The sequence below is a fragment of the Hydrogeniiclostridium mannosilyticum genome, from assembly GCF_003268275.1.
In the GTDB taxonomy this organism is placed as follows: domain Bacteria; phylum Bacillota; class Clostridia; order Oscillospirales; family Acutalibacteraceae; genus Hydrogeniiclostridium; species Hydrogeniiclostridium mannosilyticum.
The window spans coordinates 1-115,343 of record NZ_QLYR01000005.1; the positions used below are offsets into that span (position 1 = coordinate 1).

General features: G+C 49.2%; 97 protein-coding genes and 2 other annotated features (1 of these 99 running past the window's edge). Of the genes, 74 read left to right on the forward strand and 23 right to left on the reverse strand.

The window, feature by feature from the left end:
- From DPQ25_RS08580 to DPQ25_RS08590, 3 genes are all read left to right on the forward strand, one after another.
- Positions 1 to 551 (forward strand): N-6 DNA methylase (locus DPQ25_RS08580; RefSeq protein ID WP_146740541.1); only part of this gene is annotated, 551 nt, incomplete at its 5' end.
- Complete coding sequence (locus tag DPQ25_RS08585; RefSeq protein WP_207657302.1) at positions 541 to 1,755, forward strand: restriction endonuclease subunit S; 1,215 nt, start codon at positions 541 to 543, stop codon at positions 1,753 to 1,755. The genes DPQ25_RS08580 and DPQ25_RS08585, both read left to right, overlap by 11 nt.
- A 42-nt stretch (positions 1,756 to 1,797) precedes the next feature.
- Positions 1,798 to 4,857, forward strand: coding sequence for a type I restriction endonuclease subunit R (locus DPQ25_RS08590; RefSeq protein WP_112332764.1), 3,060 nt, complete (start codon positions 1,798 to 1,800; stop codon positions 4,855 to 4,857).
- Positions 4,858 to 5,162: 305 nt separating this feature from the next.
- On the opposite strand, the gene DPQ25_RS08600 is transcribed toward DPQ25_RS08590, so the two are convergent.
- Positions 5,163 to 5,792, reverse strand: coding sequence for a hypothetical protein (locus DPQ25_RS08600; RefSeq protein ID WP_112332766.1), 630 nt, complete (start codon positions 5,790 to 5,792; stop codon positions 5,163 to 5,165).
- Positions 5,793 to 6,410: 618 nt separating this feature from the next.
- On the opposite strand from DPQ25_RS08600, the gene DPQ25_RS08605 reads away from it, so the two are divergent.
- Together DPQ25_RS08605 and DPQ25_RS08610 are read left to right on the forward strand one after the other, a co-directional pair.
- Positions 6,411 to 7,700: an MFS transporter gene (locus DPQ25_RS08605; RefSeq protein WP_112332920.1), complete on the forward strand. Its 1,290-nt coding sequence runs from the start codon at positions 6,411 to 6,413 to the stop codon at positions 7,698 to 7,700.
- Between the two features lie 156 nt (positions 7,701 to 7,856).
- The gene (locus DPQ25_RS08610; protein ID WP_112332767.1) at positions 7,857 to 9,149 is read left to right on the forward strand and encodes a glycoside hydrolase family protein; all 1,293 of its coding nucleotides are present in this window, start codon (positions 7,857 to 7,859) and stop codon (positions 9,147 to 9,149) included.
- 80 nt (positions 9,150 to 9,229) lie between these two features.
- On the opposite strand, the gene DPQ25_RS08615 is transcribed toward DPQ25_RS08610, so the two are convergent.
- The 3 genes from DPQ25_RS08615 to DPQ25_RS08625 all read right to left on the reverse strand — a co-directional run bounded on the left by DPQ25_RS08615 (position 9,230) and on the right by DPQ25_RS08625 (position 11,871).
- Positions 9,230 to 9,637, reverse strand: a complete 408-nt coding sequence (locus DPQ25_RS08615) for a putative ABC transporter permease (protein WP_112332768.1) — start codon at positions 9,635 to 9,637, stop codon at positions 9,230 to 9,232.
- Between the two features lie 246 nt (positions 9,638 to 9,883).
- Positions 9,884 to 10,732: a hypothetical protein gene (locus DPQ25_RS08620; protein ID WP_112332769.1), complete on the reverse strand. Its 849-nt coding sequence runs from the start codon at positions 10,730 to 10,732 to the stop codon at positions 9,884 to 9,886.
- A 338-nt stretch (positions 10,733 to 11,070) separates the two neighbouring features.
- Positions 11,071 to 11,871, reverse strand: a complete 801-nt coding sequence (locus tag DPQ25_RS08625; protein ID WP_112332770.1) for an AraC family transcriptional regulator — start codon at positions 11,869 to 11,871, stop codon at positions 11,071 to 11,073.
- A gap of 111 nt (positions 11,872 to 11,982) precedes the next feature.
- Here DPQ25_RS08625 and DPQ25_RS08630 point away from each other — a divergent pair, with 111 nt between their 5' ends.
- From DPQ25_RS08630 to DPQ25_RS08640, 3 genes are all read left to right on the forward strand, one after another.
- Positions 11,983 to 14,142 carry a pyruvate formate lyase family protein gene (locus DPQ25_RS08630; RefSeq protein WP_112332771.1) on the forward strand — a complete coding sequence of 720 codons (2,160 nt, stop codon included), beginning with the start codon at positions 11,983 to 11,985 and terminating at the stop codon, positions 14,140 to 14,142.
- A 1-nt stretch (position 14,143) separates the two neighbouring features.
- Positions 14,144 to 15,028 (forward strand): glycyl-radical enzyme activating protein, encoded by an 885-nt coding sequence (locus DPQ25_RS08635; protein WP_112332772.1) that lies wholly within the window; start codon positions 14,144 to 14,146, stop codon positions 15,026 to 15,028.
- Positions 15,029 to 15,329: 301 nt separating this feature from the next.
- Positions 15,330 to 18,515 carry a UvrD-helicase domain-containing protein gene (locus DPQ25_RS08640; protein WP_112332773.1) on the forward strand — a complete coding sequence of 1,062 codons (3,186 nt, stop codon included), beginning with the start codon at positions 15,330 to 15,332 and terminating at the stop codon, positions 18,513 to 18,515.
- Between the two features lie 197 nt (positions 18,516 to 18,712).
- Here the strand turns inward: DPQ25_RS08640 and tsf are convergent, their stop codons facing one another.
- The 4 genes from tsf to DPQ25_RS08660 all read right to left on the reverse strand — a co-directional run bounded on the left by tsf (position 18,713) and on the right by DPQ25_RS08660 (position 21,532).
- A complete protein-coding gene (gene tsf, locus DPQ25_RS08645) occupies positions 18,713 to 19,630 on the reverse strand; it encodes a translation elongation factor Ts (RefSeq protein WP_112332774.1) in 918 nt (305 codons plus the stop codon).
- A 130-nt stretch (positions 19,631 to 19,760) separates the two neighbouring features.
- Positions 19,761 to 20,510, reverse strand: coding sequence for a 30S ribosomal protein S2 (gene rpsB, locus DPQ25_RS08650; protein WP_112332775.1), 750 nt, complete (start codon positions 20,508 to 20,510; stop codon positions 19,761 to 19,763).
- 131 nt (positions 20,511 to 20,641) lie between these two features.
- Positions 20,642 to 20,935, reverse strand: coding sequence for a YlmC/YmxH family sporulation protein (locus DPQ25_RS08655; protein ID WP_242978269.1), 294 nt, complete (start codon positions 20,933 to 20,935; stop codon positions 20,642 to 20,644).
- A gap of 78 nt (positions 20,936 to 21,013) precedes the next feature.
- Positions 21,014 to 21,532 (reverse strand): ferritin family protein, encoded by a 519-nt coding sequence (locus DPQ25_RS08660; protein ID WP_112332777.1) that lies wholly within the window; start codon positions 21,530 to 21,532, stop codon positions 21,014 to 21,016.
- Positions 21,533 to 21,787: 255 nt separating this feature from the next.
- Between DPQ25_RS08660 and pyrH the strand changes: the two genes are divergently transcribed.
- The 20 genes from pyrH to gltA all read left to right on the forward strand — a co-directional run bounded on the left by pyrH (position 21,788) and on the right by gltA (position 43,172).
- Complete coding sequence (pyrH, locus tag DPQ25_RS08665) at positions 21,788 to 22,501, forward strand: UMP kinase (RefSeq protein ID WP_112332778.1); 714 nt, start codon at positions 21,788 to 21,790, stop codon at positions 22,499 to 22,501.
- A 4-nt stretch (positions 22,502 to 22,505) separates the two neighbouring features.
- Positions 22,506 to 23,060, forward strand: a complete 555-nt coding sequence (gene frr / locus DPQ25_RS08670) for a ribosome recycling factor (protein WP_112332779.1) — start codon at positions 22,506 to 22,508, stop codon at positions 23,058 to 23,060.
- A 9-nt stretch (positions 23,061 to 23,069) separates the two neighbouring features.
- Entirely contained in the window at positions 23,070 to 23,795 is a 726-nt protein-coding gene (locus DPQ25_RS08675) for an isoprenyl transferase (RefSeq protein ID WP_112332780.1), read from the forward strand.
- Positions 23,796 to 24,611 (forward strand): phosphatidate cytidylyltransferase, encoded by an 816-nt coding sequence (locus tag DPQ25_RS08680; RefSeq protein ID WP_112332781.1) that lies wholly within the window; start codon positions 23,796 to 23,798, stop codon positions 24,609 to 24,611.
- Between the two features lie 95 nt (positions 24,612 to 24,706).
- Positions 24,707 to 25,855 (forward strand): 1-deoxy-D-xylulose-5-phosphate reductoisomerase, encoded by a 1,149-nt coding sequence (locus DPQ25_RS08685; protein WP_112332782.1) that lies wholly within the window; start codon positions 24,707 to 24,709, stop codon positions 25,853 to 25,855.
- A 50-nt stretch (positions 25,856 to 25,905) separates the two neighbouring features.
- Positions 25,906 to 26,976, forward strand: a complete 1,071-nt coding sequence (locus tag DPQ25_RS08690) for a M50 family metallopeptidase (RefSeq protein WP_112332783.1) — start codon at positions 25,906 to 25,908, stop codon at positions 26,974 to 26,976.
- Between the two features lie 93 nt (positions 26,977 to 27,069).
- Positions 27,070 to 28,116 carry a flavodoxin-dependent (E)-4-hydroxy-3-methylbut-2-enyl-diphosphate synthase gene (gene ispG, locus DPQ25_RS08695; RefSeq protein WP_112332784.1) on the forward strand — a complete coding sequence of 349 codons (1,047 nt, stop codon included), beginning with the start codon at positions 27,070 to 27,072 and terminating at the stop codon, positions 28,114 to 28,116.
- 36 nt (positions 28,117 to 28,152) lie between these two features.
- Positions 28,153 to 32,511, forward strand: a complete 4,359-nt coding sequence (locus tag DPQ25_RS08700) for a PolC-type DNA polymerase III (RefSeq protein ID WP_407928161.1) — start codon at positions 28,153 to 28,155, stop codon at positions 32,509 to 32,511.
- A 71-nt stretch (positions 32,512 to 32,582) separates the two neighbouring features.
- Positions 32,583 to 33,779 carry an ATP phosphoribosyltransferase regulatory subunit gene (gene hisZ, locus DPQ25_RS08705; protein ID WP_112332785.1) on the forward strand — a complete coding sequence of 399 codons (1,197 nt, stop codon included), beginning with the start codon at positions 32,583 to 32,585 and terminating at the stop codon, positions 33,777 to 33,779.
- 13 nt (positions 33,780 to 33,792) lie between these two features.
- On the forward strand, positions 33,793 to 34,425 hold the full coding sequence (gene hisG / locus DPQ25_RS08710) for an ATP phosphoribosyltransferase (RefSeq protein ID WP_112332786.1): 633 nt from the start codon (positions 33,793 to 33,795) through the stop codon (positions 34,423 to 34,425).
- Positions 34,426 to 34,489: 64 nt separating this feature from the next.
- Positions 34,490 to 35,773 carry a histidinol dehydrogenase gene (hisD, locus tag DPQ25_RS08715; protein ID WP_112332922.1) on the forward strand — a complete coding sequence of 428 codons (1,284 nt, stop codon included), beginning with the start codon at positions 34,490 to 34,492 and terminating at the stop codon, positions 35,771 to 35,773.
- Between the two features lie 30 nt (positions 35,774 to 35,803).
- The gene (gene hisC / locus DPQ25_RS08720; RefSeq protein ID WP_112332787.1) at positions 35,804 to 36,853 is read left to right on the forward strand and encodes a histidinol-phosphate transaminase; all 1,050 of its coding nucleotides are present in this window, start codon (positions 35,804 to 35,806) and stop codon (positions 36,851 to 36,853) included.
- Entirely contained in the window at positions 36,850 to 37,422 is a 573-nt protein-coding gene (gene hisB / locus DPQ25_RS08725) for an imidazoleglycerol-phosphate dehydratase HisB (RefSeq protein WP_112332788.1), read from the forward strand. The genes hisC and hisB overlap by 4 nt, the downstream gene beginning before the upstream one ends.
- 99 nt (positions 37,423 to 37,521) lie before the next feature.
- Positions 37,522 to 38,244: a 1-(5-phosphoribosyl)-5-[(5-phosphoribosylamino)methylideneamino]imidazole-4-carboxamide isomerase gene (gene hisA, locus DPQ25_RS08730; RefSeq protein ID WP_112332789.1), complete on the forward strand. Its 723-nt coding sequence runs from the start codon at positions 37,522 to 37,524 to the stop codon at positions 38,242 to 38,244.
- Positions 38,245 to 38,589: a phosphoribosyl-AMP cyclohydrolase gene (hisI, locus tag DPQ25_RS08735; RefSeq protein WP_112332790.1), complete on the forward strand. Its 345-nt coding sequence runs from the start codon at positions 38,245 to 38,247 to the stop codon at positions 38,587 to 38,589. It abuts the gene before it with no gap.
- The gene (gene hisE, locus DPQ25_RS08740) at positions 38,586 to 38,915 is read left to right on the forward strand and encodes a phosphoribosyl-ATP diphosphatase (RefSeq protein WP_112332791.1); all 330 of its coding nucleotides are present in this window, start codon (positions 38,586 to 38,588) and stop codon (positions 38,913 to 38,915) included. Before hisI ends, hisE begins: the two co-directional genes overlap by 4 nt.
- Before the next feature lie 292 nt (positions 38,916 to 39,207).
- Positions 39,208 to 40,056 carry an AraC family transcriptional regulator gene (locus DPQ25_RS08745; RefSeq protein WP_112332792.1) on the forward strand — a complete coding sequence of 283 codons (849 nt, stop codon included), beginning with the start codon at positions 39,208 to 39,210 and terminating at the stop codon, positions 40,054 to 40,056.
- Between the two features lie 3 nt (positions 40,057 to 40,059).
- Complete coding sequence (locus DPQ25_RS08750) at positions 40,060 to 40,614, forward strand: DUF1836 domain-containing protein (RefSeq protein ID WP_112332793.1); 555 nt, start codon at positions 40,060 to 40,062, stop codon at positions 40,612 to 40,614.
- A gap of 322 nt (positions 40,615 to 40,936) precedes the next feature.
- On the forward strand, positions 40,937 to 41,785 hold the full coding sequence (locus DPQ25_RS08755) for a sulfide/dihydroorotate dehydrogenase-like FAD/NAD-binding protein (protein ID WP_112332794.1): 849 nt from the start codon (positions 40,937 to 40,939) through the stop codon (positions 41,783 to 41,785).
- Positions 41,778 to 43,172: an NADPH-dependent glutamate synthase gene (gene gltA, locus DPQ25_RS08760; protein ID WP_112332795.1), complete on the forward strand. Its 1,395-nt coding sequence runs from the start codon at positions 41,778 to 41,780 to the stop codon at positions 43,170 to 43,172. Before DPQ25_RS08755 ends, gltA begins: the two co-directional genes overlap by 8 nt.
- A 130-nt stretch (positions 43,173 to 43,302) precedes the next feature.
- Here gltA and DPQ25_RS08765 read toward each other — a convergent pair whose 3' ends face one another.
- The gene (locus DPQ25_RS08765) at positions 43,303 to 44,031 is read right to left on the reverse strand and encodes a hypothetical protein (RefSeq protein WP_112332796.1); all 729 of its coding nucleotides are present in this window, start codon (positions 44,029 to 44,031) and stop codon (positions 43,303 to 43,305) included.
- A gap of 196 nt (positions 44,032 to 44,227) precedes the next feature.
- Here DPQ25_RS08765 and DPQ25_RS08770 point away from each other — a divergent pair, with 196 nt between their 5' ends.
- Entirely contained in the window at positions 44,228 to 45,163 is a 936-nt protein-coding gene (locus tag DPQ25_RS08770) for a D-alanyl-D-alanine carboxypeptidase family protein (RefSeq protein ID WP_112332797.1), read from the forward strand.
- On the opposite strand, the gene DPQ25_RS08775 is transcribed toward DPQ25_RS08770, so the two are convergent.
- Positions 45,145 to 46,860 (reverse strand): B12-binding domain-containing radical SAM protein, encoded by a 1,716-nt coding sequence (locus DPQ25_RS08775; protein WP_112332798.1) that lies wholly within the window; start codon positions 46,858 to 46,860, stop codon positions 45,145 to 45,147. The genes DPQ25_RS08770 and DPQ25_RS08775 overlap by 19 nt on opposite strands.
- 402 nt (positions 46,861 to 47,262) lie before the next feature.
- Here DPQ25_RS08775 and DPQ25_RS08780 point away from each other — a divergent pair, with 402 nt between their 5' ends.
- From DPQ25_RS08780 to ligA, 18 genes are all read left to right on the forward strand, one after another.
- A complete protein-coding gene (locus DPQ25_RS08780) occupies positions 47,263 to 48,186 on the forward strand; it encodes a magnesium transporter CorA family protein (protein ID WP_112332799.1) in 924 nt (307 codons plus the stop codon).
- A 113-nt stretch (positions 48,187 to 48,299) separates the two neighbouring features.
- Positions 48,300 to 48,827, forward strand: coding sequence for a FumA C-terminus/TtdB family hydratase beta subunit (locus tag DPQ25_RS08785; RefSeq protein ID WP_177576961.1), 528 nt, complete (start codon positions 48,300 to 48,302; stop codon positions 48,825 to 48,827).
- A gap of 81 nt (positions 48,828 to 48,908) precedes the next feature.
- Complete coding sequence (locus tag DPQ25_RS08790) at positions 48,909 to 50,078, forward strand: cation diffusion facilitator family transporter (protein ID WP_112332800.1); 1,170 nt, start codon at positions 48,909 to 48,911, stop codon at positions 50,076 to 50,078.
- Between the two features lie 189 nt (positions 50,079 to 50,267).
- Positions 50,268 to 52,157, forward strand: a complete 1,890-nt coding sequence (gene htpG / locus DPQ25_RS08795; RefSeq protein ID WP_112332801.1) for a molecular chaperone HtpG — start codon at positions 50,268 to 50,270, stop codon at positions 52,155 to 52,157.
- 145 nt (positions 52,158 to 52,302) lie between these two features.
- Positions 52,303 to 52,983, forward strand: a complete 681-nt coding sequence (locus tag DPQ25_RS08800; protein ID WP_112332802.1) for a response regulator transcription factor — start codon at positions 52,303 to 52,305, stop codon at positions 52,981 to 52,983.
- Positions 52,973 to 54,466, forward strand: a complete 1,494-nt coding sequence (locus DPQ25_RS08805; protein WP_242978270.1) for a sensor histidine kinase — start codon at positions 52,973 to 52,975, stop codon at positions 54,464 to 54,466. The genes DPQ25_RS08800 and DPQ25_RS08805 overlap by 11 nt, the downstream gene beginning before the upstream one ends.
- Before the next feature lie 18 nt (positions 54,467 to 54,484).
- Positions 54,485 to 55,435 carry an NAD(P)H-dependent glycerol-3-phosphate dehydrogenase gene (locus DPQ25_RS08810; RefSeq protein WP_112332803.1) on the forward strand — a complete coding sequence of 317 codons (951 nt, stop codon included), beginning with the start codon at positions 54,485 to 54,487 and terminating at the stop codon, positions 55,433 to 55,435.
- 144 nt (positions 55,436 to 55,579) lie between these two features.
- A complete protein-coding gene (locus DPQ25_RS08815) occupies positions 55,580 to 57,646 on the forward strand; it encodes a hypothetical protein (protein WP_112332804.1) in 2,067 nt (688 codons plus the stop codon).
- Between the two features lie 168 nt (positions 57,647 to 57,814).
- Positions 57,815 to 58,654 carry an Mrp/NBP35 family ATP-binding protein gene (locus tag DPQ25_RS08820; protein ID WP_112332805.1) on the forward strand — a complete coding sequence of 280 codons (840 nt, stop codon included), beginning with the start codon at positions 57,815 to 57,817 and terminating at the stop codon, positions 58,652 to 58,654.
- 51 nt (positions 58,655 to 58,705) lie between these two features.
- Positions 58,706 to 59,260: an HdeD family acid-resistance protein gene (locus tag DPQ25_RS08825; protein ID WP_112332806.1), complete on the forward strand. Its 555-nt coding sequence runs from the start codon at positions 58,706 to 58,708 to the stop codon at positions 59,258 to 59,260.
- 229 nt (positions 59,261 to 59,489) lie between these two features.
- Positions 59,490 to 60,371 carry a MurR/RpiR family transcriptional regulator gene (locus DPQ25_RS08830; RefSeq protein WP_112332925.1) on the forward strand — a complete coding sequence of 294 codons (882 nt, stop codon included), beginning with the start codon at positions 59,490 to 59,492 and terminating at the stop codon, positions 60,369 to 60,371.
- The gene (locus DPQ25_RS08835; RefSeq protein ID WP_112332807.1) at positions 60,364 to 61,620 is read left to right on the forward strand and encodes a BaiN/RdsA family NAD(P)/FAD-dependent oxidoreductase; all 1,257 of its coding nucleotides are present in this window, start codon (positions 60,364 to 60,366) and stop codon (positions 61,618 to 61,620) included. Before DPQ25_RS08830 ends, DPQ25_RS08835 begins: the two co-directional genes overlap by 8 nt.
- A gap of 91 nt (positions 61,621 to 61,711) precedes the next feature.
- Entirely contained in the window at positions 61,712 to 62,410 is a 699-nt protein-coding gene (gene cmk / locus DPQ25_RS08840) for a (d)CMP kinase (protein ID WP_330409855.1), read from the forward strand.
- Positions 62,411 to 62,545: 135 nt separating this feature from the next.
- A complete protein-coding gene (locus DPQ25_RS08845) occupies positions 62,546 to 63,169 on the forward strand; it encodes a lysophospholipid acyltransferase family protein (RefSeq protein ID WP_112332809.1) in 624 nt (207 codons plus the stop codon).
- Complete coding sequence (locus DPQ25_RS08850; RefSeq protein WP_112332810.1) at positions 63,166 to 63,780, forward strand: lysophospholipid acyltransferase family protein; 615 nt, start codon at positions 63,166 to 63,168, stop codon at positions 63,778 to 63,780. The genes DPQ25_RS08845 and DPQ25_RS08850 overlap by 4 nt, the downstream gene beginning before the upstream one ends.
- Positions 63,777 to 65,771: a bifunctional 4-hydroxy-3-methylbut-2-enyl diphosphate reductase/30S ribosomal protein S1 gene (locus DPQ25_RS08855; RefSeq protein WP_112332811.1), complete on the forward strand. Its 1,995-nt coding sequence runs from the start codon at positions 63,777 to 63,779 to the stop codon at positions 65,769 to 65,771. The genes DPQ25_RS08850 and DPQ25_RS08855 overlap by 4 nt, the downstream gene beginning before the upstream one ends.
- A 120-nt stretch (positions 65,772 to 65,891) precedes the next feature.
- Entirely contained in the window at positions 65,892 to 66,542 is a 651-nt protein-coding gene (yunB, locus tag DPQ25_RS08860) for a sporulation protein YunB (RefSeq protein WP_112332812.1), read from the forward strand.
- A 66-nt stretch (positions 66,543 to 66,608) separates the two neighbouring features.
- A complete protein-coding gene (gene ligA / locus DPQ25_RS08865) occupies positions 66,609 to 68,591 on the forward strand; it encodes an NAD-dependent DNA ligase LigA (protein ID WP_112332813.1) in 1,983 nt (660 codons plus the stop codon).
- A gap of 280 nt (positions 68,592 to 68,871) precedes the next feature.
- Here ligA and DPQ25_RS08870 read toward each other — a convergent pair whose 3' ends face one another.
- From DPQ25_RS08870 to pheS, 4 genes are all read right to left on the reverse strand, one after another.
- The gene (locus DPQ25_RS08870; protein ID WP_112332814.1) at positions 68,872 to 69,162 is read right to left on the reverse strand and encodes a hypothetical protein; all 291 of its coding nucleotides are present in this window, start codon (positions 69,160 to 69,162) and stop codon (positions 68,872 to 68,874) included.
- Positions 69,163 to 69,211: 49 nt separating this feature from the next.
- On the reverse strand, positions 69,212 to 69,457 hold the full coding sequence (locus DPQ25_RS08875) for an IreB family regulatory phosphoprotein (protein WP_112332815.1): 246 nt from the start codon (positions 69,455 to 69,457) through the stop codon (positions 69,212 to 69,214).
- Between the two features lie 121 nt (positions 69,458 to 69,578).
- Positions 69,579 to 71,969 carry a phenylalanine--tRNA ligase subunit beta gene (gene pheT / locus DPQ25_RS08880; RefSeq protein WP_112332816.1) on the reverse strand — a complete coding sequence of 797 codons (2,391 nt, stop codon included), beginning with the start codon at positions 71,967 to 71,969 and terminating at the stop codon, positions 69,579 to 69,581.
- 45 nt (positions 71,970 to 72,014) lie between these two features.
- Positions 72,015 to 73,034 carry a phenylalanine--tRNA ligase subunit alpha gene (gene pheS / locus DPQ25_RS08885; protein ID WP_112332926.1) on the reverse strand — a complete coding sequence of 340 codons (1,020 nt, stop codon included), beginning with the start codon at positions 73,032 to 73,034 and terminating at the stop codon, positions 72,015 to 72,017.
- A 46-nt stretch (positions 73,035 to 73,080) separates the two neighbouring features.
- Positions 73,081 to 73,317, reverse strand: a binding site (T-box leader).
- Positions 73,318 to 73,577: 260 nt separating this feature from the next.
- Here pheS and DPQ25_RS08890 point away from each other — a divergent pair.
- From DPQ25_RS08890 to DPQ25_RS08925, 8 genes are all read left to right on the forward strand, one after another.
- Positions 73,578 to 75,242, forward strand: a complete 1,665-nt coding sequence (locus tag DPQ25_RS08890) for a DUF5722 domain-containing protein (protein WP_112332817.1) — start codon at positions 73,578 to 73,580, stop codon at positions 75,240 to 75,242.
- A gap of 95 nt (positions 75,243 to 75,337) precedes the next feature.
- Positions 75,338 to 75,544 carry a 50S ribosomal protein L31 gene (gene rpmE / locus DPQ25_RS08895; protein ID WP_112332818.1) on the forward strand — a complete coding sequence of 69 codons (207 nt, stop codon included), beginning with the start codon at positions 75,338 to 75,340 and terminating at the stop codon, positions 75,542 to 75,544.
- Positions 75,545 to 75,613: 69 nt separating this feature from the next.
- Positions 75,614 to 76,234, forward strand: coding sequence for a YigZ family protein (locus DPQ25_RS08900; protein ID WP_112332819.1), 621 nt, complete (start codon positions 75,614 to 75,616; stop codon positions 76,232 to 76,234).
- Positions 76,235 to 76,369: 135 nt separating this feature from the next.
- The gene (locus tag DPQ25_RS08905) at positions 76,370 to 77,380 is read left to right on the forward strand and encodes a deoxyguanosinetriphosphate triphosphohydrolase (protein WP_112332820.1); all 1,011 of its coding nucleotides are present in this window, start codon (positions 76,370 to 76,372) and stop codon (positions 77,378 to 77,380) included.
- A gap of 66 nt (positions 77,381 to 77,446) precedes the next feature.
- Positions 77,447 to 79,213, forward strand: a complete 1,767-nt coding sequence (gene dnaG / locus DPQ25_RS08910) for a DNA primase (protein ID WP_112332821.1) — start codon at positions 77,447 to 77,449, stop codon at positions 79,211 to 79,213.
- A gap of 18 nt (positions 79,214 to 79,231) precedes the next feature.
- Positions 79,232 to 80,320: an RNA polymerase sigma factor RpoD gene (gene rpoD, locus DPQ25_RS08915; protein ID WP_177576970.1), complete on the forward strand. Its 1,089-nt coding sequence runs from the start codon at positions 79,232 to 79,234 to the stop codon at positions 80,318 to 80,320.
- A gap of 94 nt (positions 80,321 to 80,414) precedes the next feature.
- On the forward strand, positions 80,415 to 80,807 hold the full coding sequence (locus tag DPQ25_RS08920; protein ID WP_242978284.1) for an RrF2 family transcriptional regulator: 393 nt from the start codon (positions 80,415 to 80,417) through the stop codon (positions 80,805 to 80,807).
- A gap of 66 nt (positions 80,808 to 80,873) precedes the next feature.
- Positions 80,874 to 81,380 carry a hypothetical protein gene (locus DPQ25_RS08925; protein WP_112332824.1) on the forward strand — a complete coding sequence of 169 codons (507 nt, stop codon included), beginning with the start codon at positions 80,874 to 80,876 and terminating at the stop codon, positions 81,378 to 81,380.
- 144 nt (positions 81,381 to 81,524) lie between these two features.
- Here DPQ25_RS08925 and DPQ25_RS08930 read toward each other — a convergent pair whose 3' ends face one another.
- The 4 genes from DPQ25_RS08930 to DPQ25_RS08945 form a co-directional block, all read right to left on the reverse strand.
- Positions 81,525 to 83,615 (reverse strand): heavy metal translocating P-type ATPase, encoded by a 2,091-nt coding sequence (locus DPQ25_RS08930; protein WP_112332825.1) that lies wholly within the window; start codon positions 83,613 to 83,615, stop codon positions 81,525 to 81,527.
- A gap of 56 nt (positions 83,616 to 83,671) precedes the next feature.
- On the reverse strand, positions 83,672 to 83,956 hold the full coding sequence (locus DPQ25_RS08935; RefSeq protein WP_112332826.1) for a DUF6110 family protein: 285 nt from the start codon (positions 83,954 to 83,956) through the stop codon (positions 83,672 to 83,674).
- Positions 83,957 to 84,411: 455 nt separating this feature from the next.
- On the reverse strand, positions 84,412 to 85,458 hold the full coding sequence (locus DPQ25_RS08940) for a hypothetical protein (RefSeq protein WP_112332827.1): 1,047 nt from the start codon (positions 85,456 to 85,458) through the stop codon (positions 84,412 to 84,414).
- 29 nt (positions 85,459 to 85,487) lie between these two features.
- Complete coding sequence (locus DPQ25_RS08945) at positions 85,488 to 86,483, reverse strand: uroporphyrinogen decarboxylase family protein (RefSeq protein WP_112332828.1); 996 nt, start codon at positions 86,481 to 86,483, stop codon at positions 85,488 to 85,490.
- Positions 86,484 to 86,673: 190 nt separating this feature from the next.
- On the opposite strand from DPQ25_RS08945, the gene DPQ25_RS08950 reads away from it, so the two are divergent.
- The 7 genes from DPQ25_RS08950 (at position 86,674) to DPQ25_RS08980 (ending at position 93,703) form a co-directional block, all read left to right on the forward strand.
- The gene (locus DPQ25_RS08950; RefSeq protein WP_112332829.1) at positions 86,674 to 87,519 is read left to right on the forward strand and encodes a helix-turn-helix domain-containing protein; all 846 of its coding nucleotides are present in this window, start codon (positions 86,674 to 86,676) and stop codon (positions 87,517 to 87,519) included.
- Between the two features lie 247 nt (positions 87,520 to 87,766).
- On the forward strand, positions 87,767 to 88,951 hold the full coding sequence (locus DPQ25_RS08955; protein ID WP_112332830.1) for an acetyl-CoA C-acetyltransferase: 1,185 nt from the start codon (positions 87,767 to 87,769) through the stop codon (positions 88,949 to 88,951).
- A 35-nt stretch (positions 88,952 to 88,986) separates the two neighbouring features.
- Positions 88,987 to 89,763 (forward strand): enoyl-CoA hydratase-related protein, encoded by a 777-nt coding sequence (locus DPQ25_RS08960; protein ID WP_112332831.1) that lies wholly within the window; start codon positions 88,987 to 88,989, stop codon positions 89,761 to 89,763.
- A 54-nt stretch (positions 89,764 to 89,817) separates the two neighbouring features.
- Positions 89,818 to 90,657: a 3-hydroxyacyl-CoA dehydrogenase family protein gene (locus DPQ25_RS08965; RefSeq protein WP_112332832.1), complete on the forward strand. Its 840-nt coding sequence runs from the start codon at positions 89,818 to 89,820 to the stop codon at positions 90,655 to 90,657.
- A 50-nt stretch (positions 90,658 to 90,707) separates the two neighbouring features.
- Positions 90,708 to 91,847, forward strand: a complete 1,140-nt coding sequence (locus DPQ25_RS08970; RefSeq protein ID WP_112332833.1) for an acyl-CoA dehydrogenase — start codon at positions 90,708 to 90,710, stop codon at positions 91,845 to 91,847.
- A gap of 38 nt (positions 91,848 to 91,885) precedes the next feature.
- Positions 91,886 to 92,668 carry an electron transfer flavoprotein subunit beta/FixA family protein gene (locus DPQ25_RS08975; protein ID WP_112332834.1) on the forward strand — a complete coding sequence of 261 codons (783 nt, stop codon included), beginning with the start codon at positions 91,886 to 91,888 and terminating at the stop codon, positions 92,666 to 92,668.
- A 21-nt stretch (positions 92,669 to 92,689) separates the two neighbouring features.
- A complete protein-coding gene (locus DPQ25_RS08980; RefSeq protein WP_112332835.1) occupies positions 92,690 to 93,703 on the forward strand; it encodes an electron transfer flavoprotein subunit alpha/FixB family protein in 1,014 nt (337 codons plus the stop codon).
- Positions 93,704 to 93,998: 295 nt separating this feature from the next.
- On the opposite strand, the gene DPQ25_RS08985 is transcribed toward DPQ25_RS08980, so the two are convergent.
- Positions 93,999 to 94,742 carry an alpha/beta hydrolase gene (locus DPQ25_RS08985; RefSeq protein WP_242978285.1) on the reverse strand — a complete coding sequence of 248 codons (744 nt, stop codon included), beginning with the start codon at positions 94,740 to 94,742 and terminating at the stop codon, positions 93,999 to 94,001.
- 200 nt (positions 94,743 to 94,942) lie between these two features.
- Here DPQ25_RS08985 and yfmF point away from each other — a divergent pair, with 200 nt between their 5' ends.
- The 10 genes from yfmF to tyrS all read left to right on the forward strand — a co-directional run bounded on the left by yfmF (position 94,943) and on the right by tyrS (position 106,804).
- A complete protein-coding gene (gene yfmF / locus DPQ25_RS08990; protein WP_242978271.1) occupies positions 94,943 to 96,226 on the forward strand; it encodes an EF-P 5-aminopentanol modification-associated protein YfmF in 1,284 nt (427 codons plus the stop codon).
- Positions 96,223 to 97,506, forward strand: coding sequence for an EF-P 5-aminopentanol modification-associated protein YfmH (yfmH, locus tag DPQ25_RS08995; protein WP_112332837.1), 1,284 nt, complete (start codon positions 96,223 to 96,225; stop codon positions 97,504 to 97,506). The genes yfmF and yfmH overlap by 4 nt, the downstream gene beginning before the upstream one ends.
- Positions 97,507 to 97,576: 70 nt before the next feature.
- Positions 97,577 to 98,662 (forward strand): prolipoprotein diacylglyceryl transferase, encoded by a 1,086-nt coding sequence (lgt, locus tag DPQ25_RS09000; protein WP_242978272.1) that lies wholly within the window; start codon positions 97,577 to 97,579, stop codon positions 98,660 to 98,662.
- A gap of 9 nt (positions 98,663 to 98,671) precedes the next feature.
- Entirely contained in the window at positions 98,672 to 99,523 is an 852-nt protein-coding gene (gene folD / locus DPQ25_RS09005) for a bifunctional methylenetetrahydrofolate dehydrogenase/methenyltetrahydrofolate cyclohydrolase FolD (protein ID WP_112332839.1), read from the forward strand.
- Between the two features lie 41 nt (positions 99,524 to 99,564).
- Positions 99,565 to 101,427: a 1-deoxy-D-xylulose-5-phosphate synthase gene (dxs, locus tag DPQ25_RS09010; RefSeq protein ID WP_112332928.1), complete on the forward strand. Its 1,863-nt coding sequence runs from the start codon at positions 99,565 to 99,567 to the stop codon at positions 101,425 to 101,427.
- The gene (locus DPQ25_RS09015; protein ID WP_112332840.1) at positions 101,418 to 102,236 is read left to right on the forward strand and encodes a TlyA family RNA methyltransferase; all 819 of its coding nucleotides are present in this window, start codon (positions 101,418 to 101,420) and stop codon (positions 102,234 to 102,236) included. Before dxs ends, DPQ25_RS09015 begins: the two co-directional genes overlap by 10 nt.
- A gap of 17 nt (positions 102,237 to 102,253) precedes the next feature.
- On the forward strand, positions 102,254 to 103,114 hold the full coding sequence (locus tag DPQ25_RS09020; RefSeq protein WP_112332841.1) for an NAD(+)/NADH kinase: 861 nt from the start codon (positions 102,254 to 102,256) through the stop codon (positions 103,112 to 103,114).
- Positions 103,115 to 103,564, forward strand: coding sequence for an arginine repressor (gene argR, locus DPQ25_RS09025; RefSeq protein ID WP_112332842.1), 450 nt, complete (start codon positions 103,115 to 103,117; stop codon positions 103,562 to 103,564).
- A 4-nt stretch (positions 103,565 to 103,568) separates the two neighbouring features.
- Positions 103,569 to 105,239: a DNA repair protein RecN gene (recN, locus tag DPQ25_RS09030; protein ID WP_112332843.1), complete on the forward strand. Its 1,671-nt coding sequence runs from the start codon at positions 103,569 to 103,571 to the stop codon at positions 105,237 to 105,239.
- A 29-nt stretch (positions 105,240 to 105,268) separates the two neighbouring features.
- Positions 105,269 to 105,504 (forward strand) — a binding site (T-box leader).
- Between the two features lie 73 nt (positions 105,505 to 105,577).
- The gene (gene tyrS, locus DPQ25_RS09035; protein ID WP_112332844.1) at positions 105,578 to 106,804 is read left to right on the forward strand and encodes a tyrosine--tRNA ligase; all 1,227 of its coding nucleotides are present in this window, start codon (positions 105,578 to 105,580) and stop codon (positions 106,802 to 106,804) included.
- Between the two features lie 91 nt (positions 106,805 to 106,895).
- Here the strand turns inward: tyrS and DPQ25_RS09040 are convergent, their stop codons facing one another.
- Positions 106,896 to 108,623, reverse strand: coding sequence for a beta-L-arabinofuranosidase domain-containing protein (locus DPQ25_RS09040; protein ID WP_112332845.1), 1,728 nt, complete (start codon positions 108,621 to 108,623; stop codon positions 106,896 to 106,898).
- Positions 108,624 to 108,787: 164 nt separating this feature from the next.
- On the opposite strand from DPQ25_RS09040, the gene DPQ25_RS09045 reads away from it, so the two are divergent.
- Both DPQ25_RS09045 and DPQ25_RS09050 read left to right on the forward strand, forming a co-directional pair.
- Positions 108,788 to 110,704, forward strand: coding sequence for a heparinase II/III domain-containing protein (locus tag DPQ25_RS09045; RefSeq protein ID WP_112332846.1), 1,917 nt, complete (start codon positions 108,788 to 108,790; stop codon positions 110,702 to 110,704).
- Between the two features lie 25 nt (positions 110,705 to 110,729).
- Positions 110,730 to 112,850 carry a beta-galactosidase gene (locus tag DPQ25_RS09050; RefSeq protein WP_112332847.1) on the forward strand — a complete coding sequence of 707 codons (2,121 nt, stop codon included), beginning with the start codon at positions 110,730 to 110,732 and terminating at the stop codon, positions 112,848 to 112,850.
- A gap of 137 nt (positions 112,851 to 112,987) precedes the next feature.
- On the opposite strand, the gene DPQ25_RS09055 is transcribed toward DPQ25_RS09050, so the two are convergent.
- The 3 genes in view from DPQ25_RS09055 to DPQ25_RS09065 are tightly spaced (at most 30 nt apart) and all read right to left on the reverse strand, a layout consistent with a single transcriptional unit that may run on beyond the window.
- Entirely contained in the window at positions 112,988 to 113,515 is a 528-nt protein-coding gene (locus DPQ25_RS09055) for an ATP--cob(I)alamin adenosyltransferase (RefSeq protein ID WP_177576963.1), read from the reverse strand.
- On the reverse strand, positions 113,512 to 114,282 hold the full coding sequence (locus DPQ25_RS09060) for an ABC transporter ATP-binding protein (RefSeq protein WP_112332849.1): 771 nt from the start codon (positions 114,280 to 114,282) through the stop codon (positions 113,512 to 113,514). The genes DPQ25_RS09055 and DPQ25_RS09060 overlap by 4 nt, the downstream gene beginning before the upstream one ends.
- Positions 114,283 to 114,312: 30 nt before the next feature.
- Positions 114,313 to 115,343, reverse strand: partial view of a FecCD family ABC transporter permease gene (locus DPQ25_RS09065; protein WP_112332850.1) — the 3' portion only. It continues 4 nt past the right edge of the window; the window shows 1,031 of its 1,035 coding nt (coding positions 5-1,035); its start codon lies off the right edge, out of view — the gene reads right to left on this strand; the stop codon is at positions 114,313 to 114,315.

A 115,343-nucleotide genomic window follows, 5' to 3' on the forward strand; every position in this document is an offset into this window, starting at 1 on the left:
CGCCAAACGGCCGCATGGGCATGGTGCTGGCCAACGGCTCGCTCTCCTCCCAGTCCGGCGGCGAGGGGGACATCCGGAAAAACATCATCGAAGCGGATTTGGTAGACTGTATCATCGCCATGCCCGCCCAGCTGTTCTATACGACGCAGATTCCCGTTTCCCTGTGGTTCCTCTCCAAGAACAAGAGGCAAAAGGGCAAGACGCTTTTCATTGATGCTCGGAAAATGGGTACCATGGTCACCCGCAAGCTGCGGGAGTTGAGCGACGAGGACATCGGGAAAATCGCGGACACCTACAACGCCTTTGCGGCGGGGACGCTGGAGGACGTAAAAGGCTTCTGCGCTGTGGCAACGACGGAAGAAATCAAAGGGCAGGATTACATCCTCACCCCTGGCCGCTATGTAGGCATAGAGGAGCAGGAGGACGACGGCGAGCCCTTTGAGGAGAAGATGGCCCGCCTCACCGGGGAGCTGTCGGAGCTGTTCCAAAAGTCCCGCGAGCTGGAAAAGGAGATTCGGGAAAAGCTGGGGGCGATTGGGTATGAACTATAAAACCTACCCTGTCGCTGATTTAATAGACGAGATAGCAATGGGACCGTTTGGCTCAAACATCAAGGTGGACAGCTTTGTTGATGAAGGTGTTCCTGTCCTTAATGGTAGCAACCTTGAGGGATTTGAACTAACTGAGAAGTCATTCCGCTATGTCACGGAAGAAAAAGCCGATTCTCTAAAAAAGGCCAATGCACATAAGGGCGATGTCGTTATTACTCATAGAGGCACGCTTGGACAGATTGTTTACATTCCTCAGACAGCGAAAAAGGATCGCTATGTCATATCACAATCCCAATTCCGTATTAAGTGTAATGAGAATGTTTTACCAGAGTATTTTGTTTACTATTTTCACACACCGATAGGTCAACGTAAATTGTTAAGTAATGCCTCGCAAGTAGGCGTTCCAGCATTGGCACGCCCTTCTTCGACCTTTCAGAAAATTAAGATTGAATTGCCCGACCTTGAAACACAGAAGAAAGTGGTTAAGTTAATCGGTTCTTTGCAAAACAGGATAAAAACAAATTCTGAGATAAACGATAATTTAGAGCAGCAACTTCGTGAGATATTTGCCGAACTTTTCTCAGAAAAAATTGCTGATGTTGAAACCTATAATCATTTGCCGTTAGGTGAGTTGGTTACAAGCATCGATAACAGGGGCAAAACACCACCTCTGGTAACTACCCCAACAGAATTTCCTGTCATTGATGTAAGAGCTTTATCCGGCAATTCCCGCATTGTAGATTACACAAAATGCACCAAATATGTCTCGGCGGAAACCTACTCTTCTTGGTTTAGAAGCGGACACCCTAAACCCAAAGACATACTAATTTCTACAGTTGGAAGTCTTGCAGAAATAAAAATCTTTTTAGGATCCAAAGGGTGTATTGCGCAGAATGTTGTTGGATTCAGGGTAAAAAATATTTCTGCATATTATCTATATCAATATCTTTCTGCAATAAAGAATGAATTGGTTTCTTATAATATCGGTTCAGTACAACCGAGTATCAAAGTAACACACATTATTAAGCATCCTGTTTATGTTCCTACCAAAGAGGAAGTGGAAACATTTGATGCTCTTGCGGAGAAAACGACAAACATAATCTATAATAATGCACTTGAGTCTGATTGTTTGGCAAATCTCCGAGACACATTGTTACCAAAGCTAATATCCGGCGAGATTGATGTCTCCGACATCGACCTCTAAGCCGCTAAATTCTTGTTTTTAAAAGTAGAAGGAGGCTTTTCCATGTCCTTCACCGAAGCCACCTATGAACAGGCGATCATCGAGCTGTTCGGGCAAATGGGCTATACTCATCTCTACGCGCCGGAGCTGGAGCGGGACTATGAAAGCCCCCTGCTGGATGCGGTGCTGCTTGACAGCCTTGCCCGCATCAACAAAAAGCTGCCGCCGGAGGCCATTCAGGAGGCCGCGGGCAAGCTGAAAAGCTTTGAGGGCGGCAGTCTCATAGAGAAAAACCGGGTATTCATGGACTACCTCCAGAACGGCGTCGAGGCCAAATACTTCGCCAAGGGGGAGGAGCACACCGCCATTGTTTACCTGCTGGACTACCAAAGGCCGGAGAACAACACGTTTCAGGTTGTCAACCAGTTTACCTACATAGAAAACGGCAACAACCGCCGCCCGGATATACTCCTGTTTATCAACGGCCTGCCGCTGGTGCTTATGGAGCTGAAAAGCCCGTCCAAGGATGAGGTGGGGGCGGAAAACGCCTACAACCAGATCCGCAACTACATGCAGGACATCCCCGCCCTGTTCATCTATAACGCCGTCTGCGTCATCAGCGACCTGTCCGCCAACAAAGCGGGAACCATCACCTCCGGCTTTGACCGCTTCATGGAGTGGAAAACCAAGGACGGCCGCTACGAAAATACCGCCTATGCGCAGTTTGACACCTTTTATGAGGGAATGTTCCAAAAGGAACGCCTGCTGGATATTCTCAAGAACTTCATCCTCTTCTCCGGCGACAGCCAGAAGCCGGCGAAGATTCTGGCGGGGTATCACCAGTATTTTGCGGTACGCAAAGCGATTGAGAAAGCGAAAATCGCCGCGGCTACCGACGGAAAGGGCGGCGTGTTCTGGCACACCCAGGGCAGCGGCAAGTCGCTGTCCATGGTGTTCTACGCCCATTTGTTGCAGGAGGCGCTGGACAGCCCCACCATTGTGGTGATGACCGACCGCATCGATTTGGACGATCAGCTCTACGCACAGTTTGCCAAGTGTGCTTCTTTTCTTCGCCAGACGCCGCTGCAGGCTCAGAGTAAGGAGCATTTAAAAGATCTTTTGGAGGGGCGCACCGCTAACGGCATTATTTTTACCACCATGTTCAAATTTGAGCGGGGAGAAAAGCCGCTGTCGGAGCGCCGGAATCTTGTTGTCATGGCGGACGAGGCCCACCGCGGGCAATATGGCTTTGATGAGAAAATCGTCCTCTCGAAGAATGAGGAAGGTGAACAAGAGGCGCGTGTGGTGGTGGGCAACGCCCGGGTGATTCGGGACGCCCTGCCGAACGCCACCTTTGTGGGCTTTACCGGCACGCCCGTCTCCGCCAAAGACCACAACACGCGAAGGGTGTTCGGCGACTATATCGACGTATACGACATGACGCAGGCCGTGGAGGACGGGGCCACCCGCCCGGTGTATTACGAAAGCCGGGTGATCCACCTGAAGCTTGACCAGAACACGCTGGCGCTGATCGATTCTACCTACGAGCTTTTAGAGCAGCAGGCCGATTCCGCTGCAATTGAAAAAAGCAAGAAAATGCTGGGGCAGATGGAAAGCGTGCTGGGCGCGGATTCTACCATACAGTCCCTCTGCGAGGATATCGCCGCCCATTATGAAGCCTGCCGGGCCAATCTGCTCACCGGCAAGGCGATGATCGTGGCCTATTCCCGCCCTATCGCCATGAAGATTTACCGCAAGCTTCTGGAGCTGCGTCCTGGCTGGACGGAGAAGGTAGCTGTGGTCATGACCGGCGGCAACAACGATCCGGAGGATTGGAAAGCCATCATCGGCACAAAGGCTTACAAGGAAGAGCTGGCCCGCAGGTTTAAGGACAACGGCAGCCCCCTGAAAATTGCCATTGTGGTGGATATGTGGCTCACCGGTTTTGATGTTCCCTCCCTGGCTACCATGTATGTTTACAAGCCCATGCACGGGTACAACCTGATGCAGGCCATCGCCCGGGTCAACCGCGTTTTCCAGGATAAAGAGGGCGGTCTGATTGTGGATTATGTGGGGATTGCCTCGGCGCTGAAAGCGGCAATGAAAGAATATACCGACCGCGACCGCGCCAAATACGGCGATATGGATATTTCCAAGGTGGCTTACCCGAAATTTAAGGAAAAACTGCAGGTCTGCAAGGATCTGATGCATGAGTTTGATTTCAGTGGATTTATGCGCGGCGGCCCGTTGGATATGGCAAAGGCGATTTCCGGCGGCGTCAACTTTGTGCTGGACACTTCCGTCCGTGCTCGGAAGGATTTGTTCCTGAAGGAAGCGTTGCTGCTCAGGCAGGCTCATTCCCTGTGCTCCAGCCTGACCACGCAGCAGGAGCGGCACGAGGCCGCCTACTTTGAGGCGGTGCGTTCTACTGCGATGAAGCTGACCATTGGCGGAAAAGGCGGCAAGCCGCTGTCGCTGAACGAAATCAACACGCAGATAAATGAATTGCTAAAGGCCAGCGTGCAGAGCGAGGGCGTTATTAACCTGTTCGATAGCAAAACAGTCGGCGAAAAATTCAATCTGTTCGACCCGGATGTGCTGGAAGAAATCGCGAAGATGAAAGAGAAGAACATCGCGGCGGAAATCCTGCGCAAGCTGATGGCGGAACAGGTGGCGGTTTTCCGCCGCACCAACGTGGTGCAGTCGCAGAAGTTTTCGGAGAAAATTACACAGCTGATGAACGCGTATTATAACGGGCTGATTACCAATGAGGAGGTCATCAAGGAGCTTCTGGAAGCAGCGGCGCAGATTGCCGGGCTGCATAGGCAGGGGGAGGCGTTGGGGTTGACGCCGGAGGAAATGGCCTTCTATGATGCACTGACTAAGCCGGAAGCAGTCAAGGATTTTTACCAAAACAGCGAGCTTGTCGCAATAACAAGGGAACTGACGGAAATGCTGCGTAAAAACAGAACCATTGACTGGCAGAAAAAGGAGACCGCCCGCGCCGGAATGCGGAGGATGGTGAAACGCCTGCTAAAAAAGTACAAATACCCGCCGGAAGGCGTGGAGGATGCCCTCAACACAGTGCTCAGCCAGTGTGAGATGTGGACGGATAACCTATAATTTGCTGAATGTTTCTACTGGACGTCCAGCTTGGCTACAGAAATGAAAAACGAAGAACGAGTGATGAAAACAAAAAGGCTTTGAAGTCTGAAGGCTCCTGTCTAATTACAAGCAAAGAGATAAATGCCGCCGCAAAGCAGCCCTCCATTGCCGGGGGATTTTTGCTCTGGTATTTTGTCAGCTATAGTTGCAGCAGCGATTAAAAAACGAGCCCGGAACGCGAAATGCGTCCAGGCTCAGATCTGGTCCGAAGGGGTAAAGAACCCCTGTAATACCAACGGCTTGCAGGCAGCAAGAGAGAGGTTTTATCCAAATGTTAATTCATCTGTTTTCTCGGCATTTAAGAGGTTCTCCAGAGAAGTGTATTTCGTTCCTTGAAAATAACAAGCATTTCTGCTGCCCAATTTAATTTCGTGCGGTAATTTTTTGGGCGCGCCATCAAAAATACAGACCTTTTCATTTTTTTCCGGGTCATCTCGAAACTCTTTAATCTTTGCATAATGAGTAATTGCAGAAACTGGTAGCCCACGATAGATAGCAATATATTTTACGCGGTGTTCTCTGACAGGACTAATGCGGCAAGGATACCAGCACGGAGTTTCAGATTCCCCTAAAAATGTCTCTTCAAACCCTCTTTCCTTAGATGCAAATATTACTGTGTCAAATCGTTCTAGGTTCTCTTCTTCAATTGCTGCATCAACATCAATCCCATGTGCTTCTTTTAGGTATTGTATCGAATCTGTCAGAAATTTATCGATGGCTTCTTCAATTAATGTGTTTCTTGAAAAACTTTTTGAATCGCTGATGGAGGAAAATTGCTTCGTCACCATGTCGATACGTTCAATTTTAGCGTCATCCAGATAGACGGCTATCTGCTTTTTGGGTGATTTGCTGTTCTTTAAAAGAATGTCAAAATAGTTCATGTCATTTTCCATTATATGTTACTCCTTTGCGTAATTACTTTACTATATAATATATCATTTTTTGATATTTTATCAATAGCGTTTTTTAATATTAATTATAATATTGATATAGATGTATTTATAGAATAGTGCTTTTTAGTATTTTTTTATTCTCACAATACGGTACGGAAATGGAATTTATCTCGGAAAGATAAATAAAAAAACAGTACGTTAAAATGTATAGATCTTTATCAAGTGGATATGAAAAAGAGATTTTCCATATTTTAGATGGTAGGGTAAAACTCTCACTGGACTAAAAAGGTTGGTGGCAAGCCGGAAGTGTCACAAGCGCACCGGCGATTTTTCTCCCAAAGTATAGAGATTACTTAGTATTGTCTTTCAAAAATAGAACCTTTTTGAGGAAGGAAGACACTACTTCGCCTAAGCAGAATACGCGCCTTTATAGTGCTTTGATTTGTTTTTTAGCGTTTTTATACAGAACAGTTGCATGGCTAAGGTATAGACCAAAGTCATGCGTAAGGCGTTTTTGCGAAAATCAAGGGGAAGAAAAATAGTATCAAAAAGCTCTTCCTGTTTGCTTGGAAGTATGATAGAATAAGCGAGAAATTAGAGAAAGTCGGGATATTGTATATGGATCTGAAAGCAAAAATAAGAAATCTAAAAGCACACCCCCTCCTCCAGGTACTAGCTGACAATGGGGGAAATCCGCGGACACTCGTATTAATTGAACCGCTATGGGGCATTCCCTACAACCTTATCGCACCGTTTGCTACTCTTTATATGTATACACAGGGCGTCACGGATGTGCAGATTGGCCTGATTCTTTCCATCACGATGGTAGTTCAAGTGTTGTTTTCCTTTTTCGGGGGTATTTTGTCCGACAAAATGGGTCGAAAATTTACTACGATGATGGGGGACTTCTTCGGTTGGTCGCTGGCCTGCTTGGTGTGGGCCATCTCGAATAATTTCTGGCTGTTTTTAGCCGCGGCAATCCTCAATTGCTTTGAACAGATCAACCAGACGGCGTGGTATTGTTTGCTTATTGAGGATGCCCGTCCAAAGGATCTGGTGGGAATATACACTTGGGTAAATATCGGCGGGCTGGTGGCCATCTTTTTTGCGCCGCTCTCCGGCCTGTTTGTCGGCTCGTATTCGATGGTACCGGTGGTGCGGGTGCTATATTTCCTTTTTGCACTGACAATGCTCATGAAAACATTTATTACCTTCAAGTTCTGCCATGAGACGAAGCAGGGCAAAATCCGCCGGGAAGAGACAAAGGGCGTATCCGTTTTACATATGTTGGGGGAATACCGCCAGTTAATCCCCAATCTGCTGAAAAATAGAAGTGTGCTTAAAACGGTAGCCGTCTCGGTAATTCTCTATGTTACCAATATAGTGAGCACAAACTTTTTCGGTTTGTATGTGACACAACGGCTGGGCCTTTCAGAAAATTTCCTGGCGCTGTTTCCTATTTTGAACGCTGCTGTCATGCTGGTTTTTATGGTAGGGATTCAACATCGTATGAACGCTACAAAATTCCGTGTTCCGCTTTGGATTGGTTTAGCGTTATACGCCACGGCGGCCCTGGTGTTAATCTTTTCTCCTGCAGATAACCTGGGCTTTGTGCTGCTCTATGTATTTGTTGCAGCCATAGCTGCCGCGCTGGTGAATCCGCGTAAAGACGCATTGCTTCAGCTTAACATCAATCCTCAGGAGCGTGCACGCCTGAATGCTCTTATCATGGCATCCACAATTGCCCTCTCGTCTCCGTTCGGCTATCTTGCCGGATGGCTTTCCAGCATGGACCGCCGCTTGCCTTTTGTCCTTACTTTTCTGTTGTTTATCACGGCAATGCTTGTTATCTGCCGAATCCAAGAACCGCAGGTAGAGGAAAAGGGTGAAAGCACCATTGAGCTGTGAGCCTTTCTGGCTGGGGTATTGGTGGCCTAGGTGGTATAAGGTTCTCTTCTTTTATACGGGTTTCGGTTGCTGAAAAACAGGATTTGCTTTAGTAATAAATGATATATTCCGAAAATAGATATTCAAAAACCATATTAAAATCGGGAGGACAGCATCATGAATAACCTTGACAGTTTTATAGGGGATTCGGACAGTGACAAAATAGAAAATGCGATCAAAGCTTGTAAAAATGGAGAGTTTATGCTTCCCTCTCGTGCTGAAATTGTAAAGGACGGGCGCGATTATTGGCTACTTGACCGTGCAGTTTTAATTCCTGAAAATACTACCATTTTATTATGTAATTGCAAAATAAAACTCTCAGATAACTGCAGGGATAATTTTTTCAGAAGTGCAAACTGTGGCTTGGGCATAAATAATCCGGAAATCATCAGAAATATCCATATCAAAGGAGAAGGACTTTGTGTGCTGGAGGGAGCAGACCATCCCCGTTCAACAGGCGACAGCAGCAAAGTACTTGCGTTTCCCTGCCCCAAAAGGCCTGAGGATTTGTGCCGGTTAGCCGATTGGGTCCCGGCAGAGCGTAAAAGTCTTGGTAAAACGAGCTTTTGGGATGAACATTCGCATTCCTATGGTACAGACGCGGGAAAGAAAGGGGAGTCTCAGCGTGGGGATTGGCGAAATATCGGTATTTTGTTTGCCAATGCTGAAAACTGGTCTATTGAAAATCTGCGTTTAGTCGATTTTCATGGTTGGGGAATCTCTTTGGAGGCCTGTGCCTATGGCAGCATTAAAAACATAGATTTTGATGCTTGTATGGCAAAAGAGATCGATGGGCTGCTTCACAATATAGAAAATCAGGACGGAATTGATTTGCGCAATGGCTGCCACGACATCATGATTTCGGATATCACCGGCGGTACAGGAGATGATTTGATTGCCTTGACGGCGATTGCCGGCCCCGAAGAATATCTCCCCGGCGGCAGCTTGGGTTCAACGCATGTTCTGCACAACGACTGGACAAGGCGGGATAAGAATATTCACAATGTTCTCATTCGTAATGTGAAGGGATATTCCAAAGGGGGCATATGCTTTCACATTCGCCTGCTGGCCGTAGAAACAAAAATATGGAACGTTGTGATTGACGGTGTGATAGATACTTCACCTGAGGGCTTTTATAGTGGCGGGGTATTGTTGTTAGGAGAACAGGATGGAGCATACGGTTCAAATCGGCCGGACAGTATTTCTCGCATAACGGTTTCCAATATGCTGTGTGACAGTAGTAATGCTATACTGGTCAATGGCTATGTAGCAAATTCCGTTATTTCCAATGTGATGAACAATAATCCGGCGGCTTCGGCAATACGTGTGTGCCGTGAAGGCGGTCTTAAAAATGTTGTGCTAAACGGCATTTGTACAGTCGGAGAAAAAATAATTGATGAAGATTTTTGACTCATTCGTTGCTTGTCATGAGCTTTGTGGTTAAAATATTTGTTATTCAGTAAAAAAGGCAAGCATTGCTTGCCTTTTTGTCAAAGCTTTCTGGAGAGACGGCTGTTCTGGGCGATAAATTTTTCAAACCAGGCGCATACCCCCAGCGCCGGAATGGTTAAAAAGAACCAAAGCAGGGAATAGGGCAGGCAGACCTGACCCAAAATATTACCGGGCATAGCCGAATAATCCCATACGTTCATTTTCAAAACGATATTCACGACAACCCCGGTTAAAAATTCGATACCGGTTATAATTCCGGATCCGGCGGCACAACGTTGTGCTAAAGAACAGTTCTGCATTTTTTTATGGCAGATTTGGTCAATCAGACAAAGGCAGACGCCGCCGGCGATAGACATGGAAATATCTGTGCGTCCCCTGCTGAGGACCTCAAGAGCTGGATAGACCGTGCCGCCGGTTAAAAATAAAACGGCGTTCTTTTTTAACATAGCATAAACCCTCCCGTAGATGTTCGTACCATCATTGTTTACATGAATGAAACAAATATACGAAGGGTTTGCGTGTTAATTAATGGCATGCATATGGCGCGGCGGCGCCTGCTGAAAAGAACGGCCCTACAGGCTCTCCGTTTTTCTTACTCAAAATACAGACAATTTTAAAACAGCCCCACCTGTTAGCCAGTATACTGTACTGTCTAACGAGCCGGGGCTGTTTTAAATGGATGACCGCATTTTTTAAGAGGGGTCCGAGAGCACCGGGCTGGAATATTCCTCTGAGGATATCGTTGCGCCAACAGTACCAAGAGAGGAAATCTGGACAACCGTAACTTGTGTGGTGTCGGATTCCTCCTGAATTTCTCCTTTGTAATACACACGAAAAGCGTCGCCGTCCTGTAGCTCTGTAGTATCCACCGAGCATTCCCAAGAGGAGTAAGCAAAGGTAAGCTCCTGATTTTCCTGTGTTTGTATTGTAACATAGTTGGAGCTGAAATCAAGCAGGGTGCCGTCTACATAGGTGATATCCGAAGACTCCAGCAGGGAGAAATATTGCTGGACTTGGTCATAAGTCAGCACCATGCTGTTGTATTGCTCCATCAGAACCTCGTCTGCATAAGGGCAACCGTGCGGCAGCTGCGCGCAATAGACGTAGTCCTTTTGTTCACCCAGATATTCCGGATGGGGCAAATCTTGCGTTATTTGCTCGTTCCACCAGGTCTTTGATACGCGCATCAAGATTAGAACGGGATTTTCACGGTCGCTTCTGAAGATAAAAGATACCTTGGAATAGGCGCTTTGATCTTCTTCCATTTTGCCATGTGATACAACAATTTTATAATCGTTCGCCGTCCAGACCTTTGGAATCTGAAAAGAAAATCCGAGTTCGGGGTTGGTATAAGTCGAATCGTTCCAGGTGTAGATGTTATTGTGCAGGGCTTTGCTGGTAATTACATTCTCTTCACTTTCAGCAGCCTTGCTGTTGTTATAAGAACCGGCAGAATCTGCCGTGCTTTGAGCCGTTCCAGAAGAACATGCCGTTGCCGTTATGAGCAGCACGGATAAAAGGCCGATTACAACTTTTCTCATACCAAGCCTCCTTTCGGTAAGGATCGAAGAGTTGTGCGTTTTACAATGCTTCAAAATATAATCCCTCTTGAGAACGGGGCGCTCTTGGTCTTAAAATTTACCGGGCTGCCGTATACTCGGTGTACGGGCCCAATTTACCTACAGAGCTCCACTTGCTTAGAATCTATAATAATACATTATTCTATCATAGAGGGTTCCTGAAAATAAGTCAACTTAAAATAGTATAAAGGTAATGAAGGTTACAAAACTGTAAAGAATAGTGCGGCAGTTTTTAAGCATTTTAGCTATTTATATGGTATGCTTTTGGTTACTTTGTTGAAGTCTAATAAACCTGAGTTTTAGATGATCTGAGCCCTAAAGGATTGTCTGTACTGAGACGGAGAGAGGCCGTAACGGCTCCGAAACCGTCTGGAAAAATAAAATTGGTCATAAAAACCGCAATGTTCGGCAATTTCGTGAATGCTGTCCTCCGTGCTTTGTAAGAGCGCCTGTGCGGTAGCAAGCCGGTGGTGCATTAAAAAAGTACATGGGGTCTCGCCGGTTTCTTCCCGAAACCGCCGCAGGAAAAGGCTGGGTGAAAGCCGGCAGAGTGCGGCTAAATCCTCTACGTGCAGCGGCTGGCTGTAATCCTTACGAATTTTGCGGATGGCCGGCATGATGACAGAGTCATAGCTTTCTTTCGGCGTGGCAAGGACCAGCAGCTTTTCTGCGAGCGCATAACCGATCCGGCTGCGGCGGCAGCTGTCCAGCAGTGTTGGCTGGACTTGTGTTAAGGATAAGATTAACGGCTGAAACTGGGCGCATTGCTCCGTAGAAAGCAGCGCTGGAAAAGTATAGAGGTCATCAAGGGTGTATATTCCATTGATCCTCAAGTCAAGAAATACCCAGCACATTTTCATGGCCCCATTTTCCGGTAGGTGGTGGGTGATGTCCTGCAAAATACCAGCAGGCGCGATAAACGCACAGCCTGCCGGGACATGAAACGGCTTACCTTTTGCTAAAGATAAGGTATAGCTGCCTTCAAGGCAGTTGACGATGGAAAGATACGGCAGCGTCTTAATATGGCGCAGCCCCTCTTCCGTGCAGAATCCCCGGCTGGCTAACAGGGTTTCCAGTTGAACGTGTCTAATATCCTCCATAAGCTCCCCTCCAATAAAAATAATACATAATATTTTTGCTTTTGTCCATGGATTTAAGCGTTGAGATTTTATATACTGAAAAAAGAATCTTTTTGATCTGGGAGTGAGCGGATGGATATTATATTTCAGTCTCCTATGAAGGCGCCGGGGGAAAAAAGGCCGGTGCGGCTTTCAACATCAACCAGGAAATTTGCATTTGATGCCTTGAATGCTGTATATGGCCGGGCCCTGTATAAGAGCCCGCATGTGGATATGGACAATGTACCCGGCTTTTCAGAAATGAACAATTACCAGAAATACGATGCAATCATCCGAAAAATTGCCGCAGAAGCGCCGGTCCGTTTCTGTGAAGGCGAATTGCTTTGCGGAAGCGCAACGCTGCGCGACGCCATTAATCATGTAGTTCCCGCGGTTTTTCAGGGGAAAACAGTATTTCCCAGCATGAGCCATGTGACGCTTGGCTTTGATCGTATATTGCGGGAGGGGTTGGACTCCTATCAGCAGCGGATAGAGGAGCGTCTTGAGCGGGCTGCCAAAGAGCGGGACGCGAAAAAGCTGGATTTTTTGCACTCGCTATTAGAGGTCATCAATTCTATACACATTTGGCATGGCCGCTATATGAGCGCCTTGTCTGAAAAGCTGGCGGCCGCCCGGACCGCAGAACAGCGAACCTATTACGAGGACTTGCTCCGCAATTTGGAGCGGGTGCCGTTTCAGCCGCCTGCTTCTTTCCGAGAGGCCCTGCAGGCGCTGTGGTTCCTGTTTGCTTTTGTTCGTCTATGTGGTAATTGGCCCGGCATCGGCCGTATTGATCAGATGCTGGGGCAGTTCTTGGAAAAGGACTTGCAAACAGGTGCAATCAGTGAGGCGTTTGCCCGGGAACTGACGGCGCATTTCTTTATCAAGGGCTGTGAATGGATCACCCTCGATTCACGTGGCAGCGGAGATGGACAGCATTATCAGAATATCGTTTTAGGCGGAGTAGATGAGAATGGCTGTCAATCAGATAACACTGTAACACGGCTGGTGCTGGAAGTGGTGGAGGAGCTGCCTATTGGTGATTTTCCAATAGCTGTGAGGATCAATGCGCATACCCCGGAGTGGCTGTATATGCAGATTGCCAAGGTTATGCGCCACGGCAGCGGGGTAGCCGCCGTGTACAATGAAACACAGATTATTCAAAGCCTGATGGACTTCGGTTATTCACAGCAGGAGGCGCGGCGTTTTGCCAATGATGGCTGCTGGGAGATTCAGGTCCCGGGGAAGACACGTTTTGGCTACTGCCCAATGGATGCTTTTGCTGTTTTGCAAAATGATGTGCTGCATGTAAACGATGCCTGTACACCCCCGGATTATGCCGGCTTCGAAGAGGTGTATACAGCCTATCGCTCTGGACTGAGAAAGCTGCTGGAATCCTTTAAAGAAAGTGCGGACCATTATTTTGACGGTCAGCTTCCCGTTTCAGTCGTCGCGCTCATGGAGGATGGCTGTATTGAGAGCGGGCGAGATTATGTGAATGGCGGCCCGGTTTATAATGTCTTTTCGCCACATCTGGGGGGCCTGCCGGATGTTGCAAACAGCCTTTATGCAATTAAAAAGGTTGTCTTTGAGGAACGCCGGCTGTCCGTTTCCCAACTAGTAGAGCTGCTGCGCAATAATTGGGAAGGGGCGGAATCCCTGCGCCGTCATTGTGCAAATGATTTTCAGTATTATGGCAATGACAATGATGAGGTAGATGCCATTGCAACCCGCCTGTTGGACGATTATACGGCAATTATGGCGGAGGAACCACGGCGCAGCGGTGTGCTGCTCCCGCCGGGAATTAGCACCTTTGGGCGTCAAATTGAGTGGAAGGACGTCCGCGGCGCCACAGCGCAGGGAGGGCGCCGGGGCGATATTTTATCGAGCAACCTGAGCCCTGCACCGGGAACGGATAAAGCGGGTGCGACAGCGATTATTTTATCCCACTGCAAAGCGCATCTTGAAAATCTGACCGGTGGAACCGCGTTGGACCTAAAGCTGTACCCTGAGGCGGTGTCGGGAGCGGACGGTTTAGCGGCGGTGACGGCATTGATTCGTGGATTTGTGGAGTTAGGCGGCATCTTCTTACAGATCGATGTAATGGATAATACGGTTCTGTTGGAAGCCCAGACACATCCGGAGCAATACCAGACGCTCTCCGTACGGATTTCCGGCTGGTCGGCGCGCTTTGTAACCTTGGATGAAGAATGGCAGCGTATGATTATAGAACGTACGGCAGTGGGGCGGTAGTATGGTGTCGGGAATGGTGACGAATATCCAGCGCTTTTCCGTACACGATGGCCCTGGTGTGCGGACGGTTGTTTTCTTAAAGGGATGCCCGCTGGATTGCCGCTGGTGTCATAACCCAGAGACTAAGGACAGCCGGGCGCAGCCGATGCTCACCCCGCTGCTTTGTACTGGATGTGGTGCTTGCCGGCAGGTGTGCCCGGCTGGTTGTCACGTTCTGCAGGATGGCAGCCACTGTTTTAATGCTCAGGATTGCCGCCGCTGCATGGCCTGCGTAGAGGCTTGCACCTATGGAGCGCTGGAGGTCTGCGGCAGCATGATGACGGTAGATGAGGCTTTAGCAGTAGTTTTGCGGGATGTGAGCTTTTATGGAAGCCAGGGCGGCCTGACAATCTCAGGCGGGGAACCGATGGCGCAACCGGATTTTACCCTGGAACTGTTGCGTAAGGCCAGTGAGAGCGGCCTTACCACCTGTGTAGAGACCTGTGGCTATTTTCCTTCCCTTTTTTTGCCGGAGCTTTGTAAGTGGAGCGATTGGTTGCTGTGGGATGTCAAGGACACGGATGATGCCCGCCATAAAAAAAATACCGGCCGCTCCAACCGGCTTATCCTTGAAAACCTGCACAAGGCCGCCCAGTTGCTTCCTGGTAAAATTGTGATCCGCGGAATCCTGGTGAAAGGCATACAGGATAACCGGCAGCACGTTGCCCGGCTGTATCAGCTGGCCCGAGAAATCAATGCGGCGGGCGTGGATTTATTGCCGTTTCATCCATTCGGAAATTCGAAGCGTACGGCCGTCGGTATGCTTAGCCATGCGGAGATGGGCAAGGCGTATATTCCGGATGCAGATTGGGTAGAGCGCTTAAAGGGATTGGCTTACAATGAATGATGGTAAATGTGTATCGGTTCTATCTACTGATAAGCGCGGCAATATATTTGTAAATAGGAGTATTGATGGCGAGTCAAGTGCCTGTCTTTCCGGAAAGCCATATCCTTTCATAAACCATCCGCTTTATTGTTCATCATATTTCTTTTGTTCCGGCCTGTAATTCCGCATATCCAGTAAAATTGGTGGAAATAAGCGTCCCATCCTTCAAAGAGATATTTGAAGGATGGGCTTGTTTATGGTATGATAAGAGCAAACGTTGACGAAATCAGCCACAAATTAGAAGGTTAAACGAGGTGACAGAATGTATTTTGCCGACTTACACATCCATTCGAAATACTCCAGGGCGACAAGCCGGGAATGTGTGCCGGAATACTTGGATTTATGGGCAAGGAAGAAAGGCCTGGCAGTTATTGGAACGGGTGATTTCACCCATCCGCAATGGCGCAGGGAGCTTCTTGAAAAGCTGGAGCCGGCAGAGGAAGGGCTTTATCGCTTGAAGAAGGAACACAGCCTGCCGTGTAATATGGCCGGTGAACAGGATAGCCCTCGTTTTTTAGTTTCGGGTGAGATTAGCAGCATTTATAAAAAGAATGGAAAAGTACACAACCTGATTTTACTGCCGGATTTAATGGCGGCAGAAAAACTCGCACATAGGTTGGAAATGCTGGGGAATGTTCATTCGGACGGGCGGCCGATTCTGGGATTAGACAGCCGTGATCTGCTGGAGCTTATGCTGGAGGTCTGCCCGACGGGGATTTTTATTCCCGCACATATTTGGACGCCGCATTTTTCGTTATTCGGCGCCTATTCTGGTTTTGATACAATAGAAGAATGCTTTGAAGATTTAACCCCTCATATCCATGCACTGGAAACCGGTCTTTCATCAGATCCGCCCATGAATTGGCAGCTTTCAGCGCTGGACGGATATCGACTGGTCTCCAATTCGGATGCGCATTCTCCTGCAAAGCTAGCGCGCGAGGCAAATGCCTTAGAGACAGAGCGCACTTATCCTGCAATCGCGAGAGCGCTGAAGGAAGGGGATGGCTTTTGCGGCACGCTAGAATTTTTCCCCGAGGAGGGAAAATACCATTATGATGGGCACCGCAACTGCGGCGTGTGCCTGAAGCCTGGAGATACTGTCAAGGCACAGGGAATATGCCCGGTTTGTGGCAAAAGAATTACGGTGGGCGTTTTGCACCGGGTAGAGGAGCTGGCAGACCGTGCGGAGGGTTATCGTCCGTCTGATGCCCCGGCGTTCCGGCGGGTTGCGCCTCTTCCAGAGGTAATCGCGGCGTCTACCGGTATTGCGCCGGGGGGTGTAAAAGCAGCACGGCAAAGTGACGAGCTGCTTGCTAAAATAGGCTCGGAGCTTTATATTTTATTGGAGGCTCCGCTGACTGAGCTGGAACAAAAGGCGGGCCCTTGTATTGCTGAGGGTATTCGCAGGCTTCGGGTAGGAGAGGTACACCTTTCTCCTGGATTCGACGGAGAATATGGAAAGGTCGGCCTTTTGACAGCGGAGGAAATCGAGCGTTTTTCCGGGCAAATAGAATTTCAAGGGATGGGCAGACAATCCGGCATGGAAACGGGTAGGCCTGTACCGGCGCCTGATCGGGTGGAAGCATTACCCAGACTGGCGGGCAGGCGGCCAAAGACGACGGCGCATAGGGAACAGCTGAACCTCCAGCAGCTGGCGGCTGTACAGTCCAGGGCTGCGGAGATCGTAGTGACGGCTGGACCGGGGACTGGAAAGACAAGGACTTTGGTCCGGCGTATCTGCTACCTAATCGAAAAGGGAGTACGGGCAGAAGAGATTACGGCGGTAACGTTTACAAATCAGGCGGCTAAGGAGATGCAGCTGCGCCTGGAAAAGGAGCCGGAGACCCGTAAAATGGCAAGGGCGGTTACGATTGGTACCTTTCATAATCTCTGTTTACAGCTGTTAGAGCATATGGGAAAAAATTTTTCTGTTATAGGCGAGGACGAGGCAGCGGTCATAGCTGAGGAGGTAATCGGCCGCTTTGCCCTTAAAATGAGCGTCAAAGCTTTTTTGCAGCGGCTCTCCAAAAGAAAAAACCAGTTGGATATTAAAATGGATGCCGCATTGGAAGAGGCGTTTCAGTCCTATCAGGACACGCTGGCGCGTTATGAGGTATTGGATTACGACGATTTATTGTTAAATGTTCTTGAGGCTATGGAAAAGGGGCATCTGAAAACAGAGGAGCTCAAGCAATTTACTTATTTATTGGTAGATGAATTTCAGGACATCAATCCGGTACAGTATCAGCTTATTAAAAAATGGCATGAGGCTGGCGCTAACCTTTTTGTAATTGGTGACCCCGACCAGGCAATTTATGGTTTCCGCGGAGCGGATTCGGCCTGCTTTCAAACGTTGAAGGTGGATTTTCCGAAAATTGAAGAGATTCAACTTCTTCAAAATTACCGTTCTACACCAGAAATTATCGGATGTGCAGGCTCTTTTATTCAACGCCATAGGGAGGCTCCGTTCCTTTTAAGAGCAGAACGCCGGGACGGCGCCCCTGTTCGGCTTGTCTCAGCAGAGACAAGCCTTTCCAGCGCAATTTTTGTGGCCAAGGAAATTGCGGGGATGGTAGGCGGTATGGATATGCTGGAGGCGCACGCGAGCAAGAAAAGGAGAGGGGAACGAAGCTTTTCCGATATTGCTGTCTTATACCGCACAAATCAACAGGCGGCGCTTTTAGAGGAATGCCTGCAAAAGGAGGATATTCCTTATTTGGTCAGAGGGCGGGACGATTTTCTTTCAGATCCCGCTGTCCGCCGTGTAATCGCCTTTTTCCGTTTTTTATGTAATCCGGCCGATAGATTGGCCTTGCGTATGACGCTGGAGTACGAAGAGATCCCAGAGCGAGAGCGAGAATGGCTTCTGGAGCAATATTTAAACGTAAAAACACCCTCGGTAGCCGCCTATTTACAGCTGAAAAAGACTTCTGAAAAAGCGCGCGGCCTGGACGGCGGTCTGGAGGCATTTCGTCTGCGCTTAAAGAAGGATAGGGCGGAAACATTGGTAAAGGAAAGGACGGAAGAATTTTTAGGCATGAAGTGGCGCGAGCAGCTGATCGGTATGGCGGAGCTGTATAAAACGATGCCGGAGTTTATTCAAAATATCACTTTTGGAGAAGAGGGGGACCTTATGCGCGGTGGCCGCAGCTATTCGCCGGATGCGGTTTCACTGATGACGTTGCATGCGGCGAAGGGGTTGGAGTTCCCGGTAGTCATTTTGTATGGCGTCGAAAAAAACTTAATTCCGTTTCGCGCATACAGAGAAACGGATCAAGAAGAGGAGGGCCATTTATTTTATGTAGGAATGACCCGGGCAATGGACGAGTTGATTTTACTGCATACCTCTGAGCCCTCACCTTATATTCAAGAGCTGGATACAGCATATGTGGAAGTCGAACAGGCTTTGAAACCGAACCCGAGGATAAAACAGCTGACATTTTTTTAATAAGCTGGTAAGGCACGGGGAGTGAGATGATTTTCGTTTATAAAAGGTTGCCTCATTCAAAAAAGAAACAAATTTTGAATAGGTGTTTGAGCATTGATATTGCGCAATAAGTACAAATAAAAACCACCTCGCTGCAACGGCGTTAAGGCCGCTTACAGCGAGGTGGTTCTGCTTTCATCAGAACTCTGCGATTTTAATTAGTTGCCCATCATGCTGGCAACTTCCTCGGCAAAGTTATCTACTCTCTTTTCAAGACCTTCGCCTTTTTCATAACGAACATAAGCGGCGATGGAAATCGGCGCGCCCAGCTCTTTGCCAACTTCTTCGGTATATTTCTGAACAGACAGCTTGCTGTCCTTCACATACTCTTGTTCAACCAGGCAGACTTCCTTGAAATATTTTGCAACCTTGCCCATAACCATTTTTTCAATTACATTGGCGGGTTTACCGGTGCTGGATGCCTGCTCGGTAGCAATTTTCTTCTCGTTCTCAATAACATCCTGGGGAACAGAAGCGCTGTTTAAATAGAGCGGGTTGGCAGCGGCAATCTGCATGGCAATATTCTTGGCATACTCCTTAAACTCGGGCTTTGCAGCAGCCTCGTCAGTTGTGTCAAATTTAACCATAACGGCAATTTTACCGCCCATGTGGATATAATCAGTAAGAACGCCCTCAAAACGGTCAAAGCGGCGGATTTTAATGTTTTCGCCGATAACCAAAATCTTCTCCTTCAGCAGGGCATCGACAGTTTTATCGGTGCCGCTGGCTGTGCAGGCCAGCAGGGCATCCAGGTTGGCCGGGTTATTGTCGGCCACGGTCTGCGCGCAAACCTTTACGAAGGCCTGAAATTCTGCATTCTTGGCAACAAAGTCGGTTTCCGCGTTGACCTCAATAACAACACCGACCTTCTCGTTATTAAAAAGCGCGGCATAGGCCATACCCTCGGCAGCAATACGGCCTGCCTTCTTTGTGGCGGCGGCCAAGCCTTTTTCTCTCAGATAATCAATCGCTCCCTGAATATCTCCATTGGATTCGGTGAGTGCCTTTTTGCAGTCCATCATACCGCAGCCTGTCTTAGCGCGCAGGTCGGCAACATCTTTTGCTGTAAATGCCATTTACGTGTTCCTCCATTTCAAAATTACAATAGACTGGACCTCAAAAGGGAAGAGGACCAGTAAAAAACGTCCTTTAACCGGTAAAAGCACGCCAATGCTCCATTGACGTGCCTCTCCGCAATCAACCGTGTTATTCTGCGGTTGTCTCTTCTTCGTTCTCGTTGATTTTCGCTTCGGCTTCCTCAACGGCCTCGGTCTGGCCCTCTCTGCCTTCAATAATAGCGTTCGCTACAGTAGCGGAAATCAGCTTTACAGCACGGATTGCGTCGTCGTTTCCGGGGATTACATAGTCAATCTCATCCGGGTCGCAGTTCGTGTCAACAATAGCAACAATCGGAATGCCCAGCTTTTTTGCTTCGGCTACGGCGATTCTCTCCTTGCGTGGGTCAACAATAAACAGGGCGCCGGGGAGCTGCTTCATCTCTTTAATACCGCCCAGGAATTTTTCAAGCTTTTCGATTTCCAGGTTCAGTTTAACAACTTCCTTCTTGGGGAGCATATCGAAAGTCCCGTCAGATTCCATCGCCTTCAGCTGGTTCAAACGGTCAATTCTGCGGCGGATGGTGCGGAAGTTGGTGAGCATGCCGCCCAGCCAACGGGCATTTACATAATAAGCGCCGGCCCGCAGAGCCTCTTCTTTTACGGATTCCTGAGCCTGCTTTTTTGTGCCGACGAACAGAACGGACTTATTGTCCATTGAGACCTCACGCACAAAGTTGTAAGCCTCTTCCAGCTTCTTAACGGTTTTCTGCAGGTCAATGATGTAAATCCCATTGCGCTCAGTAAAAATATAAGCGGCCATCTTGGGGTTCCATCTTCTTGTCTGGTGGCCAAAGTGGACACCGGCCTCCAAAAGTTGCTTCATGGATACTACTGCCATTTTTTTACCTCCTTGGTTTGCCTCCACCGCGCTTGTTTTGGGGTGTGAAACCCGCGAAAGGGACCATCCACCCGGCGACGGCGTGCGTTTTCTTAAGAATTATACCATAATGTACATGAAAAAGCAAGGGGTTAATCGCCGCTGAATATTGATGAAAAAAAGCCCTTTTTCCGCCTGGGTTTATAGCATTCCTGATAATTTACCAGAATGGTGTCTTCACCAATGACCTCAATATCCTTCCAGCCGATGACAATGTCGTCCTCACGGCCCATAATACCGAGAAATTTTAACCGCCCATAGATGATAATGGCCGTCAGGCTTGCGGTGTTTGTGTCAATTTCAGCATCGCATACGGCGCCCAGGCGACTGCCGTCCTTCATATTAATGACCTCTTTATGGCGCATATCGCCAACCCTGCATCTCACGGAACAACCCCCCTCGAAATGAAAATGTAAGGCCGGGTGTAATGCGGAACCGGCCTGCTGCGGGCTATCTGCCCGGGGTCAGACGGAATATTTCCGGTAAAGCTTGGTCAAAATCTCCACATGGCTCTGTTCATCCAGAATAATTTGCTGAAGGGCTATATAGATTCCATCGTCTTGGATCTGATTCAGTTGGCGGCTGTATTTTTCAATCGCCGCTTTTTCAGACTTGATTGCCATCGAGATTAGCTTATGGGTTTCGCGGGCATATTTGTTGTAGCCAGGGCTCCAGTATACCATTTCACCGCGGCTGCCGGCACTCCACAGGCGTGGATTTTCACCCATCTGAAGTGCGATGTGTCCGAATGCCTGCATGTGCTGCATTTCCTGAACGGCAATTTGACGGAAGACCCCGGCAACCTCCTTGTGCTGATAGGCAACCATGGAATTATAGAGATACAGACTGACGGCAGACATTTCAGAGTTTCTGCCGCCGAGGTTGTCGAGCATCATGCGGCCGTAAAGGCGGTTGGGCCGGTTTGTTTGTATATTCAGTGCTTCCGCCGTCTCCTGTTCTTTTGCACGGTTGTTTTGCTCCATATCAATCTCCCCCTCTAAACTTATTTATATGAATATTGCTTTTTTCGTATGACAGGCAAAGAAAAGATGCGGACAGTCCTGTTTTGTTAAAATGCGTTTGTCACAGAATAAGGACCAGCTCCGGGGGAATATATCTGAACGGATTATGAAGTTAGGGCTTTACTTTATCCGGTCGATATTGTAAAATAAACACAATAATTGGTTTTCCTTACTTTGGAAATCTGCTGTTAAATAACGAATACGGGAGTGTTTTGATTGGAACCAAAATATAAGAGAGTCCTGTTAAAGCTAAGCGGGGAATCCCTGGCGGGCAAGCAGTCTTATGGAATCGACTTTGATACGGTATTGAAAATTTGTGAGCCAATCCGGCAAAGCGTTGCAATGGGGCTGGAGCTGGCGGTTGTTGTTGGAGGAGGCAATTTCTGGCGGGGGCGCTCCAGCGGCAAAATGGACCGCACCAGAGCCGACCATATGGGTATGCTTGCGACCACGATTAATGCGCTTGGCGTAGCGGATGCCTTAGAACAGCTTGGTGTTCCGGTTCGGGTTCAGACGGCAATTTCCATGCAGGAAATTGCCGAGCCCTATATCAGAAACCGTGCGGTCCGGCATTTAGAGAAGGGGAGAGTGGTTGTTTTCGGCTGTGGTACAGGCAACCCTTTCTTTTCAACGGACACTGCCGCGGCCTTGCGTGCAGCGGAAATTGACGCGGATATTATCTTGAAGGCAACAATGGTGGACGGTGTTTATGACTGCGATCCTAAAAAGAACCCCAATGCAGTCAAATATGACGAGCTGACCTATATGGATGTGCTGAACCGCAACCTTCAGGTTATGGACAGCACCGCCGCGACGCTGTGCAGGGACAACGGAATCCCGATCCTGGTGTTTAATATTGATGAACCGCAGAATATTGTAAAAGCTGTCTGTGGTGATAAAGTAGGTACGATTGTAAAAGAGGAGGCATAAAAACATGAAACAAGTTTTGGCAAAAGCAGAAGAGCATATGAATAAAACCGTATCGGTCCTTCAAGAGGATTATGCGGCCGTCCGTGCAGGCCGCGCGAACCCTGCCATTTTGGATAAGGTTATGGTGGACTATTATGGCGCGCCGACAGCAATCAACCAGCTTGCTGCAGTGTCTGTTTCCGAGGCGCGCGTACTGACTATTCAACCTTGGGACGGATCGGTTCTAAAGGCCATTGAAAAGGCGATTCAGACCTCTGACATTGGCATCAATCCGCAGAACGACGGCAAGGTTATCCGTTTGACGTTTCCGCAGCTGACAGAGGAGCGCCGCAAGGAGCTGGCGAAAGAAATTTCCAAAATGGCGGAAGAGAGCAAAATTGCTGTGCGCAATATCCGCCGGGATGCAATGGATAAACTGAAGACAATGAAGAAAAATTCCGAGCTGACGGAGGATGACCTCAATAAGGCCGAAAAGAAAACACAGGAGCTGACAGACCGTTTCTGTAAGGAAATCGATGCCATTCAAACAAAGAAAAACAAAGAGATTATGGAAATTTAAGGCGGGCTTATGGAAAATGCAACGACACTGGTACCGGACTTTCTGCCGCAGCACCTGGGGATTATTATGGACGGAAACGGGCGTTGGGCCAAAAAACGCGGGCTGCCGCGTCCAGCCGGCCATAAAGAGGGGGCGGCTAATTTTAAGCGCATAACCCGTTATTGCAGCTCCATTGGCATCAAATATTTAACGGTTTACGCCTTTTCAACTGAGAATTGGTCACGTCCGGCGGCAGAGGTGTCCGCTTTGATGGTACTATTCCGGCAGTATTTGGAAGAATCTCTCCGTGATTTTCTCAACGATGATATCAAGGTTCGTTTTATTGGCGATACCTCGGTGTTTCCTACGAATCTTCAGCGGCTGATTGCGCAAACCTGGGAGGTTTCCAAGAACAGGACCGGTATGGTGCTGAATATTGCCATGAATTATGGCGGCCGTGCGGAGATTACTCATGCGGTTCGTGCAGTTGCGCATAAAATTCAGCAAGGGGAGCTCGCCCCGGAGCAGATTACAGAGGAAATGATTGCGGATAATCTCTATACGGCCGGGCAACCAGATCCGGACCTAATTATCCGGCCCAGCGGTGAAAACCGGATTAGTAATTTCCTATTATGGCAGTCGGCCTACACGGAATATGTGGTAATGGATATTCTGTGGCCGGACTTTACGCCGGAAAATTTGAACTGGGCGTTGGCGGAGTTTGCCCGCCGCAATAGACGTTTTGGAGGAATTTAGGTGAAATCCAGAATTATCTCGGCTTGTACCTTGGTGCTGTTTATGGCAGCTGTTGTGATATTCAACCGTTCATTTCCATTGGCGCTCAATATTATGGTTGCTTGTATTGCCGTTTTAGCAATTTACGAGCTTTACCATGCGTTAGGGATGAACCAGCGGTGGTTTCTGTTGGGGCCTAGCCTGCTGTTCGCCGGTGCTCTTCCTTTTTTAGAGCCGGGCTTTTTTCTGGAGTTGACTTATTTTGCGTATACCGTTGTAGTTTTCACAGTGCTGATTATTCAGCACAAGCATTTTACTTTTCGTGAAGTAGGAATCCTTTACAGTATGACGCTCCTAGTTCCGACAGCGCTAAAGACGTTGGTTGCGGTCCGGCGTTATGGCGGCGAGCACGGCATGTTTTATGTGATCATTGCCATCTTTGCGGCATGGGTTGCCGATGTAGGTGCCTTTGTCGCGGGTAGCTTATGGGGAAAACATAAGCTTTGCCCCAACATCAGCCCTAAAAAAACGATTGAGGGGGCAATTGGCGGTTTTGTACTGGACATCGCAGCCATGCTGGTATTTGGCGCTGTTTTTCAGGCGGCGTTTTATTCTGTAATGGTTTCCTATCTGCCGCTTTTCATTATTGGCGCCGGCGGTGCGGCGCTTTCTATATTAGGAGACTTGAGCTTTTCACTGATTAAACGCAGCTGCCATATTAAGGATTTTAGTGAGCTGATTCCTGGGCACGGCGGTGTGATGGATCGTTTTGACAGTGTCGTGTTTGTTGCGCCTTTTGTTTTATTGGTGGTTCGTATGCTGCCAATTATTTGCTGATTTATTAAGCGCAGCTCATAATGGGGGCAGCGATGGCATATTTTTGAAATGGACGAAGTTTCGCTTGAATGATGTGGAATAACAGGGGAAAGATAATGAAACATTGTTTGACAATTTTGGGTTCTACCGGTTCCATCGGCACGCAGACGCTGGATGTCGTGAGAAAGCTGGGACTTTCGGTTTGTGCGCTGGCAGCAAATCGAAATATCTCTTTATTGGAAAATCAAATCAGAGAGTTTAAACCGCAACTTGTTGCGGTTTTTGACTTAGATGCTGCAAAACAGCTTCGCATTGCGGTGGCAGACACAAAAACGCGTGTTGTGCAGGGGAAAGAAGGGGTTCTGGAGGCAGCTTCATACGCCGCATCCGACCTGGTGTGTAATGCGCTGGTTGGCCTGGCGGGGCTGGAGCCAACGTTAGCTGCTATTCACGCCTGTAAAGATATAGCCCTTGCCAATAAGGAAACATTAGTTGCGGGTGGAGCTTTGGTTAAAAAAGAAGCCCGGAAGCAAGGAGTGACGGTATACCCGGTGGACAGCGAGCACTCTGCTATTTTTCAATGCCTGCAGGGATGCCGGCGTACGCAAGAGGTGCGTAGGCTCCTCCTGACTGCCTCGGGCGGCCCTTTTTTTGGCAAAAAACGAGGAGAACTGACGTGCGTTACTCCGGAACAGGCGTTGCGCCACCCGAACTGGAGCATGGGAGCAAAGGTTACGATTGACAGTGCAACGATGATGAATAAAGGGTTGGAGATCATAGAGGCTTCATGGCTGTTTGATGTCCCTGCCGACCGGATTGACGTGCTGGTGCACCGGGAGAGCATTGTTCATTCTATGGTGGAATATGCGGACTTTTCCGTGATTGCCCAGCTCGGCGTACCGGATATGCGGATTCCCATTCAATATGCAGTCACCTACCCGGAACGGGAGCCATCGCCGGTAGAACAGCTTGATCTGATCCGCTGTGGGAGCCTCAGCTTTTGTGCGCCGGATGAGGAAACTTTTGTCTGCCTGCGCGCAGCAAAAACGGCACTGAAACGCGGGGGGCTTGCTCCAACGGTGTTGAACGGTGCTAATGAAGCGGCTGTCCCGTTGTTTCTTCAGGGGAAAATTTCTTTTTTAGAAATTGGGGATCTGGTTGCTCAGGCGGTAGCCGGCGAAAAGGAGGACAGTAAGCCTGTGACACTGGAAAATATTCTGGAGGCGGATGCACGGGCGCGTCGCTTTGTGCTGGAGGCAATATAGGCATTTAATTTTATCTGTATGCGGCACAAGTATTTTTGAGAGGTGAAGGTATGCAGCAATTTCTCCTGATTGTGATTGCGGTTTTGTTATTTGGATTTATCGTGTTTTTTCATGAGTTTGGCCATTTTTTCATGGCAAAGCTCTCAAAAATCCGTGTCAATGAATTTTCGATCGGCATGGGGCCGAAAATTTTCCAATTTGGAAAAAAGGAAACGAAATATACGCTGCGCCTGCTGCCCATTGGCGGCTATTGCGCCATGGAGGGGGAAGACGGCGAAAGCCAGGAGGAAGGCTCCTTTGGGAGCCGCCCGGTATGGCAGCGGATCTTAGTCGTTGTGATGGGCGCGGTGATGAACATCGTTTTGGGTTTAATCCTAATGTTTATTGTTGTTGTTCAGCAGCCGGCCTTTGGCTCTACTACTTTGGCGGAGTTTGCAGAGGACTCGCCGACCCAGGCGGCGGGCATGCAGCTGGGAGATCAGCTTGTCAAAATAGATGGTTATAATATCAATTGCTACCAGGATCTAAGCTTTGCGCTGGCGACGGCAAACCCGGATGCCATAGATTTTGAGGTGGAGCGTGAGGGGAAGCGCCTGGTATTTGAAAATATTAAAATGAACAGTGAGCAGGGCGAAGATGGAAAACCGATTCTACGGCTGGATTTTAAGGTTGCCCGGATTGAAAAGAATTTTGGCTCTATCATCACAAAAACCTTTCAGGATACGGTTTCGACAATCCGAATGGTCTGGTTCAGTCTAGTAGGACTTTTGACCGGACGCTTTGGCTTTAATGAACTGGCCGGTCCAGTCGGCGCCGCTAGTGCGATTGGACAGGTGGCTTCAGCGGGACTAGAGCAGGGCTTCCTGCAGGCATTCAACAATATTTTATATATGATGATGGTTATTTCTGTAAACTTGGGGGTTGTCAACCTGCTGCCTCTCCCAGCTCTGGACGGCGGACGCTTGATCTTCTTAATCATCGAGGGTGTTCGCAGAAAGCCGATCAATCCCAAATATGAGGGTTGGATTAATGCCGCTGGATTTGTATTGCTGATGGCGCTGATGGTGATCGTCACTTTTAGCGATATTATGCGCCTAGTTACGGGCAGCGGCATTGGGTAAGCAAAATAAAGGCAGGCCCGGACAAGGTTGTCCGGGTTTTGTGCGTTGTTCGGCCATCTGAGGCCATACCTTATCAATAAAGAAGGAGACAGAATGAGAAAATCGCGGAAAATAAAAATAGGCAATCTGGATATGGGCGGCGGCGCCCCTGTCAGAATTCAATCCATGCTCAATGTGTGTGCAGGCGATATCGAGGGAAATGTTCAGCAGGCGGTGGCTTTAGAGCAAGCCGGCTGTGAATTGATTCGTACGGCGGTGCCGAATAAAGAGGCGGTGGCGTTGATTCCTGCGCTGAAAAAAGCAGTGTCCGTCCCGATTGTCGCCGATATTCACTATGATTACCGCCTGGCGTTGGATTCTATCGCTGCGGGGGTAGACAAGGTCCGAATTAATCCTGGGAACATCGGCGCAGAAGACCGCGTGAAGCAGGTGGCGGAGGCATGTAAACAGAACCAGGTTCCGGTTCGTATTGGCGTAAATTCCGGTTCAGTGGAAAAGTGTCTGCTGGAAAAGTACGGTGGCCCTACCCCGGAGGCGCTGGTTGAAAGCGCGCTGTATCACGCTTCACTGCTGGAGAAGTTTGACTTTGAAGATATTGTACTGTCCATTAAATCCTCCAACGTAGATACCATGATCAAGGCCTATGAATACTGCGCTCAGCGTTGTGATTACCCGCTTCATTTGGGTGTTACGGAGGCGGGAACCGAACGTATGGGGCTTATCAAGTCGGCGATCGGAATCGGTTCGCTGCTGCAACGCGGAATCGGGGATACCATCCGGGTCTCGCTTACGGCAGACCCGGTGCGAGAAATTGCGGCAGCACATGATATATTGATGGCGCTGGGCCTGGGACAGGGGGTACAAATCGTATCGTGCCCTACCTGCGGGCGGACGAAAATTGATTTGATTCAAATTGCAGATGAGATTGAAAAGAGGCTTGCGGGCTGTAAAAAGAATATTCGCGTAGCGGTCATGGGGTGTGCGGTGAACGGGCCGGGGGAGGCGCGGGAGGCCGATATCGGTATTGCTGGTGGGGATGGTGTAGGCTTACTGTTCAAAAAGGGTGAGATAATCCGAAAACTGCCGGAGGAACAGCTTGTAGATGCACTTTTAGCTGAAATTGAACAGATGGATGAATAAACTGGAAATTTACATGAGAGTTTGGAGCTTGGAATAATGGAGCGGACATTTGGGGATTTTTTTGCAAATTATATGGATATTGGGCGGATTTCGCCCTCCATTCTTGAGAGCAAAATTCATCAGCTGCAGATTGAGGCAGAGGAGCGCCGCTTGACGCTGGGGCTGTCCTTTGCCGGGCTGGTTGATGACGCTGCGCTTATACAGGCGGAAAGGGAATTGCTGGGTTGCAAAAAATTAAAGCTGGACCGGGTAACGGTGCGCCCCAAATTCCCCCCGGCTGTATTTTCCGCCGAGTGCTTTGAGGGGCTAGTTCGGCGCGCCAAGCAGCAGGATTCCAGTATCAATGGTTCCTTTACAGAGGCAGAGGCCCGGGTTGAAGGGGAACGGCTGCGGATAACCCTGCGGCATGGCGGGGAAGCGCTTTTGCGGGCCCGCCATGTGGACCGCCTTCTGCAGCGATTGGTTGAAGAGGAATTTGGCCTGCTGGTTCAGATTGAGTTTGACGGTGTGGTGGAGGCTGAAAGGGTACAGCCGGTGTCCGCTGGCAGTTATTCGCCCGCTGCGTTTGCACCGCAGGAGCGGGCGAAGCCGAAAGGTCCTTCGCCCGCCGGCCAGGCTAAGCCGGCGCAGCATGCGGTTGCCTCTAAGAGCCGCCGGGAAGTTGAGGTGCGCGAAGGTGCTACGCTTATGCCGGCGATACTTCCGGAAACGGCGAGGGATATTCATGGCAAGGTAGGTAAAGGGGCGCCGGTTCCCATTGAGAAGGTGACACCGGATATTGGCAGCACCATCATCTGGGGTGAGATTTTTGCTTTGGAAACGAAAGTAACACGTGATAAGAGCAGGAAAATCTATTCTATCAATATAACGGATTACACCGGGTCAATGACACTCAAGGTTCTGCAGGATGCCAACCAGTGCCGCCAGCTGGATACACTGAGCGTTGGGACAAGCATCATTGCCCGCGGCATTGTGGAATATGATAAGTATGACCGCGAGGTGGTCCTTAGGCCCAGAGGCATCGCAACAGTGGAGCAGGTTAAGGTCAAGGACCTAGCCTCCGAAAAACGTGTAGAGCTGCATTTACATACCAATATGTCCAGCATGGACGGCGTAAACGCCGCTGGCAGCCTGATCGCCAGGGCGGCAGCTTGGGGGCATCCGGCTGTGGCTATTACGGACCACGGAGTGGCACAGGCGTTTCCGGATGCTATGAATGCCGCGGCCAAGATAAAATCCAAGGGCGGTAATATTAAGGTTATTTATGGCGTAGAGGCTTATTTTGTCAATGATTTGGTTCCCGCCGTTAAAGGCGGAGACGTCCGGGGCCTGGAGGATGAATTTATTTCCTTTGATATCGAGACCACAGGCCTCAGCCCAAATCAGGAGCGGATTACAGAAATCGGTGCGGTCCGGTTAAGGGGCGGTGAAATTGTCGAGACCTTTAACACCTTTGTCGACCCGGAAAAGCCCATACCTGCAAAAATTACCGAGCTCACCGGCATTACGGATGCAATGGTGGCCGGAGCTCCGAAGGAAAAAGAGGCGATCCGCGCTTTTTATGATTTCTGCGGTGAAAACGCAGTGCTGATTGCTCATAATGCGGATTTTGACACCTCCTTTATTCGAATTGCGGCCCAACGGCATGGGATGGATTTTCCGTATACCTATATCGACACGGTTCCGATGTGCCGCTCGCTGTTGAAAGATATTAAGAACGTTAAGCTGGATACGGTAGCTAAATATTTGAAGCTGGACCCCTTCAACCATCATCGGGCCAGTGACGATGCCACCGTTCTCGGGAAAATTTTTGCGGCGTTGCTTACACGCCTGAAGGAGGACTATGGCGCCCAAACGGTTCAGGACATCAACACCTCGCTGAGCGGCGGCGATTATAAAAAATTACGCACCTACCATCAAATTATTCTGGTGAAAAACCTGGTAGGCCTGAAGAATTTATATAAGCTGATTTCTCTGTCCCACTTGAATTACTTCTTTAAAAAGCCGCGAATACCCAAAAGCGTTTTAATGCAATATCGCGAGGGGCTGTTGATTGGCAGCGCTTGTGAAGCGGGAGAGCTTTACAGAGCTGTCTTCAACGGGCAGCCGTGGGAGGAACTATGCCAGATTGCTAATTTTTACGATTATCTGGAAATTCAGCCCTTGGGCAATAATGCTTTTATGGTTCGGGAGGGTATGGTGCCGGATGAGGAAAAACTCAAGGAGTTCAACCGCACCATTGTTAAGCTGGGAGAAAAGCTGAACAAGCCGGTGGTTGCGACCTGTGATGTCCATTTTTTAGACCCTAAGGATGCGGATTACCGGAAAATATTAATGGCCAGCCAGGGCTTTTCGGATGCGGACCTGCAGGCGCCGCTCTATTTACGCACAACGGCGGAGATGTTGAAGGAATTTGAGTATCTGGGCAAGGAAAAAGCCTATGAGGTCGTTGTAAAAAATTCCAATCTCATTGCAGACATGACGGAGGAAATCCGCCCAATTCCGGAGGGGACCTATGCGCCGTTTATCGAGGGGGCAGAGGAGCAGCTTAATTCCATTTGCTGGAAGCGGGCCAAAGAGGTTTATGGCGACCCGTTGCCGGAGATTGTGCAGAAACGGCTGGACCGGGAACTGAGTTCCATCAATAAGCATGGCTTTTCAGTGCTGTATATGACGGCGCAAAAATTGGTAGCCGATTCAGAGGCGCATGGCTACCTGGTGGGCTCCCGCGGCTCCGTGGGCTCCTCGTTTGTTGCCAGTATGTCCGGTATTTCAGAGGTAAATCCGCTGGAACCGCATTATATCTGCCCTAAGTGCAAGCATAGTGAATTTATTACAGACGGCAGCTATGGCTCCGGGTTTGACCTGCCGCCGAAAAAATGCCCGGTCTGCGGAACGGATTATAACAGGGATGGCCACACCATTCCGTTTGAGACCTTCCTCGGCTTTGACGGCGATAAAACCCCGGATATCGATCTCAACTTCTCCGGCGAATATCAAAGCGGTGCGCACCGCTACACAGAGACGCTCTTTGGTAAGGACCACGTGTTTAAGGCCGGCACCATCGCTACCGTAGCGGATAAAACGGCTATCGGCTATGTGAAAAAATATGAGGAGGAAAAGGGCGTTGTCTACCACCGTGCCGAGGAGCTGCGCTTGGCGCAGGGGTGCACCGGCATCAAACGGACGACCGGCCAGCATCCCGGTGGCATGGTAGTGGTGCCAAAGGGCTATGAGATCTATGATTTCTGCCCCGTACAGCACCCTGCAAATGATCAAAACTCGGATAATATCACTACGCACTTTGACTTTCATTCCATCCATGATACCATCTGTAAGCTGGACGAACTCGGGCACGATGTCCCGACGATCTATCATTATCTGGAGGAGTATACCGGCATCCCGGTGATGGATGTTTCCATGAGCGATCCGGAGGTCATGTCACTGTTCAATTCAACGGAAGCAATCGGTGTCAAACCGGAAGATATTGACTCCGAAACAGGAACACTTTCCCTGCCGGAGCTGGGGACGCCCTTTGTCCGTCAAATGCTGCTGGATTCAAAGCCGAAGACGTTTTCGGACTTGCTGCAGATTTCCGGCCTTTCACATGGAACCGATGTTTGGCTGGGTAACGCACAGGATTTGATTAAAAGCGGTACCTGTACCATCTCCGATGTAATTGGTACGCGCGACAGCATTATGACCTATTTGCTGCTCAAGGGCCTGGAGCCGAAAATGGCGTTTAAGATTATGGAAATCACCCGTAAAGGTAAAGCCCCGGTGCTTTTGACCGATGAGCATAAAAAAGCTATGCGGGAACATAACGTGCCGGAATGGTATATCGAATCCTGCCTGAAAATTAAATACATGTTCCCTAAAGCGCATGCGGCGGCTTACATGATCTCGGCTCTACGGCTCGGCTGGTATAAGGTGCATCGTCCGGTCGAATATTACGCCGCTTATTTTACCGTGCGCGGAGAAGATTTTGACGGTGCCGTCGTCATGCAAGGACATGAGGCGGTGCGCAGGAAAATGAAGGAAATTACAATGAAGGGTAAGGAAGCCTCTGCCAAAGAAGAAGCTGCGCTTTCTACGTTCCAGATTATCAATGAAATGCTGGCCCGTGGCATCGAGGTTCTGCCGGTTGATCTTTATCTTTCCGATGCCAAGCGTTACCAGGTGGAGGACGGGAAAGTCCGGCTGCCCTTTTCATCGCTGTCCGGCGTCGGGGAGGCGGCTGCTCAGAGCCTGGCTGACGCGAGGGCCGGTGGAGAATATATCTCTATTGACGACTTGCAGACGCGCAGCAAGGTCTCCAAGGCGGTTATCGAAACGCTGCAGGAAGCCGGGGCGCTCAAGGGGCTGCCGGCCAGTTCGCAGATGACCCTGTTTTAAATTATTGGTTGACAAGAATAGTTTAATTTGTTATTATATTAGCGTACTAAAGCGAAAGCGGTGAAGGACCGATGAAAAAATATAATAAAGTAACACCGGAGGGTACAAAGGACCTTTTGTTTGAGGAGTGTTCGGCCCGTAAAGAGGTAGAGCAGCTGCTCTCGGGTGTGTTTGAGTCGCGGGGATTTCATGGGGTGGTTACCCCAGGCTTCGAGTTTTATGACGTATTTGATCCGGCTGTCTCGGGCATTGCGCCTGAAATCATGTATAAAATGACGGATCACAAGGGACGGCTAATTGTAATGCGGCCGGATTCCACCATGCCGATTGCCCGTCTGATGGCTACGCGCCTGCAGAACCTGCCTAAGCCAGTGCGGCTGTATTATACGCAGACGGTGTGCCGCAACCACCCAAGCCTGACGGGCCGCAGCGACGAGGTGATGCAGACAGGGGTCGAGCTTTTGGGCGCGGCCGGCCGTAGAGCGGATTTAGAGACAGTTGTGACGGCGGTGGAGTGTCTTTCAAAGTGCCTGCCGGATTTCCGGCTGGAGCTGGGGCACGCGGGCTTTTTCCGAGCGATTGCCTCTGAACTTCCCATCAGCGCGGATTTGCGTGAGGATATCCGTCTGAGCATTGAAGCGAAGAATTATGCGGCGCTTAATACTATATTGGACGGCTTAGAGCCCTCTTTACCAGTGGCTGCTATGCGCCGCCTGCCGCGCCTCTTCGGCGGGGAGGATGTTTTTGAGCAAGCGGCTCCGCTCTGCACCAACCCGCAGTCGGAGGAGATGCTCTCCTATCTCCATGATCTTTATAAGGCCCTGACGGAGCTTGGCCTGGGTGATAAATTAATTGTGGACCTAGGGTTGGTGCAGAGGAACGACTATTATACCGGCATTGTATTTAGTGCCTACACAGAGGCCTGCGGCGAGGCGATTCTGCGCGGCGGCCGCTATGACAACCTGCTCGCGGGTTTTGATATGCCCATGCCCGCCATCGGCTTTTCTATCAATGTGGATGCGATTGCCGAAGGCCTTCTGAGCGCCGGGAAACTTCATAAAAAAACCAGCATCGACGTTCTAGTTCATGCGGAGCCCGGCTGTGAGGTCCGGGCGATGCTTTATGCCGCGGAGCTGGTAGAGCAGGGCTTGAAGTGTGAAAACTCTCTCTGTGATGACCGTCCGGCAGCATTGGCGTACGCGCGCCAGCAGGGAATAGCCCGTGTGGATTTTGTGGGGAGGCAAATTGAAAAAGCAGAAATGAAATGAGGGGCGAAGTAAAATGAAGCCATTAAGAATTGCGCTGACGAAAGGCCGTCTGGAAAAAGACACGGTAGCCCTGTTGGAAAAGATCGGCCTGGATTGTGAAGCGGTTAAAAATAAAGGCCGCAAGCTGATATTGCCCGTCGGCAGCGGACAATATGAGGTCGTTCTGGCGAAGGCGGCGGATGTCATTACCTATGTGGAGCACGGTGTCTGCGATTTGGGTGTTGTCGGCAAGGACACCATTACGGAGTATGGCGGCAGCTATTATGAGGTGCTGGACCTGGGCTTCGGCCGCTGCCGGTTTGCAGTGGCCGCGCCAAAGGGGGCGGATTTCTGGTCCGGCTACTCCGCAAAGACCATTGCGACCAAATACCCGAACATTGCCCGCAGTTTTTTTGAAAGCCGCGGCATGGATGTCCGTATTATCAAAATAGAGGGGTCGGTAGAATTAGCGCCTCTGCTTGGGCTCTCCGATGCGATTGTAGACATTGTAGAAACCGGATCTACTCTGAAGGAAAATGGGCTCGAGGTCGTGGAAACCATTTGTAATATATCGGCAAGATTGATTGTCAATACCGCCGGCCTTAAGCTAAGGAAGCAGGAAATTGAACAGCTGTTGGATCAATTGGAGCGGGCAAATCAGCAGTAAAAAAAGTATTTTGGAAAGGGGAGAAAAGGCGAGCTCCGCCGAGTGCTGGAGCCGCTGCCTAGTGATGATACAAATCTTTTCAAACGCCGTGGAGGGCCGTTGTTATTTGGAGCAGCTTAAACAGAGAAGCCGGGAAACCGGAAAGGAAGTGGAGGCTGCGGTATCTCAAATCATCGAAAAGGTCCGTGTAAAGGGGGACGAAGCCGTCCGGGAGTATTCGCTCCGCTTTGACGGCGGCGTGCCGGAGCAGCTGGAGATTGGCCGCGAGGAGATGGAACGCCTCAGTAATACCTGCGACCCTGATTTTTTGGCGGCACTGCGGCGGGCAGCAAAAAACATCAGTGAGTTTCATGCCCGTCAGAAGCAGCAAAGCTGGCTGGAGACCAGGGAGGACGGCGTTATTCTGGGGCAGCGCATCCGTGGGCTGGAACGTGTCGGCATCTACGTCCCAGGCGGTACGGCGGCTTATCCCTCTTCCGTACTGATGAATGCGATTCCGGCCAAGATTGCCGGGGTTCGGGAAATTGTCATGGCGACCCCGGCGAAAAACGGGATTCCCAATCCAGACATCATGGCAGCGGCGCTGGTGGCCGGCGTAGACCGTGTATTCCTAATGGGCGGCGCTCAAGCAGTGGCCGCACTGGCCTTTGGTACAAACAGCATTCCCAAAGTGGATAAAATTGTCGGCCCTGGCAATATCTTTGTAGCAACAGCCAAAAAACAGCTTTACGGAACAGTGGATATAGATATGATCGCAGGCCCCAGCGAAATCTTGGTGTTGGCCGACGAAACGGCAAACCCGGTCTATTTGGCTGCAGACCTGATGAGCCAGGCGGAACACGACGTCATGGCTTCCGCTATTTTACTGACCACCTCCGTAGCTTTGGCGGAGCAGACGGCAGCAGAGCTGGAGCGGCAGTCGGCAGGACTTTCTAGAAATGAGATTATCAGCCGTTCTATCCGCGATTTCGGCGCGGTGATTGTCTGTGAGAGCATGGCAGAGGCTGTCGCGTTAGCCAATGAGGCCGCACCGGAACACCTGGAGGTTTGCGCCGCAAACCCGATGGAGTACATCGGCAGAATTAATAATGCCGGCTCGGTTTTCCTGGGAAATTATGCGCCGGAACCGCTCGGCGACTACTATGCCGGGCCAAATCACGTTTTGCCCACCAGCGGGACGGCGCGCTTTTTCTCACCGCTCTCCGTTGACAGCTTTATAAAGAAATCGAGCTTTATTTACTACACGAAGGAGGCGCTTCAGGCCGCCGGCGATGATATTGTCCGTCTGGCGGAAGCGGAGGGCCTAACCGCTCATGCAAACTCTATTCGGGTTCGCCAAAAGGACTGAGCGTGCTTCTACAGGAAAGGAAGAGGGGAAATGTATCAGCTCAATGAAAAAATTAGGGATTTAAAGCCCTATGACCCAATTTCAGGAGATTATGCCATCCGTTTGGATGCCAACGAGTCCTTTCTGCCGCTTCCGGACTCGGTGCTTGCTGAAATGGCGGAGGCGGTTCAGCAAATTCCTTATAACCGTTATCCCGATCCGCTCGCATCGGCGCTTTGCCAAAGCTTTGCCGAGGCTTACTGCCTGTCCCCGGAACTGGTTACGGCTGGGAACGGTTCAGATGAGTTGATTTCCATGATCTGCACCGCTTTTCTGATGCGTGGAGAGCGAGCCATGACTGTGGAACCAGACTTTTCCATGTACCGCTTTTATGCGGCGCTGTCTGAGGCGGAGGTGATTTGCTTTCATAAAGATGACGGCTTAAAAATAAATACCGACGCGCTTATTCGGGCGGTTTGCGAACAAAAGGTCCGCTTGCTACTCTTTTCCAATCCCTGCAACCCAACCTCGCTGGGCCTTAAAAAGGAGGATGTTCGAAAATTGGTGCGTTCAGTTCCAGCGTTGGTGGTTCTGGACGAGGCGTACATGGATTTCTGGGATCAGAGCCTGCTGCAGGAGGTAGAAGATTATGATAACCTGCTGATTCTGCGGACCTGTTCAAAAGCACTGGGCATGGCGGGAATACGCCTGGGCTTCGCAGTTGCCAACCCAACCATTACGAATGCGCTGAGAGCGGTAAAATCCCCTTATAATGTCAATGCCCTGACTCAGGCACTCGGTGTGCTGGCCTTAAGAAAGCGGGCGTGGGAGCAGGCGGCCCGCGAGGAAATTTTAGCTTCAAAGCATGCGCTTTATCAGCGCTTGAAGGAACTGGAGCTTCGATACCCCAGTGAAATGAGACTATTTGAGAGCTGCACTAATTTTGTGTTTGTGAAAATGAAGCGGAGCAGGGCTGTTTTTGAGGCGCTGCTGCAAAAGGGAATTGCCGTCCGCTTTATGGGGGATTATTTGCGTATAACAGCAGGGTCCCCGGCGGAAAACGCCGCTTTTTTGACCGCTTTCGAGGAGGCTTTAGTATGAAGGCTGTTCGGTTGTCCCGAAAAACAAGGGAGACAGATATTGCGCTTGAGTTGGACCCCGCAGGGGGCGCCGTGGAGATTTCTACCGGAATCGGCTTTTTTGACCACATGCTGACGGCTTTTGCTGTACATGGGGGCTTCGGGCTCAGGGTTCGAGTACAGGGGGACTTGGAGGTTGACGGACACCATACGGTAGAGGATACAGGGATTGTGCTTGGCCGGGCGTTCGCAGAGGCTTTGGCGGATAAATCCGGTATTGCACGCTTCGGTAGTTTCTACATACCGATGGATGAAGCGCTGGCTTTTGCGGCGGTTGATGTGAGCGGCCGCCCTTTCCTGGAGTTCCGGGCAGCATTTTCCCAGGCTGTCTGTGGGCAGTACGATGTTTGTCTGACGGAGGAATTTTTTAGGGCCTTTGCGGCGAATGCCGCGGTTACCCTGCATGTACGGGTAGAGTATGGAAAAAATGCCCATCATGAGGTAGAGGCAGTATTCAAGGCTTGCGCACACGCGCTGCGGTTGGCGTTGGCGCCTAAAGAGGGGCTTCTGTCCACTAAAGGCGTTTTATAAAAAAGAGGATTTTCTGCCCTCCTGAATGAAAAGAAAGAAGCAGAAACCGGCGCATACCTTTAAATTTAATTGAAACAAGTAAAAAGCGGAGGAAAAGATATGATTATACTCCCGGCGATTGATATAATGGACGGGCAGTGCGTCCGTCTGGTGCGCGGCGACTACGGAACCGCTCATAAGGTAGCGGAAGATGCCGTCGCGGTGGCTCAGGCCTTTGAAAAAAGCGGGGCGGAGTGGCTTCATATGGTGGATCTGAACGGGGCGGTAGCAACAGAGCCAGTCAATTCCGAATTGCTGATGCAGGTTTTAAACAGCTGCCGCTTAAAGGTTGAACTGGGCGGCGGGATTCGTTCCATGGAGACCGTTGATTTTTACCTGTCACAGGGGGTTTCTCGGGTAATCCTTGGTTCTGCAGCGTTGAAAGATCCTGCCTTGGTGAAAAAGGCGGTCCGAAAATATGGGGAGAGGGTCGCTGTGGGCATCGACGCCAAAAACGGGTTTGTTGCCGCGGAGGGCTGGACACAAACCTCCGATGTTTCCTATCTGGATCTTGCAAAGCAAATGGAGGCTATCGGCGTACAGTACTTAATCTTTACGGATATTTCACGGGATGGAATGCTCACTGGCCCCAATATCGAGATGCTGGCGGAATTGGAGCACACGGTTTCTTGCAGGGTAATCGCCAGCGGCGGCGTCAGTTCCGCAGACGATATCAGGGCGTTGGCTGGATTGAACCTGTACGGCGCCATTTGCGGCAAGGCGTTATATACGGGTGACCTAAATCTGGATGAGGCTGTTGCAATTGGAAGGGGTGTGGCCTGAATGGAAACATATGCTTTTATAGACGGTTATTTTCAAAAATCCGAGTTGCTCCCCGCAATTATTCAGGAGGATGGGAGCGGAGAGGTGCTGATGCTGGCGTATATGAACCGGGAATCCTTTCAAAAAACACTTGAAACCGGTTATACCTGGTTTTACAGCCGCTCACGCAAGGAGCTCTGGAATAAAGGCGCAACCTCCGGCCATCTGCAAAAGGTTGTGTCCATCTATGGAGACTGTGACCAGGACACGCTTCTGGTAACCGTTAAGCAAACCGGAGCGGCCTGCCATACGGGCAGCCACAGCTGTTTTTTTAATCGAATTGTCGGGAAAGGTGAGCAGGAATGAAAGAGAATGTTTTAGCAGAGCTTTATCAAACGGTTGAACAGAGAAAAGCAGAAGAACAGGAAGGCTCCTATACCTGTTATCTGTTTGAAAAAGGCCTTGACAAAATTCTGAAAAAGTGCGGCGAAGAGTGCAGTGAAGTTATTATTGCCGCGAAAAATGGCGATAATCAAGAGACGGTTCTGGAAATTTCGGATCTGCTTTATCATTTGACGGTATTAATGGTTAACGAGGGAATTTCTCTGGCCGATGTTGAGGCTGAACTTGAAAAGCGCAGCAAAAAAACAGGCAATTTGAAGCAGTTTCACCAAGTGGATAAAAATTCATAGGGGAATGCTTCTGTACGTGAATCATGGGTGTATGGCTGCACCTGTGATTTTTCGTTGCACCGGCCTTTTCGGTACATTGGGGGCGCCGTACAGCGCCTCTGCATTCAGGTTTTGATCGGATTGGGGACAAGGAGCGCGGGATGTGTCCGTGCGGCAGAAGCAAAAAAGCCCGGACATTAAAGAAGGGTTTCATATAAATTTTCGTTGCATTCAGTGTCAGGGGCTCTTATAATAGAGTAGAATTAAGCTGGTAATGAAAACGCTAGTAAAAATTAATTTGGGGGGCGGTTATATGGCAGAGGATAAGTTCCGTCGTTCTTTTAAGATGCCCTTCCACAACACCTTGGGACTCGCCGTTTACAACTGCGGTATTCAGCGCTGTGGGCCCGGTCATGCTTGGGGCCCGGCTCTGCGGGATCATTTTTTAATTCATTGCATAACGAAGGGTAAAGGTACGTTTACTTTTAACGGGCAGAGCAGGCAACTGGCAACGGGAGATGGCTTCCTGGTGGTGCCGGACAGGATTGTCACCTATCAGGCGAATACCGAGGACCCCTGGGAATATTGCTGGGTGGGGTTTAACGGGAGCGATGCCAAACGCTGGATTCTTCAGACCGGGATCTCGGAAGAAGAGCCGGTATTTCATTTCGGAGAGAACCATGAAATACCAGATGCTCTGCAGGAAATCTGTAATACATCGGCCTCTCTGCCCGGGGACGAGGCCAGAATGCAGGCAAGGCTTTTACTTTTTTTGGCTGCGTTGATGGATCAGTACGGCTCGGTGGCTTCCGTTCATACGGAAGGATACGAATACGTTCAAAAGGCGGTACATTTTATAGAGTGCAACTATTCCAGGGATATTGGAATTGATATGGTGGCGGCGAGCGCCGGCATCAGCAGAAGCCATTTGTACCGGTTGTTTATGGACCATATCTCCATTTCTCCGAACGAATATCTTACCCGTCACCGTATTCAAAAGGCGGTTGCACTGCTTGAAACCGGTCGGTTTTCAGTGGGTGAGGTAGCCTACTCCACCGGCTTTTCTGATCAGCTTTATTTTTCACGCGTCTTTAAAAAATACCAGGGTGTTCCCCCAAGCCAATATTTGTCAAAGGAGCGCACGAAGAAGGAGGAGCAGTAATTCATGGATGAGACAATGAACAAGCTTTCCCAATGGGAAAAAGCAGTTGGTGAATATGAGGCGTTGGAATGGGAGCGCATGCCTGAGATTTATTTGTATATGGACCAGGTTTTGACCTTTATGGACAAACAGCTCGACCTGTTCAAACGGGAAGGGAAGGACGGGCTGCTGACTTCAAGCATGATTAATAATTATGTGAAGGACGGCGTGCTTCCCAGGCCGGAGCAGAAGAAATATGCCAAGGAGCATTTGGCATTGCTGACGATGATTTGCGTTCTCAAGCCTGTTCTGTCCATTCCCGATATTTCTACCCTTCTTCAATTGCTGTTGAAGGAGGCGCCGGAAAAAGACGTCTATCTTCATTTTTGCAAGGCGCAGACAGCGGTTTTAAAGGAGATTTCAAGCCGGGTGACAACGCAGGTAGACGGTGAAAAAAACGCAGATTTAATCCGTTTGGCCATGGAGCTTTCCATTGAGGCGGCGGCCCGGCGCTCAGCGGCAGAGCATATCCTGAGTGCATTATATGAGGGACGCAGCGGCGGTGAAGAGAAAAAATAAGTGGCTGTTTAAGGCGTGAAGAGCCCTAACGGCCGCAATTTATGATTTGCCGGAATATCAGGGGTTTTAGCCGGGGATTTCTGCAAATTCGCCGTTTTTTCGATTCCAGCTTGAATTTCAATGAATTTCACGGTATAATATTTTTTAAGCGGCATACGCCATTTAAGACTGAAAAATGTCATTACGGGGCTTCGCCTCGCAATGACATTTTTCAAGCAGGGCGTTCTTTGTAACATGGCTCTGCTTATATATGTTGAATGGTTGTCACTGAACCATATGGTTTTTAACGACGAGCGCTATAGAATGAAGGGATGTATCGAGTATGTTTCCAATTGTAGGAAAGCGCAGGCTGAACGACACGATGACTCTAATGGTTGTCGAGGCTCCCTACATAGCCAGAAAGGCTCAGGCGGGGCAGTTTATTATTTTACGTGTCAACGAAACCGGAGAGCGGATTCCGCTGACCATTGCGGACTACGATCGCGAAAAGGGAACCGTCACTATTATTTTTCAAAAGGTTGGCAAAACCACCATGCTTTTGGATACGCTTAATGAGGGCGACGCTATTTTAGACTTTATCGGGCCCTTGGGAAAGGCCTCCGAGCTGGAGGGTTACCATAAGGCGGCTGTTATTGGCGGCGGCGCAGGCTGCGCCATTGCATACCCGCAGGCAAAGGCGTTGAAAAAGCTTGGAACGGCGGTCGATATGATTGCCGGCTTCCGCAGTGAGGACATCATCATTTTAGAGGATGAGATGCGCGCGGCGAGCGACCATTTATATTTAATGACGGATGACGGCTCTAACGGACATAAGGGCTTTGTGACAGACGCATTGAAGAAAAATATAGAGGCCGGCGCCGGCTACGATTTTGTCGTCGCTATTGGGCCGCTGCCGATGATGCGTGCGGTTTGCGCATTGACTAAGGAGTACGGGATCAAGACAATGATCAGCATGAACTCCATTATGATCGATGGAACCGGCATGTGCGGCGGATGCCGCCTGACTGTCGGCGGCGAGACAAAGTTTGCCTGTGTAGACGGCCCGGATTTTGACGGCCACGAGGTGGATTTTGACGAGGCAATCAAGCGCTCCAGAACTTACGCTGAACTTGAGAAAGAAGCGGCGCGCGAAGAAAATTGCCGTCTGATGGGAGGTGCTTCCAATGCCTAATATGTCCATGGTGAAAACGCCGATTCCTGAGCAGGAGCCCAATGTGCGCAACAAGAACTTTGATGAGGTCGCACTGGGGTATACCGAGGAAATGGCGATCAATGAAGCCGGACGTTGCCTGAATTGTAAGAACAGGCCATGTGTTACTGGCTGCCCGGTTAATATCCCGATTCCAGAGTTTATTGCTCATGTGGCCAAAGGCGAGTTTGAGGCCGCCTACGAAGTGCTGACGACAGCGACCTCTCTTCCGGCGGTTTGCGGCCGTGTTTGTCCGCAGGAGACGCAGTGTGAGAGCAAGTGTGTGCGTGGCATTAAAGGTGAGCCGGTTGCGATTGGGCGCCTGGAGCGCTTTGTGGCAGATTGGCATATGCAGCACAGCGTCAAAAAGCCGGAGAAAAAGGAATCAAACGGTCATCGGGTGGCTATTATCGGCGCGGGTCCGGCGAGCCTTACCTGCGCGGGTGATTTGGCAGCCAAGGGCTACAGTGTGACAATTTTTGAAGCGCTGCATACGGCCGGCGGGGTGCTGATGTATGGAATCCCTCAATTCCGCTTGCCGAAGGAAATTGTGCAAAAAGAAATTCAGGGATTACGTGACCGAGGGGTTACCATTAACACCGACATGGTTATTGGAAAGGTTCTTACGATAGACGAGCTCTTTGAAATGGGCTTTGAGGCGGTCTTTATTGGCAGCGGCGCAGGACTGCCCAATTTTATGGGCATACCGGGCGAGGGCCTGGTTGGGACCTACTCCGCAAATGAATTTCTCACGCGCGTCAATTTGATGAAGGCCTACCGTCCGGAATACGACACGCCGATTGTCCGCCCGAAGAACGTTGCGGTTATCGGCGGCGGAAATGTCGCGATGGATGCTGCCAGAACAGCAAAAAGGCTGGGTGCGGAAAACGTTTATATTGTCTACCGCCGCAGTGAGGAGGAAATGCCTGCCCGTAACGAGGAGATCCACCATGCGAAAGAGGAAGGCGTTATTTTCCGCCTCTTGTGCAATCCGGTGGAGATTCACGGGGATGAGAACGGCAAGGTCTGTTCTTTGGAATGCGTGGAGATGGAGCTGGGCGAGCCGGATGCTTCCGGCAGGCGCCGTCCGGTTGAGAAGCAGGGATCTAACTTTAAACTCGATGTGGATTGCGCAATCATCGCTATTGGAAACCGCCCCAACCCATTGATTTACAGCAATACGCATGGCTTGGAGGCCAATAAGAAAGGCTGCATCCTGGTGGACGAGGAAACAATGGCTACAACGCGGCCGGGCGTTTTTGCTGCGGGCGATGCGGTTAGCGGTGCGGCGACTGTTATTTTGGCCATGGGCGGCGGAAAAAAGGCGGCTGCTTCGATTGATGCATACATTCAAAATAAGGGCTGCTAAAGATAAAAACGTAAATGCGCTTTAGCTGGAACAAAAAGATAGAAAAGAACCCTCTGGCACAGACCAGAGGGTTCTTTATAATAAACAGGCTGGGAGTTTAAGCCTGACGGGCGGTGAGGCAGCAGGCAAGCTACCCGGGCACAGTTGGATTTTTAATATAGAGATAGCTGTTGCCGCGTTTCCCGGTTCGCTCCACGGCGCCAGCCCAATTCAGAGTATATAGGGCTTTTTGCGCGTCGGCTTTGGAGACGCCGGCACAACGGCTTAAATCCGTGGTGGTAAACGGTGTGGGAAGACTGTTCGGTAAAAAATGTGCATAGTCGCGTAAAGAAAAAATGCCTACCTCCTTGAGCAGCGCGGTGGGGAGCCGGTCATAACGCGCGTTTCGCCGGTCGCCTTTCATGCGGTATTCCTCCGTTTGCAAAAGAGCAATGAGAAAGTGCAGGTTGGGACGCCGTAAATATTCACGAATAGACATTAGTTCCTGAAAAATCTGCCATTCATCCGCATGGCGCCGGTCTTTTCTGCGTCCGCTTAACACGCCGCTTTCAGGGTCAAAATGGGAAACCCATCTGACAGAAGCAACAGGATAGATTATTGTGACCTCATAGGAATTTAAAAAGGCATCCAGCTTTTTCTTCATGGACGAGAATGCCTGAGTCTGGATTTCGAGAATCATGCCGTCACCTGTGACGGCATCGGCTACATAAGGGCCAATGTGAATTTCGTGCAGTGTTTCATCCGGCTGATAATAATTTTTTAAGACGGCATGAATGCCCTTTTCGCCCAGGGTACCGATGCCGTTTTTTCCACGGAGCCCGTATTGCATGCACAATTCTTCAAAATTTTTTGTATTCATGCTGTTTACTCCTAAAAACAGGGATAATAAGGAAAGGATCTGGTAAATTAATATTTTAAGAAAGAACTAAGATTTTTGTAAGGCAAGAGAAAAAATATTTATGTAGAATACAGATGCTCTGTATTCAGGCGGAATAAGCCATACCGCCATTTGTGCGGGGTAATCAATCCAGCGGAGAAATGAGGACGGTTTGAATATGGTAAGGCAAAGGAAACCTGTTAGAAAAAAACGAAGATGGATTCCGGTCTGCGGTTTACTGCTCTGCTTAGCAGTGTTTTTTGGCTGGAACGAGCTGGGGGAAAAGCTCGATACCCGTGAGACGACTGTTTGGAGAAATGGTACGACAGAGAGCATCGACGGGAATACGTTTTATAGTAAATATATGATCTTGGTAAGACTGAGTGATGGACAGACACTGCTGCAAAAAAACAGCCGGGAGCGTTTGTATCCGGCCTCTCTGACGAAGATGATGACAGCCATTGTCTGCCTGGAAAATGCAAGCGATTTAAACCGGCAGGTGCAGCTTTCTCCGGCGATGTTCGAACGCCTGCAGGCGGAAAATGCTTCGATGGCCGGGTTTCAACCGGGTGAAAGTGTGCCGGTTATAGATTTGCTGTACGGTATGATGCTGCCCTCCGGGGCGGAGTGCTGCGAGGGGATGGCCGATTATATTGCGGGGTCTGAGGCTGCGTTTGCCGCCCTGATGAACCAGAAGGCAAAGGATTTGGGAATGAAGGATACACATTTTGTAAATACCACGGGCCTTTATGATGAAGAACATTATTCCACTGCGTATGATTTATCTCTCTTATTGTCTTATGCATTGAACAATGAGTCCTTCCGCGCCATTTTTACCGCAAAAAGCTACACAACCACACCAACACAGCTGCACCCACAGGGAATGACGTTTTATAGCACGATGTTTAAGGAGATGGACACCGCTGCCTTTTCACAGGGAGAAATATTGGGCGGCAAAACAGGTTTTACCGATCAATCTGGCCTTTGCTTGGCTAGCTTGGCCGAGAAAGACGGGGAGGCCTATATTCTGGTTACAGCAGGTGCGCCGGGAAATCATGCAACAGAGCAATTCAATATCACGGATGCCTTTGCTGTTTATAACGGCTTTTGCTGAGTAGCGGGCGCCTGTTCCGGGAACAGCTGTTCAGTAATGTTGTCCATTTCAACACTGGAATCGCCATATTGATAAAGCAGGGCGCATAATCCCTTTTCTCCGGTAATAGGGGAGAAGGGATATATTTCTATATGGCTGTTTTTCTTTGAAACAGACGAATGACCCTTTTCAGCCCTACGGTAAGCTTCTATTGCGGCACGATAATATACATAAAGAGATTGGTTGAGCAGAGGAGGGATTCCCTTGGCATTCTCCCGGCTGAACAGGTCGTGGCGCATATACCATATTAGGTCGTGTTCCCCAGGCCAGAGAATTTGGGCGTATTCATACAAATAGCAGTGGAGGTCATATTTACCCCAGGTATTCCCCCAGCGGTCCAGACGGCTTAATTCCACAGCAAAACCCTCGAGAAAATGAAAGGGAGAAGCCGTTTTATTCAGCAAGTAGGACAGTGAGGCCCGAAAACGCCCACTGTTGTGCAGGCGTTCATTCAGAACCTCAATTTGTTTCAGGCGCAGTAAATCACTGTAAGATAATACATCTGTCTGTAAAACCTCGTAGGGCGCTTGCTCCTGGGCAACAATGCCGTAACGCCTCCCTTCCATTTCCATGGCGGATCCCTTCAGCACCTTGAGAAAACCCAGCTGAAGCATGTCTGCCTTCAGTGCGAAAACCTCATCGTAGGAACGGGCGAAGCGCTGATAATCCTCTAGCGGCAGCCCGGCAATAAGGTCCACATGAATGTGGGCGTTACCAGGGGCCAGCAGCTGCCCGACCTTTTGAAAAACAAGACGGTTGTTACAGCTACGGTGAATCGCCTCTAGGGTCTGCGCACAAGTTGATTGGATACCGACCTCAAATTGAAAGAGCTCCTTGCGGGCCGACTGGATCAAGGCGATTGTGGAATCTGCCAAAATGTCGGCGGCAATCTCAAAATGAAAATTGGTAACACCATTGTCGTTCTGAATCAGGTAGGACAAAATTCCATCCGCATGTGCCGGATTACAGTTAAAAGTTCGGTCCACAAATTTTACCTGACGGACCCCAGCCTGCAAAAAACGGCGTAAAAAACTGCAGGCCTGTGCCAAGGGAACAAAGCGGACCCCAGGCGTGAGGGCAGAGAGGCAATAGCTGCAATGAAAAGGGCATCCGCGGGAAGTCTCAAAATAGAGGATTTTATTTTTAACGGCGCTTAAGTCCTCGTAGGCAAAGGGCAGCGCGGCCAGGTCCATTGGTTTTGCGGGGTTGGTCTGATATATGGCTCCGCTTGCCCGGTAGGCAATCCCCGGTACATCTGTAGGATTGCCGCCCTCATTTAAGCTGCTTAAAAGCTGCCGGAAGGTTTCCTCGCCTTCACCGATGAGGACGAGATCAACCGCTGGGTTCTCCCGCAGGAAGCTGCTGCTATTGTAGCTAACCTCGGGGCCTCCAAGCCAGATATGCAGGGATGGCAGCAGCTTTTTTAGCTCCACGCAAAGCCGGCGTACAAGGCTGATGTTCCACAGATAGCAGGAAAATGCAACTACATCGGGTGCTTGCAGGTAAATCGAAGCGAGAATATCGTCAAACGGCTGGTTGATGGTGTATTCGGAAAGCGTTGCAGAAAAACCATATTGGCCGATGTAGGCGCGAATGGAACGCAGTGCCAGATTGGTGTGAATATATTTTGCATTGATTGCAGTCAGTAAAATTTTCATGATGTTTTGGGTTCCTTTACAAATTCTTTTATCACTATACCATGCCGGCCTAAAAACATCAAGCAGTGGGTATGCTAAAAAGTGTTAGGCTGTAAAAAAGGTTGATTTGGGCTTTTTAAGCACGTTTAGAGCCGTGGCAAGCGAAAAAATATGTTTACTACCAGAAATGTTTGCCTATCTCTTGAAATCGTCGTTTTATGTGTTATAATGAATAAAGAGTAAAAGCACGCTGTGTTGTTGCGCGCGTTTTTTACTTATGTATGCAACTGTAGCCCGGGGCGTATGGCGTTGCGCGGCTGCGGTCTGTGTTTCATAAGACGGATAAAAAAGGAGGTGGCATTGTGAACCCTGACCCTTTATGCGGCGGTCGATGGATGAAAAATAGAATAGGAGATGAGCACAATGCTATCTTATTTAAAAACGGTTGATGGCCGTATCACGAAGCTTTCAGCCTGTGAACCCGGCTGCTGGATTAGTTGCGTCGCTCCTCAGGAGGATGAAATCAATGGTTTAATTCGGGACTTTGGCATCGAACCTGATTTTTTTCGTGCGGCGATGGATGAAGAGGAATCTTCCCATATCGACATGGAAGACGGTAACACTTTAATTGTGATCGATATTCCGGTGATTGATAAAAACGGTAAAAATATCGTCTATTACACAACGCCTCTGGGCATTATCATTACCGAAAAAAATGTAATAACTGTCCTGAACGATGAAAATCCAATTATCGATGAGTTTGCAGAAGGCGTGGTTCGCGGGGTACAGACCAACTTGAAAACGCGTTTTATTCTGCACTTGATGTTCCGGATTGCAAATCGCTATTTGCAGTACCTGAAGCAAATCGATAAGGTGAGTAATTCTGTAGAGCGCAAGCTCCGCAAATCGATGAAGAACGCGGAACTAATTCAACTGCTGGATATTGAAAAATCCCTGGTTTACTTCTCGTCCTCACTCAAAGGGAACGAGATTACAATTGAAAAGATTATGCGCGGCCGGGCAATCAAGCTCTATGATGAGGATCAGGATTTGCTGGAGGATGTGCTGATTGAAGTGAAGCAGGCCATTGAGATGAGTAACATTTACCTGAACATTTTGTCGGGCACCATGGATGCGTTTGCGTCGGTTATCAGCAATAACTTGAATATTGTCATGAAGGTGCTGGCGTCTATTACGTTGATTATTTCTATCCCGACCGTTATTTCAAGCTTTTACGGAATGAACGTAGATGGGCTGCCGATGCCGCATTTTTGGTTCCCGCTTGCCCTTGCGGGAGTATGCATGTTTATCGCGTTCTTAATTTTGAGAAAAAAGGATATGTTTTGATAACAGAGAGGGAACTGCACGGCAGCTCCCTGTTTTGTATTTTGCTTGGGCGCATATTTTTTATTTCAGCGCATAGAATAAAGCGCCGGTAAAGGATGATGGAGGAAGTCAAAATGGAGAGAATTTCAGTTTGTACGGAAGAAATTAAACAGACTGCGCAGCAGCTGCGCGCCGGGGACACCGTTTATCTTTCGGGGACCATTTACACGGCCCGTGATGCCGCGCACAAGCGATTGAACGAAATGCTGGACCGGGGCGAACAGCTGCCGTTTCCCCTGGTGAACGCAGTCGTTTATTATGCAGGCCCTACTCCGGCGCCTGCAGGCCTGCCGGTCGGTTCGTGCGGCCCGACAACGTCATCGCGCATGGATGTTTTTACGCCGCGCTTTCTGGACCTAGGCCTTAAGGCGATGATTGGAAAGGGAGACCGATCTGCGGCGGTAAAAGACGCGATTTGCCGCAATAACGCCGTTTATTTCTGTGCGGTGGGCGGGGCGGGCGCTTTGGCGGCGCAAAGCATCCGCTCTCTTCGTGTCGTTGCCTTTGAGGATCTTGGCTGTGAGTCCGTTAAGGAGCTCCGCGTTGAAAAATTCCCGCTGATTGTCGGCATCGATTGTCAGGGAGGGACGCTCTTCCGGTAGAGTTAGTATCTATTTATTTAAGGGATGCCCTTGGGATTGCTTACAACTTGAGTACATACGAAAAGGTGAGCTTGGTTTTTTATGAGTAATTTATTGGTAAGGCTCTTTATTAAGGATTATCAAAATACGCAGGATGCCAGAGTCCGGGAGCGCTATGGGAAGCTCTCCGGTATAGTGGGGATTATCACCAATCTGCTGCTGTTTGTCATAAAGGTTTCGGTCGGGCTGTTTTTTGGCAGTATTGCGGTTGTGGCGGATGCCATTAATAACCTTTCAGATTCTGCTTCCTCTGTGGTGACGCTGGTGGGCTTCAAGGTGTCGGGGAAACCGGCCGACCGGAAACATCCCTATGGCCATGCACGGATGGAGTACTTATCCGGGCTTGCGGTTTCCTTTGTAATACTGTTGGTCGGGTTTCAGCTGCTGCAATCCTCTTTTGATAAAATATTTCATCCTGAGGCAGCTGTGTTCAGTTGGGTTACCTTGGGAGCGCTGGCTGTATCCATCCTGATCAAAGTCTGGCAGGGGCTGTTTTACCGAAAAATGGGAAAGGCGATAGATTCTCCGACCCTGTCGGCGGCCTCAGCTGACAGCCTCAGCGATGTGTTTTCAACAGGTGCAGTATTGATCGGTTTGCTGCTGTCGCAGCTGATTCACTTCAATCTGGATGGATACCTGGGCGTTTTGGTTGCAGTTTTAATTATTGTTACAGGGGTTAAGGTCATTATATCCACCAGCGACCCGCTGTTAGGGACCGTCCCCTCAAAGGAGCTGGTGGATAAAATTTATAAAAAAATTCATTCGTATAAAGGAATTGTGGGTATTCACGACCTGAATATTCATAGCTATGGAGCAGGGCGCTGCTTTGCCTCCGTTCATTGCGAAGTGCCTGCGGATGTGGACATCCTGGTCAGCCATGATATAATTGATAACATTGAACGTGATTTTTTGAAGCAGGATGGTATTCATATGGTTATTCATATGGATCCGATTGTGATGGACGATGAAAAAACAAATCACCTGAGAGATCAGGTGGAGGGAATAATCACCTCGATTTCTGAGGAAATTACCATGCACGATTTTCGAGTTGTCTGGGGAAAATCGCACTCAAATTTAATTTTTGACATCTGTGTCCCCTTTGAATTTCGATATACTGACAAGGAGATTTGCGACCTGCTGGAGGAAAAACTACAGGAGCTGAACCCCACTTATTTTGGGGTAATTACCGTTGACCATCTGTATGGCTCGTAATACAAGCGAATAGGTACAACAAAAATCCGGTAGCCTTTTAGGGGCTACCGGATTTTTGTTGCTAAAGCAGAGTTAAAAATAAAATATTCATAATTTATTCATTGAAATATCGGCGTTTTTGTATTACAATAATTTTAGCACTTGAAATAATAGAGTGCTAAAACATTGAAATAAGGGCAGGTTGAAATCATGAAGCAGTTTAAAGCGGAATCGAAACGTCTTTTGGATTTGATGATTAATTCAATTTATACACACAGAGAGATTTTCTTAAGGGAATTAATCTCTAATGCCAGCGATGCGATTGACAAGCTGTATTACCAAACGCTTTCAGTGGGGGATACGGGCCTATCCCGCGATGATTTTGCAATTGAAATTATTCCGGACAAGGAGGCTCGAACCTTAACCATCGTCGATAATGGCTGTGGTATGACGAAGGAGGAGCTGGAAAATAACCTTGGTACCATTGCTAAAAGCGGGTCTTTGAATTTCAAACAGGAGAATGAACAAAAAGAGGATATTGAAATTATTGGCCAATTCGGCGTCGGCTTCTATTCGGCCTTTATGGTGAGCGATAAGGTTGTTGTAGAAAGCAGATCGTACGGCGGTGACGAAGCCTATCGCTGGATGAGCAAGGGCGTAGAGGGCTATACCATTGAGAGCTGTGAAAAAGAAGGGCATGGAACAACCATTACACTCTTTATTAAGCCTAATGCCGATGACAATAACTATGATGAGTTTCTGGATGCCTATACAATTAAGCGTCTTGTAAAAAAGTATTCCGATTACATTCGCTATCCGATTAAGATGGATGTAGAGAAAAGCCGGATGAAGGAAGGCAGCGGCGAGGATGGAAAAGAACCGGAATATGAAACCTATACAGAAACCGAAACGCTGAATTCGATGGTTCCAATCTGGCGAAAGAACCGCAAGGAAGTAACGGATGAGGAATATAATCAGTTTTATAAGGATAAGTTCTTTGATTTTCAAGACCCGTTAAAGGTAATTTACAGCAGCACAGAGGGGACCGCGACTTATAATGCGCTGTTGTTTATTCCGGCCAAGGCTCCCTATGATTTTTATACCAAGGAGTACGAGAAGGGCCTTCAGCTTTACAGCAACGGCGTAATGATTATGGAAAAATGCAAGGATCTGCTGCCGGATTACTTCAGCTTTGTCAAGGGGCTGGTGGACAGCCAGGATCTTTCCCTGAATATTTCCAGAGAGATGCTGCAACATGACCGCCAGCTTAAAATTATTGCCGGCCGTCTGGAGAAAAAGATTAAGTCAGAACTGGAAAGCATGCTGCTGGGCGAGCGCGATAAATATGAGGAATTTTATAAAAACTTCGGGTTGCAGCTGAAATATGGTATTTATGCTGATTATGGCATGCACAAGGATGTGCTTCAGGATCTGTTGTTGTTCTACTCTTCTTCCGAGAAGAAAATGGTCACCCTCAAAGAGTATGTCGAAAGAATGAAAGAGGGCCAGAAGTACATCTATTATGCCTGCGGAGAAACGGTTGATCGCATCGATCTCTTGCCGCAAAGCGAGGCGCTCAAGGACAAGGGCTTTGAAATCCTGTATATGACGGACAATGTCGATGAGTTTGCGCTGCGGATGATGGTAAAATACGACGATAAAGAATTTAAGTCTGTTTCAGCGGACGATCTCGGTCTTGAAAGCGATGAAGAGAAAGAGGAAACTAAAAAGCTTGCCGAGGAAAATAAAGAGCTGCTGGACCAGATGAAGGAAGCTCTTGGCGACAAGGTGAAGGGCGTTGTACTTTCACGGAAACTGAAAAGCCACCCGGTGTGCCTGTCCACCGAGGGCGCCATTTCGATGGAGATGGAAAAAGTGCTCAACGCTATGCCGGCAAGTGAAAAGGTCAAGGCTGAACGGGTCTTGGAGATCAATGCAAACCATCCTATTTTTAAGAAGCTGCAAGAGCTTGCAAAGGATAATCAGGAGCGCATAAAGCAGTATACTTCTTTGCTCTATACACAAGCGTTGTTGATCGAGGGCGTTGCGATTGAAAATCCGGTTGAATTTTCCAACGAAATCTGCGAGCTAATGCTTTAATATAATCGTCCAATTTTATATCAGTAGGGGAAGAAACGGCTGCGGCGGCTGATTTCTTCCCCTACTCTTTTTATATAGGTTTGTTTTTTTTGCTTGTCTGTAGTAAAATAAAACCAGTATTAAAAAAGCCAGCAGAGGTGAGCAGATGTATCGGATCTTGGTAGTGGACGACGAGGAAAAAATCAGGGACCTTATTAAAAAGTACGCTGTTTTTGAGGGCCATGCCGTCTTTGAAGCGGAAGATGGCATGCAGGCGGTTGAAATGTGCAGGGAACATCCGGCGGATTACGACATTATCATTATGGATGTTATGATGCCGGAGCTGGACGGCTTTTCAGCGGTGCGGGAGATTCGCAAATACTGCCAGGCGCCGGTGCTGATGCTGTCGGCCCGCGGCGAGGAATACGACAAAATCCACGGCTTTGAGCTTGGGGTGGATGATTATGTTGTCAAACCCTTTTCTCCCAAGGAATTGATGCTGCGGATTCATGCCATTATTAAACGGGCGAATCCGGCCCCGGATGAAAGTGCAAAAGAAGTGGTTCGCTTTGAAGGGCTGACGATAGACTTTGCCGCGCGAATTGTTACCGTAGACGGGGTAAAGGCCGAATTGTCGCCGAAGGAATACGATTTACTCTTTTATATGGTGAACAACCGCAACATTGCCCTAACGCGTGAAAAATTGATAACGAATGTATGGGGATATGATTTCTACGGTGACGATCGTACCTTGGATACACATATTAAATTACTACGGAAAAGCCTGGGGCCGTACAGCCGGTTTATTGTGACGCTTAGAGGCGTGGGGTATCGCTTTGAACCATAAGAAATTCAGCCTGTTCCAGCGGGTTCGCTCTGGGAGCGTCAAATGGAAGGTTTTTGCATATTTTGCTGCGTTTACGCTGGTAATTTTGGTGCTGCTGTGGCTTTTTCAGGTGTTTTTGCTGGACTTTTTTTACCGCACCATCAAAGTAAATGAGATTCAATCCTCCGCGCAGGACATTGCGGAGCACATTGAGGACCCGGACATTAAGGCGCGCCTGGAGGGGATTGCGCAGAATAACCAGATTTGCATCATTGTGGCGGACTCTCTTGGAAATCAGATTTATTCCGAGGATGCAACCCCTCGGTGTAAAATCCATTGGCTCAGCAATTGGGACTTAGCCGTTATTTTTGCCGGGACTGTTCAGCGCGGAGGCAATTATTTTGAGCAATTTGAGGATGACACCTACAATATTGAAATAAACGGGGAGCGCTACATTAAAAATACGGCTTCACCGGAGGCAATGATTTATGCGAGAATTGTCACCCTCTCCTCAGGCCAGCGGCTGCTGGTTTTATTAAATTCCATGATTTCTCCGGTAGATTCTACCGTTCAGACATTGCGCATTCAGCTTACCTGCGTTACGGTTGTTATGCTGATTCTGGCGCTGATCCTGGCGCTGTTTTTATCAAAAAAAATCAGTAAGCCCATTGTCGGCATTAATGAGGCGGCTAAGGGGCTGGCCAAGGGGAATTATCAAGTGAGGTTTCAGGCTGAGGGCTACCAGGAAATCCGGGAATTGGCCGAAACGCTGAACTATGCCGCTCATGAACTGGCAAAGGTGGAAAATCTTCAGCGGGATTTGGTTGCCAATATTTCGCATGACTTGAGGACGCCGCTGACAATGATTACCGGTTACAGTGAGGTTATGCGTGATATTCCAGGCGAGAACACACCGGAAAATATACAGATTATTATCGACGAGGCCACCCGTCTGACAACGCTTGTCAATGATGTGCTTGATCTCTCCAAGCTGCAATCCGGCACATTGGACCTGGCGCCGGAAAAGTTTAACTTGACGGAAAGTATAGAGGAGATCCTGCAGCGCTATGTGAAGCTGACGGACTATGAAATTACCTTTCATGCGCAGGAGGAGGTTATCGTCAATGCGGATGAGCTTAAAATCTCTCAAGTGGTGTATAACCTTATCAATAACGCCTTGACCTATACAGGCCCCGACAAAAAGGTTATGGTTGAGCAGGAGCTCTGTGAGGGCAAGGTTCGAATCCTGGTAAAGGATACGGGCGAAGGCATCCCGGCGGATAAGCTGAAGGATATATGGGAGCGCTATTACAAGGTGGATAAGGCTCATAAGCGTGCTCAGATGGGAACGGGCCTGGGGCTTTCCATCGTCAAAACCATTCTGGAACTGCACGGTGGCGCCTATGGAGTTGAAAGCACCGAAGGAGCGGGATCCACTTTCTGGTTTGAACTGGATATTGTCAATGTTTTGCCATTGGCAGAGCAAGAAGAGGATTCGCAATGAAAGGATGGAAAGATACGAGTGAATATATTAGTAGTCGGCTGTGGAAGATGGGGGTCCTTCCTTGCATGGTACCTCTGCAGCATTGGGCATAGGGTTTCCCTCTATGGGCGGGAAGCTTCTCCGCATTTTGCGGCTTTTCAAAAAACGGGGACCAACGGCCTAGTAACGCTTCAGAAAGAGGTTGTGCTAACTAATGAGCTGCGCTGGGATAAAGCGGATTGTGTGGTTGTTTCCATCAGCGCACAGTCATTGCGTACGTTTATGAGCGCAGTTCCCCAAGGCGCTTTGGATGGGAAACCGGTGGTGCTTTGTATGAAAGGGCTGGAGATCGGCACGGGCAGACGGCTCTCAACCATTGTTGAGGAATACGCGCCCCGGGCCCGTGTTGCCGTCTGGGTAGGCCCGGGACATGTGCAGGATTTTGTGGCGGGTATTCCGAATTGTATGGTGATTGACAGTCCGGACCCAGACACCAAGGAGTTTTTGGTTCCAGCGTTCAGCAGCAGTCTCATCCGTTTTTACTACGGCAGCGATATGGTCGGCAATGAAATTGGCGCGGCGGCGAAAAATGTCATTGGCATAGCAGCCGGGATGCTGGACGGAAAAAACAAGACCGCGCTGAAGGGGGCGCTGATGTCGCGGGGGACAAGAGAGATCGCCCGCTTGATCAAGGTAATGGGCGGCAATGAAATCACCGCCTATGGCCTTTCGCATTTAGGGGATTACCAGGCGACGGTGTTCAGTATGTTTAGCCATAACCGGCGTTACGGAGAAGCCTTTGTACGCGGCGAGGCCTATGACGAGCTGGCGGAGGGCGTACCTACAACGACAGCATTGCTGAGCCTGGGAGAAAAGCACGGGGTAGAGCTGCCAATCTGCACAGCGGTGGATGCGGTGCTGCACCGCGGCGAGGAGCCGGAGCAGGCGCTGGCAGACCTGTTTTTGCGCAGCTTAAAGCGGGAATTTTAGTTTACTGGTTGACAAAAGATGTTGTTGCTTTTACAATGAGGAAAAGAATAGCCGGGCGTCGTTTTTTAGTGCCAGGCACCCTGCTGTTCCCTATTATGAAAGGCTCGCCATAGTGGGAAAACGGGCTTTTAAGGAGAGGATATTGTGGAAAAAGTATTGAAAAGCAACTGTCTTTTGAATGAGGACAATCCGAAAATTACCTTTGAGAATGTCACTTTTTCAACGACGATGAGAGGCTTGGACATCTTATACCGGACGGCTTCAGGATCGTTTCCGCTTGATGTGTACTTGAACGGCAGGCTGGCCAGCACGGCATCCTTGACAACAACGGCAGGTTACCGGGAGCTGGAGGTTATCCACGCCGATATTCCTGAGATTCAGCCCGGCGCCTATGAGGTGTCGTTTGTTGCGGATAAACCGGCTTACATTGAGTCTTTTACCTTTACAGAGACCACCTTTTGGGAAAACGCAGGCGGATACCAGATGCCTGTGTACCCATATCATGAAACAGATAATGACCTTATCGCGGCAACGGATTCATTAGGCAGGAAGCTGCCGGATGCCCAAGAGGCCGGTGCTCCCAAAAAACGTTTTGTCGGTCTGTTCTATTGGACCTGGAGAAACGGCCATGTTGACAGAAGGCCCATCAATCTGGCCGAGGTGCTGCGAAAATATCCGGAAGCGGAATATGATATGAATCACCCGGTATGGACGGACCATGATATTGTACACTGGAATGAGCCGCTTTACGGCTTCTACCGCAATGACGACCCTTATGTTCTGAGAAAGCATGCCCAGTATTTTGCCGACGCGGGAGTGGACGCGATCTTTTTTGATACCACAAATGGGACCTCTGTTTGGAAGGACTCATACATGGCGCTTCTGGAAGAGTTTAGAAAGGCGCGCATCGATGGAATCAAAACGCCGCAGGTTGCCTTTATTATGAATTTTCAAGCGACGGAAAACACCCGTGAAATGCTGCGTTCTATCTATCAGGATCTATACCGGCCCGGACTTTACAGGGATCTGTGGTTTATGTGGGACGGGAAGCCGCTGGTGCTCGCCTACCCGGAGTCTTTGCCGGAGCAAGGGCGTTCTGAATTTGAGACCAACATGTTCCGCGAAATTCGCAGCTTCTTTACCTTCAGACCGCCGCAGCCCATGTATGCTGGCGGCGCGACCCGTGAGGACAACTGGGGCTGGCTGGAGATTGCCCCGCAGAACGGCTACGTAAAAAAGCCGGACGGCCGTTATGAAATGTGTACAGTCGGCGTGGCTCAAAACGCGCGCGACGGGCGTATTTGTACGCACTTTAATGATAAGGGCACCTATGGCAGGAGTTATACAGCGAAAGATAAGCACGGTAAACTGGGGCCGGATTCCTATAAATACGGCTATAATGTTCAGGAGCAATGGGACAATGCCATTGCCCTGGATCCAGACCTGGTGTTTATCACAGGCTGGAATGAATGGATCATGGGTAAATTTCCGGGCGACCCCTGGGTTTGGGATCAGAACAGTACTCAAATCGCCTTTGTAGACCAATATGATTATGAGCACAGCCGGGATATTGAGCCTGACAGCGACGGTTACCAGGATTTGTACTATCTGCAGATGGTCGCGAATATCCGCCGATATAAGGGCCTGGCACATGTGGAGCGCAAGACGGAACCCCGCACCATTGCTATGGAGGACTTCAGCTGTTGGGAAGGTGTGGAGCCTACCTACTATGCCCATAAGGGCTCGGCAGCCAATCGCGACTATGTGGCTTTGGGTGGAGAAATCCATTATCTCAACAAGAGCGGTAAGAATGACTTTATCAAGGCGAAGTACGCCTATGACGATGCGTATATTTATTTCTATGTGGAATGTGCAGACCGGATTGTCCTAGGCCATCAGAATGCTATGACCCTGCTTTTGGATACGGACCGCAATAAGGCGACTGGCTGGGAGGGCTATGACTATAAAATTACCGAGGGCGTTTGTTTCTGCATGAAGGACGGCAGCAGTGTACGTGTAGGTGAGGTTTGCACGAATATAGAAGAAAACCGGATGGCGGTAGCAATCCCGCGTAAATTCCTCGGCTTTGAGGGCAGCCAAAAGCCTTGCTTTGAATTTAAGTGGATTGACAACATTGAAACCAAGGACATCATGGCCTTTTACCGCGATGGCGACTGTGCGCCGTTTGGGCGTTTTAATTATGTGATGTAATGCGCGCAAAGGGATGGTTTCCACAGGATTTGTCATTTTAGCTGTTTTGGTGTAAAATAAATAGAATAACGCCCGTAATTGATAGTTCTCTATTTCCGGGTGAAGAATAAGCTTACATGCATCTTTAACTGGAAGATGCAGAAATATAATTTGGAAGGTGTTAAACGAATGAGCGAAGGTTGTAACAACGATTGTGGAAGCTGTTCCGAAAATTGCGCTTCCCGCAAGGCAAATCCGGCAGATTTTTTGGTAGCCCCGCATGAGCTGAGCAATATCGGAAAGGTAATCGGGGTTGTAAGCGGAAAGGGCGGCGTTGGCAAGAGTATGGTCACCTCCTTGCTTGCTGTGGCAATGAGCCGCCTGGGTAAGCATGCGGCCATTCTGGATGCAGATATAACAGGTCCGTCCATTCCCAAGGCCTTTGGCATACACGAACACGCTGTTGCCTCTGAACAGGGACTGCTGCCGATTCGCACAAAAACGGGAATTGACATCATGTCGGTGAACCTTCTGTTGGATGACGAATGCTCGCCCGTTGTCTGGCGGGGACCGATCATTGCAAACACGGTCAAGCAGTTTTGGTCGGACGTCATTTGGAAAGATGTGGACTATATGTTTGTCGATATGCCGCCGGGAACGGGGGATGTCCCGCTGACCGTATTTCAAAGCATTCCGCTCGACGGTATTGTCGTGGTAACCTCTCCGCAGGAGCTGGTTTCCATGATTGTCGCGAAAGCTGTTTCAATGGCACAGATGATGGATGTGCCGATTTTGGGCATTGTAGAGAACATGAGTTATGTAAAATGTCCAGACTGCGGTAAGAAAATACCCGTCTTTGGCGAAAGCCATGTGGAAGAGGTTTGCGCACGCTTTGGCCTGCCGCTTTTGGGCCGTCTGCCAATGGACCCGGCACTGGCGAAAAATTGCGATGCAGGCCTGATCGAGCTGGCAGAAACAAATGAGCTGGAAGCTGCCGTCAATGTGGTGGAGCAGGCCGGTAAAAAATAAAACCCGGCAGGCTGTATTTAGGGAATGTTAAATTGAAGGGAAGAAAAGAATATGAAGATCAGGCCGCTCTCTGTTTCTAAAGGGCTTTGGTTAATTTCCTCGGTTTTACTGGTGTTTGCTGGGTTCCTTTCCATCGTATCGCCTGCGGCGCTGCTACCGGTTTTAATGCTGGTGTTTGGACTGATTATGCTGATTGCAGGCCTGTTTGATGTGGCGATTTTTTTGATGACGCGGGAACAGGGCCTGGGAGGCAGCTGGCTGTTGGCCGACGGCATTCTGACAGTAATTTTGGCAATCTATGTGCTTTGTAACCAGACGGAGATTTCTCTTGTTATGGTTGCGGTGTTCGGAATGTGGATTATATTTTCCGGAGTCCTGCGGTTTCTCAGCTCTCTCGATCTGTTTCGAACCGGCGCAAAAAGCTGGTGGTGGCTGACACTGCTTGCGGTGGGCTGTGTAGTTTGGGGGTTTATATTTTTATTTTTCCCGGAGACAGCGCAAAGCATGGTCGGGCTCTTCCTGGGGATTCTCTTTATTGTACAAGGGCTTGCGCCGTTGTTTTTTTGGTGGTTGATTCCGCGCCTGAAGAGGGAAGAGCAAAACTAAATGGGGACGGCTATCGTTTCTATCCGGTCAAAAGAGCGGTCAGGTAATATTAACCCTTCATTGCGTGTAAAATGAATATAGCAAGCCTCTTTCCTGCATTTTGGCAGAAAAGGGGCTTGATTTTTTGCCTGATAAGCTATAAGATAAATTTGGATGAGGCATGCAGGACTGACCGCATGAGTCCCAGCAGCTTTTTATTATATGCGGAGAAATGGGCAGAATGAGCAAAATGATGAATAACTTGCTTACCGTTCGTATTCAGGAGCATATGGAGCATTTTTCAAAGGGGCAGCGTCTGATTGCAAAATATATTGAAGAGCATTACGACAAAGTTGCATTTATGACGGCCTCCAAGCTGGGGGCGACCGTAGGGGTCAGCGAGTCCACAGTGGTACGTTTTGCAACTGAAATTGGCTACGCCGGTTACCCGGAGCTGCAGAAGGCGGTTCAGGAAATGATCCGGAATAAACTGACGTCGGTTCAGCGCATGGATGTCACTGCACAGCGAATTGGAGGCAATGACATTCTGGATTCCATCTTTAACCAGGATATCGATATTATCCGGCGCACAATGGAAGAAACTTCTCACGAGAATTTCTATCAGGCGGCGGAGGCCATTGCATCGGCCGGGAAATTGTTTATTTTAGGGGCGAGAAGCTCCTCGCCTTTGGCGACGTTTCTCTCTTACTATTTAAAGCTTCTGTTTGAAAACGTTATTTTAGTACAGTGCACCAGCGAGGCGGAAATCTTTGAACAAATGATCCGTGTGGATGAGCACGACGTAGTGATTGGAATTAGCTTTCCCCGCTATTCTCGTAAAGCGGTAAAGGCTATGGATTATGCCCACAAAATGGGTGCAAAGGTAGTTGCCATTACAGACAGTACGGTTTCGCCGTTGGCTCAGCCGGCGGATTATTTGCTGCTGGCACGCAGTGACATCGCGTCAATTGTAGATTCGCTCTGTGCGCCGCTGAGCTTGATTAACGCATTGATCGTCACCATTGCTATGAAGAAAAAGGAAGAGGTCGCACAGGTGTTTGACCATTTGGAAACCATTTGGGATGAATATGGGGTCTATGAAAAAGTAGACGGAGATAGAAAAAATGTATGATGCAGCTGTAATAGGATCCGGTGCGGCAGGCTTGATGGCAGCCGGATATATGGCACAATCCGGCCTACGGGTTTGCTTAATTGAAAAAAACAGCCGCCCGGGAAGAAAGCTGATGATTACCGGAAAAGGCCGGTGTAATCTAACCAATGACTGTGATTTACAGGCTTTTATAGCGTCCGTTCCAACCAACGGGCGTTTTTTGTACAGTGCGTTGACAGCTTTTCCGCCGCAGGAATTAATGGCTTTTTTTGAGCGGCTTGGCGTCCCGCTCAAAGTAGAACGAGGCCGGCGGGTATTTCCGGTTTCCGATAAGGCCGTGGATATTGTGGATGCACTGTCCGCCTATATCCGTCGGTTCTCCTGCACTCAGGTGGAAGGAGAGGCTGTTTCTCTGATACTGGAGGAGGGAGGCATTTCCGGCGTAAAGCTGGAAGACGGCCGCCTGATAAGGGCCGAGCGGGTGGTTATGGCCTGCGGCGGCGCTTCGTACCCCGCTACAGGGTCGGATGGTTCCGGCTACCGTATGGCGGAAGCAGTCGGGCACCAGATTGTTCCGCTCAAGCCGTCGCTCGTTCCGCTGGTGGTGCACGATTCGGGCTGTCGGGACATGATGGGGCTTTCCCTTAAAAATGTACGGCTGCGGGTATGGGACCAAAAAAAAGATAAGCTGGTTTTTCAGGAACAGGGCGAGATGCTTTTTACGCATTTTGGTGTTTCAGGCCCGCTGATTTTAAGTGCAAGCAGCCGTATGCGGCAAATGGAGCCGCGACGTTACCGCCTGGAAATTGATATGAAGCCTGCGCTGAGCCTGGATCAGCTGGAGACGCGGCTGCTGCGGGATTTTCAGAGCAATAGCAATCGTGATTTTATCAACACGCTTTCTTCTTTGCTGCCGAAAAAAATGATTCCCTTTGCGGTTTCTCGCACAGATATTCCAGCCCATTTAAAATGTAATTCGGTTACAAGGGAGCAACGGCGGGCATTCTGTGGTTTTATTAAATGCATACCGTTTGAAGTCCAGGGATTTCGTTCGCTGGACGAGGCAATCGTCACTTCCGGCGGGGTTCAGGTCCGCCAGGTAGATCCTAAAACAATGGAATCAAAGCTGGTTCGGGGCCTTTTTTTTGCTGGGGAAATATTGGATGTGGATGCTTATACCGGCGGCTATAATTTACAGATAGCGTTCTCGACCGGCCGCTTGGCTGCACAGACGATTGCAGCGCAATGCAGGCATCACAACCTGCGTTGACCATTTATTTTGGACTTTTGCCGTGAAAGAATTGTACACGGGTAGATTTTGTTCTATAATAATATTAAAAAAGCCCACGGGTTGGCCGGGATTGAATAAATTAATTTACACGGAGGATATTAAGATGTTTGCCATTGCAATAGACGGGCCCGCAGGAGCGGGGAAAAGTACAATTGCCAAGGATGTTTCCAAGCGGCTGGGGTATATCTACGTTGACACAGGCGCCCTATACCGCGCCGTTGGCCTTCATATGCTGCGGCGCGGTATCACGGCAGCTGAACCTGAGCGCGTAGAAGCTGAACTGAAAAATATAGATGTAACCATTCATTTTCAGGATGGAAACCAGTTGGTTTTATTGAATGAGGAGGATGTATCTGGCTTGATCCGTACGCCGGAGGTTTCAATGGCGGCCTCGACCTTTTCAGCCCTGCCAAGTGTTCGGGAGTTTTTGTTTGATTTGCAGCAGGAGCTGGCGGCCCATAACAATGTAGTGATGGATGGACGGGATATCGGTACGGTCGTGCTGCCGAAGGCACAAGTCAAAATTTTTCTAACGGCGTCCCCGGAGGAGCGTGCCAGGCGCCGCTTTAAGGATTTAGAAGAGGCGGGTAAAGCAATTTCCTATGAAGAGGTGCTCAAGGATGTAAAGGAGCGGGATTATAACGATTCCCATCGAGCGGTTTCCCCGCTGCTTCCTGCTGCCGATGCCGTGCATTTTGATAATACCGGCTATACGCTGGAACAATCCGTTGAGAAGATTCTTGCGCTTGTACGCGCTAAGGACGTGTAATCTGTCCAATATCTTTTTGTTTAATATACGGCTTATGAGGGTCCGGCTGTTAAGACAGCCCTCTACAGGGTGAGTAGCTATTCCCGAAATCTGCGGGAATAGCGGCCCATATTTTGTTTTGAATAGGTGGTTAGAATGAAGATGATGCCTTTATATCGTTTTGCCAGGCTTGTCGCCAGGCCGCTTGTGTTCCCATTTATCCCCTATAAGGTTAAAAACAGGGAGCGCTGTCCTGACAAAGGAGGGCTCATTATATGCGCGAACCACGTGAGTATGTCGGATGCGCCGCGCTTGGCCTGTGTGGAGAAAAGGCAGATTTATTTTATGGCAAAATCAGAGCTGTTCCAAAATAAGTTTCTGGGCTTCTTGCTGAAAAAGCTGGGGGCTTTCCCGATTCAAAGAGGCAAGGGGGATGTCGGCGCCATTGACCACGCCGGAAACCTTCTGAAAAACGGCGGCGCCATGGGAATATTTTTGGAGGGGACCCGCTCAAAGGATGGCAGCTTAGGCCAGCCGAAGTCAGGCGCGGTCATGCTGGCCCATAAGTACGAAGTGCCGATATTGCCGGTCTGCATTACCCCGGTCGGCAGCCCTCTTCCGCGTCTTTTTCACCGGGTCATTATTTCCTACGGCGAACTGGTTAACCCTGCCGAGCTGGGAATTGAGAAGGGTTCCGGCCAGGAGTTCCGTGCTGCCAGCAGGGCCTTGATGGAGCGTATAGAAGCCCTGCGAAACCGGGATTTGGAGCGTACGAAATGAAGGCATATTTTTTTCTGCTGCACCTTCTGCAGCCGTTTTCCAAGCTTGCGTTTCATCTGTCTTACAGCGGGCTTGAAAATGTGCCCTCTCAGGGGCCGGTCATTGTTTGCTGCAATCACCGTTCCGTCATAGATCCGTTCTTTGTCGCAACGGTTTTCAAAAGAGCTGGCCGCCAGGTCCGGTTTATGGCAAAGTCCGAGCTGTTTGAAGACCATGGGCGCCTGGCCCGTTCTTTTTTGGAGATGGCAGGCGCTTTTCCGGTACAGCGTGAAAAAGGAGATATGGAGGCGGTTAAGATGGCTGCCGGTATCCTCAGCAAAGGCGGCGTGCTGGGAATTTTTCCGCAGGGACGGGTGGTTTTTGACAATGCTCCCTTTCGGCCTAAGGCAGGCTTTGCCCTAATTGCGGCGCGTACAAAAGCCTCTGTGCTTCCAGTCAGTATTTACTGTGATGGAAAGTTGACTCGCTTCAGAAAAAAGGTTACAATAAGAGTAGGAAAACTGATTGCCTGGGATGAACTGGGGCTGGCGGAGAACAATCGTGAGTGTCTCAAGCAGGCCGCGTTATTATTGGCAAAAAGAATCAATTCTCAGCTGGAGGAAAAACATTGAATATCACTGTGGCGAAAACCGCCGGCTTTTGTTTTGGCGTGGACCGGGCCGTACAAATTGTGGACGGGCTGTTGGACCGGCAACAAAGAGTTTGTACACTGGGACCGATTATTCATAATCCTCAAACCTTGTCGCGGCTGGCTCAGCGCGGCGTTCGCGTAGTAGAGACGCCACAAGAGGTTTCAGCAGGGGAGATGTTGGTGATTCGCTCGCACGGCGTCGCTCAGGCGGTATTTGACGAGATGGAATCGCGGGCGGTGCAATATGTGGATGCAACCTGCCCGTTTGTTGCCAAAATTCATCGCATTGTGGCCCAGGCAGGTGAAAAAGGGGAAATTGTTTTCATTGCCGGAGATCCAGGCCACCCGGAAATACAGGGAATCATCGGCCACTGCAAAGGCCAATATCATGTTTTTAAAAATCATCAGGAATTACATGATTTATTAAATAATATTCTTTATGAGAAAAATATGCCGGTTTGTATCGTCTCTCAGACAACTTTTTCTGTTACAGAATGGAAAATTTGCCTCGAAATCCTAAAAAAGGTATATACAAATGCGGCAATTTTTGATACAATATGTAATGCTACTGCGAATCGTCAATCTGAAGCGGTGGAGCTTTCCCATAAAAATGACATCGTGATTGTTATCGGGGGGCGACAGAGCTCTAATACGGCCAAGCTTTTGAATGTTTGTCGTGAAAATTGCGAGGCTTACTTGGTGGAAACAGCCGGGGAGCTGCCGCTGGAAAGGCTCAGAGAGGCGAAAAACGTTGGCATTACTGCCGGGGCTTCCACACCGGCAAGCATTATTAAGGAGGTACTTGCTACCATGTCAGAAATCAAGGAAAACACAGATCCAGTTGTAATGGAGGATAATGCCGATTCCAGCTTTGCTGAGATGCTTGAGGAGTCACTCAAGAGTTTAAATACAGATGAAAAGGTTCGTGGTGTTGTTGTCGGTATAGCCCCCAATGAGATTTATGTGGATGTGGGCAGAAAGCAGGCCGGTTTTGTTCCGCTTTCCGAGCTTTCATCTGACCCCAACGCAAAGCCGGAGGACATTGTCAAGGTTGGCGATGAGCTTGACCTGCTGATTATGCGCACCAACGACCAGGAGGGTACCATTATGCTCTCCAAAAAACGCTTAGATGCGGCAAAGGGTTGGGAAGAGGTTGCCGCCGCTGCGGAGGATGGCGAGACAATTCTGACCGGCGTTGTAACCGAAATCATCAAGGGCGGCGTTATTGCAGTTACAAATGGCGTTAAGGTCTTTATCCCCGCTTCTCAGGCCACCGCCTCCCGTTCAGACCCGCTGGATGATCTGCTTAAGAAGGAAGTCCGCTTCCGCATCATTGAGGTCAACCGCGGCCGCCGCCGTGCGGTTGGTTCCATCCGTTCGGTTCTGAAGGATGAGCGCAAAGCACTGGCTGATAAGTTCTGGGAAACCGCCGAGGTTGGCAAGGAATACACCGGTGTGGTAAAGAGCCTGACCTCTTACGGGGCTTTTGTTGATTTGGGCGGTATCGACGGTATGATTCATATTTCCGAGCTCTCTTGGGGACGCATTAAGCACCCGAGCGAGGTTGTCAATGTAGGCGATACGGTCAAGGTGTACATTAAAGCGCTCGACCAAGAGAAGGGAAAAATCTCTCTGGGTTATAAGCGTGCAGAGGACAACCCGTGGGAGGTTCTCCGCCGTGACTACCCGGTGGGTACGGTTGTAGATGCAACGGTTGTCGGCATGACCACTTTTGGCGCTTTTGCAAGAATTATTCCCGGAATTGACGGCTTGATTCATATTTCTCAAATTGCCGACCATAGAATTGAGAAGCCGCAGGACGTTCTTGCAATCGGTGATGTTGTGAAAGCAAAGATTACCGAGATCGATTTTGATAAGAAGCGTGTAAGCCTTTCCATCCGCGCTTTGCTGAACGATGAAGCTTCTGAAGATACTTCGTCGGAGGCTCAAGAGGACGCGTCCGAAGAATAAAACTATCTTTAATCCGAGTACAAAGAGAGGCTTTGATTTCTCTTTGTACTCTTTTTTTATCTGGATGATTCACCAAAAGAAATTCCCCGGAGTAGTATAAAAAGGAATGGGGGGATTTCGATGAGAAGGCGTTGGAGGCGTCCGCGCCGTGTGAAGGTACAGTGGAAGTTTATTTTTACGCTGATCCTGCTGGGGATAATGCTGTTTATTATGGATAAAAGCCTGAAACCAATTATGGAGGCGGTCAGTGAAAATGAGGCCCGTGTAAGCGCAATGCAGACTATTCAGGAGACCGTTTTACAGGAACTGGAAACAGGGGATATTACATACAGTGACCTGGTAGATGTTCAGCGTGATGATGCGGGGAACATCTTGGCGATCACTACAAATATCGTTCGGATGAATGAGCTGAAATCCAGCCTGCTGACTAAAATACAGAACAACCTAAGCGCCTATAGCCATCAGGAGATTGGCATTCCTATTGGAACGCTAACCGGCAGCGAGTTTCTTCATGGGCGAGGCCCGGAGGTTCCTCTGCGCGTTACCCTTGCGGGGAATGCGGCGGCAGATTTTGAAAGCCAGTTTGAGTCGGCAGGCATCAATCAGACAAAACATAGGATTACCCTGAAGATTCATCTTCAGCTTTATACTTTTATTCCAGGGATCGACGGAACGGTTGACGTGGATACGGATATTCCTGTAGCAGAAACAGTCATTGTTGGAGAGGTGCCGGACATTATTGCAAATTTGTCTTCGTTGACGGGCTCATAAAACTCAGGAGGATCACACACACTACGGAGGAATAGACTAATTTGGGCAGGATGCAGGTGAATTAAATTGGAAAAAAGACAGGCAGAACAAGAAATAGCAGCCCTGCGAAAGCAGATCGCTTACCACAATCAACGATACTATGTCGAGGATAACCCGGAAATTGATGATTATGAGTATGACATGCTCTATTTGCGCCTGCAAAATCTGGAGGCGCAATATCCGGAACTTGTAACAGAGGATTCTCCAACACAGAAAATCGGCGGGCCGGCGGTAAACACTTTTGCGCCGGTTGTGCATGAGGTACCTATGGAGAGTCTGCACGACTCGTTTTCCGAGGAGGAAATGCTGGATTTTGACAGAAAGGTACGGGAGGCGGTTCAGGACCCGCTTTACGTTGTTGAACCCAAATTTGATGGCCTGTCGGTCTCTTTGGAATACCGCGACGGTGAATTTGTGAGAGGATCCACCCGCGGGGATGGATTAGTCGGGGAAGATGTTACAGAGAATTTGCGTACAATCCGTACAGTGCCTAAAAGGCTGAAGACCCAGCTGCCGTTTATTGAAGTTCGTGGGGAGGTTTACATGTCGCACCAGAGCTTCCTGGAGCTCTGTGAACGTCAAGAGCTGAACGACGAGAAGCCCTTTAAAAATCCTCGGAATGCGGCGGCGGGCTCCTTGCGCCAAAAAGATTCGCGAATAACGGCATCGAGAAAGCTGGATATCTTTGTTTTTAATATTCAACAGGCTTCCGGCGCCGATTTCGGCAGTCATGCAGAGTCGCTCCAGTTTTTGCAGGAGCTGGGCTTCACGGTATCGCCGCATTATTCGCTTTGCAGGACAATCGATGAGGCGCTGGAGCAGATTCGCCAAATAGGGGAGCTTCGCGGTAAGCTGGATTATTCCATTGACGGCGCCGTCGTTAAGGTCAATGATTTTGCTCAGCGGGAGCTTTTGGGCAGTACAGCCAAGTTCCCACGCTGGGCTGAGGCCTTTAAATACCCGCCGGAGGAAAAAGAAACCACGCTGCTGGACATTGAGATCAATGTCGGACGTACCGGTGTATTAACGCCAACCGGTATTTTTGAGCCTGTCGAGCTGGCGGGAACCACTGTAAGCCGGGCAACGCTTCATAATGAGGATTTTATTAAGGAAAAGGATATTCGGGTTGGCTCCGTGGTGATCCTGCGCAAAGCAGGTGAGATTATTCCCGAGGTTGTTTCTGTACTGAGGCACGGCACAGATTCCGTTCCCTTTGTAATGCCAGATCGTTGCCCTTCTTGTGGAGCTCCTGTCAAACGAGAGGAAGGGGAGGCAGCCCTGCGCTGTATGAACCCGGAGTGCCCCGCGCAGCTTTTACGTCACCTGATCCATTTTGCAAGCCGGGATGCAATGGATATTGACGGCCTGGGACCCGCAGTGCTGGAGCAACTGCTTAATAAGGGGCTGCTGTCGTCCGCGGCCGATCTCTACACGTTGACATTGGAACAACTGGTAGAACTGGAGCGTATGGGGGAAAAGAGCTCCCAAAACCTGATTCATGCAATTGAGAAAACGAAGCAGAATGATTTATACCGGCTGATATTCGCGCTGGGGATTCCGCATATTGGTTTGAAGGCCGCTAAATTGCTGGCAATGACCTTTCGGAGCATGGAAGGGCTGCTGGCGGCTACAGCGGAAGAAATTGCCGCTATTGATGGAATCGGAGGAATCATGGCGGAAAGCTTGCGGGATTCCTTGAAGCAGGAAAACACTCATAAGCTGATTGAGAGGATGAAGGCTGTGGGCGTAAATATGGAGACCCAGCTTACCATAGAGGATGGCCGTTTTAGGGGGAAAATATTTGTATTGACGGGAACCCTGCCGAATTTAAGCCGAAAAGAGGCAGCCGCTCTTATTGAAAAGCTAGGAGGAAAAGTTTCTGCCAGCGTTTCTAAAAAGACAGATTATGTCGTAGCAGGTGAAGAAGCCGGCAGCAAATTGACCAAGGCCAATCAGCTCGGTATTCAAATTCTTACAGAGTCGGAACTTCTGACGCTGGCAGAGGAATAAAGTGGTAGCGGCCATGTTGAGCTGTGATAATATAAAAGAAGAACAGGCGTAAAAGCGCCTGTTCTTCTTTTATAAGGGGACGGCCAGTCCGGAATATCGAGGCAGCAAGTATTAACTAGACTATTCAATGGTCATTCATTGGCTGGCAAATTCTTTGGCCGGCTTACCGGCGCAGGGGCGGCATGAGCCTTCCGGCATGCCGCCCCTGCGTTTATCACATTATACTGCTTTACAAAAACCTGCTAAAGAGCCGTTTTTCTTTACGGCATATAGATTCAGCTTATTCTGCCAACGCCCTTGTTAACCATGCATCTGCAATATCCATTGCAAGATAAAGGCCGCTCTTTTCGCTTGTTTTTACAATCTGCTTACGGGAAAGAATATTGGCATCCGTATACATAAGCTGTACGGTAACTTTGTCAGCCACCTCAAGGTTTTTTACTGTTTTTTTACTTTTTATTTCCAGCTTAACAACGTACTTATCCTTCATACTCCCATAATAGATCGTATTTCCGCAGCGAACCAAAGGTTTTCCCTTATAAGTAGGAAAGGTGCTTTTAGCGCTATTCATTGTGATGTTGCTCTCCTTCCATTCGACTTCCAATATGCGTACGCAAGGCTTAATCGCCCAAATAGGATTTTAATAGAACCTGCATGAGCTCATCGCGGTCAATTTTCCGAATTAAGCTGCGGGCATTGTTATGGGTTGTAATATAGGTTGGATCCTCTGACAGAATATACCCGACAATTTGATTAATAGGGTTATAGCCCTTCTCTTTCAATGCATCATAAACAATGGTAAGCATTTTTTTAATGTCGTTTTCCCGGTCGTTTCCAAGAGAAAAAGTAATCGTTTTATCCAGCAATCCAAACACCTCCAGCTGTATTGCGAAAAAAGAACGCAACTCAAATATAACACTTATTTCTTATCATACATCATGGAGCGAATAAATTCAAGGGAATTTTCTATCTGCGGCCGCAAAAAAATCAGGAACGCAGAGCCGCGCCCACCGTTTCAAGTTCTTTAAACACTTTTTTCATAGCCGCGGTTGTTTGCTCCTCTGTCAGTGTGCTGTCCTTGGAACGCAGCAAAATGCTGAAGGCGACACTCTTTTTATTCTTTTCAATTTGTTCGCCTTTATATACGTCGAACAGCTTAATATTTTCCAAAAGGCTTCCAGCGCCCCGAATGATTGCTTTTTCCAGTGTGAGCACGGGGATGCTGTCGTCGCATACCAATGCGAGGTCACGGGTAACAGCCGGGAACTTAGGGAGGGGGGTATACATTTTTTCCGCATTTGCCTTTCGGAACATCAGGTCGGCATCCAGTGTAAAGCAGTAAAAGCGCTCATTAATACCGTAATTCTCCATTACCTTGGGGTGGATTTCACCAATAGTCCCAAGCGTTTGGTTGTCCAGCGTCAAAACCGCACAGCGTCCCGGGTGGTAAGAAGGGCTCTCAGCAGTAGCTTTAATGTCCCAACCGGTTACATTAAGGGCTGCTAAAAGCTGCTCTGCCATACCCTTGGCGGCGAAGAAATCGGCGTTGTTTCCATACATGCCGGCGACGAGGGTTGTCTTCTCCAACGGTAATTGATCGGGCTCCGTCGGAACATACTCGCTGGCGAGTTCAAAAAGGCAGGCGGCCTCGTTGCGGTTGTTATAATTGCGGGCCAAAATTTCCATCATAGAGGGCAGGGCAGTGGTACGCATCACACTGGTATCTTCACCGAGAGGGTTGGAAATTGTTACAGATTTACGCAGCGGGTCCCCCTTCGGCAAATTGATTTTATCGTAGTATTTCGGACTGATGAAGGAATAGGTCATAATTTCACTGGCGCCAAGTGCCAGCATCGTGCGGTGGATTACCTGGTCGAATTTCTGGCGGGGCGTGTATTTTCCCTGCGCGCCGCCGGAAAGCTGTGTTCCTTCAACGTTGTTGTAGCCGTAAAAGCGTATGATCTCTTCGGCAATGTCGGCCTTGTGCTCAAGGTCGGGGCGGAAGGTCGGGACGAGGATATCCTCTCCGTCGAACCTACAGTCCAGTCTGGTTAAAATGGCTTTCATTTCCTCCAGCGAAAGCTGGGTGTTCAGAAAACCGTTCACCCAACTGGCATCCAGGTGGATTCTGCGGCGATCGCTGGAGGAGTGGTTGTCCATCAGAACCCCGTCCATAACATCTCCGGCATCGAGCAGTTCAACCAGCTCGCAGGCGCGCTCAAGGGCGGGAAGGCAGTTGTTGGGGTCAAGGCCCTTTTCATAGCGGGAGGAGGCATCTGTGCGCATTCCTTGGTCCCTTGCCGTTGTACGGACGGAGGCGCCGTCGAAGCAAGCAGATTCAAAAACAACGGTGGTGGTGTCGTCCATAATTCCACTGAACTCGCCGCCCATAACGCCAGCGATAGCAATAGGCTTTTCGGCATCGGCTATAACCAGCTGCTTTGACGTCAAAGTCCGGTCTACACCGTCGAGTGTGGTAATGGTTTCACCCGCTTGCGCTTTGCGTACCCGGATTTTACCGCCGGCAATAAAACGGATATCAAATGCGTGCATGGGCTGGCCGTATTCGAGCATAACATAGTTGGTGATGTCAACGATATTATTGATTGGACGGACGCCCAGGGCGCGCAAGCGCTCGCGCATCCAGCGGGGAGAGGGCTTGACACGGACATTTTTGACAACCCGGGCGGAGTAGATGGAGCAGAGATCGGTTTCCTCTATTTGAATGTCCAGCATATGGGTACAATCGCCGTGTCCAGCCTTTACCACAGGAGTGTGCAGCGACAGCGGCTTTTGGAAGGTAGCAGAGGCCTCGCGCGCAAGGCCAATAACAGAGAAGCAGTCCGGCCGGTTGGAGGTAATCTCAAATTCAACGACAGTGTCATCTAGTCCAATTGCCTTTTGAATAGGACGGCCCAGGGTCAGGTCACAGCCGTCCGCCTCGGTCAATACAAAAATACCGTCCTCAATGGCAGAGGGAAAATCATGTTTTGTCAGGCCAAGTTCACCCAGGCTGCACAACATGCCGTTGCTTTCAATTCCGCGCAGCTTTCCTTTTTTGATTTTAACGCCGCCGGGGAGCCGGGAATTATTTAAAGCAGCAGGGACAACATCGCCGGCCTTCAGGTTTTGTGCGCCGGTGACAATCTGGACCGGATCGCCTGTGCCAATATCAACCTGGCAGATCCAGAGATGATCGGAGTCGGGGTGGCGTTCCAGTGAAACAACTTGAGCTGTCACAACGTTGTCGATCTCACTGCCTTCTGTCTCCCAGCCCTCGACTTTGGAGCCGCTCATGGTGATTGCCTCCGTAAAAGAACGCATCGGCATTTCGCCTATATCTACGAATTCTTTCAACCATTTCATGGAAAGATCCATTTTTAATACCACGCTTTCTTTACAAGTAATATATCAATGTTTTTATTAAAATTGTTTCAGAAACCGGACGTCATTTTCATAGAACAGCCGGAGATCATCGATGCCGTATTTTCTCATCACAAGGCGCTCGAGGCCCATACCAAAGGCAAAACCGCTGTAAACCTCCGGGTCGATGCCGCAGTTTGCCAGAACCTTGGGATGCACCATGCCGCAGCCCCAAAGCTCAATCCAGCCTTCCCCTTTGCAGAGGCGGCAGCCTTTACCATGGCACATAAAGCATTGGGTGTCCACCTCTGCTGAAGGCTCTGTGAAAGGGAAGTGGTGCGGGCGGAAGCGCACCACGGAGTCATTTCCATACAGCCTTTTGACAAAAGCCTCTTGAGTGCCCTTCAGGTCAGCAAACGTAACCCCCTTGTCAACGACAAGGCCCTCGATCTGGTGAAACAGAGGGGAGTGCGTGGCATCCGGCGTGTCGGAACGGTAAACGCGTCCAGGGGAAATAATGCGGATTGGCGGCTTCTCCTTTTCCATTACGCGGACCTGCACCGGAGAGGTTTGTGTGCGCAGCAGAATATTGTCATTGATATAAAAAGTGTCCTGTGTATCTCTGGAGGGGTGGTTTTTGGGAATATTCAGGGCCTCGAAGTTATAGTAGTCATATTCGACCTCGGGGCCTTCAACAATATCAAAGCCCATGCCTACAAAAATTTCTTTAATTTCTTCAAGCACGATGCTGAGTGGATGCTGCGCGCCGAGCTCGCGTTTTTGCCCCGGCAGTGTGACGTCAATCCGCTCGTTTTCCAGCCGGTTTTGCAGCTCGGCCTCCCTGAGCTCGCGGGCCCGCTGTGTCAGCTCATCCTCCAGAAAGGAGCGGACATCATTGGCCAGCTGGCCGATGACGGGGCGCTCCTCCGGGGAAAGGCTGCCCATTTTCTTTAAAATAGCGGTCAGCTCACCCTTTTTCCCCAGATATTTGATGCGCAGGTTTTCCAAAGCTTTCTGCTCGGCTGCCTGCTTCAGTTCCTGAGAAGCCTGCATCCGGATTGCTTCTAGCTCTTGTCTCACAAAAATCATCCTTTCTAAATTTTCAAAATAAAAAACGCCTTCATCCCCAAGGGACGAAAGCGCACTTCGTGGTACCACCCTAATTTATGTCTCGACTTATACCGAAACACCTCTGTGGCCTCATAACGCTGCCAACCGTTGCAGCCTACTAAATACCCGTGAAGATTCAGCCGCACCGCTCAAAAGGGAACTTCGCTCTTTTCCGCCACAGTATGCTTACAGCCGGCGGCATACTTTCTCTGCGCTGGTTTTCAAGAGGTACTTCCTTTTTCATCGCGTTTAACTTATATGACTAAAATATTATCATATTATCATTTGTTTTTCAAGGATTTCTTTATAAAAGAGATCACTCAAAGTATAATGGGCGAACCAAGTGATGTTTAATTTTATCAAAGACTAAAATCTTATTGACTTTTACAGCCTGTAATGCTATAAAGAAGTTGTTTATAAAAAGCCGCGGCCCCAGTGGGAAAGCATCTAGCTTTCTGAGCGGAAAACTGCTAAATTATCGGGCCCGCTGCTTTACGTGAAGGGGGAGAAGCTATGAAAATTAGAGCGATTGTAGCGCATAAGGACAAAATCCGGTTGCTGCTAGAGGGCTGCGACGGCAAATCGCTGACGGTAAACGCACAGGTGCCGTTGGTCTGCGGGAAGGACGATCCCGGCTTTGTGCCGGGGCGCGTAGTGGCTTCATATACAGTTTCCGCGGCGGAGGGGCAGGCTGAGTTTTCACGTTATGCTGATGGATACGATCTGCTGCTGTGCCGCTTTGAGGTATTTGCACCGGAACAGTTAGAAGGGGTCTGTTATGTCACGGAGTTTGACCATGCGGCCTCTGCAAGCCACGAACCATATCCCACTTTGCCGATTAAAGCAATTAACAGCGGGGCTGTGATGGCGGATTTTGAGGAGCTGGGATTTTCGCAGACCTGCTTCGGCCCTAACCAGGCTGCGTTAATGCTTATGCATCCGGGTGAAAACGCGCTTCCTTATGAATATAACGGAAAAACTTATTATTTTAACCGAACGGTGCTGCAAAAGACCGAAGAGCAGTTGATTCCTCTGGCACAGAGGAACATCCCTGCGGTCATGCGCTATATCAACAGTTCTTTTTTTCTTGGGGAACAAAGCGACCAGGAGATTGTAGACATCATACAGCATCCCGACTATGATTATGATTACCCCTCCGCTTATATGGGGGCTTTTAATCTGCGCACGGAGGAAGGCTTCAATTATTTCTGTGCCTGTACGGATTTTCTCTTAGCCCGCTATACCCGGCCGGATAAAAAATATGGCTGGGCAATTTCCTTCGAGGTGGGTAACGAGGTCACCAGCCAGTATATCTGGGGGAATGCTGGCGAGATGACCTGCGCCGAGTACATGCGGGAATATACCGAGGTTATGCGCATCTGCTGGCTGCTCTCACAGAAATATTGGGAAAACTTCCGCGTTCATACTTCTTTTGACCAGTATTTTAACGGTTCCCATATGCCCAGTGAACCCAAACGGTTTTATGGGATTAGGGAGTGTATTGATGAAATTTGGAAAAATTGCCAGCGGGACGGCGATTTCCCCTGGAACATCGCTTTCCATCCCTATCCGGAGAACCTGTCGTTCCCGGATTTCTGGAATGACAGAGAACCAAACTGGACATTTGAAACCAGGCGCATCACATTTAAAAACCTGGAGGTTATGCCGGCTTATCTTGCCCAAGAGCACCTGCTTTACAAAGGAAAGCCCCGCCGGATCATATTGCCTGAGCAAGGCTTTAACAGCCGTGACGACGCTCCTTACACCGAAAAGCAGGGGATGTACGGCTATGTGCTGGCCTATCAAAAAATGAAAAAACTTGGTACCATCGATTTGTTCCTGCACCATAACTATTGTGATAATCCCGGTGAGTTTGGCCTAAACCTCGGGATCCGCCGCTATGGAGGAAAGGATTTCCTCCAGGAAGGCCTGGATGTCATCGGGGATAGAAAACCTATCTGTGATGCCATTGCGGATATGGACACGGCGCGCGAAGAGGACCGGGTGGCGGAGGCGCGCGCGTTTATTGGGGAAGAACTATTTGATTATATGCTGAACCCGCCCGCGGTAACTGAAAAACCTGCTGGCGCCGATGGTGGCCTGCACCTGCCCGGACAGGGGAACCGCCGCAAAGGGAACAAAAAAGAGGAGGCTCCGGTCTCTAACTTCGACCACTGATTCCTGAAAAAGCAAAAAAGCTCTTGCTTTTTTGTAATTTATATGTTAAAATCAATCTGTTATATTTGTAGTGTTAGCTGAAAGAGGTGACAACAGTGAAACAGAATATTCATCCTAAGTATGAAGAGACCAATATTACCTGCGCTTGTGGGAACGTCATTCCTACCAGATCGACGAAAAAGGATATCCGTGTCGAAATTTGCTCCAAGTGCCATCCGTTCTTCACGGGTAAGCAGAAGCTCGTAGATACCAGCGGACGTGTTGACATGTTCAAAAAGCGTTACGGCATCGAAAGCAAATAATCAGTTCATCCTCTTCAGATTGGGTAGGCGGCGCATAACAATTATGCGCCGCCTTTTTGGAGTTCATATATGAAAGATTATAAAACGGTCATTCAGGACTTGAGTACGGAATTTGTAGAAAAGCGTTCCCGTTTTATCGGCACCGTAAGGCATGTCGAGAGCGAAGATGAAGCACTTCGCTGCCTTGCCGAGCTTAAGAGTCAATATTGGGACGCAACCCACAATGTCTACGCCTACGCCTTGCGCGAGGGCCAGCTTCGCCGTTTTTCCGATGATGGGGAGCCTCAGGGTACGGCGGGAAAACCTGTTTTAGAGGTTCTGAGCAAGCCGGATATTACGGATTGTCTGCTTGTCGTTACCCGTTATTTTGGCGGTGTTTTACTGGGGGCCGGCGGACTGGTGCGCGCATATTCAAAAAGTGCCTCTATGGCGGTTGCGGAAGCCGGTGTTGTTACCATGTCCCTTTGTGCTTGCTGCCGTGTTACTTGTACTTATAATCAGTATGGACGAGTCTCGGCCTTAATTCCGGAGTGTGATGGAGTGATAGATGATACAGCGTTTCTGGAAAATGTTTCGTTGACCTTCCACATGGACGAGGCAGTTTTAGATTATTTTGCAAAGAGACTTGCAGATGCAACCAGTGGCGCCTGTAGTGTTGAGAAGTTCTCAGAGGCATACTACAAAAAGTGACGAACAAGCGGTTTTCAAATAATTTTGTGGCCTAAACAAAGGACTTTTGCTCATTTTTACATATATATTTTATAGAAGGTTTTTTCGCCGTTGGCCGAAATCGTCTCAGAAAAGCTTGTGTTAGGAGGGGTTAACATGACTGTCCGCGAACGTACACAAGAGACCGAAAGCAGGATATTGTCGCCTTTTGCCGCCCTTTCAAGCAAAAGTAGAGGGCGCCGCCGCCCTGAAGATGAGGACGAGCTGCGCACTGTTTTTCAGCGTGATCGAGATCGCATCATTCACTGTAAATCCTTTCGCCGCCTCAAGCATAAAACGCAGGTTTTTCTTTCGCCGGAGGGGGACCATTACCGTACCAGGTTGACGCATACGCTTGAGGTTTCGCAAATTGCGAGAACAATTGCCCGCGCGCTCTTATTGAACGAGGATTTGACAGAAGCCATCGCCTTGGCGCATGATCTGGGCCATACGCCTTTTGGCCATGCGGGAGAACGGGCTCTCAACCAGTTGAACCCTAAGGGCTTCCGCCATTACGAGCAAAGTGTACGGGTAGTCGAAAAACTTGAAAAAAATGGCCGAGGGCTGAACTTGACGGAAGAGGTGTTGGATGGAATTTACTGCCACACCTGCGGGCAGGAGGCCTTTACATTGGAAGGACGGATTGTTCGCCTGGCAGACAGAATCGCCTATATCAATCATGACATTGAGGATGCGGAGCGCGCCGGCGTGTTGGATGAGCAGGAAATTCCCCGGGAAATCACCGCTGTATTGGGGGCAAGTAAATCGCAGCGTATTAATACGTTGGTGGAGTCCGCTTATCAAAATAGTCAGAGCGGAGCGATTGCCTTGGCGGAAAATGTTCAGACCGCGTTTGACCGCCTGCACGCTTTCATGTTTTCTTCTGTTTATACCAATCCCAGCGCCAAAAAGGAAGAAGTAAAAGTGCCCAATTTGATAGAGGTGCTCTATCGTTATATGAAGGATCCGGATCATTTGCCGGAGCCATTTCGCCGTATCGCCGGGCAGGAGGGCTGTGAACAGGCGGCCTGCGATTATATTGCCGGTATGACGGATCAATATGCGGTTCAGCTGTTCGAGATGCTTTACGTCCCGCGTTCATGGAATGGCATGCCAATGACTGTATAGACAGGAACAGGGCGCGCGGGGGCTAAGAACAATTAAAGCGTTTATTTTTAGAGAGGGGGAATCTCTGTGCCATTGCCTGATGCCTTTTTGCAGGAACTGAAAGTAAGGAATGACCTTACGGACGTCGTTTCCAGTTACGTAAATTTGCGTCGTTCCGGCAGAAATATGGTGGGGCTGTGCCCCTTTCATGGCGAAAAGACCCCATCTTTTAATGTTTATCCTGAAAACGGATCGTTTTACTGCTTTGGCTGTGGAGTAGGCGGAGATGTCATTACCTTTATCCGCAGGATTGAGAACCTGGACTATATGGAGGCTGTCCGTTTTCTGGCAGACCGTTCCGGCCTTCAGGTGCCAGAAAACGATGTGGATAGAGGCTTGTCCTCACTGCGGACCAAGGTTTTGGAGATCAACCGTGAAACGGCCCGCTTTTTTCACAGGCAGCTGATGCAGCCGGCGGGAAAAGCCGGGTTGGATTATTTGACGGGCCGGGGGTTATCGTTACATACCATTAAACACTTTGGACTTGGCTATGCGCCGGAGAACCGCAAAACGCTGGTGTCCTATCTACAACAGAAGGGATATACGGCAAATGAACTGATTCAGGCGAACGTAGCCTTTCAGGGAAGAAGCGGCGCGCCGGTCGACCGTTTTTCCGCCAGAGTGATGTTTCCCATCATCGACCTGCGCGGCAATGTTATTGGCTTCAGCGGCAGAGTACTCACCGATGTCAAGCCCAAATACCTGAATACCTCTGAAACCCTAGTGTTTCATAAAAGCAACGGGCTTTTTGCAATGAACTTTGCCAAAAACAATGCCGATGGACAGTTGATTCTGGCGGAAGGAAACATGGATGTTATTTCGCTTCATCAGGCCGGGTTTACCAACGCCGTCGCGTCACTGGGCACGTCGCTGACGCCGGAGCAGGCCCATTTAATGGCAAAATATGCGAAAGAGGTAGTTATCTGCTATGATGCCGATGCCGCCGGTCAAAAGGCAACGGCACGGGCCATTCCATTATTAAGAAATGCAGGTCTGGAGGTCCGGGTACTAAACATACCGAATGGCAAAGACCCGGATGAATATATCCGTTCTTATGGCGAGCAGGGGAGCGCACGTTTTAGGCAGCTTTTGACCAGAAGCGGAAACGATATCGAATACCGGATATCCAAGGTTAGAAATGAGTGTAATCTGGAGATGCCAGAGGGTAGGGTTGCTTATCTGACAGGCGCGGTTGATATTTTGGCATCGCTGGATAGTGACATCGAACGAGACATCTATGCAGGCCGGTTGGCAGAAGAGACCGGCGTGGCTAAAGACTCTATTCTCAGTCAAGTTCGGAAAAAGCGCGCCAGACAGGAAAAAACACGAGAGCAAAAGGAGTTTAGGGAATTTCAGCAGCAGGCCGTTGGACTGAAGGACACGGTTAACCCGGAAAAATATAAGCATTTGCGGGCAGCTACGGCAGAAGAGGCCTTAATTGCCTATTTACTGCGTTTCCCAGAGGTTGGGAAAGAAGTTTCGGGAAAGCTGCCGTCGAACAAGTTCGTAACGTCGTTTAACAGCCGTGTATATGAGGCCCTTTTGGGAAAACTGAGTGGTGGAAAGGAAATTAACCTTACAGACCTTTCGGCGGATTTTTCCCCCGATGAATTGTCTGCGATTGCGAAAATGATTGCCGCTTATGCGAATAATGATTTTTCACCACAAGCCGTAGATGAATTTATACAGGTAATTTTGCAGGAAAAAGAAAAAGAGAGCGTTTTACATGCGGAAGCATTACGTACTCAGGATATACAGCAATATTTGGATCGTTTGAAAGCTCAAAAAAAATAAGGGGACGATAAAATGGGTATGCCGGATAAAAAAACAGTAATTAGAGATTTAATAGAACAGGGAAAGGCCAAGGGGCAGCTATCTACCAAAGAGATTCTGGATGCGATAGGGGAATTGGACTTCGAGCCTGAACAAATAGAAAAATTTTATGACACCTTGGAGTCGCAGGGTGTTGAAATTATAGAGGATTTTAATGATATCCAGTTAGCTGACTTGGAATTTCTGGCCCAGGAAGAAGATGAGGAAGATCTTGAAAACGCCTTAAATACAGACGGAATTGCCATTGACGACCCGGTTAAGGTTTACTTAAAGGAAATCGGCCGTGTGCCGCTGCTGACGCCAGAGGAGGAGATCAACTTAGCACTGCGCATTAATGATGGCGACGAAGCCGCTAAGAAAAGGCTTTCAGAGGCAAACTTGCGCTTGGTGGTCAGTATTGCGAAACGGTATTTGGGCCGCGGTATGCAATTTCTGGACCTGATTCAGGAGGGAAACCTGGGCTTGATTAAGGCCGTTGAAAAATTTGACTACACAAAGGGCTTTAAATTTTCTACTTATGCAACGTGGTGGATTCGTCAAGCCATTACCCGTGCAATTGCAGATCAAGCCAGAACCATTCGGATACCAGTGCATATGGTGGAAACCATAAACAAGGTTAAAAAGGTTTCAAGCCAGCTTCTGCACACAAACGGGCACGAGCCTTCCGCCGACGAGATCTCCGAGGAACTGGATATGCCGGTTGACAAGGTGCGCGAAATTATGCGGGTAGCCCAGGAGCCGGTGTCGCTTGAGACTCCGATCGGCGAAGAGGAAGACAGCCATTTGGGAGATTTTATTCCGGATGACGAGGCGCCGGCGCCGCAGGATGCAGCTTCTCATACATTGCTAAAGGAACAGCTGGCGGATGTTTTGGACACGCTTACCCCGCGGGAGGAAAAGGTACTCCGGCTTCGTTTCGGCCTGGAGGACGGCCGTTCCCGTACCCTAGAAGAGGTAGGCAAGGAGTTTAATGTTACGCGCGAGAGAATCCGCCAGATTGAAGCGAAGGCACTGAGAAAGCTCCGCCATCCCAGCAGAAGCAAAAAGCTGAAGGACTTTCTTGATTGACGCATGAGAGGCTTTTTGAGAACGCGTGAATCCTGTGCCGGTGGGAACAGGATTACCATGAAGGGCGATGAATAGGAGGGTCAAAGCGTTGCATATGACATTGGAGGCGGATTATGCGGTTCGTTTTGTCGATTTTCTCGCCTCTTGTAAGGAAAAGACAGGAGCTCATACAATTTCTGAGCAAACGCAGGTACCGTTGCGTTTTACCCTTAAAATTTTGAGAAAGCTTGTTGACGGCGGTATTGTTCAATCCTATAAAGGGGCAAGGGGAGGCTACCAGCTCTCCCGATCGCCGGGTAAAATAACATTGCGCGAGGTGATTGAAGCAGTGGAGGGCCCCTATGTAATCAACCGCTGTCAAAAGGATGATTCACCCTGTGGCTATGCGGAAAGCTGCCGCTTTCACAGGGTATATCATAAAATTTCTCAGATGGTCCGGGATGAATTGGACGCTTATACCTTCGCTTTGCCAGAGGAGAAAATATAGAACTGTAATTGTTGCAAAAGTTATCAATTGTTTTTATCTATACATATAACAAGGATGGGAAAGGTGATGGAAAAGAGTATAGAAGAGGTGGTTGGTGAGCTCCTTCATGGGGATATACAACAAATTGCAAAAGAACTGGTTGCATATTTGCGAACAAACGGTATGGACTTTGAACCGGGAAAAGGCTACTGGGAAGATCAATTATATTGGATGGTAAAATACCAGGGTGAATACATATGCTACATTTTGGTTAACGGTACTGGTGACGAAGAAAAATTTGCACCTTTTACTGTTTGGTCGGATGATAGCAACTCTGCTTGGTACAAGGACTTTCCACTGGACGAAGCGATGAAGGAGCTGGCTTGGAAGCATGTGGACTTTTGCGAGAATTGCGGCGGCAGCTGCAGCCCGGGCAAGAGTAAGATAATATTCGGCAGGGAGTTTCATCGTGTCTGCCGTACGACAATGAGATTTATTAACCCAGATCTTATGGAATTGGCGTGTATAAAAAAGATGGTGGAGATCAGGAAAAAAGATGTTCTTAAAGGCTTCAGTAAAATTTACACGGGGTAAATTGATTTGTACTGAGATGGGAGCTTCGGGCTTAAATAGCGGAAACTTCCTTCAGCATGATGAAAATGCCAAACAGCCGGGAACGGTATTACCGTTCCCGGCTGTTTGGCTGAAAGAACACATTAACTGAAATGAATTATGGCGTTAAAGTGGGCGTTGCTTTTTATTAGGCAGAGCAGTCATACTGTGGATGCTAATGCCAAGAGTTGAAAGATTGTGAAGGGTCGCTGATGTGGACGGCGGCAAAATTCCGGCAACGCCCAATGCGATCAGGCCTCCATTAAATCCGATTACAAAACGGTAGATCGCATGGATGCGCGCCATCAGCTCCAACGAGATCTGCCGTAGCCGCACCAGTTCCCACAGGCTTTCTGCAGCAATCGTAATATCGGCAATTTCCTGCGCGATAGCCGCGCCGTCACTGATAGCAATGCCCGCGTCTGCTTCAGAAAGTGCGGGAGAGTCATTGATGCCGTCGCCAACCATAACAACTGTGTGGCCCGCCGCACGTAGAGAGGCTACATAGTTGGCCTTGCCCTCAGGAAGAACCTCAGCACAGAATTCATCGACCCCTACACGAGCGGCAATGACAGAGGCTGTACGCCGACTGTCTCCGGTCAACATAACAGTTTTCTGAATGCCGAGCCCGCGCAATGCGGCGAGAACTGCCGGGGCTTCTTCACGAAGGGGATCTGTAATGCAGATGACGGCAGCTAATTGCTCTCCGATTGCCAGATACAGATGGGAATATTCAAGAGGGAGGTTATCAAATTTCTCCTGATCCTCCGCAGAAATCGTACACTTTTCATCTTCAAAAATAAAATGTGCACTGCCAATGAGAACCCGTTCCTGATTTACCCGGCTGGAAATGCCGTGGGCGACAATATAATCCACTTTTGAATGAAGCTCTTCGTGCTTTAGCCCACGGCGCTTGGCTTCTTCTACAACGGCATTTGCCATGGAATGGGGAAAATGCTCCTCTAAGCAGGCGGCTAATCGCAGCATTTCATTTTCCTCGCGCCCGGAAAACGCAATAACCTGGGCGACCTGAGGGCAAGCGCGAGTCAGCGTACCGGTCTTGTCAAAAATAACCGTATCTGCCTGGGCGATTTTTTCCAAGAATTTTCCGCCTTTGACTGTGATATGCTCCCTTCCGGCTTCATTCATGGCAGAGAGTACAGCCAGGGGCATGGCAAGCTTCAAAGCGCAGGAAAAGTCCACCATCAGCACGGATAGAGCCCGAGTGATATTGCGGGTTAAAATAAAGCTGAGGAGGCTCCCGGCAAATGTATAGGGTACCAGTTTATCTGCCAGGCTGGAGGCTTTACTTTCAGCGGTTGACTTCAGCTGCTCCGAGTGCTCTATCATAGCAACGATCTGGTCGTAACGGCTTTGGCCGGAAATCTGTTTGACCCAAATGGTACATTCCCCTTCCGCCACAGTGGTCCCTGCGTAGACAAAGCTTCCCGGGCGTTTAGCAACCGGAATTGATTCTCCGGTCAAGGAGGCCTGATTCACCATAGCTTCTCCCTGAGAAACCACCCCGTCTACCGGTACAATGCCGCCAATGCGTACGATAACCTGATCCCCGGGCTGAATTTGAGAAATTGGGGTTAAAATTTCGCCGTCGGGGGTGCTCAGCCATACACGATCTACATTTAAGGACATACATTGCGCCAGATCCTGAACCGACTTTTTTCTTGTCCATTCCTCCAAAAGCTCACCCAGCTCCAGCAGAAACATCACAGAACCGGCCGTGGCAAAATCTTTACGGAAGACCGAGATGCCAATGGAGATCGCATCCAATAATTCAACCTTGATTTTTCTGTTGAACAGACAGCGCAGCCCACGGCGTAAAAAGGGGAGGGCGTGTAACAAAACCCTGGCAATTCGGAAGGGTGGGGGCAGAAATAAAGTGCCGAAAATTTTCATCGCTACTTTTCCTACCAGTTTTTCCTCAAACGCCCGATTCAATACACGGCTGCTGTGAGATGGCAGCGTGAGACTCTCCATCTGTTCCCAGGTAAGGCCCTTTAGGTTTTGTAGCACCTGGTCGCGGCTTCCTGTATAGTGTAAAATTAAGCATTGGGTGCGCTCATGCACCGTCGCCTGCTGTACCCAGGTTTGCTTTTTAAACCATGCTTCCAGCAGATCTGCCTGTTGTAGGCTCAAGCTTTTTTGTTTCAGCCTCAGTCGAATCCTTCCGCGGCTTTCATGTATAATTACTGCATTCATAATAAATCCTCCATGGAAAAGGGAGCCGCGGAACGGCTCCCTTTACTGTGGTTTATTCAAGCCTCAGCCTTTTCGCCTTCATCACAAACCTGAGCAGCGGCCTTTTCCTCAGCCTCTTTTGCGGCCCGTTCTTCGTTTAAATCCTTTGCGGAGGCCAAGATATCCCCGGTGTTTTCCTGCACGGTCGTAACGGTTTGCATAACTGAATCCTTCACACGCAGACCGGCGGCGGTTATATGTGTGTATACCTTTTTAGCATCTTTACTGGAGAGCAGCTTAACCCCCACAGAACCGAACAGAACGCCGCCCACAAAACAGGCTAATTTTGAATAGATGCGCATAACGAACCCTTCCTTTTCTTTATTTATGTTTATATCCGGTGATGATCACCATGATCATACAGACTACAGCGCCCCAAGCCCAAAAACGATGCTGCTTCATGATCATTCCCTCCTTAGTATTTGGAATACGGCGGTTTTACACCGTCCGCATTTTATGTTCATCAAGATAACCGCTGAACATAAGGTTATTCGTTACCGGAAAGTACAGTATGCCAGCATAGAGTTATCTGAGACTAACTAAATAAATTATACGACACTTTCCGCGGGCTGTCAAATAGAAATTTTACTCATTGGCTCATCACCGCGAAAGCGAACGCCAGACAAATGCTTTGCATCGGTATTGAAATAAAAATAAATACTTTCGTTCCTGGCCGAGAAAAGTTCACCGGCCGGAGACTGCCGCAATGCCAAAAGGCGCTTCCGGATTTTTCCGGAAGCGCCTTTTGATGGGCCTATCAAGCCTGTTTGTCACAAATTTCAGCAAGATAAGAAAGCAGGGGGTAGCTTTCCTTTACGGCCTTCCAATAAGGCTCTGAAAGGAACCAGGTACCGGACATCAGAAAGATATTGCGCAAGCCCGCAGCAATTTCCAGCTCAATCTTGTGGATGAGATTTTCGGGTGTCAGGCTGTTTGCCGGGAAGACGGTGCTCTCGCTGTATAGCTCCAGCCCTTTGGCAAGTTTACTGTGTGCAGTGATACTTTGCAGCAGAGATAATTTTTCGCTGCTTGCGTCAAAATCCTTATCGCAGAAGTGGGATTCGCCCACCCTGACGAGTAAATCCGGAATTTCTTGCCGCAGAAGAGGCAGGTCGATGCCATGGTAGCGGCAGCCGTCGTGCATCACCATGATGCCGCTTTGAATCCCGTCAACCTTGGTTTCCACCAAAAAGCGTTTGACCTTTTGGCAGATGTCCTCCTGCCATTCCTCCTGAAGCCTATGGTCCTCTTCGGAAGGGGATGCGGCAAAAAGCCTGGCTGTCAGCTGCACACGGTCAAAATGGTGGCGATATTTTTCGTTAAAGGCGGCCAAGCAAGAATCGCAGAAGCACCCGGTGATTTCATGGCCCCAGTTTCCCATTCTCAGGTCGTCGTCAAAAAAGACGCGTGTAACACCCAATTCCTTCCAGCGCAGCATAGCCTCTCGGTTATCGCGAATCATCGCATCGTTAATGCAGGCGCAGTAATGGACGGGCTTGCCATAACGGTCGATCCGATAGCTCCAATGGTCTGGGATTTTCAGGTCCAGGCTCTCGTCATTCGGATCCAGGGAATTACCAGGGTGCCCGACTGGAACTGAGACGACCTGTGCCTCAAATCCCTCCGTTTCCAGCAGCTGTTTTACCTGCACCATTTCCTCCCAGGTGGAATCGTAATGCCCGAAGAAATAACCGTCGATCCAGAGCGTCGACACATGCGCTTCCTTCATCCAGCGCAGTTTCTGGGCCCGCTCCGGGTCGTTTAAAAATTCATGTGCACGGATGGAATAATTAAAACGAAGCATAACCTTTTCTCCTCACCCAAACGTTATCATTATTTTAAAGCGCCGTATTCCTGGAACAGGCGCATGTAGGTATGATAATTTTCCAAGGAAACGTCCGGGGGAGTTTGATGGTCGACTGCGGGAATATAACCTCCGGAGCGAATTGCCGGCAGCAGCCGCTCAAATTCCGCCCGCAGCGCCGCCTCGCCTTTATGCATAATGGTCTTGTCAAAACCGCCGATCATCAAGAAGTCGGGGTAATTTTCACGGATTCGGTTGACATCCACACCAGCCATCCGTTCCAACGGCAAAACGCCCTGGATGCCGGCATCGAGAAACCAGGGAATCAGGGGCTCGACATTTCCGTCCGTGTCAATAAACACTTTTGTGCCCTGGGCCTTTACAAGCGGTACAATTTCTTTATAATAAGGAAGGATGAACTCATCGTAGAGCTCACGGGAAAGCATGGGGCCGTGGTTGTAGGACATATCCTCGGCCATGGTCATGAAAGTGGGCGAAATGAGGGAATAAATCATTTCAAGCACCTTTTTATTGAAAACGCAGAGGTCTTGGTTCATCTGATGCATGAGCTCCGGGTAATCATAAAACGCATATAAGTGGTTTTCAATGCCAAACAACGTGCGGGGGAACCAGAAGAACCCCTCCAGAGAAAACCAATAAACAAAGCCGTTGTTTTTGTTGGCCTCCGAAAAGGCCTTGATGCGTGCGTAATTTTCATTGAGGATCTCGTCGGTAAAAAGATGCTTTTTGATAGCCTCATATTCAGCCTCGTCGTTGATGATGGGAGCGCCGTGATAGGGGGCCTGCGGACAAGTAGCATCCCGGGGGGCCACCCAAAACTGCATCAGGCGGTCCTGCCCGAAATAATCGTTCAGTCCGTTCCCGAGCTCAATATCCTTCGGCAGCCCCTGCTGCCACCACTCGTTCAGGGTTTTATCCCACCAGCCTGCCCACTCCACCATGGGTACTCGGTCTGCATCCTTATCAAAGTTCAGTATTTTTTGAAAACGCTCAAGATTCTCCATTTGCAATACTCCTTTTTGTTGTTTCAAGCATTAAGAAAATAATTTTCATTTGACGGGCTTTCTATTTCAGCTATTATTATATTGAATAACGTAGGGAAGAGTGATGGTCTTTTTTAATCATTTACGGGGGGGAATTTAAGGTTTGCGTGTCTTTTTTGACTCACTTCAAAGTAAAGAGATCGCTATATTTATGGAGCGGTATCCGCTTTCTGAGGATATTGCCGCTCATAATCATGATTTTATCGAAATGGCCTATGTGCTTGAAGGAACGGTACAGCACAGCAGCAACGGGAAAACCTGTACGGCGCACGCAGGGGATTATTTTATTTTAGATGTCGATACCCCCCATATTTACCACACGGCGGGGAAGGGGTCTCAGGTGATCAACTGCATTTTTTTGCCGGCCTTTATTGATTCTTCCCTGCATGTGTACCGTGATTTTAACAGTATTGTCAAGCATTATTTGGTTCACTTTGACGAGCGGTTTAATTTCCGCCCCTATAGCGGAACGGTTTTTCATGACCCGGACCGTATCATATGCGAACGTTTGTTTAAAATGGAACAAGAGTACCATGAAAGGGGCCCCGGTTATTTGCAGATGATCCGTTCCTATTTAATAGAGTTGATTATCTGTACCTTGCGGCAGCTGCCGGTAGAGAGTGCGGAAAGAGATGTGGATATCCAATTTGTCAAAGAAATGGTTCGGAAGCACTCCAGCGAAAAGCTGTGCCTTTCAGAACTTGCACGGCAGTTAAACATTACCGTTCCTGCACTCAGTCAAAAATTCACCCGGGTTGTAGGGATGGGTTATAAGGAATATTTACAGAATTACCGGATTGGGGAGGCCTGCCGGCTGCTTGCCAACAGCAATGAAAAGGTAGCGGATATTGCTACCATGGTCGGCTATCAGGATTTAAAATTTTTTCATCTTATTTTTCATAGGGTAATCGGATTGTCGCCGTCCGACTACCGCAGGGAGCAAAGAAAATCACAAAAGAGCAATTCGGGTGCAGAAGGCAGAAAAGAAAAAGCGTAAAAATGCCTTGTCCGCCCGGCTGCCGAGGCATTTTTCCATTATACAGACGGCCTTGTAAAAAAATGGACGCTAACATCTGAATTTATTTTTTACGCTTTTAAGCTTTCGTAAAGAAAAAAGAAATTTTAGAGGGAATGTGTTGCAATCCATAAAAGTTTGTGATATATTTAACATACAGTTTTATGGGCGTTCGCAATTTGCAGCGCCAATGTGATGAGTGATAAGAAGTGAATGGAGGAACAAAGTCATGTCAAAAACAATCGTTCTTGCAGGTGCAGTCCGTACAGCCGTTGGTAAAATGGGTGGTGCGCTTGCCAACACTCCTGCGGTGACCCTGGGTTCCATTGTAATAAAGGAAGCTCTGAACCGCGCTAATGTAGCACCTGACCAGGTTGACGAGGTTTTCATGGGCTGTGTTATTCAGGCAGGCCTAGGGCAGAATGTTGCCCGTCAGGCTGCGGTTAAGGCTGGTATTCCGGTTGAGGTTCCGGCATTGACTGTCAATAATGTCTGCGGCTCCGGTTTAAAGTGTATCAATATGGCTGCCGCTATGATCGCTGCCGGCGAGGCCGATGTTGTTGTTGCGGGCGGTATGGAGAATATGTCCATGGCTCCGTATGCGCTGAACAATGCCCGCTATGGCTACCGTATGAATGATGGTAAGCTGGTTGACACCATGGTTCACGACGCTTTGTGGGATGCCTTCAACGATTATCATATGGGTATTACGGCAGAAAATGTTGCCGAAAAGTATGGCCTCACCCGTGAAATGCAGGATGAGTTTGCCGCCTCCAGCCAGCAAAAATGTGAAAAGGCTTGGGCGGAGGGCCGCTTTAGCGATGAAATTGTACCGGTACCGGTTAAGGTTAAGAAGGAAACCGTGATGTTTGATAAGGACGAAGGCCCCCGCGCTGGAGTTACCGCCGAGGGCATCAGTAAGCTTCGCCCGGCATTCAAGGCAGACGGAACGGTCACCGCAGCAAATGCTTCTGGCATCAATGACGGCGCTGCAGCGATTGTTGTTATGAGCGAGGAAAAAGCGAAAGAGCTGGGCGTAAAGCCGATGGCTAAGTTTGTAGTCGGTGCTTCCGCTGGGCTCGACCCGTCCATCATGGGTGTCGGCCCTGCTTTCAGCACCAGAAAGGCGCTTGAAAAGGCCGGCATGAAAATGGAGGATGTTGATCTAGTCGAGGCTAACGAGGCTTTTGCCGCGCAGTCTTTAGCAGTTGCCAAAGAGCTCAATTTCGACATGAACAAAGTCAATGTAAACGGCGGCGCTATTGCAATCGGTCATCCGGTTGGCGCTTCCGGCTGCCGTATCCTGGTGACCCTGCTTCATGAAATGCAGAAGAGAGAGGATGCCAAGGTCGGCCTGGCCACACTGTGCGTTGGCGGCGGTATGGGCGTTACCACAATTGTCGAGAAATATTAATTTGCCCTGATGTTAAAGCAAAGGGAGGATTTGCCATGAACTTTATTCAATATGAGCAAAAAGACGCTGTTGCCGTGCTGACTATCAGCCGTGAAAAGGCATTAAACGCGCTGAACTCCGAGGTGCTTACCGAGATGGAAAGCACAATCGATGCCATTGATTTAGAGACCGTTCGCTGCCTGATTATTACGGGCGCCGGTCAAAAATCCTTTGTTGCCGGCGCGGATATCGGCGAGATGAGCACGCTGTCCAAAGCTGACGGCGAGGCTTTCGGCAAAAAAGGAAACGATGTTTTCCGTAAGATTGAAACGCTGCCGATTCCTGTCATTGCGGCGGTCAACGGTTTTGCTTTGGGTGGAGGCTGTGAGCTTTCCATGAGCTGTGACATCCGTTTAGCCGCCGAGAATGCCGTTTTCGGCCAGCCGGAAACAGGCCTGGGCATTACCCCTGGTTTCGGCGGTACACAGCGTTTGGCCCGGCTGATTCCGGTCGGTAAGGCAAAGGAAATGATTTATGCCGGCACAAAAATCAAGGCCGATGAAGCGCTGGCCTTGGGGCTTGTTAATGCGGTCTACTCCAGTGAAGAGCTGCTTCCGGCTGCTGAGAAGCTGGCCGGGAAAATTGCCCGCAACGCACCGATTGCCGTCCGCGCATGCAAAAAGGCGGTTAACGACGGACTCGAGGCTTCCATGGACGAAGCGCTTGTCATAGAAGAAAAGCTGTTCGGCAGCTGCTTTGAGACGGAGGACCAGATCAATGGCATGAAGGCTTTTCTGGCAAAAGAGAAACCTGCTCCGTTTGTAAACAGATAAATTTGAGTTGTAAGCTACGAATTAGAACGATATAAAAATTAGGAGGAAATATCCATGAAGGTTGGTATTATTGGCGCGGGAACAATGGGTCACGGCATTGCTCAGGCCTTTGCACAGGCAGAGGGCTTTGAAGTAAGGCTTTGCGATATTAAAGCAGAATGGGCGGCTAACGGTAAGGCGAAGATTGCCAAGGGCCTTGAGAAGAGAGTTGCCAAGGGGAAGATGGAGCAGGCCGCAGCCGATGCTATCCTGAACAAGATTACCACCGGCACCAATGAAATTGTTGCCGACTGTGACTTGGTTGTGGAAGCGGCTCTTGAAAAGATGGAGTTGAAGAAGGAGATCTTTAAACAGCTGCAGGAAATCTGCAAGCCTGATTGCATCTTTGCCACCAACACCTCCTCGCTCTCCATTACCGAAATTTCCAATGGCTTGGATCGTGCCGTTGTCGGCATGCATTTCTTCAATCCTGCTCCGGTCATGAAGCTGATTGAGGTTATTGCCGGTGAGACAACCTGCCCGGAGACCGTTCAGAAGATCGTTGAAATTTCTGAGCAAATCGGTAAGACCCCCGTTCAGGTGAACGAGGCTGCCGGATTTGTTGTAAACCGTATTTTGATTCCGATGATTAATGAGGCCATCGGCATCTATGCCGACGGTGTTGCGTCTGTGGAAGGCATTGACACTGCAATGAAGCTCGGCGCCAACCATCCAATGGGCCCGCTGGCCTTGGGCGATCTGATTGGCCTGGATGTATGCTTGGCGATCATGGAGGTTCTGATGTCTGAAACCGGCGACCCGAAATACCGTCCGCATCCGCTGCTGAAGAAGATGGTACGTGCTGGTAAGCTCGGCCAGAAGACCGGTAAGGGTTTCTACGACTACAGCAAATAATCCGGATTTTACGCACAGGCGCGAATATAGAGTTTGGAGGAAAATTAAGTATGGATTTCGTACTTACAAAAGAGCAGGAGATGGCTCGGACCCTGTTCAGAGATTTTGCCGAGAATGAAGTGAAGCCGCTTGCTCAAGAGGTGGACGAGACGGAGCGTTTCCCGGCCGAAACAGTTGAAAAGATGCGCAAGCTGGGCTTCCTGGGGATTCCACAGCCCAAGGAACATGGCGGACAGGGCTGCGACACACTGACCTATGTGCTTTGTGTAGAAGAGCTTTCAAAGGTTTGCGCTACAACGGGCGTTATCGTATCCGCTCATACGTCCCTGGGAACGGATCCGATCAAAAAGTTCGGTACTCCGGATCAGATTAAGAAATATCTGGAGCCGTTGGCCAAAGGCGAGAAGCTTGGCGCCTTTGGCCTGACAGAGCCCGGCGCCGGTACGGATGCCTCCGGTCAGCAGACAAAGGCTGTTCTGGAGGGGGATCATTATGTCCTCAATGGCAGCAAAATCTTCATCACCAACGGCGGTAAAGCAGATATTTACATTATTTTTGCGATGACTGATAAGAGCAAGGGTACCAAGGGAATCAGCGCATTTATTGTTGAGAAGGATTTCCCCGGCTTCTCCATCGGTACCAAGGAAAAGAAGATGGGCATTCGCGGTTCCTCTACCACGGAGCTGATTTTTGAAAACTGCATTGTTCCCAAAGAGAACCTTTTGGGAAAAGAGGGCCAGGGTTTCCGCATTGCAATGCAGACGCTGGACGGCGGCCGTATCGGTATTGCGGCGCAGGCACTGGGTATTGCTGAGGGCGCTTTCGAGGAAACGGTCAAATATGTCAAGGAAAGAAAGCAGTTTGGACGTCCGCTGGCAAAATTCCAGAATACCCAGTTCCAGCTGGCCGATATGAAAACGAAGATTGAGGCGGCGAAGCTTTTGGTTTACCGTGCTGCAATTGCTAAGGATACACAGAAGGTCTTCTCTGTTGAGGCTGCTATGGCGAAGCTGATGGCTGCCGAAGTTGCAATGGAAGTAACCACAAAGGCGGTACAGCTGCATGGCGGTTATGGCTATACCAGAGAATATCCTGTGGAGCGTATGATGCGCGATGCGAAGATCACCGAGATCTACGAGGGCACCAGCGAGGTACAGCGTATGGTGATCTCCGGCAATGTCCTGAAATAATAATTGCTGCTTATAAATCCCAAAAGGAGTGACAATCGTTGAATATCGTAGTTTGCATAAAGCAGGTACCGAATACAAATGAAGTAAAACTGGACCCTGTAACCGGTACGCTGATTAGAGAAGGCGTCCCCAGCATTATCAATCCGGACGATAAGGCGGGACTGGAGGCGGCTCTTCGCTTGAAGGATGCCGAAGGCGCGCATGTCACCGTTCTGACCATGGGCCCCCCACAGGCGGATGCCGCGTTGCGTGAAGCGCTGGCCATGGGTGCTGATGAGGCTATTTTGGTGACGGACCGTGCGTTCGGCGGCGCTGACACATTGGCAACCTCCACCACCATTGCTGCGGCGCTGAAAACCCTGGATTTTGACCTTATTATCACCGGCCGCCAGGCTATTGACGGCGACACTGCGCAGGTTGGCCCGCAGATTGCTGAGCATTTGGGCATTCCGAATGTCAGCTATGCTGAAGAAATCAAGGTAGAAGGCAATAGTTTGGTTGTTAAGCGTCAATATGAGGATCGCTACCATACCATTAAGGTTCAGATGCCCTGCCTGATTACTGCATTGAGCGAGCTCAATCAGCCGCGCTACATGACGCCGGGCGGTATTTTTGACGCATACCGTGAGAAGGAAGTCAAGGTCATTACGCGTGCTGATCTCACCGTTGATGATACAAGCATTGGTCTTAAGGGTTCTCCCACAAGAGTTTGGCAGACCTTTACCAAGAGTCTGAAGGCCGCCGGCACGGTTGTGCAGCTGGACGCCGAGGATTCTGCGGAATACATGCTTGACCGTCTGAAAGAGAAGTTTATTATATAGTTTTGGAAAGTGGTGAGAAGAATGAGCTTGCAGGATTATAAAGGCGTGTTTGTATTTGTACAGCAGGTAGACAATAAGGTCTCCGGCGTTTCCTTTGAATTGCTGGGTAAAGGTAAAGAGCTTGCTGCGGCGTTGGAAACAGAGGTCACCGCCGTGTTGCTCGGTTATCAGGTTTCCGGCTTGTGCGAAGAGCTGGCAAAGTACGGCGCTGATAAGATTATTACCGTTGATGACAAGGCGCTGGAGGTTTATACGACAGAGCCTTACACCCATGCAATGGCGCAGGTCATTGAGCATTATAAGCCCGCGATTGTTCTCTACGGTGCTACCGCAATCGGACGTGACCTGGCTCCTAGAGTATCCGCAAGGGTACATACTGGCCTGACCGCTGACTGCACCAAGCTGGAGATTGCGGAAGATACCAAGGAATTCCGCATGACCCGTCCTGCTTTTGGCGGCAACATCATGGCGACGATTATTTGTCCTGAACACCGTCCGCAGATGGCAACCGTCCGTCCGGGGGTTATGCAGAAGGCAAAGGCGAATGAGAGTGCCAAGGCGGTTGTTGAGAATTTGAGCGTTGATTTTGCGGGCCGTCAGAATGTAGAAGTTCTTGAGGTTGTAAAATCCGTTATTGATAAAATGGACATTCAGGATGCAAAGATTTTGGTTTCCGGTGGCCGCGGCATGGGGTGCCCGGATAACTTCCAGCTGCTCCGCGACCTGGCCGATGCACTGGGCGGTGAAGTGAGCGCTTCCAGAGCTTGTGTCGATGCCGGTTGGGCTGAGAAAGACATTCAGGTGGGCCAGACCGGCAAGACAGTCCGCCCCAACCTTTATATTGCCTGCGGTATTTCCGGTGCAATTCAGCACTTGGCCGGCATGGAGGATTCGGATGTCATTATCGCAATTAACAAGGACGAGACAGCCCCGATTTTCGAGGTTGCCGACTATGGCATTGTTGGCGATGTGACCAAGATTCTGCCGCTCTTTACTGAGAAGGTAAAGGCTGCAATGGCGGCGAGAAACGCTTAAGTACGATTTTGATTTGATTCTCCATTCATCATATCATAAAAAGAGGAACAGTGGAAAATCCACTGTTCCTCTTTTGGTTTTGTGGTTAGAGAAAACACCAGATATGCCGGTGGAGGCATTCCATAGAAGCGCCGTCCTTAAGTGCCGGGCAAAACGAGCGGCCAAATTAGCAGAAATATTTGTTAAATGGGCGAATGCTCCATCTACGTCGGCAGCTCTTTTGGAAAAATAGAATAGATGCTCTATACCTGATGGAGCAATAGGAAACGTTAGAATTAATTTTACAGACAGGCAGCTAGGCTTTTAAAAAATTTGCAACTTTCTCGCCAAGCTGTTCCCATTCTGGGCCTAAGGTGCAGACATGTGGGCTTTGCGGAAGCTCTAGCAAAAAAGGTTCGGAAGACGAAACGCCTTTCATAATCCAATCTGCGCTTTCGGGCCGTACAGTCTCATCCTTACCAGCCCGAACGACCATAATCGGGCAATGAATACCGGCAAGACTTCTTCTGGTTATTTTCATTAATTTATTAAGTTCTCCTACGCTGCGTACCGGCGTGCGGGAATAGGTTTCATTATATTCAGCCAGAAAATTCTCCGCTTCTTTACCCGGTTTGTTTTCGATAAACGGCACAAATGGCCATAGCCAGTTTGCGAAAATGCTTTTGCGGTTGTAAACAGACAACGCTGCAGCAATGCAAACTATCTTTTTGACCGGCCTGGTCTCAGCCAGGCGAAGTGCAAGAGTACCGCCCATAGACAGGCCTATGACACTGACAACCCGGCATTCCCGCCGCATTTGGTCAAAGGCTGCCTGGGCGCACCGCAGCCAGTCTTCAGCATTATATCTGCGCATTTCTTCAGGCGTGGTTCCATGGCCGGGGAGAAGAATCGAACGTACATAAAAACCCGTTCGTGCGGAAATATCCTTTCCGAGCGGATACAGAGTGCCCGGTGAGGCTGTAAATCCATGTATGAATAGGACGCCGTGCGCATGGTCGCCCCAAAATTCAAAAGGCTGACAGAGCGGGTTGGACATCATAGCGGGCAATGAAATCCCCTCCAGTATACGAATTTGGTTTCAGTATAACACAGCCGGCTATTCCCGGCAAGGTTTTGCAATCGGTATATTTTTTGTATGTTCATACATCTTTCAGAATAAAAATTCTTTTAATATCAGTACAGATATGATATAATGGCAATACTATGATGCATTCAAATACTTTTTTTGGAGATGAAAATATGATCGGAATCGAAAACCGAATGATTGCCAGCGGCATCAATTTCAAGGGAATTCGAGATTCCAAATTTAAAACGCTTCGCTTATCCGTTCATTTCATGTTGCCGGTTCAGAAGGACCAAGTGGCAGCCAATGGACTGCTGGCATTTTTGCTGACCAGAGCCAGCCGGGAGTATCCTGACTTTACAAAGCTGGCACAGCGTCTGGCTGAGCTGTATGGGGCTTCTCTGAATGCGGATGTCAGTAAGCTGGGGGACGTACAGGTTCTTTCCATTTCAGCGACCGGGCTCTCCGACCGTCTCACACTAAATGGTGAAAAGATTTCGGAGGCTTTGGCCAATCTTTTATGCAGCGTCCTTTTTAATCCATTGTTAGAGAACGGACAGTTTCCGCGGGAAAGCTTTTTGCAGGAACAGCGTCAGACGCTGGAGATGCTGGATGCGGAGTACAATGATAAGCGCATTTACGCCAAACAGCGCTGTGAAGAATTAATGTGCGCGGAAGAGCCCTATGGGGTCGGTCGTTGTGGAACCAAAGAACAGATTGCGGCGTTATCCAGAGAAGATTTGCTGCCTGCCTGGAAAAGGCTTGTTGAAACAGCCCGCATAGAGGTCATGGCTATGGGGGACTGCAATACAACGAGGATCTATGAGCTGTTTTGCCAGGCGGTAGCCGGCTTGGCCAGAGGAGAGGTCCGGCACTGTACCACCGAAAATGTGGCCGCTGCTCGGACGGTCAAAAATGAGGTAGAGTCAATGGATGTTGCCCAGTCCAAGCTGGTGATGGGTTTTCGGACTGGCATTGCTATTCCGGACAGCCGGTTGTCTGCGGCAAAGCTTATGTGCACCATTTTTGGCGGCACCCCTCATTCGAAGCTATTCCTCAATGTCCGTGAGAAGCTGAGCCTCTGCTATTATTGCAGCTCACAGCTCAACAGCATGAAGGGGATCATGCTGGTACAAAGCGGTGTGGAGACGAAAAATATTGAACGGGCTAAAGAGGAGATTCTTGCGCAGCTGCAGCAAATGAAGGATGGGGATTTCTCGGAAGATGACATTATTGCGGCTAAGAAAAGTCTGTGCAACAGTTATAAAACGTTGGCCGATTCTTTAGGCGGCCTGGAGAGCTGGTATTTATCCCAGACCTTTGCCTCCACGGTACGCAGCCCGGAAGAGTCTGCCGCTGAGATTAACGCGGTAACGAAGGAAGAAATTGTAGAGGCTGCCAGACTGGTCAGCCTAGACACGGTTTACAGCTTGATTGGCAAGGAGGGGAGCGCGCAATGAATTTAATTAAAGAGGTAAAAAGCGCCAGAATAGGGGACCACTATTATGAAGTACAGCATCCCTCCGGCCTGAAAATTTTGGTCTATCCTAAAAATGATAATAACTCGACTTATGCAGTGTTCGGTACACGTTATGGGTCCGTGGACATGGCTTTTCACCTGAAAGGGGAGCAAGAGGTCCATCGGGTACCCGCGGGCATTGCCCATTACCTGGAGCATAAGCTTTTTGAAAGCGAGGATGGGGATGCCTTTGCGCGCTATGCCAAAACAGGCGCAGCTGCAAATGCCTACACCTCCTTCAACAATACCTGCTATTTATTTTCCACGACGGACCAGGTCTACGAATCCTTAGAAATCCTTTTGGATTTTGTGCAGTCGCCATTTTTTACTGAGCAAACCGTACAAAAGGAACAGGGAATCATCGGTCAGGAAATCCGCATGTACGACGACGACCCTCAGTGGCGTGTAATGTTCAATTTATTGGAATGCCTGTACCACACACATCCGGTCAAAATTGATATTGCCGGCACAGTGGAAAGTATTGCTCAAATTACGCCAGAATATCTTTATTTATGCTACAATACTTTCTATAACCTGCACAATATGGTTCTATGTATTGCGGGTAATGTAGATGTAAATCGAGTCCTAGAGGTGTGTGACCGGCTTTTAAAGCCGAGCAAAGAGCAAACTGTCAACAGGGTTTTTGATGAAGAACCCGTGGAGATCGTAAAGCCGCGCGTAGAGCAAAAGCTTTCGGTTGCCTCGCCGCTTTTTGAGCTGGGCTTTAAAGAAAAGACTGGGAATGAGCGGGTAAGCGCAAAGGAACTTGCTGAAACAGAGATTCTTCTGGAGGTATTAGCCTCGGAGTCCTCGCCTCTGTTCAGAAGGCTTTTGGACGCTGGCCTGATTAATGAAGCTTCATTCGGCTATGAATATTTTGAAGGTCCCGGCTATGCCGCGGTTATTTTCTCAGGTGAATCGAAGGACCCGGACCGCGTTGCGGAGGAAATTAAGCAGGAGGTTGCTTCCCTGCGTAAAAATGGCATTGACCCGCTGGCGTTTGAAAGGGCCCGGAAATCCCTTTATGGGCATAACGTGGCTGCCCTCAACAGCGTAGATAATATCGCCAATTCCATGGCGGCCCTGTCCTTTGCAAACAGAGAGCTGTTCGATTATTTGGAGGCCCTTGCTGAGGCAACGGCAGAAGAGGTTTTGCGGCGCTTAGAAACACAGCTTATCGCCAGCCAATCAGCACTATCCGTGGTTTATCCTATCGCGTAATCAGGAGTATCCCAGCTCCATCAAAGATGGGGCTACATAGTAAATAATAAAGAATTAAAGGGTGAGCGCTATGTATCATGTTGAATTTCCTAAGTTCGGCTGGGAGTTTGATTTGTCGCCGACCGTTTTTAAAATCGGCAATTTTGAACTTCGTTGGTACGGCCTAATCATTGCATGCGGTTTTTTGCTGGCTTTTATTTATGCTTTATACAGCGCTAAGAAAATGCGTATTAATCAGGATAAGCTGATTAATTGTGTGATTTTTGGCTTAATTGGCGGCATTGTCGGCGCACGCTTGTATTATGTTATCTTTTATTCGGGTTCTACGTATCGAGATAATCCCTTGGCAATCTTCAATATTTTCGAAGGCGGACTGGGAATCTATGGTGGTATTATCGGCGCTCTGTTAGTTGGCGGCATTACTGCTAAAATCTGTAAGATGAAGGTATCCGCGGTTCTTGATATTGCTTCGCTTGGTTTTTTAATTGGCCAGTGTATTGGCCGCTGGGGAAATTTTGTAAACCAGGAGGCATTCGGCACTGCGACGGATCTGCCGTGGGGAATGACCAGCGAGGCAACCCAGAAGTTCACCAGCAGCCCGGTTCATCCTTGTTTCCTGTATGAGTCCCTTTGGTGCTTGCTTGGCTTTATCCTACTGCACTTTTTTACACGCAAATTACGCCGTTATGATGGGCAAACCTTTTTGCTTTATTTGATTTGGTACGGCGTGGGCCGCTTCTTTATTGAGGGACTGCGTACGGATAGTTTGCTGACCCCGTTTATCAATTTGCGTGTTTCTCAACTGGTAGCCGCGGTGACGGTTTTAGCCGCTGTCGTGCTCCTGATTGTTTTCCATAAGAAGACCAGCTTGACCGGATGCGGCTCTAAGAAGGTTATGGCCATGAATCAGCTGGTCGATGAAATTCCTGCCGAAGATGGCCCCAGCACGATTTTTGGTGATTTACCGCCGGTAGATGCAGAAGAGGCTCCCCAGGAAGAAAATGCGGCTTCAGCTTCAGAAGATTCTCACGCTGTGCCGGATTCCGGAGAAACAGAGGGGGAAGAAAGCGGCGCCGCAGAGGCCGCTGTGGCTGTGGAAGCTCCTGAGCGCTCCGTGGAAGACACTGAAGAGCCTTCCTCGGATGAAAATAAATGAGGTGGAATTATGGCAAAAATCATTGACGGAAAAAAGGTATCCGCTGCGGTTCGCGCTCAGGTTCGTGATGAGGTGGTTGAGTTGGTTAAGCGGGGTGTACAGCCTGGTTTGGCAGTAGTCATTGTCGGCAACGATCCGGCCTCCCGTACTTATGTCAATAATAAAAAAAAGGCCTGTGCAGATACTGGAATTTATTCAGAGGAATATGCGCTGCCGGAGACCACCACACAAGAAGAGCTACTGGCCCTCGTGGACCAGCTGAATCATAAAAAAGAGATTAATGGTATTTTGGTCCAGTCTCCACTGCCTCGCGGACTGGACGAGGAAGCGGTTGTGGAGGCGATTGCTCCTGAAAAGGATGTCGATGCATTTCACCCTGATAATGTCGGTAGAATCATGATCGGCAATTATCATTTTCTTCCCTGTACGCCTGCCGGTGTTATTGAGTTGCTTCAATCGGAGCAGATTGAAATTGCCGGCAAGAATTGTGTTGTCATCGGCCGCAGCAATATCGTTGGCAAACCGATGGCAATGCTCCTGTTACACCATAACGGCACAGTCACCATCTGTCATAGCCGCACAAAGGACCTGAAGGCTGTTTGCAGGCAGGCAGATATCCTGGTCTCGGCGGTGGGGAAGGCCGGTTTTGTGACGGCTGACATGGTAAAGCCCGGGGCTGCGGTTATTGATGTTGGAATGAACCGCAACAGTGAGGGGAAGCTCTGCGGGGATGTCGATTATGCTGCGGTTGAGAAGCTGGCGGGTTATATTACGCCGGTACCCGGCGGCGTTGGCCCCATGACGATTGCAATGCTGCTGCGGAATACGTTGACTGCTGCTAAATTACAGAATAACCAATGATTTCCAAGGACTTGTCCTTGAAAATAAAGCCGGGATTTAACATGAAACATATTTTAGATAATATTCATTCACCCGACGATCTTCAAAAGCTTTCGTTGGATGAATTAAATGTCTTGTGTGGGGAAATCCGTTCACAGATTATCAAAACAGTGTCGACGAACGGGGGGCATCTTTCCTCCAACCTGGGGGCGGTAGAGCTAACCGTTGCACTGCGGAGGGTTTTTCCCTCTATCGATGATAAGATTGTATGGGACGTTGGGCATCAGTCCTATACGCATAAAATTTTAACCGGGCGTCAAGACCGCCTGGCAACCATACGCAAAAAAGGAGGCCTGTGTGGCTATCCGAATCGGGAGGAGAGCCCCTACGATGCCTTTAATGCCGGTCATGCAAGCACTTCTATTTCGGCTGCTCTGGGCATTGCCCAGGCTAAAAAGCTGAAGGGTGAGGCCGGTAATGTGGTTGCTGTCATTGGCGACGGCGCTTTGACCGGGGGGCTGGCCTATGAGGGCCTGAATAATGCCGGGCGCTTTAGGGGAAAGCTCATTGTTGTTTTGAATGACAATACGATGTCGATTTCCAGAAATGTGGGGTCTATCGCCCGTTATCTGGCAACAATCCGGACAAATCCGGCTTACCGCAAGGTAAAAGGGGACGTGGAGTCTGTTTTAAGGAAAATCCCCGCTGTAGGCGAGCACCTGTACCGCGGTGCTTCTAAGGCCAAGAGTGCCTTTAAACATATGATTTACAATAATACGATTTTTGAGGATTTGGGTTTTTTATATTTTGGCCCCTTTGATGGGCACGATTTGGAAAATTTGCTGGACGTATTCACAAACGCCAAGGATATCGACCGCCCGGTTTTAATCCATCTTGTCACCTCAAAGGGAAAGGGCTATCATTTTGCGGAGGAAAATCCGGGAAGGTTTCATGGCATATCTAGCTTTGACATAAAGACCGGCAGTACTTCCCTTCAGGAAACTAATTTTTCTACGGTTTTCGGTTCTACACTCTGTAGCATAGCAGCGAAGGACCGCCGTGTTTGTGCGATAACCGCCGCCATGCAGCTTGGAACAAGTTTGTCGGATTTCGCTATTCATTACCCGGATCGCTTTTTTGATGTAGGGATTGCTGAGGAACATGCGGTGACCTTTGCGAGCGGATTGGCCGTGAGCGGGCTTATCCCTGTGTGTGCAATTTATTCTACCTTTTTGCAGAGGAGCTATGACCAGCTTATTCATGATGCAGCCCTGCAAAATGCCCATATGGTCCTGGCGATCGACCGAGGAGGAGTTGTCGGGAGCGACGGCGAGACGCATCAGGGGGTATTTGATGTTGCCTTTTTAAATACCATCCCGAATACAACTATTTACGCACCCTCCTATTACGAGGAGCTCTCAGCGGATTTGGCCTTGGCAGTTGACGCCAGTGAGGGGATTGTGGCGGTCCGTTACCCAAGGGGGAGCCAGCTTTTTAAACCTTTTGATTTTACCTGTAGCGGCCGCCCCTATGATGTTTACGGTTTACCCAATGCAGCGATTACAATCGTGACTTATGGCAGGCTGTTTTCATATGCCTGCCAAGCGTTGTTTTCTTTGCGTGAGAAGGGGCTGGCGGTCAGTATTATAAAATTAAACCGCATTAAACCCATTCCGGAAGAAGCACTAGCCCTTGCTGCACGGGCAGAGAAGCTGTTCTTTTTTGAAGAAGGCGTCGAACAGGGGGGCGTGGGTGAGCATTTTATTACAGCGCTTCAGAAGGGCCCGCATGTTCCCTGTTGTTATCTGCGCGGCATATGCGGGTTTGTAAAGCATGCATCGATGGAGGAGTCCCTGCGGGAGCTGGCGTTGGATCCGGCGGGCATGGAAAATTTGATTGAATCGGAGTGCGGGAAGTGGCAGTAAAAAAACGATTGGATTGTCTACTGGTAGAGCGGGGCCTCGTTCCCAGCCGCGAACAGGCAAAGATTGTGATTATGGAGGGGAAGGTCTATGTCGACCGCCAGAAATGTGATAAGCCTGGCACCTCGTTCCCCGAGGATGCCGCTGTTGAGGTTCGCGGAGAAACGCTGGCCTATGTCAGCCGCGGCGGGTTGAAGCTCGAAAAAGCGCTCCAATCCTTCCCAATAGATCTAAACGGGCGGACGGCTATGGATATTGGTGCATCAACCGGTGGCTTTACCGACTGTATGCTGAAAAATGGAGCGGCAAGGGTGTATGCGGTTGATGTCGGTTACGGGCAGCTCGCCTGGAAGCTACGCACGGACCAGCGTGTGGTGAATTTGGAGCGGACCAATATTCGTTACCTTACGCGTGAGCAGGTGCCGGAGGATGTCGACTTTTTCAGTGTGGACGTTGCCTTTATTTCGCTTCGATTGGTTTTACCCGTTGCCTGGAGCTTTTTGAAAACAGGCGGTGAAGCCGTCTGCCTGATTAAGCCGCAGTTTGAGGCCGGCAGGGAAAAGGTTGGTAAAAAGGGGGTAGTGCGGGATCCCGCGATACACCTGGAGGTTATAGAGCATATTCTGGCCTTTGCGGAGTCCGTCGGCTTCACCTTGCTGGGTTTGACTTATTCCCCAGTGAAAGGTCCTGAAGGAAATATTGAATACCTTCTCTACATGAGAAAACAAAAGGAGCCTTGTACAGCTCCGGCGCTGGCCTCGATAGAGGCTGCCGAAGTAGTAGCCGCGGCGCATCGATCCTTAAATGCTTAAAACGGTGGTGATTCTTGTTGAAAATAGCAGTTCTGCCAAATCTGACCAAAACGGACGCCGCCTTTCATACCACGCGCATTTTAAAAAAGCTGCTGGCTCTGGGGGCACAGCCATTGATGTTGGGAAAGGACCGCCCTTTATTTGGGGATCTGGCGCTTTACCATGAATCCTCTGCGGCACTTTTAACAGCATGCGATGTTGTCATTGCGGTTGGAGGAGATGGCACCATTATCCGTGCGGCAAAAGAGGCGATGCAGTTTGACCGTCCGGTACTCGGCATCAATGTTGGACGCTTGGGCTTTGTCGCCGGCCTGGAAACCGATGAACTGGACCGGCTGAAAAATTTGATTGAGGGTAAATTTATCCTCGATGAACGAATGGTTTTGAAGGCTGAATTGGACTGTGACGGGCTTCAGCGGCAATACTATGCGCTCAATGATGCAGTCATTGCCCGTGGAGCGCTTTCCAGAATCCTGGACTTAGAGGTTCTTTTCAACGAGACCATCGTCTGCGATTACCGCGCGGATGGCCTTATCCTTTCTACGCCGACAGGCTCTACGGCTTACTCCCTGTCCGCAGGGGGGCCGGTTATCGATCCCAGCATGAAATGCATCCTCCTGTCTCCGATCTGTCCCCATTCCTTAATGACTAGGACTGTGGTTTTTGGAGAGGCTTCCAAGCTGAAGGTCCGGGTAAATTCTTCAGGAAATGAATCGGAGGCATTCTTAACGATCGACGGTGAAATATCGATCTCTTTAAAGGATTTTAACAGCTATATCCATTTTGAAAAGGCCCCACAGACAGCAAAAATAATTAAGCTGAAAAACACCAATTTCTATGAAATTGTCAATAATAAACTGGCGGAAAGGAGAGCTTAAATGAAAAAACGACGCCATGCCAAAATTTTGGAATTGATCCGGCTTTATGAAATTGATACTCAAGAGGAATTGCTGCGCCGTCTGAAGGAGAGCGGCTTTGACGTCACACAAGCGACGGTCTCCAGAGACATTAAAGAGCTTCGGCTTGTGAAAACATTGACTACGAACGGGCAGTATAAGTACTATTCCGGAAAGGAAATGTCAAAGGATACCTCCTCAAAATTTTATTCTCTGATGACGGATAACGGGACTTCTGCGGCCCGTGCTTGCAATTTGGTTGTCATCAAAACGTTGACAGGAATGGCCCAGGCTGTTTGTGCCGCGATGGATTCCATGCATTGGAACGGTGTCGTCGGTACTTTAGCCGGGGATGATACGGTTCTGGTTATTACCGAAAGCGACGAATGCGCAGAACGGCTTACGGCCGAATTTAATAGGATAATCGGGTGATGCTATGCTGTCGGAGCTTTATATTGAAAACGTTGCCGTTATTGAAAAAGCAGAGATTCATTTTGTACCCGGCCTGAACGTACTCACGGGCGAAACAGGCGCAGGTAAATCTATTTTGCTCGATTCCATCAATGCCGTTATGGGGGAACGAATGTCCCGGGATTTAATCCGCACAGGGGCTCGTTCTTCTTTTGTCTGTGCGGCGTTTTCCGGATTAAACACACGGGTGTTGAAGAAGCTGGAGGCGTTGGGCTATAGCGCAGAGGAGGATGCCGTCCTGCTCCAGCGTGAAGTTTCACAGGAAGGAAAAAACTCCTGCAGGGTAAATGGCCGGCCGGCTACCCTGGCGGTTTTGCGTGAGCTTGCCGCCGGGCTTGTAAATATTCATGGGCAGCATGAAAGCTACGGCCTGCTCTCATCGGAATACCATATTCATTACATCGACCGCCTTGGCAACACCAAGGCGCTTTTGCAGGAGTATGCTGCCGCTTATCAGGAGATGTGCCGCCTGCAAAAGGAGCTGGGCTCCCTGCAGACGGACGAGGCACAAAAAGCACGCCAGGTAGATCTGCTGAATTATCAGATCAATGAGCTTGAAGAAGCCGGACTGAAAGCGGGCGAGCAGGAAGAGCTGGCAGAAAAAAAGGTGGTTTATTCAAACAGTGAAAAAATTGCTGCCGCGCTCTCTGCTATTCGTGTCCTTTTGGACGGCGACGAGGATCAAATCGGCGCGCTCTCTGCCGTACAGTCCGCTGCTTCAGAGGCGGACACTGCCGGAAGATATTTTTCTGAAATCCTTGCCCTTTCGGAGCAGCTTCACAACATTGAATACGAGCTGGAGGACTGTGCCGATACACTGCGGGGGCTGGAGGGAAGGATGGAATATGACCCGCAGGAATTGGAGCAAATAGAGGAGCGCCTGGATCAGCTATACCGGTTGGGCTTAAAATATGGCGGCAGTGAAGAAAATATGCTGGCCTATTTACAGCAGTGTCAGGAAGAGCTGCAGGCCATTGAATTTTCTGGGGAACGGGCACTTCAAATCAAGAAGGAGCTGGAGCAGTCGAGCCGTGTTGTTCGTGAGTTGGCGGACAAGCTCTCTGCTGAGCGCCGAAAGGTGGGAAAGGATTTTTCCACGCGGGTAAAAGAGGAGCTGCGTTTTTTAGACATGCCCAATGTCACCTTTTCTGTTGAGCAGCTTACCACGGATTTTTCACCTTTAGGGCAGGATAAAATTCAATTTTTGATATCGACCAACCCCGGCGAGCCTGAGAAACCGCTTTCCAAAATAGCCTCTGGAGGCGAGCTGTCCCGTATTATGCTGGCCATTAAAACCGTACTGGCCGGCAGCGACGCCATTGGCACGCTGATTTTTGATGAGATCGACACGGGAATCAGCGGCAGTGCCGCACAAAAGGTAGGGGAGAAGCTGAAAGAGGTTTCCAGTACGCGTCAGGTTATTTGCGTCACGCATTCCGCACAGATTGCCGCATATGCAGACGGGCATTTCTTTATTCGTAAGCAGGTGCAAAAGGGAAGAACTTTTACAAATGTGCAGCCGCTGGATTTTAATGAGCGCGTACAGGAGCTGGCACGAATTATGGGCGGGGAAACCGTCAGCGAACTCATGCTGAAAAATGCGGAAGAAATGCTTTTGCAACGGATAGGGTCTTGACAAATAGATCTTTTGGGTTATAATAACAAGTAATAGCCTTGAAGGGAAGAAGTACACAGAACTGGTCAAGCAAGAGAGTCTGTGGCTGGTGCGAACAGATTTGAGCAGCTGTGGAAATACATCTCGGAGCTGCGGCGTTGAAATGGTAGTAGGTGCCGCCGGGTACACCCGTTATTGTGTTAGGGTATCGTTAGTTGTACCCGTGAGGCCATAGCTGTGAGGCTGTGGTAAATTGAGGTGGTACCGCGGTTATTCCGCCCTCTGTTTCACAAACAGGGGGCGTTTTTTTGTCCCCCTGAATAAACTCACGCATTTATTGCGAAAATGGAGGTTTTAAAATGGGCGTTTTCGATGAACTGCAATCAAGAGGCTTGATTGCCCAAATGACCAACGAGGAAAAAATCAGGGATTTGCTCAACAATGAAAAAATCACTTTTTATGTAGGTTTTGACCCTACGGCGGATAGCCTGCATGTAGGCCATTTTGTACAAATTATGGTGATGGCCCATATGCAGCGGGCCGGGCATACGCCAATAGCCCTGTTTGGCGGTGGCACGGGTATGATCGGCGACCCCTCCGGAAAATCGGATATGCGCCGGATGATGTCCAAGGAAGAGATTCAGCATAATATTGAATGCTTCCAAAAGCAAATGTCCCGCTTAATTGATTTCAGCGATGGAAAAGCCTTGATGGCAAATAATGGGGACTGGCTGCTGGACTTGAATTATATTGATTTTCTGCGGGAGGTGGGCGTTCATTTCTCTGTAAACAGAATGCTTTCCTTCGAGTGCTATAAGCAGCGCCTGGAAAGAGGGCTGTCGTTCTTTGAGCTTAATTACATGCTTATGCAGAGCTACGATTTTCTGGAGCTGAACCGCCGCCATAGCTGTGTACTGGAAATGGGTGGAGACGACCAGTGGAGCAATATTATTGGCGGCGTAGAGCTGGTGCGTAAAAAAGAGGGCAAGGACGTGTACGGCATGACCTTTACGCTGCTGACCACCAGTGAAGGTAAAAAGATGGGCAAAACGGAGAAAGGCGCCGTATGGCTGGACCCAGAGAAGACCTCGCCGTTTGAATTTTACCAGTACTGGCGTAATGTGGATGATGCCGATGTTATTCGCTGCATGAAAATATTGACCTTCCTGCCTGTAGATGTTATCAATGAATATGCACAGCTTGAGGGGGGCGAGCTTAATAAAGCTAAGGAGGTCCTAGCTTTTGAAGTGACAAAGCTGATTCATGGAGAGCCGGCAGCTGTTAAAGCACAGGAGGCAGCAAGGTCGCTCTTTGGATCGGGCGGTAATTCTGAAAATGTACCAACCGCCGCTGTTGACCGGGCTTTATTTGCTGACGGTAAAGCATTGGCGCTAGATGTTTTCCTTGCAGCCAAGCTTATTCCGAGCAAGTCAGAGGGCAGGCGCTTGATTGAACAGGGCGGCATTGCGGTCGATGATATTAAATTAAATTCGCCTCAGGATGAAATTCTGGAGTCCGCTTTTGAAAAGGGCTATATCATGGCAAAAAAAGGGAAAAAGGTACATCTGAAAATTGAACTTGCTTAAGAACCAATAGAAAATCCCCATTTAATCACGGAATCACATGCGGGTTCCTGATTGAATGGGGATTTTATCTTATTTTACGGCTGGAAGAATCTTATTTTTTTACCGGAAGCCAGGTCTTATAGAAGCAACCTGAGGCGCCTAAATGGTAAAAATCATTCAAGACAACCCCGTTATCTATGTTTAGGCGGATGCTGCCGTCAGCTTGACGTATCGGTTTAGCAGCATCAATCGATGCGTTTGAAAGCGTCGGCGGATTTTCAAAGTCAACGCGCGGGTTTAAGGACTGATCAAGACCATATAGGATAGGCCCTTTATAGATGCTTGTTTTACCGGCGAAATCCTCCTGTCCAGCTAAATAATGCGCAGTAAAATCAAGTGTTAAAAACAAATCATCCCCCTCCTTTAAATCCGTCAGCAAGTAGTACCCGCCCTTTTCCGGTGAATCTGTGCGGCCATGGTAATCCAGAGTGGTTTTCTCTGACCAGGAAGGGATGCGCAGCAGCACATTTTTCGGCATGGCGCCGGAAAAATGAATGTGTATCGTATTATCAGCTGGGTAATCACCGGTAATTTGAATACGCAGACCGCTTTTCAGCAGAACCGTGCAGGCTTCGTAGTAGTTAATATAAAGGCTGTCCATCTCTTCCATAAAGGCCCATTGTGAGAGCATACCCACACCTCTCGGCGCGTTGACGGAGCAGCAGTTCAGCTCCGGAGAACCGGGACGGCACTGGAAGCCGATGGAGTGGTAGTTTGCGCATTTTGTGCCATCCATTGGGGTGTTATAAGTGGACCAGCGGCCGGTGGGGGAAAATGAGCCCATAACCGCGTTGTAGAGAGAGATTTCCAGAAAATCGGCAATGAAGGGATCTTTTAGTAATGGTAGAAGCTGTGCAGCAAAGGCATTGAAGGCGATGACACAGCAAACCTCAATATTTCCGTTCTTAAATGGGGTACCCAAGGCCCCTTCCTCGGTAGAAAACGCACCGGTATTATGAACATCTGTTTTTAAAATGCTATAGAGGATTTGGCGGGCGGCATCGAGATATATCCGGTCCCCCGTACACTCATATAGGGCGGCAATACCCATGATGATATGAAGGCTCTCCCAGCGCGGCTTTGGTCCCTGGTAATATTCCAGTCCCTCCTGCGCACAGCGAATATAGTCGCCGGCGCCGGGAATCGTCAGATCATTCGTAATTTTCAGCGCAAAATCCAGATATTTCTGTTCGTGCGTCCGCTGGTACAGCAGTGCAAAAATATGGAGCGGGGCCATGTTCATTTCAGCATAAATGACACCCATAGAGGATAAGGTTCTGCCGTCCTCCCGGTAAAACGTCCTGATAAAGCGCTCCGCAATTTCAAGAACCGCCTGAAAATAACAAGCCTGATGTGTCTCATCATACCAAAGGCACAGCCCGTACATGATGTGGTAATGCGCCCAGGCATCCCAGGTCTGTCCGGTTTCACCGGGCGAGCCGGAATAGGAACCCGTCAGCCGGCAGTCCTTTTGAAAGCACCCCAGGTAACCGTCGTCCAAATAGCTCAGCAGCTCTGCAATAAAGCCCTGCACATACTGATATAGGCCGGAATCGCCGGTAAGCTGGTAGACGTAGTATGCGCTTGTCAGATATTTACCCGCAAATTCACCGGACCACGGCAGTAAATCACGATAGGGCTTCAGTTCACGGTCTCGGAACATATCTAAAATGGCGGGGTTGCTTTCGCGAATGCCCAGCAGCCAATTGCGAACAATATTTTGCGCCAGTTTTCCCGTCTCATTTTGTAAATTCCACTGCTTAATCTCCGCGGTTTTCATCAATAAATCCTCTCCCTGTTCTATTGAACTATTTACTAGCGCAATAGTATCAAATCACCCGAAAAAAAGCAAGTGGAAAATCAATTTTTTAGCCGGATAAAAATCTGTTTGACAAAGCGGTGGGCGAATGCTATCATCATGATAAGGTTGGGAGGAGTGAGGCTATGTTTGCAGAATTTTTGGCAAAAAATCCACTGGAAAAGTGCACTATCCTTGCAAAAGAAACGTTTCACCCGTTTGTGCGCCCGGACGAACAGCCCTTGCCCAATGTCATTGGAAATGAATTTTCAAAAATTGCGGTTCAACAAGCTGAATATTGCTTGGGCCACCACTGGGAGGAGTTGCCCGCAACCCTGTATATGGAATTTGTCCGCAATGGAGACCGCTCTCGTTTTGAGGATCATTATTTCCGGCGCAGAAATGCTCTGTTTGCCCTTTTGAAGGGAGAAATTATTGAAAATAAAGGCCGCTTTATTGACGATATTATCAACGGTGTTTGGGCTATTTGCGAGGAGAGTTCCTGGGTAGTACCCGCCCATAATAATGTTCAGGAAAAGGAATGGTTGGATGCGCTCTCTATCCCGGAGAAGCTTCCCTATATTGATCTATTCGCAGCTGAAACAGCAGCGCTGCTCGCGTGGGTCTATTACTTCCTGAAAGGGCCCTTGGACCGCCAGAGCCAAGCGGTTTGCAGGCGGATCGAGACAGAAGTCAAGCATCGTATTCTGGACCCTTACCTATATGCATATGATTTTCACTGGATGCAAATAACCAACAAAGATGGGATTGTAAACAACTGGAATCCATGGATCCATTCCAATTGCCTGGCAACGGTTTTTATCCTGGAACCGGATATGCTGCGCCGCAGAAAAGCTGTTCAGCGTGCGCTGCTCAGCCTGGATCGTTTTATGGACACCTATGGCGAGGACGGCTGCTGTGAGGAGGGGCCCTCTTATTGGAATGCCGCTGGCGGCGCTTTGTTTGACGCCCTTGAGCTGCTGCATCACGCGTCAGGCGGCTGCCTGAACTTTTTTCAGGAAGAAAAAATAAAGAAGATGGGCGCTTATTATTATAAGGTTTATTTGGGCGGCGATTATTACGTGAATTTCTCCGATGCCCCGCCTGTAATTGGAAAGGAGAACGCCGACCTGATCTTCCGCTGGGGAACAAGATGCGGGGATCCGGAGTTTCAGCAGTTTGGCCTGTGGTTATTTCAGCAGGCTGAAAAAACTTCCTTCTTTCAAAATGAATTTGTAAATTTGATTAACCGCCCGGTTTTCTCGTTTAGGCGCTTAAAAACGCTGTTCGATGCGCAGCTGCTTTCCGCATATAGCGAAGCTTCTCCACCCATACGCCGCACGGCCTGGTTCCCAGATAAAGAGGTAGTAGTGGCCTGTACGGCGCAGGACGCGCCCGCGTCTCTGATTTTGGCGGCTAAGGGCGGTTATAATGAGGAAAGCCATAATCATAATGATATTGGTACATTTTTGCTCTACCGGGACGGCTCCCCGGTGATTGTCGATATTGGCTCCGCAACGTACTGTGCAAAGACCTTCAGTGCCAAGCGTTATGAGATGTTCAATAACAGCTCCGCTTACCATTGCTGCCCGGTGATTGATAGGATTCCGCAGCAGGCGGGTATGGAATACCGTGCCCGCCAAGTCTGCTTCCAGGAGGACGACGGCCAAATCCAGTTCAGCCTGGATATTGCCGCAGCTTATCCTTCCGTTGCACAGCTAGCCGTTTGGCGGCGTACGTTTTTATTGAAAAAATGGGAGCCTATGCTGACGGTAACAGAGCATTACGAACTTGAGGGCCGGCGGCATAACTTGCAGCTGCCGCTGATAACCATTGCCGAGCCGGAGCAGTTAACGGAGGGGAGCGTACGGCTAGGGCTTCCACAAGCTTCCATGTGCCTTCAGTTTGACCCGCAAAAGTTATCTGTAACTTGGGAAAAGCTGCAGATGTCAGACCCCTCTGTGGAAGAAACCGGTTGGAAAGCCTATGGTTTGTGGCGTGTTTTATTGAGTATTACTGAAGAGGACTCTATTGGAGACGTTTCATATCAATTCGTTGTTTGAACGAACTAAAAAGGAGGAAAAGGGCATGGAAAATTTCATTCCCTTTGGCGCACAGTATTACCGGGCGCCGACCCCGGACCGGACGGACTGGGAAAGAGACCTGAAAAACTTTGCTGCGCAAGGGTTTAATACCATTAAAATCTGGGCGCAGTGGCGCTGGAATAACCCGTCTGAAGAGGCCTATGATTTCAGCGATCTGGATGTGCTGATGGATTTAGCCCAGGAAAACAAATTAAAGGTGGTTATTAATACTATTTTTGATGTAGCACCGGCCTGGTTCTACCAAAAATATCCGGAAAGTCTCATGATTACGGCAGATGGCCGGGCCGTTCAGCCTCAGGCTACCGCTTACCGGCAAATTGGCGGCGCGCCTGGCCCCTGTTACCACCACGAAGCGGGAATTGAGGCGCGCAAAAGCTTTCTGGTTAAAACGGTTGAGCATTTTAAGAACCACCCCGCGCTATATGTATGGGATTTGTGGAATGAGCCTGAATTAACTTGCGGAATTTACCGGGAGCCTATTCAGGCAGACATGGTTTGCTACTGCGACCGGTGTGCCGGAAAATTCAAAAACTGGCTGCGGCGGAAATACGGCGATATTACCGCCCTGAACAGGCATTGGGGGAGAAATTATCAGGATTTTGAGCAGGTTGAACTTCCGCGAAGTGGAGCGGTATTTGCGGACATGATTGATTGGCGCGTTTTCTTTTCTCAGGTGCTGAATAACGAGCTGAAAATGCGTGCCCAAGCAGCTAAAAGTGTGGATACGTTGCATCCGGTGATGGTTCATACAGTTCCCATTTTCCTAAATGCCGTCAATGCGTGCAACAATGATTTTGAATTGGCACAATATGTGGATTTGTTTGGAAACAGCGCTCGTAATGACCCGTTTCCGGCGGCAATGTCGCGCTGCTGCGCTGCGGGGAAAAATGCTTGGAGCGCTGAGATTCATGCTATTGGCGGGGATACTTTCGGCCGGCCAAATTTTCCATCATTTGAAGAGATGAAAAGCTATATCTTGGCTGCGTACGCTCAGGGGCTGAAGGGGTTCCTCTATTGGCAATATCGTGCGGAAACATTGGGGCGTGAAGCGCCGGCCTGGGGGCTGACCACTATTGGCGGACAGCAAACCCCTTGGCTGGAAAGCGCCCGGAAAATATGCCGTGTCCTTCAGGAAAACGCAGTACTTTTGAATCCAGCTAAGCCGGTCCCCGCACGGATCGCCGTTGTAAATGGCTTTAAAAATCAGATTTTTAACTGGTGCGCATCCGACAAAGTAGACCTCTATGTAAATTCCGTCATGGGTTTGTTCCATGCGGCATATGATGCCGGGTATAATGTCGATGTTGTGGAGCCGGGCATGATGACAATGGAGGCCATGAAACAATACCAGGTAGTTTTGCTGCCGTTTCCATATTATATTGAGGAAAAAACAGCACTGCTTTTAAAGCAGTGGGTGGCCGAGGGCGGCATGCTGATTTCAGAAGCCTTATTTGGCTCGGTGAACGGGGATCTCGTGCGGCATGTACCATCGGTTCCCGGATTTGGCTTTGATGAAGTCTTCGGTGCAACAGAGGGAACGGTTTATACGGCCTCTTCCTTTAAAAATGCCTACGATACCGCTTGGAGTGCTGCTGCCGGCGAGCAAATGATTTCCATTGACCTTGAGACGGAAACCGGCGGTACGCTGCCTGGTTACTATTTCTGTGAGGAATTAAACGCGATTGAGGATCAGGTACTCGGCCATTTTGTCAACGGAGCTGCTGCTATTGTCGATAACTGGTATGGGGCAGGCCGCGCCATATGGCTTGGCACGCTGATCGGCGCCAGCTATCACCTGAAGCATCAAGCGGAAATCAGGGATTTTCTAGCGGATCTGCTTGCTCAATCTGGCGTACAAAAGGTGATAGAGGCTGACCAGCCGGAAATCAGAGCGGACATTCTCACGGATGAAAATGGGGGAAAGATAGCCCTGGTTCTACAAAATCGATCCAGTGTGGAAAAAACGGTCCGTTTGACCTCTGCTTTGTTCAATGGAAAAATCTCCTGCACAGATTTATTTACCCAGGCGGTGTACCCTATTGCCAGTGGTTGTTTAAAATTAACGCTGCCGGCAAACAGTAACCAGCTGTATCAAATCCACTAACCTACAAAAATGTAGCTGTTTATCAGAGTAGTGGTTTTCCTTGTTTTTTAAGAAGTTGGCTCCAAATATACGAAAAGGCGTATGGTTTCATCAAACAGAACCATACGCCTTTTTTCTGGCATATCTGAAATATAAAATTAACGATAGTTTCGGCTGATGAAAGGAATTTCATCTATGCCATCCCGCTCGTTGAGATACAGGGCAAGAACAAAAAAGTAACCCGATAGCAGGTTTGCAAAGTCAAACAGCAATGGCTCAACCGGGTTTCCGGACTGCGCATAGCGGTATAGCATCCGTACCAGCACCTTGCCGTCCGTACGCAGTACATGTGCGATGCAACCGGCCGTGGAGCCCTGCGGTAACACAAACAATTTGCAGCGTCCTTGCGTTTCCAACTTAAGCCGGTCTACACAGTCTTTCAGCCACTGGACTTCGTCCGCTGTAACAGTCATATGCGTGCGCAGGGTAGGATTTGCGTGATAGATCAATTCATCCACCTTTAAGAGCTCTGAACGAAGTATTTCGTCCCGGATTATCGAACGCAACAGGCCCGTTTCACTGGAGATCCGATCAGTTAAGATCTCAAAATCACAGCGGAAATCCTCTGAAGGGTCTGCCAAAAAAGGATAGGCCTCATAGGGGCTTCGGTATATTTTTTCATTCATGGTTTGATTTCCTCCCATTGTTGCAAAGATGTTTTCATAAAACCAGCGACATCCATATCATAGACTTTTTCCAGAAAGGCAGCGGAAAGAAATTCTTGAGCACTGCCGCTTCCCACTACTAGGCCGCCGCGTAAAAAAAGCAAGTCGTTTGAGAGGCGAAGCGCCAAATTGAGGTCATGGAGAACGCCAATTACCGTATGCCCGTCCTCACTGGACCAGTTGCGCAGATAATCAATCAGCTCTACCTGATGCTTTAAATCCAGGTGGTTGGTTGGCTCATCAAGCAGAATAATCTGAGGCTGCTGTGCCAATGTCCTTGCAAGGAAAACCCGTTGCAGTTGGCCTCCCGAAAGCGTATCAATCTGGCGGTTCCGCAAGTCAATGAGTCCGGTTGCCTCTAAGCAGTGCTCGACGTATTCCTTGTCGGCGGCGGACGGTGTGGTTAAAAGGCCGCGTTTCATCTGCTGATAGCGCCCAAGCATAACTGTTTCCCAAACCGAATAGGAAAAATAAATCCCGGAAATCTGGCTCATTACTGCGATGCGGGCAGCAATGTCCCGGCGCTTCATCTGGCGGATGTCTTGACCATCAAGCCGAATCTCCCCCTGAGAGGGCAAAATACCAACAATTGCCTTTAAAAGCGTAGTTTTTCCGCAGCCATTAGGGCCTAAAATACAGAGATTATGCCCATCAGGAACAGAAAAGGACACATCATGCAGCACTTCATTGCCATCATAACCCACAGATAGCTGAGAAATCTCCAACAATACTGCATTCTCCTTTCTGTGTTGTATTTTTTATCCTTCCGCAGCCTTTTTTCTTTTTTTCTTGAAGTAAACATAAGCAAAGAACGGTGCACCAACCAGAGCGGTGACCGCACCCACAGGCAACTCCGAAGGAGCGGCAATTGTACGGGCAATCAGATCGGCAAGCGCCATAAAGGAACCGCCGAACAGTGCCGACATTGGAATTACGAGCCGGTGGGCGGAACCGAAGAAACGCCGTACCACATGAGGGGCAATTAGATCAATGAAACCAATAACACCTGCGAAGGCCACCGAAGCACCGGTCAAAACTGCAGACAGGCCAATTAAAATCCATTTGGTTTGTTTTAAATTGACACCCATGGTCAACGCCTGCTCTTCTCCAAAGGTGAGGATATCCATTTCCCTGGAAAAGGCCATTAAAACTAGGATTGCCAAGATCATAACCGGAACGGCTACACCGAGCTGAGACCAGTCACTGCCAGAAAAGCTGCCCATTTGCCAGACAATCAATTGCTGCATGTGTTCTCGATAAATATAGGTCAGCAGGGTCAGGATGGCATTGACAAACAACGACAACACCATACCTACCAAAATAACCGTTTGATTTTCCATATGCCGGTCCAGACGGGAGGCGAATGCCATGGCAAGAAATACGGTCAGCAGTCCAAAGACAGTTCCAGCCAGAGGAAGGGAGAACAGGCCGAGTGCAGGAATGGAGATGCCGAATAAAATAATGAAAGCTGCCCCCAACGAGGCACCGGAGGAAACACCTAACGTATAGGAGGACGCGAGTGGATTTTTCAGTACGGATTGCATTACTGTTCCGCTGACAGCCAGCGCTGCACCTACAAAAAAGGCAAATAAAGCACGAGGTAGGCGTACATTCCAAAGAATCGACACAAGAATGCCGTCAATTTCCGGCGATAGGGGCAGGCCCAAAAGCTTGTTGCCCAGGATTTGCAGAATAACTGACGGAGAAATAACGATACTGCCGACACCAATCGCCGCTGTAAGCGCAGCGATGGATAAAATCATTGTAAAAACAATCTTATAAACTGTTT

Excerpts from the sequence above, each read along its gene's own strand:
- DPQ25_RS08785 (WP_177576961.1), top strand. The coding sequence starts at position 48,300 with ATGGAGAGAATTTCAGTTTGTACGGAAGAAATTAAACAGACTGCGCAG.
- DPQ25_RS09040 (WP_112332845.1), bottom strand. The coding sequence starts at position 108,623 with ATGAAAACCGCGGAGATTAAGCAGTGGAATTTACAAAATGAGACGGGA.
- DPQ25_RS08980 (WP_112332835.1), top strand. The coding sequence starts at position 92,690 with ATGAGCTTGCAGGATTATAAAGGCGTGTTTGTATTTGTACAGCAGGTA.
- DPQ25_RS08605 (WP_112332920.1), top strand. The coding sequence starts at position 6,411 with ATGGATCTGAAAGCAAAAATAAGAAATCTAAAAGCACACCCCCTCCTC.
- hisE (WP_112332791.1), top strand. The coding sequence starts at position 38,586 with ATGAAAGAGAATGTTTTAGCAGAGCTTTATCAAACGGTTGAACAGAGA.
- yunB (WP_112332812.1), top strand. The coding sequence starts at position 65,892 with ATGAGAAGGCGTTGGAGGCGTCCGCGCCGTGTGAAGGTACAGTGGAAG.
- DPQ25_RS08620 (WP_112332769.1), bottom strand. The coding sequence starts at position 10,732 with ATGAGAAAAGTTGTAATCGGCCTTTTATCCGTGCTGCTCATAACGGCA.
- DPQ25_RS08930 (WP_112332825.1), bottom strand. The coding sequence starts at position 83,615 with ATGAATGCAGTAATTATACATGAAAGCCGCGGAAGGATTCGACTGAGG.
- DPQ25_RS08970 (WP_112332833.1), top strand. The coding sequence starts at position 90,708 with ATGGATTTCGTACTTACAAAAGAGCAGGAGATGGCTCGGACCCTGTTC.
- DPQ25_RS08660 (WP_112332777.1), bottom strand. The coding sequence starts at position 21,532 with ATGGAGCAAAACAACCGTGCAAAAGAACAGGAGACGGCGGAAGCACTG.
- DPQ25_RS08685 (WP_112332782.1), top strand. The coding sequence starts at position 24,707 with ATGAAACATTGTTTGACAATTTTGGGTTCTACCGGTTCCATCGGCACG.
- DPQ25_RS08610 (WP_112332767.1), top strand. The coding sequence starts at position 7,857 with ATGAATAACCTTGACAGTTTTATAGGGGATTCGGACAGTGACAAAATA.
- DPQ25_RS08800 (WP_112332802.1), top strand. The coding sequence starts at position 52,303 with ATGTATCGGATCTTGGTAGTGGACGACGAGGAAAAAATCAGGGACCTT.
- rpsB (WP_112332775.1), bottom strand. The coding sequence starts at position 20,510 with ATGGCAGTAGTATCCATGAAGCAACTTTTGGAGGCCGGTGTCCACTTT.
- gltA (WP_112332795.1), top strand. The coding sequence starts at position 41,778 with ATGCCTAATATGTCCATGGTGAAAACGCCGATTCCTGAGCAGGAGCCC.
- DPQ25_RS08985 (WP_242978285.1), bottom strand. The coding sequence starts at position 94,742 with ATGATGTCCAACCCGCTCTGTCAGCCTTTTGAATTTTGGGGCGACCAT.
- DPQ25_RS08935 (WP_112332826.1), bottom strand. The coding sequence starts at position 83,956 with ATGCGCATCTATTCAAAATTAGCCTGTTTTGTGGGCGGCGTTCTGTTC.
- DPQ25_RS08690 (WP_112332783.1), top strand. The coding sequence starts at position 25,906 with ATGCAGCAATTTCTCCTGATTGTGATTGCGGTTTTGTTATTTGGATTT.
- DPQ25_RS08820 (WP_112332805.1), top strand. The coding sequence starts at position 57,815 with ATGAGCGAAGGTTGTAACAACGATTGTGGAAGCTGTTCCGAAAATTGC.
- DPQ25_RS08955 (WP_112332830.1), top strand. The coding sequence starts at position 87,767 with ATGTCAAAAACAATCGTTCTTGCAGGTGCAGTCCGTACAGCCGTTGGT.
- DPQ25_RS08775 (WP_112332798.1), bottom strand. The coding sequence starts at position 46,860 with ATGAAAATTTTACTGACTGCAATCAATGCAAAATATATTCACACCAAT.
- hisC (WP_112332787.1), top strand. The coding sequence starts at position 35,804 with ATGTATCAGCTCAATGAAAAAATTAGGGATTTAAAGCCCTATGACCCA.
- DPQ25_RS08960 (WP_112332831.1), top strand. The coding sequence starts at position 88,987 with ATGAACTTTATTCAATATGAGCAAAAAGACGCTGTTGCCGTGCTGACT.
- DPQ25_RS08600 (WP_112332766.1), bottom strand. The coding sequence starts at position 5,792 with ATGGAAAATGACATGAACTATTTTGACATTCTTTTAAAGAACAGCAAA.
- htpG (WP_112332801.1), top strand. The coding sequence starts at position 50,268 with ATGAAGCAGTTTAAAGCGGAATCGAAACGTCTTTTGGATTTGATGATT.
- DPQ25_RS08940 (WP_112332827.1), bottom strand. The coding sequence starts at position 85,458 with ATGCTTCGTTTTAATTATTCCATCCGTGCACATGAATTTTTAAACGAC.
- DPQ25_RS08750 (WP_112332793.1), top strand. The coding sequence starts at position 40,060 with ATGGATGAGACAATGAACAAGCTTTCCCAATGGGAAAAAGCAGTTGGT.
- DPQ25_RS09055 (WP_177576963.1), bottom strand. The coding sequence starts at position 113,515 with ATGAATGAAAAAATATACCGAAGCCCCTATGAGGCCTATCCTTTTTTG.
- tyrS (WP_112332844.1), top strand. The coding sequence starts at position 105,578 with ATGGGCGTTTTCGATGAACTGCAATCAAGAGGCTTGATTGCCCAAATG.
- tsf (WP_112332774.1), bottom strand. The coding sequence starts at position 19,630 with ATGGCATTTACAGCAAAAGATGTTGCCGACCTGCGCGCTAAGACAGGC.
- DPQ25_RS08945 (WP_112332828.1), bottom strand. The coding sequence starts at position 86,483 with ATGGAGAATCTTGAGCGTTTTCAAAAAATACTGAACTTTGATAAGGAT.
- DPQ25_RS08890 (WP_112332817.1), top strand. The coding sequence starts at position 73,578 with ATGAAAATTAGAGCGATTGTAGCGCATAAGGACAAAATCCGGTTGCTG.
- DPQ25_RS08780 (WP_112332799.1), top strand. The coding sequence starts at position 47,263 with ATGCTATCTTATTTAAAAACGGTTGATGGCCGTATCACGAAGCTTTCA.
- hisG (WP_112332786.1), top strand. The coding sequence starts at position 33,793 with ATGAAGCCATTAAGAATTGCGCTGACGAAAGGCCGTCTGGAAAAAGAC.
- DPQ25_RS08635 (WP_112332772.1), top strand. The coding sequence starts at position 14,144 with ATGGTGTCGGGAATGGTGACGAATATCCAGCGCTTTTCCGTACACGAT.
- DPQ25_RS08675 (WP_112332780.1), top strand. The coding sequence starts at position 23,070 with ATGGAAAATGCAACGACACTGGTACCGGACTTTCTGCCGCAGCACCTG.
- ispG (WP_112332784.1), top strand. The coding sequence starts at position 27,070 with ATGAGAAAATCGCGGAAAATAAAAATAGGCAATCTGGATATGGGCGGC.
- yfmH (WP_112332837.1), top strand. The coding sequence starts at position 96,223 with ATGAATTTAATTAAAGAGGTAAAAAGCGCCAGAATAGGGGACCACTAT.
- DPQ25_RS08835 (WP_112332807.1), top strand. The coding sequence starts at position 60,364 with ATGTATGATGCAGCTGTAATAGGATCCGGTGCGGCAGGCTTGATGGCA.
- DPQ25_RS08900 (WP_112332819.1), top strand. The coding sequence starts at position 75,614 with ATGAAAGATTATAAAACGGTCATTCAGGACTTGAGTACGGAATTTGTA.
- DPQ25_RS08745 (WP_112332792.1), top strand. The coding sequence starts at position 39,208 with ATGGCAGAGGATAAGTTCCGTCGTTCTTTTAAGATGCCCTTCCACAAC.
- DPQ25_RS09050 (WP_112332847.1), top strand. The coding sequence starts at position 110,730 with ATGGAAAATTTCATTCCCTTTGGCGCACAGTATTACCGGGCGCCGACC.
- yfmF (WP_242978271.1), top strand. The coding sequence starts at position 94,943 with ATGATCGGAATCGAAAACCGAATGATTGCCAGCGGCATCAATTTCAAG.
- DPQ25_RS08850 (WP_112332810.1), top strand. The coding sequence starts at position 63,166 with ATGAAGGCATATTTTTTTCTGCTGCACCTTCTGCAGCCGTTTTCCAAG.
- dxs (WP_112332928.1), top strand. The coding sequence starts at position 99,565 with ATGAAACATATTTTAGATAATATTCATTCACCCGACGATCTTCAAAAG.
- hisI (WP_112332790.1), top strand. The coding sequence starts at position 38,245 with ATGGAAACATATGCTTTTATAGACGGTTATTTTCAAAAATCCGAGTTG.
- DPQ25_RS08925 (WP_112332824.1), top strand. The coding sequence starts at position 80,874 with ATGGAAAAGAGTATAGAAGAGGTGGTTGGTGAGCTCCTTCATGGGGAT.
- DPQ25_RS08965 (WP_112332832.1), top strand. The coding sequence starts at position 89,818 with ATGAAGGTTGGTATTATTGGCGCGGGAACAATGGGTCACGGCATTGCT.
- lgt (WP_242978272.1), top strand. The coding sequence starts at position 97,577 with ATGTATCATGTTGAATTTCCTAAGTTCGGCTGGGAGTTTGATTTGTCG.
- DPQ25_RS08830 (WP_112332925.1), top strand. The coding sequence starts at position 59,490 with ATGATGAATAACTTGCTTACCGTTCGTATTCAGGAGCATATGGAGCAT.
- hisA (WP_112332789.1), top strand. The coding sequence starts at position 37,522 with ATGATTATACTCCCGGCGATTGATATAATGGACGGGCAGTGCGTCCGT.
- DPQ25_RS08825 (WP_112332806.1), top strand. The coding sequence starts at position 58,706 with ATGAAGATCAGGCCGCTCTCTGTTTCTAAAGGGCTTTGGTTAATTTCC.
- DPQ25_RS08585 (WP_207657302.1), top strand. The coding sequence starts at position 541 with ATGAACTATAAAACCTACCCTGTCGCTGATTTAATAGACGAGATAGCA.
- DPQ25_RS08765 (WP_112332796.1), bottom strand. The coding sequence starts at position 44,031 with ATGAATACAAAAAATTTTGAAGAATTGTGCATGCAATACGGGCTCCGT.
- hisD (WP_112332922.1), top strand. The coding sequence starts at position 34,490 with ATGATACAAATCTTTTCAAACGCCGTGGAGGGCCGTTGTTATTTGGAG.
- DPQ25_RS09045 (WP_112332846.1), top strand. The coding sequence starts at position 108,788 with ATGTTTGCAGAATTTTTGGCAAAAAATCCACTGGAAAAGTGCACTATC.
- rpoD (WP_177576970.1), top strand. The coding sequence starts at position 79,232 with ATGCCGGATAAAAAAACAGTAATTAGAGATTTAATAGAACAGGGAAAG.
- DPQ25_RS08845 (WP_112332809.1), top strand. The coding sequence starts at position 62,546 with ATGAAGATGATGCCTTTATATCGTTTTGCCAGGCTTGTCGCCAGGCCG.
- DPQ25_RS08590 (WP_112332764.1), top strand. The coding sequence starts at position 1,798 with ATGTCCTTCACCGAAGCCACCTATGAACAGGCGATCATCGAGCTGTTC.
- DPQ25_RS08755 (WP_112332794.1), top strand. The coding sequence starts at position 40,937 with ATGTTTCCAATTGTAGGAAAGCGCAGGCTGAACGACACGATGACTCTA.
- DPQ25_RS08630 (WP_112332771.1), top strand. The coding sequence starts at position 11,983 with ATGGATATTATATTTCAGTCTCCTATGAAGGCGCCGGGGGAAAAAAGG.
- pheT (WP_112332816.1), bottom strand. The coding sequence starts at position 71,969 with ATGGATCTTTCCATGAAATGGTTGAAAGAATTCGTAGATATAGGCGAA.
- DPQ25_RS08905 (WP_112332820.1), top strand. The coding sequence starts at position 76,370 with ATGACTGTCCGCGAACGTACACAAGAGACCGAAAGCAGGATATTGTCG.
- DPQ25_RS08625 (WP_112332770.1), bottom strand. The coding sequence starts at position 11,871 with ATGGAGGATATTAGACACGTTCAACTGGAAACCCTGTTAGCCAGCCGG.
- recN (WP_112332843.1), top strand. The coding sequence starts at position 103,569 with ATGCTGTCGGAGCTTTATATTGAAAACGTTGCCGTTATTGAAAAAGCA.
- DPQ25_RS08920 (WP_242978284.1), top strand. The coding sequence starts at position 80,415 with ATGACATTGGAGGCGGATTATGCGGTTCGTTTTGTCGATTTTCTCGCC.
- frr (WP_112332779.1), top strand. The coding sequence starts at position 22,506 with ATGAAACAAGTTTTGGCAAAAGCAGAAGAGCATATGAATAAAACCGTA.
- DPQ25_RS08870 (WP_112332814.1), bottom strand. The coding sequence starts at position 69,162 with ATGAATAGCGCTAAAAGCACCTTTCCTACTTATAAGGGAAAACCTTTG.
- DPQ25_RS08640 (WP_112332773.1), top strand. The coding sequence starts at position 15,330 with ATGTATTTTGCCGACTTACACATCCATTCGAAATACTCCAGGGCGACA.
- hisB (WP_112332788.1), top strand. The coding sequence starts at position 36,850 with ATGAAGGCTGTTCGGTTGTCCCGAAAAACAAGGGAGACAGATATTGCG.
- folD (WP_112332839.1), top strand. The coding sequence starts at position 98,672 with ATGGCAAAAATCATTGACGGAAAAAAGGTATCCGCTGCGGTTCGCGCT.
- DPQ25_RS08700 (WP_407928161.1), top strand. The coding sequence starts at position 28,153 with ATGGAGCGGACATTTGGGGATTTTTTTGCAAATTATATGGATATTGGG.
- hisZ (WP_112332785.1), top strand. The coding sequence starts at position 32,583 with ATGAAAAAATATAATAAAGTAACACCGGAGGGTACAAAGGACCTTTTG.
- DPQ25_RS08950 (WP_112332829.1), top strand. The coding sequence starts at position 86,674 with ATGGAGCGGTATCCGCTTTCTGAGGATATTGCCGCTCATAATCATGAT.
- argR (WP_112332842.1), top strand. The coding sequence starts at position 103,115 with ATGAAAAAACGACGCCATGCCAAAATTTTGGAATTGATCCGGCTTTAT.
- DPQ25_RS08770 (WP_112332797.1), top strand. The coding sequence starts at position 44,228 with ATGGTAAGGCAAAGGAAACCTGTTAGAAAAAAACGAAGATGGATTCCG.
- DPQ25_RS08615 (WP_112332768.1), bottom strand. The coding sequence starts at position 9,637 with ATGTTAAAAAAGAACGCCGTTTTATTTTTAACCGGCGGCACGGTCTAT.
- DPQ25_RS08790 (WP_112332800.1), top strand. The coding sequence starts at position 48,909 with ATGAGTAATTTATTGGTAAGGCTCTTTATTAAGGATTATCAAAATACG.